This is a genomic window from Devosia geojensis (assembly GCF_000969415.1).
In the GTDB taxonomy this organism is placed as follows: domain Bacteria; phylum Pseudomonadota; class Alphaproteobacteria; order Rhizobiales; family Devosiaceae; genus Devosia; species Devosia geojensis.
On the sequence record NZ_JZEX01000124.1, the window covers coordinates 1 to 110,956 of the forward strand.

Below are 110,956 nucleotides of genomic sequence, written 5' to 3' on the forward strand. Positions count from 1 at the left end.
CCTCCCAACCTCCCCCGCAAGGGGGGAGGGAGAGATCGAGGGTGGGGGGTTCGTGGATCACCAGTGCTTCCCCGCCGCCCGACTGTCACCCCGGCGAAAGCCGGGACCCAGTAAACGGCGCAGATGCGGTTCTCGCCGTGAAGCTCAAACAGAGATCCCGCTTACGAAGGAAAGGACCCAGTGAGGGGGACGGGAGTGGCGCGCCAGCCGGTCGGCCAGCGTGTACTGGGTCCCGGCTTTCGCCGGGATGACAGTCGGTGGAGGGGCACAATGGTGCACAGCACCAGGCCTGTGCCCCTACCCCTTCCGCGTCCCCGTATTGTCCCCCGGCACCCACAGCACGTCCGCCTCGCCGTTGGAATTGGCGAGCCGCGCCAGCACGAAGAGGAGGTCGGACAGCCGGTTGAGGTAGACGATCGCCTGGCTGTTGACGTCCGGCTCGACGCTCTTCAGCTCGACACAGATGCGCTCGGCGCGGCGCACCACCGTGCGCGCGACATGGCAGGCGACGGAAAGCTCGCTGCCGCCGGGCAGCACGAAGCTCTTCAACGGCGTCAGCTTTTCGTTGGCGCCGTCGATCTGCTCTTCCAGCCACTCGGTTTGACGAGGCGTGACGCGCAGCGACCTGGGTCCGTCCGCCGGATCCTCGCCCGGCGTCGCGAGATCCGAGCCGACGTCGAAGAGATCGTTCTGCACACGGGCGAGAATCGTATCGATGCGCGGCATGCCCCCGGTCGAGAGCCGCGCCTTGCCGATGAAGGCATTGGCCTCGTCGACCGTGCCGTAGGCCTCGACCCTGAGGTCGAATTTTTCCCGGCGCGGCCCGCGCACGAGCCCGGTGGTGCCGTCGTCGCCGGTTTTCGTGTAGATCTTGTTGAGCTTGACCATCGGTTAGCCGGGGGGTCGTCCGAAGAGGAAAAGCGCGCCGAGCAGCAGGACGATGGCGACGGCCTGGCCGATGACGCGCAGCCGCATCAGCTTCTGGCTGGTGTTGCCGGGCCCACCCTTGACCATGTTCCAGAGCCCCATGATCAGCACGCCGACGACGAAGAGAAGGGCGATGGCGATGGCGAAGTTGATGGCGTATTCCATGGAATAACCTGCCTCCCTGAGCCTTGGTCCCGACGATATGACGGAGACCAAGCCGCTCGTTCCCGGCCGTTCCGGCACCCAGGGCAATTCTCTTGGGTCACAAAGCGTTGGACCGGTGCCGCGCTTGCCTAACGCTACCCCCGCGCGCGCCTGCGCCGCAAGAGGGTGGTGCGCCGGGTTGGGCACGATGGTGCGTCATCCAACGATGTCATCCCGGCGCAGGCCGGGACCCATCCTGAGATGTTTCACCCGCCGCAAGGTGTATGAGCCCGGCAATCCGCAGCCAAGACAAACTACCTGGCGGCTGTGGAGAAATCTCGGGATGGGCCCCGGCCTCCGCCGGGGTGACATCGGAGCGAGGGAAGATCAAGTGCCTAACCCGATATATCCCGCCAGCGCCTCCCCCAGCGCATCGTAGATGGCGCGGATGCGGTGGCTGGTCATCAGTTCGCGGTGGCTCGTCAGCCAAACCTCGAGCGGCGGTATGCGCAGCTGCGGCAGGAGCGTGCGCAGGCCCGGCGTCCTGCCGACCAGCGGCATCTGGCCGAAGCCGATGCCGAGGCCGGCGCGGATCAGTTCCCAGAGCTGCGTCTGGCTGTCCGAGCGCAGGCGGAAATGGTCGCGCTTGAGGTCCCAGCCCATCTCGTGCGCGGCGCGGATGATGAGGTCGGAACGGTCGAGGCCGATGAGGTCGTGGGTGGTGAGCTCGTCGACCGTCTGCGGCGTGCCGCGCCGATCGAGATAGCTCTCGTGGGCGCAGCAAACGATGGGGATCTCGCCGAGCTTTCTCGTCACCAGCTCGAGCTGTGTCGGCCGGAACATGCGGATGGCGATATCGGCTTCGCGCAGCAAGAGGTTCTCGGCCGAATCGGTCGGCACGATCTCCAGGGCGATTGCCGGGTAGCGATCGCGGATCGGCCGCAGCAATCCGGGCAGCACATAGTTCGCAACCATGGTCGAGGCGGTGATGCGCACCGTGCCGCCGGGATCGGGCTGCGCTCCCTCGGCGCGGATGGCGGCTTCCGCGAGCGCCCGGCGCGCCGACGCCACCGGCTCGAAGAGCCTCAGCGCCGTCTCGTTGGGCTTGAGGCCGGAGAGCGTGCGCTCGAAGAGCAATACGCCAAGGCTTGCCTCCAGCGCCTCGATGTGCCGGCCGGCGGTCGGTTGCGAGAGGCCGAGCTTGCGCGCGGCGGCAGAAAGCGAGCCCTCCTCGACCACGCCGGCAAAGGTGCGCCAGAGCCACCAATCGGGTTCGCTATTCATTATTGTATCTCAGATGTGCAGAGATGACCAATGTCAAAACAATCATGAATGCTGCATCTCTTATGTGTCAACCGCAGGGAAACATGAAAATGGCAAAGGGCAAGATCGTCATCCTCGGCATCAACGGCCATGTCGGCCACGCGGCGGCCGAGGCGTTCGCAGCGGCCGGCTGGCAGGTCACGGGCTTCGGCCGCAGCAACCGGCAGCCGGTCGCGGGCGTCGAGTTCGTTGCGGGCGATGCCGACGACGTCGCCGCGCTGAAAGCCGCGATCGCCGACGCCGACGTGGTGTTCAACGGGCTGAACCTGCCCTACGACAAATGGTTCGACGGCCGCGCCGAAGCCCAGCTCGCCCGTGTCATCGAGGCGATGGGCGCCTCGGGCAAGACCATGCTCTTTCCGGGCAACGTCTACAATTACGCCGCGAGCGAGACGCTGCTGACGCCCGACACGCCCGAACGCCCCGAGCGGCCGCGCGGCGAGATCCGCTTGCGCATGGAGGCGATGCTCAAGGCCGCCGCCGCGCGTGGGGCTTTCCAGACCATCGTGGTGCGGGCCGGCGATTTCTTCGGGCCGGGTTCGCACAACGATTACCTCGACCTGCTGATCCTGCGCGAAGCCGCCAAGGGCCGCGTGGCGCTTGCCGCCCACGAGGTCCCACACAGTTGGGCTTACCTGCCCGATCTCGGCCGTGCGTTTGTCGCGGTCGCCGAACGGCGCGAGGAGCTTGCCGGCTACGAGGCGTTCCACTTCGCGGGCCATTTCGTCACCTCCGGCGAGGTGTTCGAGGCCATCCAGGCGGTCTCGCCGAAAATGCTGACGCGGGTGCCGACGCCCTGGACGATGCTGTCGCTCCTCGGGCTCGCCATGCCGCTGATGCGGGAAATCGTGAAGATGCGCTACCTCTGGGACAATCCCATGCGCCTGGCCGATCCGCGGCTCGAAGCCATCCTCGGCCCCGATTTCGGCACGCCGTTCGATGAGGCGATGGGGCGCACCGTCGCGCGGTTCTTCACCGAAAGCCGGCAGGCGGCCTGAACTACCCTAGGCGTCGTCCCCGCCGCCGTGCTCGCGCACGAACGTTGCGACCTCCGGCACCGGCGGCGCCTCGTGCGGACGGCCGAAGTCGGGGGCCGCGGTTTCCTGGCCGGCATCGATGATCGAGCGGCGCACGGCCCGGGTGCGGGTGAAGAGCTCTTCGAGCGCCGGCCCGTCGCCGACCCGCACCGCCCGCTGCAGCACGGACAGGTCCTCGAGGAAGCGCCCCAGCATCTCCAGCACCGCGTCGCGGTTGGTCAGGAACACGTCGCGCCACATCACCGGATCTGACGCGGCGATACGGGTGAAATCGCGAAAGCCCGAGGCCGAGAACTTGATGACTTCCGATTGCGTCGCCTGCTCGAGGTCGGCGACGGTGCCCACGATGTTGTAGGCGACGAGATGCGGCACATGGCTGGTGATGGCGAGCACCATGTCGTGATGATCGGCATCCATCGTCTCGACGTTCGAGCCCATCGCCCGCCAGAAGGCGGCAAGCTTTTCGACCGCGGCCTTGTCGACCTGTGGACCGGGGGTGAGGACGCACCAGCGGTTGGCGAAGAGCTCGGCAAAGCCCGCCGATGGCCCCGAATGCTCGGTGCCCGCCAGCGGATGGCCGGGAATGAAGTGGACGCCCTCGGGCACCAATGGCTCGACCACCTTGACCACATGCCGTTTGACCGACCCGACGTCGGAGAGGATCGCGCCCGGCTCCAGCGCCGGGGCGATCGCCTTCATCACCGCCTCGTAGGCGCCAACGGGCGTTGCGAGGATGACGAGGTCCGCACCCCGCACCGCCTCGGCCGGATCGAGCGTATAGGCATCGCCGAGATTGAGTTCGCGCGCTTCCTCGAGCGTGTCGCTGCGCCGCGTCGAGATGGCGATGACGTCGGCGAGGCCCTGCCGGCGCGCCGCGAGCGCGATGGACGAGCCGATGAGGCCGATGCCGACAAGGGCGAGCTTCCTGAATTTGACCGTCATTGGAAGTCCTTCAACACCTCGGCGACGGCGCGCATGGCGCTTTCCGTACCGATGGAAATGCGCAATCCCTGCGGGATGCCGTAGACGCCGATCTGCCGCACGATGAGGCCCTTGGCCATCAGCGCCTCGAACGCCGCATCGGCTTCAGTTTCGCTCGGAAACAGCACCAGCACGAAATTGGCCTGGCTCGGCACGACGCGCAGCCGGTTGCCCGAGAGCCTGCCCGTCAGCCACTCCCGCCACTGCGCATTGTGGGCCTTGAGCCGCGCCGTGAATTCCGTGTCCCGCGCCGCCGCGGCCCCCGCCATCTGCGCCGGCAGGTTGACGTTGAACGGGCCGCGGATGCGGTTGACCGCATCGACCACGTGCTCGGGCGCGTACATCCAGCCGATCCGCGCCGCCGCCAGCCCCATCTTGGAGAAGGTCCTGACCATCACAACATTCTCGGCCGCATCGACAAGGTCCTGCCCCACCGAATAGTCGGCCGCCGTCACGTATTCGGCGTAGGCGCTGTCGATGACGAGGAGGATATCGGGTCGCAGTCCGGCATGGAGCCGGCGCACTTCCGCGTCGCTGAGATAGGTGCCGGTCGGGTTGTTGGGATTGGCAAGCCAGACGATCCGCGTCCGCTCGCTCACCGCCGCCAGCAGCGCATCGACATCGGCGGTGAAATCCGTCTCGTCCACCAGCACGATGCGCGCGCCTGCCGCCGTGGTGACGATCGGATAGAGCGAGAACCCGTAGCGGTTCATCACCGCCTCGTCGCCCTGTCCCAGATAGCACTGTGCGATGAGGTGCAGCAGGTCGCCCGACCCGTTGCTCGCGACGATCAGGTCCGGGTCGATGCCATGGACCTCGCCGAGCGCGGTTCGCAGCACCCGCGACGAGCCTTCCGGATAGATCTCGAGATGCTCGGCGGCCTGGCGGAACGCCTCGATGGCCTTGGGACTCGCGCCCAGCGGGCTTTCGTTTGCCGAAAGCTTGATCGCCTTGCTGCCCGACGCGCCGGACTTGCCGGGCACATAGGCGGCGATGTCGAGGATGCCGGGTTGGGGCGTGGGACGGTTTGGCATGGAAGGTTGGAACTCGGGCGAAAAAACCGCGCGGACCATAGTGCGGTTGGAGGCGAAGGGGAAGCGGCTTCGCACCGAGCCTAGAGCTCCGTCATCTGCCGCGCCGCCTGCGCCGAGAGCCCAGGCACGCGTACATAGCGCTCGGCGCGCTTGCGGCGCGGCACGGCGGGAAAATTCTCCTTGCGCGCCCGTACGCAGATGACCCCGGACATCGCCGGCCCGAAGAGCCGCCCCGCCCGCTCGAAAAAGCGCGTCCATTTCAACACGATCCCCGTCTCGAACGGCGGCAGGAACAGGGCATCCCGCCACACCTCCGGCACGAACGAGTGGTCGCGCAGGAGCTTCTCGAGCTGCCCGGCCGAATACGGGTGCCCCTGCCCGAAGGGCGTGTTGTCGCGCTGCGCCCAGATGCCCCGCCGCCGCGGCACGACGAGGACGAGGTGCCCGCCCGGCGCCACCACCCGCCAGAGCTCGCGCATCAGCTCCTCGGCATCCGAGATGTGCTCGAACGCATGCACGGCAAGGACGAGATCGACCGCCGCGTCCGTCAGCGGCATTTCGAGCGGATCGCAGAGCACCGTGTGCGATGGCCCCTCGCGCGGCCAGGCGGAAGCACCCTGCCGCGCCGGCATGAAGGCGAGGACCCGCTCGGCTTCGGCCAGCGTGAAGCGCAGATAGGGCGTCGCGAACCCCAGCCCCAGCACCCGCCGCCCCCTGACAGGTCCGGAGAGCGCCGTCACCTGCTCGCGCACCAGCGCGCGCGAAATCCGCCCCAAGGGGGATTTGTAGTAGGCGATTAAGCGGGCAACGTCGATGGCCATGCCGCGAGTCTGCCGCATGGGTCGGCGCTTGTCACCATGCCGGGCGTACCGCTAGCCTTGAACCCCAAGCGAACGGAGCGCCCCATGACCCTCGTCGTCGACGTTTTTCCCGCCCGGCAGGACAATTTCGGCTATCTCGCCCACGACACGGCGACCGGCCGAACCGCGGCCATCGACGCGCCGGAAGCGGCGCCCATCCGGCAGGCCCTCGCCCATCGCGGCTGGAAACTGACCGATATTTTCATCACGCACCACCACGCCGACCACACCGAGGCGATTCCCGAGCTCAAATCCGCCTTTTCCGCGATCGTCACCGGCCCGCGCGCCGAAGCCGGCAAGATCGCGGGGCTCGATACCCTCATCGATCCCGGCGACGTGGTTGAGCTGGGCGAAAGCCGCTTCGAGGTGATCGCAACGCCCGGCCATACGCTCGGACACGTCACCTACCACGAGCGCGCCGGCGGGCACCTGTTCACCGGCGATGCGCTCTTTTCGCTCGGGTGCGGGCGCATGTTCGAGGGCGAGCCGGGCCCGATGTGGGAGGGCCTCAAGCGCCTGCGCGCGCTGCCCGACGCCACCCTCGTCTATTGCGGGCACGAATATACCGCCGCCAACGCCCGCTTCGCCCTTTCGGTCGACCCGCAGAACGATGCGTTGCTCACCCGCGCCGCCGAGGTGACGGCCCTGCGCGAGGCCGGCAAGCCCACCATTCCGGCAACGCTCGGCATCGAAAAGGCCGCCAACCCGTTCTTGCGCGCCGACGCCCCCCTTTTCGCCCGCCTCTATGGGCTCGAAGGCGCCGACCCCGCCGAGGTCTTCGCGGCCCTGCGCAAGGCCAAGGACGGTTTCTGATCTCGAGGCTGGTTCATCCGGCCTTGCGAAAAAGAAAAGCAATTTCACGCCGTTAACCACGCCGAGAGGTTCCGGGGCACTTCCGCCCGATTCCCGTTGCAGCCGAGACGCCGATCACGACGTTATGGTCGCGAGGCCCCGCCCCTCCCCCAACGGGCGGACGTGGCCCGCGATGCTGAGGTGGCGCGGCGATGTCGCACGAAGAATCCGAAGAGCGTATCGAGCCGGAATTCCGGCTGCCCGTGCCGGTCGAACCGCGCCAGCCTCGCCCGTCCCTCGCCCGCTCCTCGCCGGCCGCCGCGTTCCTCAGCCAGCTCATCGCCGCCCGCTCCCGCCTCGAGCCGCAGAAGGAAATGCGCCGCGCGCCGGTGGACATCGCGCTCGACGCCTATTCGACCGGCGCCAAGATCACCGTGCGCCGCATGCCCAAGGGCTACCGCAAGACGCTGGTGATCTGAGGCGGCCTGCCGCGCTGGCAACGCACCCGGGGAGCAGTCGTGTGCTTCCGCTCCGTTTCACACACCTTGCGGCTGGCGCTGCATCTCAAGATGAGTCCCGACTTTCGCCGGGATGGCAGCCGGTGGGTCCGTAAGATGGTGCCCAGTCCCTCCGGACAGTCCTGCCTCAAGGGAGAGGCCAGGAGCTCTACCGCCTTACGTCTTGCCCGCCGTCGGCCCGACCATGTTCTCGGGCCTCACTTCCGCATCGAACTCCTCGCCCGCCAGGAGGCCGAGCTCGATCGCCGATTCCTTCAAGGTCAGGCCCTTCTTGTGGGCGTTCTTGGCAATCTTTGCCGCGTTGTCGTAGCCGATCTTGCGGTTGAGGGCGGTGACCAGCATCAGCGAGTTGTTGAGGTGCTCGGCGATGCGTTTACGGTCCGGCTCGATGCCGATGGCGCAGTGGTCGTTGAAGCTCTTGGCCGCATCGGCGAGGAGCCGCACCGACTGCAGGAAATTGTAGGCGATGACCGGCTTGAAGACGTTGAGCTCGAAATTGCCCTGGCTGGCGGCAAAGCCGATGGCCGCGTCATTGCCCATCACCTGCACGGCCACCATCGTCATGGCTTCCGACTGGGTGGGGTTGACCTTGCCCGGCATGATCGAGGAGCCCGGCTCGTTCTCGGGAATGGTGATTTCCCCCAGCCCAGAGCGTGGCCCGGAAGCGAGCCAGCGCACGTCGTTGGCGACCTTCATCAGGGCGGCGGCAAGCTGCTTCAAGGCGCCCGAGGTGCCGACGAACGCATCGTGCCCGGCCATCACGGCGAACTTGTTGGGGGCGGTGACGAAATCATGGCCGGTCAATTTGGCGATCTCGCCGGCAACGGTTACGCCATAGTCGGGATGGGCGTTGAGCCCCGTGCCGACGGCGGTGCCGCCGAGCGCCAGTTCCTTCAGCTGCGGGAGCGTCGCCTTGATCGCCTTGACGGCGAGGTCGATCTGCGCAACCCACCCGCTCATCTCCTGGCCGAGCGTCAGCGGGGTCGCATCCTGCAGGTGCGTGCGGCCGATCTTGACGACGTCGGCGAACTCGCGGGCCTTGGCCTCGAGGGTCGCGCGCAGCACCTCGACGCGCGGGAAAAGGTAGCCCTCGAGCGCCTCGACGGCGGCGATGTGCATGGCCGTCGGATAGGTGTCGTTGGACGACTGGCTCATGTTGACGTGGTCATTGGGATGGATGGGCTTCTTGCTTCCCATCTGGCCGCCGGCCATCTCGATGGCGCGGTTGGAGATGACCTCGTTGACGTTCATGTTGGACTGGGTGCCCGAGCCCGTCTGCCAGACGACGAGCGGGAAGTGGTCGGCGAGCTTGCCGGCGATCACCTCGTCGGCGGCCGCGATAATCAGGTCGCGCGTCTTCTCGTCCATGAGGCCGAGCTTGTGGTTGGCGAGCGCGGCAGCTTTCTTGAGGATACCGAAGGCGGTGATGATCTCGGTGGGCATGCGCTCACCGCCGATGTCGAAATTGGCGAGGCTGCGGGCCGTCTGGGCGCCGTAATATTTGTCGGCCGGCACGTTAATGGTGCCCATGGAATCCGATTCAACCCGCATGCTCATCGGCTCTGTTGTCTCCGCTGGTTTGTGCGCTTGGCCCTAGCGCCGCGCGAGCGCAAATACAAGGCCAATCGGGAAAGGAAAAGGGCCGGTTTCCTTGAGGAAACCGGCCCTTTCAAGACTGGACGAGCCCAAGCGGGAGAGCCTTAGCTCTTGCGCGGCTCGAGAACCTGCCGGCCGCGATACATGCCGGTCTTGAGGTCGATGTGGTGCGGACGGCGCAGCTCGCCCGAATCCTTGTCCTCGACATAGGCCGGCGCGGCAATCGCATCGGCCGAACGGCGGAAGCCACGCTTCATCGGCGAGGTCTTGCGTTTTGGCACTGCCATGGTCGTTACTCCGAATTCAATAAGGTTTCGCGCCGCATGGCGGCCAACAGACGCCTGTCTGTCATGGAATTGGCGGCCTCTATACAGAAGGACGAGCCGCTTGGCTAGGGGGTAATGGTTGCTTGCTCCTCTCTGCAAGGCCCCACTTGCACGTGCCAAATTCTGTCAGTACATAAATTATGGTCTGTGGGGGCGGGCTGAATGTACGAGTGGGACGAGGACAAGGAAGCACGCAACAGGGCCAAGCATCGTATCGGTTTCTCGTCCGTCTGGCAGTTCGAATGGGATACTGCCGTCTACGAGAGGGACGACCGGTACGACTACGGCGAGGAGCGTTTCCGGGCGTTCGGCTATATCGGGGAGCGTCCGTTCTGCCTGGTCTACACCCCTCGCGGTGAGAACCTGCGCATCATCAGCCTGCGTCCAATGCACGAGAAGGAGGCCAGACGCTATGGCATCTCGAAACGCTAAACCCAAACCGCCGCCGAACTACGATCCGGCCGCGCCCCTGACCGATGAAGAGATTACTCGGCTGCGCCCAGCGCGGGAGTTCTTCGCCGAGCGTGGGATCCCCATGCCCCGACCCGTCGGCCGTCCGCGCCAGAACAAGACCAAAGTGCGCGTCACCATGCGCCTCGATCCCGATGTCCTCGATTATTTCAGGAGCCAGGGACCGGGCTGGCAAACCCGTATGGGCAAGATATTGGCCGAGGCGGCGGGCAAGAAGGACTAGGGTGTGTTGAGATTCAGGTGATGCCGGGCTGCAAATGCCCGTCTTCTGCGCTTCCGGTGCTCACGTACCCGAACGTACGCTGCGCGCCGGTTCTCGAAGCCGGCCATTTTCGCCTCGGCCTGACCTGAATCTTAACACTCCCTAAAGCGCCAGCGTGCCGCTGGGCGACACGCACGCCGCCCGCTGCCCGTATTCGCGTGCCCGTTCCTCGACGATGCCGGCGATGCGCCGCTGGTTGGGCCCCGGATTGCCCGGCAGCCGTACGTGCGGGTTGGGCAGCGCCGTGACAAGTAATGCCGCACGGTCCCAGGGCAGGTTCTGCGGCGCAATGCCGAACGCCGCCTGCGCTCCCGCGGCGGCGCCGAATTCGCCGTCCGGTCCCCACTCGGCGATGTTCAAATAGATCTCCATGATCCGTTCCTTGGAGAGGATGAGGTCGATATAGACCGCGAGCGGGATCTCCAGCCCCTTGCGGATGAAGGAGCGGTCGTTCCAAAGGAAGAGGTTGCGCGCCACCTGCATGGTGATGGTCGAGGCGCCGCGCGTTGGGCGGCCGGCGAAAAGGTCCTCGACCTCCGTGCGCAGCGCTCCGAGGTCGATGCCCCAGTGGCGGCAGAACTGTCCGTCCTCGCTCATCACCACGGAAGCCTTGAGACGGTCCGAGATATCGGCGATGTCGCGCCACTCGCGCTCGACCCGCTGGCCGGTGAGATAGCGCACGAGCATCGGCACCGAGACCGGATCGACGAGGATGTAGACGGGCGTCAGGATCAGCGGGATGGCCACCAGCACGGCGAGCGCCCCCGCGATCCATCGCAGGAGGCGGCGCAGGGGACGGTTGTGCGTGCGCTTTGGCATGGGCGGGCTTTGATGCCATAAGCTCAATGCCTTGTCTTGCCCCAATCGCGCCGATTGGTTAGCTCTCAACACACGATGCTGAAGCCCTATGACTTTGCCAACGAGGTTGCCGACTGCGCCCGCTCCGTCGAGGCGGCGCTCGACCGCTATCTCGACCGCGCGCGCCTCTCGGGTCCTGGCCCGGCGGCCGAGCGGGTGGTCGCGGCCATGCGCCACGGCAGCCTCAACGGCGGCAAGCGCCTGCGCCCCCTGCTGGTGCGCCAGGCCGCGCAGGTCTTCGGCGTTTCGCCCGAGGCTTCGCTGCAGGCCGGCCTCGCCGTCGAGGCAGTGCACTGCTATTCGCTGATCCATGACGACCTGCCCGCCATGGACGACGACGACCTGCGCCGCGGCCAGCCGACCGTGCATGTCGCCTTCGACGAGGCGACCGCCATCCTTGCCGGCGACGCGCTCCTCACCCACGCCTTCGCCATCCTCGCCGAGGAGAGCTGCCACCCGGACCCGGCCGTGCGCATCGCGCTCGTTGCCGAGCTGGCCGCCGGCAGCGGCGCGGGCGGGATGGTCGGCGGGCAGATGCGCGACATCGAGGGGGAAAAGGGCGGCTTTTCCAACGGCGACATCGAGACGATGCAGGCCATGAAAACCGGCGCCCTCATCCGCGCGAGCGTGCGGATGGGCGCGATCCTCGGACAGGCCGACCCGCGCGCCCTCTCCGCCATGACCGCTTATGCCGAGGCGGCCGGCCGCGCCTTCCAGCTCGCCGACGACATCCTCGACGTCACCGCCACCTCCGAGGCGATGGGCAAGGCGACCGGCAAGGACGAGGGGCGCGGCAAGCAGACCCTCGTCGGCCAGTTGGGTCTCGAGGAGGCGCGCCGCACCCTCGAGGCGATGGTCGCCGACGCGGTCATGGCGCTGCGCACGTTCGGGCCCCGCGCCGACGGCCTGCGTTCGACGGCGCGCTATTTTGCAACGAGGAAGAACTAGCCGTGCCCATGACCTCCTGCCGACCCGGCGATTTGATTGAAATGTTATCGTACTCCTGGCCCAGGGTTTAATGATGAGTCTTGCCTCCGTCCGCGCCGATCTCGCCCAACGCGCCCCCGACCTTTCCGTCATCGAGACGCAAGCTTCGACCGCCACGGTCCAACTTGCCGCCGAGGTGCATGGGTGCGAGCCCGGCCAGATCGCCAAGACCCTCTGCATCCGCGTCAACGGCGACGTGCTGCTCCTCGTCACCCGCGGCGACGCCCGCCTCGACAACCAGAAAGCCAAATCCGCCTTCGGCGGACGCCCGCGCATGCTCGGGGCCGAGGAGGTCGAGGTCCTCACCAGCCACAAGGTCGGCGGCGTCTGCCCCTTCGGCCTGCCCCAACCCCTGCCGACCTATTGCGACGTTTCGCTGAAGGTCTACGACGAGGTGATCCCGGCGGCCGGTTCGACGCATTCATCCGTGCGCCTAACGGTTGAACGGCTGGTTGAATTGTGCGGGGGCAGGTGGGCGGACGCCTGCCTGGTGCCGGTGGAGGTGGCTTGAGGGCCCCCTCACCCGCCCCTTGCTGCGCAAGGGTCGACCTCTCCCCCAAAGGGAGAGGTGTGGCACGGTGCCCTTCTTCACCTCTCCCTTTGGGGGAGAGGTCGGCGCGAAGCGCCGGGTGAGGGGGCCTTCCTCTATTTCAACCGCTTCCTCATGAACCAGCGCCGGTGCGCCGGCACCACATCGCCCTCGCGATTCTCCAGCCTCCCGAACGCCTCGTAGCCCATCCGCTCGTAGAACCCGGCGGCGTCCGGCATCGAGGTATCGAGCCAGGCTCCATGGCAACCGCGGCGAAGACCTTCGGCTTCCCCCTCGGCCATCAGCGCGCGGCCCAGCCCCCTGCCCCGCTGGCTGTCCGCGACCCAGAGGAGCTTCACCAGCAGCCAACCATAAGCCGTCGAGGCGGCGAGCCCCGCGATCAGCACGCCGCTTTCGTCGCGGATGGAGAGGGTGAAACTAGAATTGAGCGCCTGCGGCTGACTCGAGCGGATCGCGGCCAGGAGCTCACGCTCGAGCTCGTCGACGAGCGCAGGCTCGGCCTCGGCGAGGACGATCCGCGGCGCGCTCACTCGGCCGCCTGCGCGAGTGTCAAACGTGCGATCTCGACGCCCAGAGCGCGACGAAGCTCGCCATGGATGTCCTCGGAAAACAGTTCGGCGGTCGACCAATCGTAGAGCCAGATCGGCATGACGCGGCGCTCCTCGGTCTCGCTGACATAGCGCGGCACGATATGGGCGTGGAGCGCCGGGTCGGTATTGCCGAGAATGTCGTAATTGACCCGGAGGCAGCCGGTCACAGCCAGCAATGCATCGCCGATCAGCACCATATCCGTAAGGAAACTAATCCGCTCGCGCGGCCCGAGATCGTTTAGCGTCGTCACAACCGGATCGGCGAGCAGGATGAGCTGTCCGGGAACGACCTGCTTGTCGCTCATCACTACCCAACCACTACTGACGCGGGCGACCAGCCAGGGATTGCGGCCCTCGCGGGCCAAGGCAACCCGCTGGCCGACGACGGTGTCAGCCGGCGCGCTCACTCGGCCGCCTGCTGGCCGGCGCCGAACTTCTTTTCGATATAGTCGGCGACCATCGCCTTGAACTGGTCGGCGACGTCCGCACCGCGCAGCGTTGCGACCTTTTCGCCATCGATGAAGACGGGGGCGGCCGGGGTCTCGCCGGTGCCGGGCAGCGAAATGCCGATATTGGCGTGCTTCGACTCACCCGGGCCGTTGACGATGCAGCCCATGACGGCGACTGAGAGCGTCTCGACGCCGGGATAGCGCTCGCGCCACTCGGGCATCGAAGTGTTGAGGTGGTCCTGGATATCCTTGGCGAGCGTCTGGAACGTCGTCGAGGTGGTGCGCCCGCAGCCCGGGCACGCGGCAACGACCGGCAGGAACTGGCGAAAGCCCATGGTCTGCAGCAGTTCCTGCGCGACCTTGACCTCGGTGGTGCGATCGCCGCCCGGCTCCGGGGTCAGCGAGATGCGGATGGTGTCGCCGATGCCCTGCTGCAAGAGGATGCCCATGGCGGCCGAGGAGGCGACGATGCCCTTGCTCCCCATGCCGGCTTCTGTGAGGCCGAGATGGAGCGCGTAGTCGCAACGCGCCGCGAGGTCCTGATAGACGGCGATGAGGTGCTGGACGTCGGACACCTTGGTGGAAAGGATGATGCGGTCGCGTCCGAGCCCGATCTCCTCGGCGCGTTGGGCCGAGAGCAGCGCCGACTGGATGATGGCCTCGCGCTGGACAGCGGCGGCCGACATCGGGTTCGGCGAAACGGCGTTCTCGTCCATCAGGCGCGTCAGGAGCTCCTCGTCGAGCGAGCCCCAGTTGACGCCGATGCGCACGGGCTTGTCGTAGCGGATGGCGAGCTCGATGAGGGTGGCGAACTGCAGGTCGCGCTTGGCCTTGAAGCCGACATTGCCAGGATTGATCCGATACTTGGCCAGCGCCTCGGCACAGGCCGGATGGTCGGTGAGGAGCTTGTGGCCGATGTAGTGGAAATCACCGACCAGCGGCACATCATAGCCCATGGAGGCAAGGCGATCGCGGATATGCGGCACGGCGGCGGCGGATTCGTCGCGGTCGACGGTGATCCGCACGATCTCTGAGCCGGCGCGGGCAAGCTGCATGACCTGGCGTACGGTCGCATCGATGTCGGCGGTATCGGTATTGGTCATCGACTGCACGACGACGGACGCGCCGCCGCCGACGAGGACGCCGCCCACATTGACACCCACCGATTTGCGCCGCGCAGCCGGACCTGCCATCTTGCTTCACCTCGTGACCCGGCAGAAATAGTAGGAAGCGCCTAATCCTGCAATGTTGCGGATCGATGACGGGGAGGAAACGCCATGCAGCATATAGTCGCCGCACTCGCCCTGCTGCTCATGGGGCTCGCTCCCGTATCGGCGCAACCGCTGACCGGGAACGTCGCCATCCACGACCCGACCATTGCGGTGCTCGAGGATGGCTTTGCCTCCTTCGCCACCGGCGTCGAGGGCGCCGGGGATGGCGGCCAGATCCGCACCAAGTCGTCGCCGGACGGTATCGACTGGCAGGAGACCGGCGCCCTGCCCGGCGGCATGCCGCAGTGGGTGATCGAGGAAATGGGCTTCACGCCCAAGAACATCTGGGCGCCTTCGGTTTCCGAGCACGCCGGCAGGCACTATCTCTACTATTCTGCATCGACCTTCGGGCGCAACGACAGCGTCATCGGGCTGATGACCAATGACGATCTCCAGGCCGCCGACCCCACCGCCGGATGGCAGGACCAGGGACTCGTCGTCCGCTCGCGGCCCGGCGGCGACTTCAACGCCATCGACCCGTTCCGCATCGACAGCGGCGGCAGGGCGTGGCTCGCCTACGGCTCCTATTGGCAGGGCATAAGGCTGGTCGAGATCGATCCGAAAGGCGGCAAGCCGCTCGAAGGCGCGCAAGCCACCTTCATCGCCTCGCGCGACGGCGGCGCCATCGAAGCGCCGGCCATCCTCGAACACGAGGACAGGTTCTACCTCTTCGTCTCGTTCGATGCCTGCTGCCGCGGCGTCGGCTCCACCTATCGCATCATGGTCGGGCGGGCGGGCGGCATCCAAGGGCCTTACCTCGACCGCGAGGGCAAACCCATGCTCGAAGGCGGCGGCACCGAGATCGTGGCAACGACGGGCAACCACATCGGGCCGGGCGGGCAGGAAGTGTTCATGCGCGACGGCGAGCCGTGGCTTGCCTTCCACTTCTACAACCGCGCCCTGGGTGGGACGCCCAACCTCTACCTGGCGCCGATCGAATGGGAGGACGGCTGGCCGGTGATTGGGCCGCTGGAGTAAAAGGGAACTACTGAACATGCAACGTGCACTGAGCCTCACCTCGCCGCTTCGGGGAGAGGTCGGCGCTCAGCGCCGGGTGAGGGGGCGCGATCCCAGTGCTCGAGCCGAGAGCCTGTATCGCTCACCCTCGGATGAACGCGGAAATCCTCTTCCTCCCCCAATGGGCGAGGGAAGACGAAGCATTGTGATTGCCCCGATCTTGAACCACGCCGGACCGGGGCCATTTATGGGTCATGATCAAGATGCTCATTCCCCGCCTCGTCCTCTTCCGCAAGGAAGTCGTCCAGCTCTGGAAGGCCCTCTTTGCGCCGGAGACACCGCTTCACCTCAAGGTCGCGACGCTGTTCGTCGCCTTCTACCTGGTGAACCCGTTCGACATCCTGCCGGACTTCGTGCCCCTCTTCGGTTGGGTGGACGACCTGATCCTGGTGCCGCTGATGGTGAGCTGGATCGTCTCGCGCCTGCCGGTTCCGGCAAAGGCACGGGCGCGATCCGGCCGAGGCGCGACCATCGACGGCAACGCGCGGCGTATCTAAACAAGAAGCCCGGCAATGCCGGGCTTCTTGTTTAGCGCAGCCTATGCCGCGTCGAGATCGTAGGGCCGGACAAGCAGCTCGGCCGGAATGCCCCATTCGCTGTGCAGCTTGTGGATCATCTCGAGAGTCAACGCGCGCTTGCGGTTGAGGACCTCGGACGCACGCGAGCGCGAGCCGAGAAGCCTGGCGAGATCGGCCTGCGTATAGTCGTTCCATTCCATATGGGCCCGAATGGTCTCAACGGGATCGAGCTGGGGCGTGGGATGGTGCTTTTTCTCATACGCTTCGACCAGCGAAACCCAGGCATCGAGCTGAGCCTCTTCCGGCGTCCCAGGCTCAGCTCCCCAGAGGCGATCGATCTCCCGAAGGGCCCCGCGATAGTCTTCCTCGGTAACGATAGGGCGCAGTTCCATTCCAGCACCTAGAACATCGAAACGGTTTTGGCGTCGATTGCGTCGTACTCGGCATGGGTGCCGATGAACTTCAAAAACACCCTCTGCTTCTTGAAGTCGAAAGCGGCTATGAGCCTGAAGTTGCCGCCAGAGACCTCAAAGCGGGCACGTTCGCTGTTGAGCACCTTCGCCTTTGAAAAGCTCTTGTCACGTCCTGCATCGAATACCATTGCGCGCCGCTGACCGTGCCATACCAGTGAACCAGCGCAGGCTGAGCCCTGGGGCGCCGCCGCCAGTAATCTCGAAGATTGCCGTAGGCGATCGCCCGCATTTCGGCACCCTACCATGTTCCCAGAACGGGAACAAGCCTACTCGAATCTGACGAGCAGGTCCTTGGCGTCGATCTGGTCGCCGGGCTTGACCAGCACTTCGGCAACCGTGCCGTCGACCTCGGCGTGGATGGCGGTTTCCATCTTCATGGCTTCGATGGAAAGCAGCACGTCGCCGGCAACGACCGCCTGGCCGGGCTTGACCGCAAGGGTCGAGATGACGCCGGGCATCGGCGCCCCCACCTGCTTGACGTCGCCTGGCGCCGCCTTGGCGCGCGCGACGACCTCGCCGGCTTTCAGGCGATCCGGCACGGTGATGGTGCGTGGCTGGCCGTTGAGGTCGAAGAAGACGCGCACCTCGCCCTTCTCGTTGGTCTCGGCGCGCCCGAGATATTGCAGGACCAGCGTCTTGCCCTTCTCAATATCCACCAGCAGCTCTTCGCCTTCGTGAAGGCCGTAGAAATAGACCGGCGTCGGCAGGACCTCGGTCGGTCCGTAGTGGTCCTGGGTTTTGGCGAAATCGGTGAAGACCTTGGGATACATGAGGTAGGAGGCGAGGCGGAAGTCGTCGATCTCGAGCCCCGTCTCGTCGGCGACCTTCTTGCGCTCGGCTTCGAGGTCGACGTCCTTGAGGTAAGAGCCGGGACGCTGCGTCATCGGCTCGCGGCCCTTGAGGACCTTCTTCTGCAGCGCCGGGGGGAAGCCGCCCGGCGGCTGGCCGAGGTCGCCGGCAAAGAACCCGACGACCGAATCCGGGAAGGCGATGTCGCGGTTGGGGTCCTCGACTTCGGCGCGGGTCAGGCCTGCCGAAACCATGGCCAGCGCCATGTCGCCGACGACCTTGGACGAGGGCGTGACCTTGACAATGTCGCCGAACATCCGGTTGACGTCGGCATAGGTCTGCGCCACCTCGTGCCAGCGGCTTTCAAGGCCCAATGAGCGCGCCTGCTCCTTGAGGTTGGTGAACTGGCCGCCCGGCATCTCGTGGAGGTAGACCTCCGAGGCGCCGCCCTTGAGGTCGCTCTCGAAGGCGCGATACTGGGTGCGCACGGCCTCCCAGTAGAACGAGATCTCGCGGATCGCCTTGGCGTCGAGCCCGGGATCGCGGTCGGTGTCGGCGAGCGCGGCGACGATCGAGCCCAGCGTCGGCTGGCTGGTGGTGCCCGAGAGCGCGTCCATGGCCGCGTCGACCGCGTCCACCCCGGCGGCGACCGCCGCCATCACCGTCGCCGAAGCGGCGCCGGACGTGTCGTGGGTGTGGAGGTGGATCGGCAGGCCGATTTCCTGCTTCAGGGTCTCGATGAGCTTTTTGGCGGCAGCAGGCTTCAAGAGCCCCGCCATGTCCTTGATGCCGAGGACATGCGCACCGGCAGCCTCAAGTTCCCTGGCAAGCCCGACATAGTATTTGAGATCGTACTTGGCCCGGTCGGGGTCGAGCATGTCGCCGGTGTAGCAGAGGACGCCCTCGCAGACCTTCTCGGCCTCGATCACCGCGTCCATCGAGACGCGCATGTTCTCGACCCAGTTGAGGCAGTCGAAGATGCGGAAGATGTCGACGCCGCCGGCGGCCGCTTGGCGGACGAAGAACCTGACGACGTTGTCGGGATAGTTGGTGTAGCCCACCCCGTTCGAGCCGCGCAGCAGCATTTGCGTGAGGATATTGGGCGCGCCCTCGCGCACCCGCGCCAGCCGTTCCCACGGATCCTCGTTGAGGAAGCGCATGGAAACGTCGAACGTCGCCCCGCCCCAGCATTCGAGCGAGAAGAGGTTGGGCAGGCCCCGGCTGTAGGCGCGCGCGATGCGGGTGATGTCGAAGGAGCGCATGCGGGTGGCGAGCAGCGACTGGTGCGCGTCGCGCATCGTCGTGTCGGTGATGAGCACCCGGTCCTGCGCCTTCATCCAGCGCGCGAGCCCTTGCGGCCCCTCGCGCTCCAGTACCTGCCGGCTGCCTTCTGTTACGGCGAGCGGGGGATATTCGGGCACCACCGGCTCGACGGCGTCAGCCGGCGGGCGGGGCCGGTCGCGCACTTCCGGATGCCCGTTGACGGTGACGTCGGCGACATAGGTCAGGAGCTTCGTCGCCCGGTCCTTGCGCCGCTTGATGTCGAAGAGCTCGGGGGTCGTGTCGATGAAGCGCGTCGTATAGCGGTTCGAGACGAAATCGGGATGGGTGATGACGTTCTCGAGGAAAGCCAGGTTCGTCGACACCCCCCGGATGCGGAACTCGCGGAGCGCCCGGTGCATGCGCGCGATGGCTTCCTCGGGGGTCGGGGCCCAGCAGGTGACTTTTTCGAGCAGAGGATCGTAGTAGCGGGTGATGACCGCGCCGGCATAGGCCGTGCCGCCGTCGAGGCGCACGCCAAAGCCGGTGGCGCCGCGATAGGCGGTGATGCGGCCATAGTCGGGAATGAAGTTCTCTTCCGGATCCTCGGTCGTCACCCGGCATTGGATGGCATGGCCGTGGAGCTTGATGTCTTCCTGCTTCGGCACGCCCGATTCCGGGGTGCCGATGACGGCGCCGTCGAGCGCATGGATCTGCGCCTTGACGATGTCGATGCCGGTGACCTCTTCGGTCACCGTATGCTCGACCTGGATGCGCGGATTGACCTCGATGAAGTAGAAATCGTCGCTGTCGGCATCCATCAGGAATTCGACGGTGCCGGCGCCGCGGTAGTTGGCGGCCTTGCCCAGCCGCACGGCCGCCTCGGTGAGCTTGCCGCGTACCTCTTCCGACATATAGGGCGCCGGCGCGCGCTCGACGACCTTCTGGTTGCGCCGCTGCACCGAGCAGTCGCGCTCGAAGAGATGGACGAGGTTGCCGTGATCGTCGCCGATCAATTGCACCTCAACGTGGCGGGCGCGCTCGACCAGTTTTTCGAGATACATCTCGTCCTTGCCGAACGCGGCCTTGGCCTCGCGCTTGCCTTCCGAGACTTCGGAGCGCAGGTCCTTCTCGTTCATGATGCGGCGCATGCCGCGTCCGCCCCCGCCCCAGGAGGCCTTGAGCATCAAAGGGTAACCGATTTCGGCGGCCATCTTCGCCACTTCATCGAGGTCGTCGGGCAGGGCATCGGTCGCGGGCACCACCGGCACGCCGGCCTTGATCGCCATGTTGCGGGCGGCGACCTTGTTGCCGAGGTCGCGCATGGTCTGCGCGCGCGGCCCGATGAAGATGATGCCGGCATCCTCGCAGGCATCGGCGAACTCGGGGCTTTCCGACAGGAGCCCATAGCCCGGATGGATGGCGTCCGCCCCCGAGATGCGCGCGATGCGGATATATTCGTCGATCTGCAGATAGGCTTCGACCGGCCCCTTGCCCTTGCCGATGAGATAAGCCTCGTCCGCCTTGAAGCGGTGGAGCGCCAGCTTGTCCTCCTCGGCGAAGACCGCGACGGTCTTGAGGCCGAGCTCGTTGGCGGCACGAAACACCCGGATGGCGATTTCGCTGCGGTTGGCGACGAGAATCTTCTTGATCGGCATGAATCTGTCCCGAGCAATGAGGCAGGAAGGGCGACCGCGCCCGGCTCGTTTATCCGGCCCGGCGTCGCCGCTCGGGCGAAAGCTTATTTCTGGCTGAGGTGCCCGGCCAGATGGCTCATGTCATAGCCCGCATGCGCGGCCTGGCCGATGATCTCGCTGGCTTCCATCTCGCCTGCCTGCGACAGGGCCCAGAGCGTGGTCGAGCGCGTGCCCGAGCGGCAGAAGGCGAAGACCGGGCCCTCGCTGGCATCGAGCGCCGCCTTGGTCTTCTCGACCATCTCGGCGGTGACGCCATCGCGCCCGAGCGGAATGTGATGGTAGGCAAGGCCCGCGGCCCTGGCTGCCGCCTCGACCTCGGCAGCCGCCGGCTGGTCGGGCGCCTCACCGTCCGGCCGGTTGTTGATGATGGTGGTGAAGCCCTCAGCCTTCAGCGTTGCGATGTCCTCGGGCGAAATCTGGCCCGACACGCTAATATGATCGTTGATCCGCTTCACGTCCAAGGCGCCTACTCCCGTTCAACCGGCCCGTATTGTGCGCGCCTTTATATCCACCGGGGCGATTGCGACGCAACTGCGACGTTGGGCGAAGGCTCACGCCGCGGCGGCAGCCACCGCCGAGGCGAGACGCGCCAGGGGTTGCGGGCGGCCGAGATGGTAACCCTGGAAGCCCGTGCAGCCGGCAGCCTTGAGCAGCGTCAGCTGCGTCTCGGTCTCGACGCCTTCGGCCACCACCTCGACCGGCAGCGAGCGGGCAATCTCGCAGATAGCCGAGACGATCATGGCGTCGACCCGGTTCTCGCCGATATTGGCGACATAGGTGCGGTCGATCTTGATGACGTCGAAGGCGAAGCGTCTGAGATAGTAGAGGCTGGCGTGGCCCGCCCCGAAATCGTCGATGGCGACGCGGACGCCGAGCGCGCGCAGCCGGGCGAGGTTGGCGAGCTCCACGTCGCCGGCGAGCAGCGGCACGCTCTCGGTGATCTCGACCGTGACCTTCTTCGGGTCGGCGGCGCGTTCGGCAAGGATGGCAGCGAACCGCTCGACGAAATCGGTGCGGCGCAACTGCACCGGCGAGACGTTGACACCGACGGCGCCGAGCTGCGGCAGGTCGCCCAGCGCCCGGCGCAGCACCCACTCGCCCAGCTTGTCGATGAGGTCGCTCTGCTCGGCGATGCCGATGAAATCGGCCGGCGAGATCATGCCGCGCACCTTGTGCTGCCAGCGCACCAGGGCTTCGTAGGAGGTGACGGTCGTTCCGTCGGCGGCGAGGATCGGCTGGTAGTGGAGCGCGAGCTCGTTGAGGAGGATCGCGGCGCGCAGTTCGCGCTCGACGAACCGCCGGTGCCGCTCGTCGCCGAGCATGTCGGGCTCGAAGGCGACGATCGAGCGCCGCCCGGCGCGCTTGCCGGCATAGAGGGCGAGGTCGGCCTTGGAGATGAGATCGCTGACATCGCTGGCGTCCTGCGGCATGACCGCAAGGCCGATGGTGGCCGAGAGCCGCACCGGCCGGCCCGCGATATGGATCGGCTGGTCGAGCCGGTCGAGAAGCTCGGTGCCGATGCGCTTCAAGGCCGCCTTGTTGTCGTGGCCGAGGATGGCGACGCCGAACTCGTCGCCACCGAGCCGGCCGATAATGGCGTCGGGCATCAGCGACTTGAGGGTGCGCACCAGATGCACCAGCGCGATGTCCCCGGCTCCGTGGCCATGGGTATCGTTGAGCACCTTGAGGTTGTCCATGTCGACCTGCAGGTAGCTGACGGCCTGGCGGGCGCGGAAGTGCACGTGCTGGCCGAGCTGGTCGATGAAATAGGAGCGGTTTAGGGCGCCGGTCAGCGCGTCGCTGTTGGCCGCCTCCAGCACCGCGTTCTTGGCCGCATCGACGAGCGCGACCCGGCGGCGGAGCGCGCCGTAGCCGGCGCGGATGGTGATGAGCAGGCCCGCCACGAGCAGGGCCATGATGGCATGGAGGACATCGATCGAGCGGTCGCGCCCGAAGCCGATGACGAGCGCGGCAAGGCAGAAGACCAAGAGCGCTCCGATCAGCACCGCCGCATTGATCGCGACCCCGCGATAGACATCGAGGACGCTGGAAAGACTTCTGTCGCCACGCATTCCATTCCGCCGGTTCTGGGCACCGAAGAGGCAAGACGGTTCTCCGCCCGCCGCCACTCTATGCCGCAAAGTATGAAGGCGATCTGAATCGCGTTCAGAAAAACTTTACATTACAAATGGTTAGGATAAAAACGGCGAAGGATAGCCATCCTCGATGACAGTTTGCTGACACGCGCAAAGGCGCGTCCGGAGCTGGTTAACACGCGGTTGCCGTGACCTAGCCGAGGAGCTGCAGGGCAAGGCCGGCGGCCCCGGTCAGGGCGAGCACCGGCACGATGCCGAACTTGAAGCCGACGAGCAGGACGCCGGCCGCAAGGCTGAGGGCGAGGGCTGCCGGATCGAGGCTCGCCCAGTCGGGCCATGTGAGCCGCATGGGCCCGACCGAGCGTTCGCCGATGGACCGGAAAACCACGTGCAGGCCGAACCAGATGGCGAGGTTGAGGATGACGCCGACAACGGCCGCGGTGATGGCCGACAGCGCGCCCGAGAGCGGCCGGTTGTCCCGCAGCCGCTCCATGAACGGTGCGCCGAGGAAGATCCAGAGGAAGCTCGGAACGAACGTGACCCAGGCCGCCAGGAACCCGCCGAGAAGCCCGCCGGCGACGGGGTCGAGCCCCATGGGCGCGCGGAAACCGGCGAGGAACCCGACGAAGGTCAGGACCAGCACCAGCGGTCCCGGCGTCGTCTCGGCAAGCGCCAGCCCGTCGAGCATCTCGCCGGGCGCAAGCCAGCCATGGGCCTCCACCGCCTGCTGGGCGACATAGGCGAGAACCGCATAGGCGCCCCCGAAGGTGACGACCGCCATCTGCGAGAAGAACCCCATGATCGCCGCAAAGCTCGACTGCCAGCCGAAGAGCGGCACGACGAGAACGAGCGGCGCCGCCCACACTGCCGCCCAGACGAGTCCCGTGCGCAGCACCGCCAGCGGCGTTTCGGTCGGCGCGCGCCAGTCCTCGCCGATGAGCGAGGGCGCATCGGGCGCGGCTGCCGCATGCGCCCGGCTCGGCGCGAGAAGGTCGGGGCGCAGGCGCGTGCCGAAATAGCCGAAGATACCGGCCGAGAGGACGACGACCGGGAACGGCACGGAAAAGACGAAAAGGGCAAGGAACGCGAAAGCGGCGATGGCGACCATCAGCCCGTTCTTCAAGGCGCGCCGTCCGACGCGGATGACCGCGTCGACGACGATGGCGAGGACCGCCGCCTTCAATCCGAAGAACACCGCCTCGAGCCAGCCGGTCTGGTGGAAGAGTGAATAGGCAAGACTCAGGGCCAGCATGACGACGAGCCCCGGCAGCACGAACAGCGCGCCCGCCGCGACGCCCCCGCGCCAGCCATGCAGCAGCCAGCCGATATAGGTCGCAAGCTGCTGCGCCTCGGGCCCCGGCAGCAGCATGCAGTAGTTGAGCGCGTGCAGGAACCGGCTTTCCGAGATCCAGCGCTTCTCCTCGACGAGCATGCGGTGCATCAGGGCGATCTGCCCGGCCGGGCCGCCAAAGCTCAGCACGCCGATGGCGAGCCAGACACGCAACGCCTCGCCGAAGCCGGGGTGGGGCGGCGCGCCCGTTTCACTGTTCTTCATCCCCATACCGCCGAACCGTTTTGCCGGAGCGGCAGGAGATGGATTCACCTCGTCATAGTCAACCACCCGCCCGGCAGACGGACGGACCGCTCGCAATACCAGGAGGTTTTCCACAAGGAGCCGGCGCGTATAATCCCAGCAATTCCGGGCGATTCGACAGTATCATGCCATATTTCGATCGCGCGGATGACAACTGCCGAAATCACATTTTGGCAATTTTGCGGTTGAAACAGGCCGCATCGGCACCTATTGTCCCGGTCGACACTCATATGATTGCAGATGAACGGGGCCGAGATCGACACCGATTTCGGCGTTGTTCTTTTCTGTGCTCGATATCGAACAATGATATTGGCATTCGCCAGAACTTTATTGGCGGAGCGCCTCCCAAAAAGAGGACAAATGGCAGCCAAGTTAACAGTCGAGAACGTCTACAAGATCTTCGGGAACGATCCCGCCGGGGCGTTGGAGCGCCTCGCGAACGGCCAGAGCAAGGAAGAGATTTTTCATGAGACCGGCCAGACGGTCGGCGTGCAGGACGCCAGTTTTACCGTCGAGGAAGGCCAGATCTTCGTCGTCATGGGACTCTCGGGCTCCGGCAAATCGACGCTGGTGCGCATGCTCAACGGCCTCATCAAGCCGAGCTCGGGGCGCATTCTCATCGACGCCGATGACGTCGCGAGCGCCGCACCCGATGCGCTGCGCCGTATCCGGCGCGAGAAGATCGCCATGGTCTTCCAGCACTTCGCGCTCTTTCCCCACAGGACCATCGCCGAGAACGCCGCCTATGGCCTCAAGGTCAAGGGCGTGCCCGCCGCCGAGCGGCGCCGGCGAGCGCTCGCCGCACTCGAGCAGGTCGGGCTCACCGCCTGGGCCGACAGCTATCCCTCCGACCTCTCGGGCGGCATGCAGCAGCGCGTCGGCCTCGCCCGGGGCCTGGCGACCGATCCGCAGATCCTGCTGATGGACGAACCCTTCGGGGCTCTCGACCCGCTGATCCGGCGCGAGATGCAGGACGAGCTGGTCGTCCTCCAGAAGACGCTGAAGAAGACCATCGTCTTCATCACCCACGATCTCAACGAGGCCCTGCTGCTCGGCGACAGGATCGCCATCATGAAGGACGGGCGCTTCGTGCAGGTCGGCACCGCCCAGGAGATCGTCTCCGAACCGGCCGACGACTACGTCGCCGCGTTCGTCGCCGATATCGACAGGGGACGCGTGTTCACCGCCGAGGACGTCTGCAACGATCCGGCGCCGGTCAAGCTCGGCGAGAGCACCGCAGAGGACGCCATGCGCGCCATGGAAGATCTCAACCGCAACGCGCTCCACGTGGTGGACGAGAAGGACAAGCTCGTCGGCGTCGTGACCTATCAGGACCTAGCCGCAGCGACCCTCGACAACGGCGCGCCCGATCCAGTGCTCGAAGAGGTGATGATCACCGATTACCCGACGGCGGACGCCGGCCAGCAGCTCAACGAGCTTTATGGTCCCGCGAGCGCCGGGCTGCCGATCGCCGTCACCGACGGGAAGGACCGCCTGGTGGGCGTGGTCGAGCCCGAAGCCGTGTTCGCCCAGCTTTCGGGCGAAGAGAACGGCGCCACGCCGGATGCACCGGCGGCTCCCCAAACACCCCAACCCGCAAAGCAGGACAAGCAAGAGGAGCGCGCGCATGTTTAGCCCCGGCGACCTCCTGGTCATCCCCTTCGACGACTGGATCAACGATTTCGTACGCGGCTGGCTGGTGCCCAATTTCCGCCCCGCGTTCCGTGCGGCGCAGGTGCCCATCACGTTCGTGCTCGGCTGGCTCGACGATTTCTTCAACATGCTCCCGATGCTGCTCACCACCGGTGTCTTCGCGCTCGCCGCGTGGAAATGGGCGGGCCGGGGCATGGCGATCTTCACCCTCGTCGGCTTTGCCTTCATCGACATGATCGGGCTGTGGCCGCAGACCATGACGACGCTCGCCATGATCATCACCTCGGTGCTGTTCTGCGCGGTGATCGGCATACCCGTGGGGATCCTCGCCGCCCGCAGCGACACGACCTGGAAGGTCGTGCGCCCGATCCTCGACATCATGCAGACCATACCCTCCTTCGTTTACCTGGTGCCGATCGTCATGCTGTTCGGTGTCGGCATGGCGCCGGGGATCATCGCGACCATCATCTTCGCCCTGCCCCCGATCGTACGGCTGACCAACCTCGGCATCCGCAACGTGCGCTCCGATCTCGTCGAGGCGGCGCAGGCCTTCGGCTCGACCGGCTGGCAGATGCTCGTCGACCTGCAGATTCCGCTCGCCATGCGCACCATCATGGCCGGCCTCAACCAGACGCTGATGCTGGCCCTCTCGATGGTGGTCATCGCCGCCTTGATCGGTGCGGGCGGGCTCGGTCTCGTCGTCAACACCGGCCTCGGGCGTCTCGACGTCGGCGGCGCGACGGCCGGGGGCGTCGGCATCGTCATCCTCGCCATCGTCCTCGACCGCATCACCCAGGGTCTCGGCGAGCAGAACCAGACGAGGACCGTTTCCCTGCGCGAGGTCCTTGGCAATCTCATCCGCTTCAGGGGCACCCGCCCCGTCGGCGACACCGAAAAGGCAGCCTGACGCTGCCCGGTCATGAAGCGGCGACCGCGCCGCTTCTATGTTCCGCGCCTTCTTGCGCGGCTCTTCGCATGGCGGATTTTCCGTCCATTCACGAACCAAGAAGAAAAAGGAGACAAAAACATCATGTTCCGTCTCAAGAATACCCTTGCGGCGCTTTCCGCTGCGGCTCTGCTCGGAACCGCACCGGTGGCGGCGCTCGCTCAGGACAATCCGGGCGAGGGCGTATCCGTCGTCATGGCCCAGCCCACCTGGGATACCGGCTGGTTCCATACCGAGATCTACCGCCAGCTTCTCCAGGAGCTCGGCTACGAGGTGGCGCCCGCCATCACGCTCGACAACCCGCCCTTCTACCAGTCCGTGGCGCAGGGCGACGTGACCCTCTGGGTCGACGGATGGTTCCCCCTCCACAACACCTATGAGCCGATCTTTTCCGAGGGCGCCGAGGTCGTCGGCGCGGTCGCCGAGGGCGGCGCGCTCGAGGGTTATCTGATCAACGCCTCGGCCGCCGAGGAATTCGGCATCACCTCGCTCGAGGACTTCAAGCGCGACGAGGTCAAGGCCGCGTTCGACCGCGATGGCGATGGTCGCGCCGACATGGTCGCCTGTCCGCCGGGCTGGGGCTGCGAGATCAACATCGAGCACCACCTCGACGCCTATGAGCTGCGCGAACACATCAACCCCATCAAGGCCGGCTACGCCGCCTCGATGGCCGATGCGGTCGCCGCCTATGAGAACGGCGAGAACATCCTCTTCTACACCTGGACCCCGAACTGGACGGTCAACGAGCTGGTTCCGGGCGAGGATGTCGTGTGGATCGAGGTGCCCGAAGTCGACTTGCCCGACATGGAGCTCGCCGACGCGGCCGTGCGCGAAGGCGTTGCCGGCTGCGTCAACGATCCCTGCATGCTGGGCTTTCCGGCCAACGACATCGTTCCGGTAGTCAACTCGGCGTTCCTCGCCGACAACCCTGCCGTCGGCGCGCTGCTCGAAGCCGTCGAGATCCCGCTCGATGACATCTTCGAACAGAACGCGGCGATGAACGCCGGCGACGACGACATCGAGGCCCAGGCCGCCCAGTGGATCGAAGACCACCGCGAAGCCGTCGACGGCTGGCTCGAGACCGCACGCGCGGCCTCCTAGAGCGCTTCAGGAAAAGTGGACACCACTTTTCCGGTTCGAAAACGCGACAAAACCAAACTTGGAGCAGAACGGATGCGCTGACACCCATTGCATAAAAGTTCTGCCAACCGGGCCCATGGGCCCGGTTTTTATTGCTGGACCGGGTTTCCGACCCAGCCCGACCAGATGTCCTCATGCTCGGCCACGAACCGGTCTGCGATTGCCGCAGGCGTCGCGCCCGGCGTGTTGAGCTCGGCGAGCAGCGCATTCATCTGCGCGAGCGGAATGCTGGCGCGCTGGAAATAACCGGCGACCTCTGGCGCCTGCGTGAACACCCATTCGGCGAGCGCCACGACCACCGTCTCGGCCGGAAAGGACGAGACGGCCGGGCTCGCGCACGCAACCTGCGCCAGGCACCGCATCGCCTCGGCGTCATAGGCGCCCATGTCGAGCGCGCGCATGTCGAACTGGGCGATCACCGCGTTGGGCGCCCAGTAGTAGGCGACGAACGGCTCGCGCCGGCTGACGGCCTCGGCGATGATCCGGTCCATCTCGAAGCGGTTGGCCGGCTCGACGACCTCGAACCGCTCGCCAAGGTCGAGCGCTCGCATGAGGTTGCGGTTGACGACCGCGCACCCCCAGTCCGGCGGACAGGAGACGAAGCGCGGCGTGCTCTCCCCACCCGAAAAGGCGGTGGACGCGGCAAGCGCCGCGGCGCCCGTCAGGTCCGGGTGCTCGGCAACGAGATATCCGGGCACGTACCAGCCCTCGAAAACCTGCGTGTCGTAGGTATTGGCGGCCGCGCGCACGGTCTGCGTCTTGATCGACTGGTTCCACACCTCGGCGATCCGCCCGATCCACATCTCCGGCGCCACGGCCGGCTGGCCGGTGCTGGCCATGGACGAGCCGCTGCCGGCCATGTCGCCGGGCACGACCTCGGCCCGGCAGCCGAAGTGTTCGGAAACCAGGCGCGCGTGGATCTCGGCCAGCACCGCCGACGACGGCCACTGCATGGCCGCGATGGTCAGGGACCGTCCGCCGCACGGGGCCTGCTGCGCCGCGCCCGATGCCGCATCCTGCGCCTGGTCGAGCACGATCACCCCTTCCTGCGCGGCCACGCTCCAACCCAGCGTCGAAAGACCCAGGGCAAGCACCGCCGCGCCCGTTAAGCACCGCAGGAGCTTGCGCGCGCATGACGCATAAGTCCCGTGACTCTCAAATGAAAAGTGTGCCAAAGTCCCCCTCCAGCGGGGCACGGGGGCGTGCCTCCGATCATTGTTCGCGCCCAGCAATGCGGCAAGGAAAGCCGTCGGGCGCGGGCATGCAAATAGAGGGACATCTATGCAAAAGTTCAAGACAAGCCTTTCGTTCGCCGTGGCAGCCGCCGTGTTCGCCGCTGCAGCGCCGGCGCTGGCCGCGGACGTCAAGCTCGGCTTCATCGGCGGCTTCACCGGTCCGATCGAAAGCCTGACCCCGCCGATCTTCGCGGGCGCCGAACTGGTCGTCGAGCAGGTCAACGCGCAGGGCGGCATCCTCGACGGGACGCTCTCCATCGTTTCGGCTGACGGCGCGTGCGACGCGACCGCCGCGGCGGCCGCTGCCGACCGCGTGATCAACACCGAGAACGTCACCGCCGTCGTCGGCGCGCTCTGCACCGGTGAAACCATCGGCGCGTTCAACGGTTCGGGTCTGGGGGCCGGCGTCGTCTTCGTCTCCCCGGCCTCCTCGGCTCCGGCGCTGACGACTCTCGAGGACAACGACCTCGTCTTCCGCACCACGCCGTCCGATGCGCTGCAGGGCGTCAAGATGGCCGACCTGCTGCTCGCCAGGGGCGTCAACGACATCGCCATCACCTACGTCAACAACGACTATGGCAAGGGCTTCGCCGACGCGCTGTCGGCCGCCTTCACCGAAGGCGGCGGGACGGTGGCCGCCAACGTCGCCCATGAGGAAGGCAAGGCCGACTACCGCGCCGAGCTCGGCAACCTCGTTGCCTCGCAGAACCTCGTGATCCTCGCCTATGCCAATGCCTCGGGCCAGACGATCCTGCGCCAGGCGGTCGAGAGCGGCAACTTCACCACCTTCGTGGGTGGCGACGGCATGGTCGGTGACGATCTCCTGACCGGCATCGATGCCGCTTCTGTCGAGGGCCTGATCGCGACCCGCGCCGGCGCGCCGACGGGCGAATCGGTCGACCTTTACCAGCAGCTCGCCAACGAAGCCGGTATCGAAGCCAACGCGACCTATGCGCCGCAAGCCTATGACGCCGCATTCCTCCTGGCGCTCGCCATCGAGAAGAACGGCTCGGGCAGCCGCGAGGGCCTCTCGCAGGCGCTGCGCGATGTCGCGTCCGCTCCCGGCGAGATCATCCGCCCGGGCGAATGGCAGAAGGCCAAGGAGCTCATCGCGGCCGGCACCGACATCAACTATGAGGGCGCTGGCGGCGCGCTCGACTTCGACGAGGCCGGCGATGTCGAAGGCATCATCGTCGAGCTCGCAGTCGAAGGCGGCGCCTTCGTCGAGAAGGGCGCGATCGAGTAATCGATCGTCCGCCCCATCTCATGCCGAGGCCCGGGAGCGATCCCGGGCCTTTTCGTCGAAAGGGATCACCAATGCCGGACAAGCGGACGTTGCGCTTCTATGCCGAGAATGCCGCGACCTACGCCAGCCGCTCGCGCGGACTGCCCGGCGAGCGGTTGGCGGATTTTCTGGCGAGCCTCCCGCCCGGCGCCTCCATTCTCGAACTCGGCACCGGCGGCGGCCAGGATGCGGCCGCTATGCTGGCGCAGGGCTTCGACGTCACCCCGACCGACGCTTCGCCAGAACTCGCCGTCGAAGCCGAAAAGCTCCTTGGCCGACCGGTGAAGGTCATGCGTTTCGACGAACTCGACGCCGACGCCTCCTATGACGGGGTCTGGGCCAGCGCCTGCCTTCTCCATGCCCCGGTCGAGGAACTGACCGATGACCTTCGCCGTATCCATCGCGCCCTGAGACCGGGCGGGCGGTTCTTCGCGAGCTTCAAGGCGGGCGACGGTCCCGGCTATGACGGCCTCGGGCGCTATTACAACTATCCGAGCCGCGAGACCCTGCTCGCCCATTATCGCGACGCCGCCGGCTGGTCGATCCTCGATATCGAGGAGCACGACGGCGGCGGCTATGACGGCCAGCCGACCCGCTGGCTGGGGGTCATGGCTCGGAAGTAAGGCGCTTCACCACGATCTGCCGCTCGTCGCGGCGCACGGTGACCTCCAGATGCTCGGCCTGCACGACGTCGAGCACCTTGCTCGGCCGGTAGGCGACGACGTTGACGCCGCCGGCATGACGCAGGCTGTCGTAGACGATGCCGTCGGCACCGGCCTTGCGCAGGCCCTCCCCGAACGCCTGGGAAGCGGCATAGTCGTCGCAGGCGTAGACCTGCGGCATGTCCGTCACCCTGGCGCGGATGTCGCGGTAGCGCCCGTCGAGCCGGGCGCTGTAGGCGCGATAGCGGCGGGTGAGCTCGGGCTTCCGGCGCGCGAAGGCCTCGCGCCTGAGGTGGTGGCCGACCTCGGCGACGGCAGTCTCGATGCGGGCCGCCGCATACCAGGCGCCCAGGTCCGGTCCGGCAAAGCGGGTCCCGCCCGGCGGGGCGTGCAGGAACGCGGCCATGACGATCGAGGAATTGGGCCGGCCGAACACCCATTCGCGGCGCGGCAGGCGTGCGACGCGCTCGGCGACCAGCCGGTCGTTGGTCCAGCCGGCAAGCTCCATCACCGCCTCGAGGTCGGCGGCGCGTGTGACGGTGTCGAAAAGCCCGACGGGCGGAAAGCGCGACGGGATCAGCCGGTGACTAGGCTGCGGCGCGGCGGTCTCGGGCACTCTCACCGCCAGACGATCTCCGCATCGGCGAGCGGCGCGAAGTCCGTGTCGATCGCATTGGGCGGCATGTAGAGCCCGCCGCGCGCCGCATCGAGGAAGCGCCGCACGGTCAGCAGCCCGTCGAGCGTGCCGCCGGTGACGAGGGCCATGGGCGGCTGGCCGCCGAAGATCGGGGCGTCATGCGGATCGGTGAGCCACTCGACGCCCTCCGCCTCACTCTCAAAGAGGACGCCGAGCGCTTGATGGATACCCAGGATCGCCGAAAGGCGCGTCAGCGCATCGACGTCGAGAGTTATGGAACCATGCTCGCGCGCTTGTCTGGCCCAGTTGTGGTAGGTCGAGCGCGAAGGATAGCCGAGCACCAGCCGCCGCTGCTCCTCGTTGAGGCCCCAGAGATCGGCGATGGCAAGGAACGTGCGCAGCGCCGGAGCGGAGAGCCGCTTGCGGTTGGCGGGGGCGAAACGAGTGACATCGAGCATCGCGGCCCCTCCCGAAACGAAGCCGGCCTGCGGTGCCTCCGAAAACCCGAGTTGCTTGACATTCGACCGGGGCATGACGGCCTCCTTGCATTATCCGAATTGGGATATAGTCCAATTTTGGACAAAATGCAAGAAGGCCGGGTTCGGTTGCCTGTCAAGCCTCCCGCCTGATCGTCTCCGGCAACAGGCCCTTGGGCGCGAAGCGCAGGGAAATGCTGATGACGAGGCCGAGGACGAATACGCGCATCTGCGCCGAGCGCGATTCGATCTCCGGGATCGGCCCCCAGCCGACGTTGGTCGACCAGGCGCTGACGACATCGAAGATCGAGCGGGCGAGCGGCTCCGAGATCATCCAGATGAAATAGATGAGCACGGCGCCGAGCAGCGCGCCCCAGTTGTTGCCCGCTCCCCCGACGATGACCATCACCCAGATGAGGAAGGTATGGTTGATCGGCTGGTAGCTCGATGGGTCCTGGATCTGCACGAACGAGACGAGGATCGCCCCGCCGATGCCCATCAGCACCGAGCCGAAGACGAAGATCTCGAGCTGGCGGGCGGTGACGTTCTTGCCCATGGAAGCGGCCGAGACGTGATTGTCGCGGATGGCGCGCATCATGCGTCCCCATGGCCCTCCATAGGCGCGCTGGATGAGGAAGAACGCGATGGCGAGGACGAGGAGCACCAGCACCAGGAACCCGCCCCGCGCCAGGATCAAGGAGGTGGCGAGATCGTTGCCGGCCGCCTGGTAGGCCTGCGGCTGCGGTACGGGCCAGGGAATGGGCGAAACGGTGAGCGTGCCGCGCGTCAGCCAGTCCATGTTCTTGATCAGCGCGCGGATGATCTCGGAAATGCCGATGGTGGCGATGGCAAGATAGTCGGTGCGCAAACCGAGGCAGATCTTGCCGACGATGAAGGCGACGCCCGCCGCCAGCACGCCGCCGAAGAGCCAGCCGAGCACCGGATGCGCCCCGAGGCCCCCGACCCAGCCGCCGCCGGCCGCGGATTCGATATAGGCCGCCGCCGGATCGAGCTGGCTGCGATAGAGGCAATAGGCGATGAACCAGGCAAGGACCGTGACGGCGACATGCCAGCCGCCGGAGATGCCGAGCTTTTTCGATTGCCGCGCCGTGATGACGAGCAGCGCGCCGGCGCCGAACGCGATCAACGCCCGGCCCAGCATCCATGGCCCGTCGCCCGCCCAGAACTGGGCGTTGACCGGGTACGAGATGAAGGTGACGGCAAAGCCGCCGAGCATCATGAAGCCCATGATGCCGAAGTTGAAGAGCCCGCCATAGCCCCACTGGATGTTGAGGCCCATCGCGATCAGCGCATAGGCGGCCGCTTCCACGAGGCGCGAGGAGGTGAACGGGGCGCCCAGCGCCCAGCCGACGGCGAGGATGAGGACGAAAAGCCCGAAGAAGAGGGTCAGTGAACGACGGATCATGTCGAGGCGCCCTTGAAGATGCCGGTCGGCCGCACGAGGAGCGTGACGACGAGGATGACGAAGGCGACGGTCAGTTTGTATTCGGTCGGCACCAGCGCCAGTGTCGACGGCAACTGCAACCATTCCGGGAGGACCGCATTGAGAGGCCGCAGCACCATCGTCCAGTTGAATACGGCGAGCGTCTCGGCAAAACCGATGAGGAATCCGCCGGCGATGGCGCCATAGGCCTGTCCCAGCCCGCCGACGATGGCGGCCGCGAAGATCGGCAGCACGATGTTGAAGGCAAGGTCGGGCTTCAGCGTCACGTCGAGGGCGAGCATGGTGCCGGCCGCGCACGCGAGCGCCCCGGCGATGATCCAGGTGACCCTGACGACAAGCGCGGTGTTGATGCCCGAGACCTGCGCCAGATCGGCGTTGTCGGCCATGGCGCGCATGGCCTTGCCGAGTCGCGACCGCGTGAGGAAGAGATGGAGCGCGACGACGGCGGCGATGGTGACGATGACCATCAGGAGCTGCGGCTCGGTAAAGACCAGCGGACGGGTCGAACCGATGGCGGAGGTATCGATGCGGATGATTTCCTTCGGCTCGTTCTCGAAGAACGAGTAGGTGCCGGCCCCGAAGAAGAGGCGGATCAGGCCCTGGATCATCAGCGTCACGCCGATCGAGGCGATGAGGAGCGTCACGGGCTTGGCGCCGCGCGCCCGCAGCGGCGCGTAGAAGCCCTTGTCGATGCCAAGCGCGAGCACGGCAGCGATGACCATGGCGATCGGCAGCACAAGAAAGCCCGTCGGCACCGGCGTCACGATGCCGAGCGCAGCCGCCGCGAGCGCCAGGAGGAACGCGATGAACGCGCCCATGGTCATCATGTCGCCATGGGCGAAATGGGCAAAGCGCAGGATGCCGAAGATCAGCGTGATGCCGATGGCGCCGAGCGCATAGATGGAGCCGAGCACGACGCCCGAGATCACCACCTGGTTGATGAAGAAGATGAGTTCGGTCATGTCGGTCCCTAGCCCCCGAGGAACGATCTGGCGACTTCGGGATCGGCGATGAGCTCGGGGCCCGTGCCGGTGAAGCGGTTCTGCCCGTTGGCGAGGACGAACCCGCGCGACGCGAAGGCGAGCGCCTGCCTCGCGTTCTGCTCGACCATCAGGATGCCGACGCCTTCCGTGTTGACGCGCACGATCGTCTCGAAGATCTCGATGACGTAGCGCGGCGAGAGGCCCGCCGAGGGTTCGTCGAGCATGAGGAGCTTGGGCTTGCTCATCAGCGCGCGGCCCATGGCCACCATCTGCCGCTGCCCGCCGGAAAGCTCGCCGGCCGGCTGACGGCGCTTTTCCTTCAACACCGGGAACATCTGATAGACCCAGGCCATAGTGTCGGAAAAGTCGTCGCGCCTGGTGAAGGCGCCCATCTCGAGGTTCTCCTCGACGCTCATCGAAGTGAAGACGTTCTTTTCCTGCGGAACGAAGGAGAGGCCCCTGGGCACCAGCCGGTCGGGCAGCGAGTTGGTGATCTCTTCGCCCGCGAACGTGATGGTGCCGCCGGTGACCTTGAGGAGCCCGAAGATGGCCTTGAGCGTCGTCGACTTGCCCGCCCCGTTGGGGCCGACGATGACGCCGATGTCGGATTGCTCGATGGCGATGTCGACGCCGTTGAGGATCGGCGCGCCGCCATAGCCGCCGACGACGTGCTTCAGTTCGATGAGGCTCATTATCGGGTCTCCCCGAGAAGTGAGCACCGGTTTTCGGAGAGGAAGACCCGCATGGACCTTACGCCGCCTCCACCGGAGTGCCGAAATAGGCCTCGACGATCTCGGGATTGGCACGGATCTCAGCCATCGGACCCTCGGCGATCTTCTCGCCCTGCGCCATGACGATGACCGGATCGCAGAGCCGCGCGATGAGGTCCATGTCGTGCTCGATGACGAAGAAGGTGTAGCCGAGCTCGCGGTTCATCCGCTCGATATTGGCGGCAAGGTCATTGAGCAGCGTCTTGTTGACGCCCGCCGCCACCTCGTCGAGCAGCACCACCTTGGCGTCGACCATCATGGTGCGGCCGAGCTCCAGGAGCTTCTTCTGCCCGCCGGAAAGGTTGCCGGCCAGCTCGTTGCGCACGTGGCCGAGCTTTAAAAAGTCTATGACGTCGAGCGCCTTCTTCCTGACCTCGGTCTCGCGCGAGCGGGCAAGGAACGGGCGGAACCAGACATTGGAGAGATGCTCGCCCGGCTGGTCGCCCGGCACCATCATCAGGTTCTCGAGCGCGCTCATGTTGGAGAACTCGTGCGCGATCTGGAAGGTGCGCAGCATGCCGAGGCGGAAGAGCCGGTGCGGCGGCAGGCCCGTGACGTCCTGCCCGTCGAAGATGACCTGACCCTCGTCCGGCACGATATTGCCGGCGACCATGTTGAAGAGCGTCGACTTGCCGGCGCCGTTGGGGCCGATGAGCCCGGTCACCGACCCGCGCCCGACCGAGAGCGAGCAATTGTTGACGGCGGTCAGCCCGCCGAAATGTTTAGAGACGTTCCTGACGTCTATGACTGCGTCTTGCGACACTAAGGTCCCGTCCTGGTGTTTCCTGATGCCAATTCGCCCGGCCTTTTCCTGGCCGGGCGCTTTTTTCGGCATCTGCACACAAGTGCCCGGTGCGGTCAACCTTTGACCGGACGGACAAAACCTGCGCAACGCCCGCGGACGGGGGTTCTCAACCGGTTTTGAAGGGCCGCGGCGACCTCAAAGGGCCTTCAGCACCGCATCGGCCGTCGAACGGTTGCAGGCAAAGAGGGTATCGTAGAGAGTCGCAAGGCGCGTCAGCGCCTTGACGTCGACGTCGTGCGGCAGGGCGGTCAGCGGATCTATGAAGAAGACGAGGGCGTCGAGCTTGCCCTCGGCGATCATGGCGCCGAGCTGCTGATCCCCGCCCAGCGGGCCGCTCTTCAAAAGCGCGACCTCCAGCCCCGTCTCCTCCCGCACCCGTCCGCCGGTCGTGCCGGTGGCATAGAGCGTATGCCGGGAAAGGACCGCAGCGTTGGCCGCGGCCCATTCGGCCATATCCGCCTTCTTGTCGTCGTGGGCGACGAGACCGATCCGTGCCATTGCGAGCCCCTTGCGAGTGAATGCCTCGAGCCGTTCAACCACGGACGCCCGCGCCGGGCAAGCCGGCGACTGAGTTTGCGCGAAAGCCGCTAGAACTCCGCCCACTCGGCCGCCAGCGCCGCATTGCCGCGCGTGGCAAGGCGCGGGCGGGATGACGTGGGAACAGGCTGCCGCACGTCGGCATCGAGACGAAAGACATCGACCACCCGATCGAGCTCGCTCGCCTGGCCTTCCGTCTGTTCGATGGCCGCATTCGTCTCTTCGACCAGGGCTGCGTTGTGCTGCGTCATCTCGTCGAGCTGGCGCACCGCAGCGTTGATCTCCTCGATGGCCGAGGATTGCTCGCGGCTCGCCCGCGCGATGCGCTCGATGAGCACTGAGCTTTCGCGCGCCTCCGCGAGCATCTCGGCCAGCTTCCCCGCGGCCTCGCCGACGAGTTTCGAACCACCGGCAACTTCTCCGGCGCTGGTCTCGATCAGCCCCTTGATCTCGGCGGAGGCCTCGGCGGCCGACTGGGCGAGGCGACGCACCTCGACGGCGACGACGGCAAAACCCTTGCCGGCCTCGCCCGCGCGCGCCGCCTCGACCGAGGCGTTGAGGGCCAGAAGATTGGTCTGGAAGGCGATGTCGTCGATCATGCCGATGATCGAGGATATCCTGGCCGAGGAGGCCGAGATGCGCTCCATCGCCTCGTTGGCCTTGCCCATCACCATTCCGCCTTCGCCGGCGCTCGCCGAAACCGTCCCCGCCTTGACGCTGGCGCTCTCGGCGTTGCGGGCCGTCTCGACGACGGCGGCGGCAAGCTGCTCCATTGCCGCCGAGGTCTCCTCGATGGTCGCCGCCTGTCGCGTGGTGCGCTGCGAAAGATCGTTGGCGCCGGCAAGAAGCTCCCCGGTCGCGGTCTTGACCGCGCGCGAGGTGCCGCGCAGGCCCGAGACGATCTCGACCAGACGCTCCAACGAACGGTTGTAGGCGACGCGCAGCGCCTCGTACTGGCCAGTGAACTGCGTATCGATATGACCGGTGAGGTCGCCATCGGCCATCTTCTCGAGGCTTTGCGTGAGGAGCGCGATGATGCCCTCGGCGCGCTTTCGCTCAGTGATGTCGGTGGCGAACTTGACGACCTTGACCGGCCGGCCCTGCGGGTCGAGGATCGGGTTGTAGCTCGCCTGGATCCAGACCTCCCGGCCGCCCTTGCCCAGCCGCTTGAACTCGCCGGCGACGAACTCGCCTGCCCGCAGCCGCGCCCAGAACTCAGCGTAAGCCTCGCTGCGCGTGAGCTCCGGCTCGCAGAACATGCGGTGATGCCTGCCCTCGATCTCTTCGAGCCGGTAGCCGAGCGTGGCAAGGAAATTATCGTTGGCGGTGAGCACGTTGCCGTCGAGATCGAACTCGATGACCGCCTGTACCCGCGAGATCGCCGCGATCTTGGCGGCGTGGTCGGCCGCCAACGTTTTCTGCGCGGTGATGTCGGTTGCGAACTTGATGACCTTGACCGGCCTGCCGGCCCGGTCGAGGACCGGATTGTAGCTCGCCTGGATCCAGACCTCCCGCCCGCCCTTGGCGATGCGCCGGTACTCGGCCGCCTGGAAGCGGCCCTCGGCAAGCTCCTTCCAGAAGCGGTGGTAGTCCTCGCTCGCCGCGTATTCGGCATCGACGAACATGCGGTGGTGCTTGCCGACGATCTCTTCCAGTGCGTAGTCCATAGCGGCAAGGAAATTGTCGTTGGCCGTCAGGATCGTCCCGTCGAGCGCGAACTCGATCACCGCCTGCGAACGCAGGATCGCCGCGATCTTGGAGCGTTCCTCGGCCCTTGCGCCCGAGGTCAACCCGCCAAACAAACTGCCCATTTCTGAAATCCGTCTCCCCAAAAAGACGTGCCGCGAGCGTTTCCGGAAAAGCGACCATCGCTCGTCCGGCTCAACAAACGCTGCGTGAAGGATGGATCGGCCCGAACGACCCCTGAGGGGGCGGCGGGCCGACCGGTGCGGCGCGCCATGCGATGATGGCGCGAAGTGGTTAACGAGATGAGAGGAAAGACCTACGCGCGGGAGCGTATCCGTCCCGCACGCGGTATCTCTAGGACTCGGACCAGGCCGGATCGACGGAGAGGGCGGCATTACCCACCGTGGCATAGGCCCGGCCGGCGGGAGCACGACGGCGCGGCGCATCCGACGCCGGCGCAGTTGCCTCGACCTTGAACACCTCAACGATGCCGTCGAGCTCGCGTGCCTGCGTCTCGGTCTGCTCGATGGCCGCGTTCGTTTCCTCGACGAGGGCGGCGTTGTGCTGGGTCATCTCGTCCATCTGCCGCACGGCGAGATTGACCTCTTCTATGGCGGTCGCCTGCTCGCGGCTCTGCTGGGCGATATCGTCGATGAGCGCGTTGTTGGAGCGCGCCGCTGCGAGCATGGCGCTGAGCTTGGCGGCCGCCTCCGCCACCAGCCGCGAGCCGGCGCCGACTTCCTCGGACGACTGCTCAATGAGCGCCTTGACGTCGCCCGATGCGGAGGCCGCCGACTGTGCCAGGCGCCGCACCTCGACGGCGACGACCGCGAAGCCCTTGCCGGCATCTCCCGCCCGCGCCGCTTCGACCGAAGCGTTGAGGGCCAAAAGGTTGGTCTGGAAGGCGATGTCGTCGATCATGCCGATGATATTGGAGATCTTGGCCGAGGACGCCGAGATGCGCTCCATGGCGGCGTTCGCCTTGCCCATCACCTGCCCGCCGTCCTCGGCGGTGCGGGTGACCTCGCCGGCATTGCGGCTGGCCTGCCCCGCCCGCTCGGCATTGCCGAGGACGGTGGCGGCGAGCTGTTCCATGGCCGCCGAGGTCTCCTCGATGGTCGCCGCCTGGCGGGTCGTGCGCTCGGAAAGATCGTTGGCGCCGGCAAGGATTTCGACGGTCGCGGACTTGACCGCCCGCGAGGTCGCGCGGAGCTTGCCGGCGACGTCGGTCAGCGTCTCGGCGACGCGGTTCATATCGTCCTTCAAGCGCGCGAACGCGCCCCGGTGGTCGCCGTTCATGCGGTGCGTGAGGTCCGTGCGCGCCAGGGCCGAGAGCACGGCGCCGGCTTCCGAGAGGCCCCGGTCGACACCCTCGAGCAACGTATTGAAGTTTGCCGAGATGCGGGCGATGTCGGCATCGTCGAACCGCGTCTCGATACGGCGGGAGAAATCGCCCTCGACGGAAGCGGCGACGACCTCGTCGAACTCCTGCTGGAAGGCCTCCATCATCTGCGCGCGCGCCGCGGTCAGGCGGGCCCGCGCCTGCTCCTCGCCAGTCAGCTCGCGCATGCGCACGCCGTTCTGCTTGAAGACCTCGAGCGCGCGCGCCATGGCGCCGATCTCGTCCTTGCGCTGGGCAAACGGCACGTCGGTCGCAAGGTCGCCCTCGGCCAGCGCCTGCATGCTGCCCGTCAGCTTGACGATGGGGCGGCTGAGCGTTGCGCCCGCGATATAGGCGGCAACGGCGATGCCGATTCCAAGCCCGACCACCACGGTCACGCCGATGAGAAGCATCATCTGCATCTGGAACGCGCCGAGCTCGCCCTCGAGGGAAGCCAGGATTGCCGCGTCCTGCGCCACGACCGCGTCGATCTCGGCCTGATAGGCGCGCCGGTTGGCCCGGTTCTCCTCGTTGTTGCCCTGCGCGTTCGCCGCCACCGGGCTCTCCTCGCGCCCGAGCCGCGCGGTCTCGCTGCGGAAGGCTCGGAACTCGGCAGTCCGGCTGACGACCGCATCGAATTCGTTCTGCTGGTCGGCGTCGACGAGCGGCGCCCATTCGGCGAGCAGCCCGTCGATATCATCGAGGAAGCCCATGAGACCCTCGGCGAACTGCGCGGCCTTCTCGGTATCGGGCGAGGCGTAGATACCCCGCGATTCCATGACGACGGCGGTGACGTAGCGGTTGAGCCGCTCGCCCAGATGCACCCGTTCGGCCACCTGCTCGAGCCGCACCAGCTTGCTCTGGTATTCGGCCGCCACATAGGCCGCCATGCCCCCGATGACCACCGCCACCAGGCCCATCAGCCAAACGATGGCATAGATTCTCGTCCTGATATTCACGTCTACCCCCGTTGGCGCCACCGCTTGCGAGCGCGTGCAGGGACCGCCGGCGCGGGACAAGCCCGGCCGTCATCGGCGACACCGCAAGCGTCGGAAGGAGCGACGCGGAATGACCCTGCCATGCGCCGCCGTCGTCGGCGGCGCGAAGGCGTTTATGTTCTGCGTCCGAAGTTAGAATTACGGGGTTTTGCTTAAGGCTTCATGAACCGCGCGGCAGCCGGCCAGGCTTCGACAGTACCTTCTGGAAGCATTTCGATTGGGTATCCGTATAACCCAGCTTCTCATAGAAACCCTCTGCCTCCCGATTGCCGGATCGAACCAGGAGCTGGACCTTCCAGACGCCCTGCTCGGCAAGCCAGCGCTCGGCGGCCTCCATGACGCGGCGACCGACGCCATGGCGGCGCATGTCGGGGTCGGAGGCGACGTAGTAGACCCAACCCCGATGGCCATCCTGTCCGACCATTGCGGTGCCGACGATCGCCTCGTCATGCGTGGCGACGAGGACGATGGAGTGGTTGTTGCTGCGCGCGAACGCGATATCGTGGCGCGGATCGTTCCAGGGCCTCAACAGCCCCGCCGCGCCCCAGAGGGCGACGATCTCCTCGACATCTGCGTCCTCGGCGGACCTGACGCGAATGCCGTCGCTCACGGACGTGCCCCTTCCATGTCCGGCACGCTCAGGCTCCGACGACGCGCAGCGCCGGCGCCGCGGCGCCGGGATCGAGCTCGAACTGGTCGATGATCATGTCGAGCTCGGCCGCCTGCCCCTCGGTCTGCTCGATGGCCGCGTTGGTTTCTTCGACGAGAGCGGCATTGTGCTGGGTCATCTCGTCCATCTGCCGCACCGCGGCGGCCACCTCGCCGATGGCGGACGCCTGCGCGCGACTGGCCTCGGCCATGGACCTGAGGAGCCCGGTATTCTCTTCGGCCGCCGCGACGACGCCGGCGAGCCCGCCCGCTGCCTCGGCGACGAGCCCGGCGCCGCCCCTCACCTCGGCGGCCGATGCTTCGATCAAGCCCTTGACCTCGGACGACGCCTCGGCGGCCGACTGCGCGAGACGCCTGACCTCTATGGCGACGACCGCGAAACCCTTGCCGGCCTCGCCGGCGCGGGCGGCTTCCACCGACGCGTTGAGGGCGAGAAGATTGGTCTGGAAGGCGATGTCGTCGATCATGCCGATGATCGATGATATCCTGGAGGACGCGGTTGTGATCCGGTCCATGGCGCGGCTCGCTTCATCCATCGCCGAGCCGCTCCTGCGGGCGCTGGCGGCGACGGCCTCGGCCTTGCCGCTCGCGTCCTCGGCCATCCGCGCGTTGCGCACCACGGTTCCCGCCAGTTCCTCCATGACCGCCGAGGTTTCCTCGATGGTCGCCGCCTGCCGTGTGGTCCGTTCCGAGAGGTCGTTGGTGCCGGTGAGGATTTCTCCGGTGGCCGTACGCAACGACCGCGAAGCCTGCCGGAGCCGGCCGACGAGTGCCGCGAGGGTATCGGCCACGGCGTTGGTGTCCGCCTTCAGCCGCCCGAAGGCGCCGGCATAGTCGCCTTCGACCCGCCGCGTCAGGTCCGCCTCGGCAAGCGCTGCAAGCACTTCGCCGGTTTCGGCAAGACCGGCCTCGACGGTATCGAGCAGGTCATTGAGCGCTCCCGCCAGGGCGTTGAGGTCGCTTTCGGCGAAACCCGCCGGCACGCGCCGGCTGAAGTCGCCCCTGCTTGCGGCGACCACGGCCTCGCCGACGCCCCTCTGCAACGCTTCGACCTCGTGGGCATGCGCCTCGATGGCGGCAAGATTCTCCTCGGCGCTCCGGGCATACTGGTGCGCGGCCGCCGCCTGTGCCTCCGCCTCCGCCGACTTGCCGGAAACGAGCGCGACAAGACTTTGCGTATTGCGCGTCATCCACACGAGAGCGGCCGCTTCCGCAACGAGGATGACCGCATGCAGCGCAATGCGCGCGAGCCCGCCCTCGCCATAGAAGACGAGATCGCTCCACGTCATGCCGAGGACGAGGTGATGGACGGCAACGAGCCCGGCTCCGAGCAAGATCGCCCTGATGTCGTAGAGGAGCGCGCACATGGCGAGCGCGGCAAAGAACGCCATGTGGACGTCGACCTGCATCGGATGGCCGCGCATGGCGACGAGCCCCGCCATCACCTGCGCCATCAGCACCGAGACGGCGAGATAGCGGAAGGACGCCCGCCGGCGCAGGAACACGAATCCGGCCACGAGCGCGGCGAGGGTAAGGGCGGCGATGAGCGTGCCGGCGCCGGGCGCCGCAAACCGCGCCCATTCGGTCAACGCCACGGCCAGGGCCGAGACGATGCCCATGGCCGCCAGCGCCACGGCCGCCTGCATGCGAAAATGATCCAGACTCATTGCCTTCGCCCCCTTGCCCTTCCCGTCGACTTCCCCGACGGGATCGCGTTCCGTCCCATCCAGGTCGCCTTAGGCGGCGGGCGCGCAAAGCCCGCTGGCCGCGGTGATGAACCAGGCGCCCATCTGGCGCACCCGGTCATCGAACCCGGCATCCGCCGCATAGGCGATCACGACATTGGGCAGCCGCCCCGTGTCGACCACCCGGCCACCCGCCGCGGCGATTGTCGCGATCGCCTCGCCCTGCCCGGTCCACGGCGCAAAGACGACCCCCATCTCGCCGGTTTCGGGCGGCGCGTGCAGGGCCGCGGCGCCGAGAATGGCGCTCAGAACGGCCACGCCGAGCGCCGGCGCCAGGTCATGAAGGACGTTTTCGCGACGTCCGGTGGTGCCGCTATCCATAGCCGCCCGACCTCGACGGATGCGCCGGTTAAACCCAGCCGCACCAGTTATTTGTGAAGGTAGAGCTTGCGCCCGCAGTCGTTAATTTTGGCTTGCCTGTCCGGTTTGGGTCGCTCCGGGCATCACGAAAAAGGGGAGGGACGTCGTCCCTCCCCGCATGCCGATACCGCTGGTCGCGGCGCCTAGAATTCCGACCATTCCTTGTCGATGGCGGCATTCCCGTTGCTGAGGTAGGCGCTGGCGGCTCCGCGCAGCTTCTGCTGCAGGCCCCGCGCCCCTTCGGCAGCTCTCGCGCCGACGCCGCGAACGGCGCTCCTTGCCGGCGCCTCTGCCTCCTCGGCGACGGCGAAGATGTCGACGATCTTGTCGAGCTCGCTCGCCTGTGCCTCGGTCTGCTCGATGGCCGCGTTGGTTTCCTCGACGAGGGCGGCGTTGTGCTGGGTCATCTCGTCCATCTGGCGGACGGCCGTGTTGACCTCCTCGATCGAGGACGCCTGCTCCCGGCTCTCGACGGCGATCTCGGAGAGGAGCGCGCTGTTGGCGCGCGCGGCATCGAGCATGGCCTCGAGCTTGGCCGCCGCTTCCGCCACCAGCTTGCTGCCGCCCTTGACCTCACCGGCCGACTGCTCGATCAGCGCCTTGACGTCCGACGAGGCGGAAGCGGCCGACTGCGCCAGGCGCCGCACTTCGACGGCGACGACCGCGAAGCCCTTGCCGGCATCGCCGGCCCGCGCCGCCTCGACCGAGGCGTTGAGGGCCAAAAGGTTGGTCTGGAAGGCGATGTCGTCGATCATGCCGATGATGTTGGAGATCTTGGCCGAAGAGGCCGTGATCCGCTCCATGGCCTGCGTCGCTTCGTGCATCACCTGTCCGCCTTCCTCGGCTGTGCGGGTGACGTCCGTGGCGTTGGTGCTGGCATGGTTGGCGCGCTCGGCGTTCTGCATCACCGTCGAGGCGAGCTGCTCCATGGCCGCCGAGGTTTCCTCGATGGTCGCGGCCTGCTTGGTGGTGCGCTCGGAAAGATCGTTGGCGCCCGAGAGGATCTCGCCCGTCGCGGTCTTCAGCGCCCGCGAGGTCGTGCGCAGCTGCCCGACGATCTCGCTGAGCTTGTCGGCGACCGCATTGGTATCGGCCTTGAGCCGCGCGAAAGCGCCCTGGTAGTCGCCCTGCATGCGCTTGGTCAGGTCCGTATCGGCGAGCGCCGAAAGCACGGAGCCGGTCTCGGCGATGCCGCGGTCGACCGTCTCGACGAGGTTGTTGACCGAACGGGCGAGCCCGTTGAGCTCGGGATCGGGGAACTCGACCGTCACGCGCTGCGAGAAATCGCCGGCAACCGCCGCGTCGACCACCTGGCCGAAGGCGTTCTGCAGCTCGCTCATCATGCGCTGGCGGTTTTCCTGGTCCCTGACGATCCGGGCGGCCTCGGCCTGCGTCATCTCGGCGACCTTCTGCCCGTTCTCGCGGAACACCTCGACGGCCCGCGCCATGGCGCCGACCTCGTTGCCCTGTCGGATGTAGGGCACCTGCGTGTCGTAATTGCCCTCGGCGATCTCCGCCATCGAGGCGGCGAGGCGCGGAATGGGCCGGGTGATGAGGCGCGAGGCGAAGAAGCCGATGGTGCCGAGCACGCCCGTGGCGATGAGCCCGGCAACGAGGATCAGGCCCAGGGTCTGGGTGGCGCCGGCCTCGGCGACCGCCTTGGGCTGGCCGACGAAGATCGCGCCCATGATCTCGCCCGACATTTTGACGATGGGCTGGAAGGCGGCGAAATAGGTGGTGCCGCCGATGTCGGCTTCTCCGAGATAACGCTGGCCGGCCATGAGGGTGTCGTGGACGGGGCCGGGCCCAAGGATCGTCTCGACCGCCCGCGAGCCGTCCGGCGCCGCGATGGTGGTCGTCTTGGCGACGAGCTCGCCGGTTTCCCCGTTGAGCACGTAGATCGAGGCGGTCTGCTTGGTGACGCGCCCGACAGAATCGATGGTCTCGCTATCGTAGAAGGGCGGGATGGCCCAGCTCTGGAAGGCCGCGATATCGCCCTCCTCCGTCCAGTTGAGCACCGACCCCGATATGCGCCGCTCGAGGATCGTGGCGGCCACCTGCACGTTGATCGCCTGCTGGTTGCGGCTCGCCTCCACCGAATTGGCGTAGAGGTTGACGTAGACCGCGGTCGAGACCGCGGCGATCGATCCGATGATCGACAGGATCACCAGGGCGGCGATCGCCGTGGTCATCCGGATATTTCCGAAGAAATGCGAGAGCTTAGCCAGCATCGAATGTCCCCCAGGGCTTCTTTCAGGCCGATTTTCAAGGGGCTCCTGCCCCGGCTTCGGCGGTGAACCTAGCAAGTTGAGTTTAAGCGAATGTTAGTGGCGCGCCCCTCACGACCGCGCCCAGTGGCGGGCGAGCGCCAGATTGCCGTCGATGCCGTAAGCCGGCGCCGTTTCGGCGGCGGCCAAATCGTCAGTCGCCTCGAGGGTGAAGATGTCGACGATGCGGTCGAGCTCGGATGCCTGCGCTTCGGTCTGCTCGATGGCAGCGTTGGTTTCCTCGACGAGGGCGGCGTTGTGCTGGGTCATCTCGTCCATCTGCCGCACGGCGGCGTTGACCTCCTCGATGGCCGAGGCCTGCTCGCGGCTGGCCCTGGCGATGCCGGCCATCAGTCCGTGCGCGGCACGCGCCGCCATGAGCATCGCCTCCAGCCGGCTCGCCGCGTCGGAAACGAGCCGCGAGCCGCCCCTCACCTCTTCGGCGGACTGCTCGATCAGCGCCTTGACCTCGGCGGAAGCCTCCGCCGCCGATTGGGCGAGGCGGCGCACCTCGACGGCGACGACCGCGAAGCCCTTGCCGGCCTCGCCGGCGCGCGCCGCCTCGACAGAGGCATTGAGCGCCAGGAGGTTCGTCTGGAAGGCGATGTCGTCGATCATGCCGATGATCGAGGAGATGCGGGCCGAGGACCCGCTGATCCGTTCCATGGCGAGCGTCGCCTTCTGCATCACCTCGCCGCCTTCCTCGGCCGTGTGGGTCGCGCCCTCGGCCGCGTCGCTCGCCTCGCGCGCCTTGCCGGCATTCTCGAGGACGGTGGCGGCGAGCTGCTCCATGGCCGCCGATGTCTCCTCGATGGTGGCGGCCTGGCGTGTGGTGCGCTCGGAGAGGTCATTGGCGCCCGAGAGGATTTCCCCGGTCGCCTGCTTCAGCGCGCCGGAGGTGTCCTTCAACTGGCCGACGACGTCGGCAAGCTTGTCGGCGAGCGCATTGGTATCGGCCTTCAGCCGCGCGAACGCGCCCCGGTGGTCACCCCGCATGCGTGCCGTAAGATCCGTATCGGCGAGCGCTGCAAGCACGTCGCCCGTCTCGTCGATGCCCCGCTCGACGGTCTCGACCAGCGCGTTGACCGAGGCGGCGAGCGCGTTGAGCTCGGCATCTGGGAACTCGGCCGCGACCCGGCGGGTGAAATCGCCGGCGACCGCCGCGTCGACCACCTCGCCGAAGGCGCGCTGCAGCGCCTGCATCATCTCGCCCCGCTCTTCCTGGGCCTTGAGAACGCGCACCGCCTCGGCCTCGCTCATCTGCGCGATCCGCTGCCCGTTTTCACGGAAGACTTCGACCGTGCGGGCCATGGCTCCGACCTCGTCGCGCCGGCGGGTGCCCGGAACCTCGACGTCGAGCCTGCCATCGGCCAGCTCCTCCATGACCCCGGTGAGGCGGGCGATCGGCCGGCTGATCGAGCGGGCAAAGAAGAGCCCGGCAAGGGCGGCGGCCGCGAGCAGCGCGCCGCCGACGATCAGCATCATGTCGCGCATGCGCGTGACCGGCGCATAGGCTTCGTCCGCGCCGATGGCGGTGACCACCGCCCAGTTGACGCCCTCGAACGAGACCGGCTCGGCGGTGACGATCATCTCGATGCCGCGATAGTCGGAGGTAGTGCCGAAACCCTCGGCGCCTGCGAGCGCCGCCTCGACCATCGGATTGCGATACGGCGTCGCCAGTTCGTCCGGCTGCTCGGAAAAGGCGGAATCCGAGCGCATGCGGAAATCGGCGCCGACGACGAAGGATTCACCCGTCTCGCCGAGCTCGTCCCCACCGGCGAGAAGCCGGTTGAGCGCCTGGCTCGAGACGGACGCGGCAAGGACGGCCACGGGCCGCCCGCGGTTGTTGAAGATCGGGGTTGCAAGAAAACTCGCCGGCGCATTGGCCCAGGGCGCATAGGCGGAGAAATCGGCAAAGGCGATCCGCCCGCCCTCGGTCATCGCGGCGGCGGCCTGGAAGACGGCGCCGAAGGCCGTCCCCGCTCCATCGCCACCGGCCGCGAGGTTCGTGGCGAGATCGTCTTGCTTGCCGACCGAATAGACGAGGTTGCCGTTGAGGTCGACGATGTAGAGATCGGCAAAGCCAGCCGTGTGCAGTTGCTGGCGCAGTTGCGGATGGACGCGCGTATGGGTGAAATCATAGTAGGAGCGCTTGGCTCCGGCCGGCTCGTTGAGGTCCATGCGCGCGAACCCTTCATGGGGGTTGCCGTCGACATAGGCGGCCCGCAATTCGGCCCGAGGGTCGCCCTCGAACTGCTCCCAGGCGAGCGCCATGTCGCGCGCCGCCGTTTGCGTCGCTTCCGCCCCAGCCAGATCGAGAAGCCTTTGCTTGAGGTCGGCGAAATACTCCTCGAGGGTTGCCGCGCGGTGCTGGGCGACCGTCTCGATCTGCCGGCGCGAGAGATCGACCACGATGGACGAGCCGATGAAATAGCTCGAAACGCCGACGCCCGCGCTCACCAGCAGCGCCGAGCCGATCAGCGCCAGCGGCAGCTTCTGGGCTATCCTCAATGCAGGCAGAAATTTCATTCGAGCGCTCCAGCTTCTGCTGAAGAGCCGCGCGCCTCGCCGGTGCCGGATGATTCCTCGAAGGGGGCCGCTCCTGCCGCCCCGCGCGTCGACCCTTCCCCCTCAGAAAGTCGATTCGATAGTCCGGGCACTCTAGGGGTCGGGCTATTAATTTCTTCTTACGCAGAAATCCGTGCCCCGTTCTCCGGAACGTCTACGAAAGCGCGCCGATCACCGCCTCGATGCGCTTCTTCATGGTCGAAGCGTCGAACGGCTTGATGATGTAGTTGTTGACCCCGTGCGAGATGGCTTCCTTGACCTGCTCCTTGTCGGAGCGGCCGGTGGCCATGATGAACGGCATCGCCTGGGTGCGCGGGTGCTTGCGGATGACCTTGAGGAGCGTCAGCCCGTCGATGTCTTCCATGTTCCAGTCGGATATGATGAGGTCGACATTGCCCTTTTCGAGCTTGCCGAGCGCGTCGCGCCCGCTCTTGGCCTCGATGATGTCCTTGAAGCCGAGCTGGGTCAGGATGTACTTGCAGATCCCCCGCATCGACTGCTGATCGTCAACGATCAGAACGCTGACTGCGCTAGCTTTCGGCATTCTTGCTCACCTTTAACGCACCCGGACATCCGGTCCGGTATTGGCGGCCAACTTAAGACCAAATCCATTACTGTTTTCTCAATCGCACTGGCCGCATTGCGCTGGTGCGATTAGGGTTTTCAGGCCGCGCTTTTGAGGCGCGAGAGCGCGTTGGCGAGCCGCGCTGCGATCGCCTCGACCGGGGCCTGCTCGACGACTGCGCCTTCCTCGAAGGCGACGCGCGGCATGCCATAGACCAGCGCCGAGGCCTGGCTCTGCCCGACCGTATAGGCGCCCGCATCGCGCATGAGCTTTAACCCCCGCGCCCCGTCCCGCCCCATGCCGGTCAGGATCGCGCCGACCGCGAGCGGTCCGACGGTCCTGGCGACGGATTCAAACAGCACGTCGACGCTCGGCCGGTGGCCGGAGGCCAGATCGTCATGCGAGAGCCGGCATTTCAATTGCCCCGAGGAACGCTCGACACGCAGGTGATAGTCGCCGCGCGCCACATAGGCGTGCCCGGCCTTCAGCGCCAGCCTGTCCTCGGCCTCGAGGACGGTGATGGTGGAAAGCTCGTCGAGCCGCGCGGCAAAGCGCGCGGTAAAACCCGCCGGCATGTGCTGGGCGATGAGGATTGGCGGACAGTCGGCCGGCATGCCCGAGAGCACGGTGCGGATGGCTTCGACTCCCCCGGTCGAGGCGCCGATGGCAATGACTGCCCCTTCGGGCGCGGCGGCGGTGCGCACGGCAACCTTGGGCACTTCGACCCGCTCGGCGCGCCCGCGCACGTCCGAGCGCGCCGCCGCGCGCACCTTGTCGCGCAGAGCCGCCGCGAACGCTTCTATGCCGCCCGAAAGGTCGGCGCCGGGCTTGGCGACGAAGTCGACCGCCCCGAGCTCGAGGGCGAGCAGCGTCTCGCTGGCGCCCTTGCGCGTCAGCGTCGAGACCATGACCACCGGCGTCGGGCGCAGGCGCATCAGCTTGTCGAGGAAGGCGAGCCCGTTCATGTTGGGCATCTCGATGTCGAGGGTGACGACATCGGGATCGAGCGTCCTGATCTTCTCGCGCGCCTCGATCGGGTCGGCGGCAGTGCCGACCACGCTGATGTCGCCCTCGCGCACCAGCGTGCGCGACAGCACCTCGCGGATCAGCGCCGAATCGTCGACGACCAGGACCCTGATGCTCATGCTGCCACCCGCTTGGTCTGAGCCGCCTTGAACTGGTAGATGGTCTTGCCGACGAGCCGGAAGCCGTCGGCGCCCGACCCCAGGTTTTCCGAGTGCCCGATGTAGAGGAAGGCATCGTCGGCGAGCATGCCGGCGAGCCGGCGGAAGAGCTCGCCCTGCGTCGGCTTATCGAAATAGATGGCGACGTTCCGGCAGAAGACCGCATCGAACGGTCCCTTCATCGGCCACGTGCCTGCAATGAGGTTGAGCGGCTTGAACGCGACGAGCTCGCGCGCGGCCGCCGGAATCCGGATGTTGCCGTCGCCCGGCCGCTCGAAGAGGGCCGTCCGCTCGGCGGACAATCCCGAAAGCTCTGATTCCGGATAGACGCCGCGCGCGGCCTTCCCGATCACCGCCGTGTCGATGTCGGTGGCCAGAACCTTGAAGTCCCAGCGCTTCAGTTCGGGATAGGCGGCCAGGAGATCGACCGCGATCGTATAGGGCTCCTGGCCCGTCGAGCAGCCGGCCGACCAGATGCGTAGCCGCTGCCCGCGCGGCCGCTCGGCGATCAGCCGTCCGACATAGCCGCGCAAGTGCTCGAAGTGGTGGTCCTCGCGATAGAAGCGCGTGAGGTTGGTGGTCAGGGCGTTGACGAAGTTCTGTGCGTCCTCGGGCATGGCGGCGCTCTCGAGATAGTCGAGATAGTCCGAGAAGCTCTTGAGCCCCAGCGCCCGGATGACCTTGGAGAGGCGCGAGACGACGAGCGTACGCTTGGCATCGCTCAGCGATATGCCGGCCACCGCGTAGACCCTGGCCTTCACCCGCGCGAAATCGCGCTCGCTGAGGGAGAATTCCCCTTGATCCATCTGCCGCCCCCGGTTGCCGGCGGGCCTTCTGCCCGCCCGTTCCGCCGATGCGGCGGATTGGTCCGATACTGGCGGTTTCTTCGCTTATTTTGCGTAAACGAGCCGCGCCCGGCAGCGAGCGTTTTCAGGAAAGTGGACACCGCTTTTCCGGTTCGAAAGCGCGACAAAGCAAGCTTGGGGCATCCGCTCTGAGCCCATCAGAACGGAAATGCTCAGAAAAGCTCGATATCGTCAGCCGCAGGCTTCGGAGCGGGACCGCGGCGCGCCACCACCAGCTCGCGCCGGGCGATGCTGGCGTTCTCGGAGGATTCGAGCCGCTTGACGAAGGCGCGCCCCGAATGCGGCTTGAACAGCACCCGGCGCGCGAACGTGCCGCCCAGGTCTTCGCTGGCAAGCGCATAGCCTTCAGCCGTCAGGAACTCGCGCACGAACTCGATGTTCTTGGCTCCGACATCGTCGAGCGACGCGTTGATCTTGCCGCCGCCGAACACCTTGATCTCGAGGTTGGCCTTCTTGCCCGTTCCGCCCGTCAGCACCTTGTTGATGAGCTGCTCCATGGCGAAGGCCCCGTACCGCGCCGACGCGCCGTAGCGATCCCGCGCCGAGCCGGACTGTTCGGCGAGAAGGAAGTGATTCATCCCCCCGACATTGGCCACCCGGTCGCGCACGCACGCCGAGATGCAGGACCCGAGGACGGTGGAATAGGTGAGATCCCTGTCGTCCGATACGTAGCAGTCGCCTTGATGCACGGTGGTGACGACGCCGCGATCGAATTCGGGCGGCAGAGACTTCGCGGAAACCATGGGGGAATTCGTAACCTCACCGAACTTATGAGCACTCTAGGGGTAACGGGTTAGTGAATTGCTAACCAAGCTCGCGCCGGTCGCGGCAACGGCGCCCGACGGCAAGAAGTGCTTTAGAAAGTGGAGCCATAAGGTGGAGGTCTATATGGGGCTCGGGAACGGATATGTCGCTACAAAAGCTTGCACGTGAACTTGACGAGACGGCGCGCCAGACCGCCGTGATGCTCGAGGGCATCGCCGATGCGCTTGCGGTGCTCGCCGACGAGGACGTCAACGCCGGTGCGGCGCGCAAGCAGGCCATCGAGATGATCGTCGTCGCCCTTCAAGGCCAGGATCGCATCGAGCAGCGCTGCCAGAACCTGGCGCTGGCGGTGCGCCAGTTCGCCCTGCTGCCGCCGACCGCACCGGACGCCGTTTATGACGAGATCTGGTCGAGCCTCACCCTCGACGAACTGCGCGTGCCCGCCCTCTCGGGCATCGCTGCCCACTCCCGCCACGGGGAAGCCGAGCTCTTCTGAGCCGGCTTCAGGACCGATTGAAAAAAGGGCGCCGCTGGGCGCCCTTTCGTTTTCCGCTGAGTGAATTTCTAGCCGTCGAGCTTGCTGCCCGCGACAATCGAATGCAGGTCGATGAGCCCGACCATGCGCCCCTCATGGGTGACGATGCCGTTGAGGAGCTCGGTGTCGATCGAGTTGCCCTCGGGCACCGCATGGATGTCGTCGCGCGACACGGTGAGGATGTCGCTGACCGCATCGACGAGGATGCCGACCCACTTGTCGCCGACGCTCATGACCACGACGACGTGGTTCTTGGTCGGCGAGGTCTGTCCGTCGCCGAACCGTGCACGAAGATCAAAAATCGGCACGATTGTGCCGCGAAGATTGATCACTCCGCGTACATATTCACGCGTGTTGGGCAGAGGCGTTGCACCGTTCCAGGCGCGGATCTCGCGCACCGTGGTGATTTCGACTCCATAAGTCTGCTCGCCGATCGAGAACGCGATGAGCTGGAGGGAGTTGTGAGCGGCGACGGCCGCCTTGTCGATGACATCGTCACGGATGCCGAGGACTTCCATTTTCTGGCCTTTCTCCGCCCTTCTGGACGGCACTGCTGACATCGCGGCCGCTAGGCCGCATTCTTGTGATGGATGGTGGACTTGAGACCCTGCACGTCGACGATGAGCGCAACGTTGCCGTCGCCGAGGATCGTGCCGCCGGCGATACCTTCCACCTGCTCGAAGTTCTCCTCGAGCGATTTGATAACCACCTGCTGCTGGCCGATGATGTCGTCGACGATGAGCGCGACCTTGGAGCCGCCCTCGGCCTCGCAGAGCACCACCATGCGGCTCTCCGGGTCCGCTTGCGTCGGCATGCCGAAGCGCTGGGCGAGGTCGATGACGGGCACGTATTCGCCCCGCACCTGCAGCACCTTGCCGCCCGAGGGCACGCGCTCGAATGGCGCGCGCGAGCACTGGATGGTTTCGACGATCGAGGAGAGCGGCACCACATAGGGGCTCTCCGAAACCCGGACCAGCATCACGTCGAGAACGGCGAGGGTCAGCGGCAGGCGCAGCGTCATGCGCGTGCCCCGGCCCGGCCACGAGCGCACATGCACCGAGCCGCCGATCTTCTTGATGTTGGAGAGGACGACGTCCATGCCGACGCCACGCCCGGAAATGTCGCTGACGGCCTCCGCCGTCGAGAAGCCCGGCGCGAAGATCAGCTGGTCGATCTGCTCATCGGTCGGCTGCACGTCGGCGGCCACCAGCGCCTTGTTGCGCGCCAGCTGCAGCACCTTCTCGCGGTTGATCCCGGCCCCGTCGTCCTCGATGACGATGAGGATGTTGCCGCCCGCCTGCTCGGCCGAGAGGCGGATGGTGCCCGTCTCGGACTTGCCGGCGGCCAGGCGCCTCTCCGGCGTCTCGATGCCATGGTCGGCCGAGTTGCGGATCATGTGCGTCAGGGGGTCGGAAAGCTGCTCGATGACCGTCTTGTCGATCTCGGTATTCTCGCCGATCGTCTCGAGCCGGATCTTCTTGCCGGTCTTGACCGCGAGCTCGCGCACCAGGCGCGGCATGCGCGAGAAGACCGATTTGACCGGCTGAGCGCGGATGGCCATGACCGAATCCTGCAGGCCCCGCGTCGTCTGGGCGAGCACCTCGAGGCCACGCACCAGCTCGGTGTAGCGGGCGCGCAAAGTCTCGTCCATCTGCTGGGTCAACATGGATTGCGTGATGACGAGTTCGCCCACCATGTTGACCACGCGGTCGACCTTGTCGAGGTCGACGCGGATCGACTGCACGCCGCCACCACGCCGCTCGCCGTCATCGGGCGGAGCGCTCGCGGGCGCAGCGGCAGGCGCCATGGGCTGCGGAGCGGGCGCCGCTTCCGCAGCCACCGCCGGCTTGATCGCCTCGGCAAGCTCGGCAAAGCTCGGCACGGGAGAATCGGCAAAGGCATCGCCCTCCGGCCCGGCCTCTCCGGCGCTGCCCGCCAGCGCGCTGACGCCGATCGCGCCGATCTCGTCTTCGGCTAGGCTGAGGAAGTCGGGTTCGGCCGGGAGCGGTTCCGGCAGAGCCTCTGCAGCCGGCGCCGGCTGCGCGGCGGATGCATCCGCCCCGAGCTCGACGATGGAAATGTCGCAGTCGCCTTCGACGAACTCGAACACCTCGCGGATCTGCCCCTGCGTAATGCCGGGCGCTACGAGGCTGATCTCCCAGGTGCAGTAGACGCCGAACGGTTCGAAATCGGCGAGCACCGGGATATCGCGCACAACCGCGCGCACGCTCACCTCGCCGAGCGCGGCAAGCTCGCGCAGCAGCAGCAGCGGATCGTTGGCTCGCGCATAGAGCGCCTGGTGTGGCGCGAAGCGGATCTCCCAATGCCCGGCGGGCGCCGAAAAGGGCGGCGCCTCGAAGGCGTCGTCGGCCGGGACAGCCCCGATGTCGACGCGCACGGGCGTGAATTCGATGTCGAACTCCTCGACCGGCTCGCCGTCTGCATCGGCATCCACCGCCTCGCCCCGGCAAAGGGCATCGAACCGGCTTTTCTCGTGGGCGCCGTAGTCGGCCGGCAACGCCTCCCCGGACCGCGCCGCGTTGACGTGGTCGGCCACGATGTCGTTGGCGCGGATCGACAGCGCCACCACGTCGTCGCTCATCTCCACGCGCCCGTCGCGCACATGGTCGAGCAGCGTCTCGTAGGCATGGGCGAACCCGACAAGGCCGGTAAATCCGAAGGCGCCGGCCCCGCCCTTGATCGAATGGATGGCGCGGAACACGGCATTCAGCCGATCGGCGTCGCGCTCGCCCGCCTCGATGGCGGCGAACTGCTCCTCGAGCTCGGTCAGGAGCTCGGTGCATTCGTCGAAATAGGTGGCCTTGAAGTCGTCGAGTTCGCTCATTCTTCTCGTCTACCCAAACCTTCTGGTTTGTGGATCGCGGCTGGGAGCCGCGCTCAGTGCACCACGCGGTGTATGACGCTGATGAGCTTTTCCGGATCGAACGGCTTGACGATCCAGCCGGTGCCGCCCGCGGCCTTGCCCTGGTCGCGCTTGTCCTGGCTGGTCTCGGTGGTGAGGATCAGGATCGGCAGGCTCTGGTGCTGGCCGGAGGCCCGCACGTTCCTGATGAATTCGATTCCGTCCATCACCGGCATGTTGATGTCGGTGATGACGACGTCGACGTCCTGGCTCTCGAGGACCTCGAGGCCCTGCTTGCCGTCCTCGGCCTGCAGCACCTCGAACCCGGCGTTCGAGAGCGTATGGTGGAGCATGGCCAGGATCGTGCGGGAATCGTCGACAGTGAGAACACGCAAGCCGGTCATCGTCTGATCATTCCTTGAAAGTGTCCGTCGAGGCCCAGCCGGTCAACGGCCGCGAGCATGGCAGCGCTCGGGGTCTCGATGGAAAACGCGAAACTGTGCTGCCTTGCGGTCTCAGCCGCGCTCATCAGCATGAAGAGCGCATTGGTCGCCACGCGTTCGACCGCGCCCGCCTCCACACTGACGGCGCCCACCTCGAGCGCGTCGATGAGACTGTCGCGGATGCCGTCGAGTGAATCGAGATCGACCACTGCGGGCAGCACGATGCGTTTGCTGGCTGTTCTGGCCATGACGAAGGGAGCCCCCGGGAGATTTTCCCCGTCGGCAGTTTCCACGCCAACTCTTTAAGAAGTGCTAAGCAGAACCGCTGAGGCGCGGCGATGCGGGGGTTTGCGCGTTAAAGCGCTTAGCGGTGGTTTCCTTGCGGCCCGCCCGGTGGTAGTGAGCCGCGATCCTCAAAAGAGACATTCCATGCCTTCCAATGTCACCCTTACCGGACTTGCCCGCGATCTGGCCGCTCGGGCCGATAGCGGCAGGACGATCAGGGTCGGCGTCATCGGCTCGGGCGAAATGGGCACCGACCTCGTGACACAAGGGTCTCTGATGAAGGGCATCGAGGTCGCCGCCATCGCCACCCGCCGCCCGCATACGGCGCTCGACGCCATCCGCATCGCCTATGGCGACGACAGCCGCGGCAGGGAAGCCGAGACGCCGGCCAAGGCCAGCGCCGCCATCGGCGACGGCAGGATCGCCATCACCAGCGCCGAAACGCTCGTCACCATCCCCGAGCTCGACATCGTCATCGACGCGACCGGCAAGCCCGGGGTCGCGGCCGACTACGACCTCCTCGCCATGGAGCACGGCAAGCACGTGGTGATGATGAACGTCGAGGCGGACGTGACCATCGGCCCATACTTGAAGAAGGAGGCTGATCGCCTCGGCGTCGTCTACACCGTTGGAGCCGGTGACGAGCCGTCCTCGTGCATGGAATTGATCGAGTTCGTCTCGGCCCTAGGTCTGCCGATCGTCGCCGCCGGCAAAGGCAAGAACAATCCCCTGCGCCACGACGCCGTGCCGGACGAATACCGGGAGGAGGCCGAGCGGCGCAATATGAACCCGCGCATGCTCGTCGAGTTCGTCGACGGCTCCAAGACCATGGTCGAGATGGCCGCCATCGCCAACGCCACCGGCCTCGTGCCCGACGTGCCCGGCATGCACGGCCCCAGGACCGACCGCGACGACATGGCCAAGGTCCTGATCCCGAAGGCGGACGGCGGCATCCTCGATCGCATGGGCGTCGTCGACTACACCATCGGCAAGGGCGTGGCGCCGGGCGTCTTCGTCATTGCCAAGGCCGAGCATCCGCGCATCATCGAGCGCATGGACGATCTGCATATCGGCCACGGGCCCTACTATGCGTTCTTCCGCCCCTACCACCTGACGAGCCTCGAGGTGCCGCTGACCTGCGCGCGCATCATGCTCTACGGCAAGCCGGACATGGTGCCGCTGCCCACGCCCGTCGCCGAGGTCTGCGCCGTCGCCAAGCGCGACCTTGCAGCCGGTGAACCGCTCGATGCGATCGGGGAGACCTGCTACCGCTCGTGGACGATGACCATCGGCGAGGCGCGTGCCGCCAACGCCATTCCCGTGGGCCTCCTCGAAGGTGGGCGGGTTAAGGCGCCAGTCCGCAAGGGCGAGCTGCTGACCCGCGCCAACGCCGAACCGGACACTTCCACCCGCCTCCATGCCCTGCGCCAGCGCCAGGACCAGATGTTCGGCCTTCCGGCAGCCTGACGGCGGTTTCGACAAACGCTATGGCGTCTCCGGCTCGGCGGGAGACCAGCGCGGATATCCCACCCTCGGGGGAATACGGTGCCAGGCGAGAGCGAGGCCCGTCAGCACCACGCAGGCCGTGAGCATGACCAGGAACAGCACCTGCGGCGCAATGGGGCTGGAATAGACGACGAGCGGCACGGCAGCCGCCGGGGGGTGCGTCACCCGCAGCATCAGCATGGTGAGCATGACGAGCCCGACCGCCAGGACCGCCGCCCACCAGGACCCCGGAAAGGCGACTTCCATGATGCTGGCAAACGTCGCGCCGAGGAAATAACCAGCAAAGATCGCCACCGGCTGCGACGGGGCGATCTCGGGTTGAGCGAACATCAGCAGCGCCGTCGGCCCGAGCGGGGCAATGAGCAGCGGCAACCCGGACCAGGCGGAAAGCCCGCCGACGACCAACACGCCGAGGAACGCGCCTGCGCTCGATTTGATATGCAACCGCCAGTCGGTGCGCGGTTCGTGACGGGCGAGGTAGCGGGTGGCTCTGGACAGCATGATGTGGGCGGGCGACTCGGATCTGCGGGGAGCCCATAGCAAGTCGCGACCCTTCTGAACACTGCCGACAAGGACAAACTTTAGCCCGGCCGGCTCCTTGATCGCATCCCACCCATCCGCTAAATCCTGAATTCAGAATTCAGGATTTAAATCATGACCGTTATTGCCGACCGCGCCATTGTGCGCCAGCGCCACGAGATCCGCGTGCGGGTGCTCGACGTCGTTTCCGTCACCGACATCACGCCGCTGATGCGGCGGGTGACTCTTGCCGGACCGGCGCTGGAGGGCTTTGTCAGTCCCGGCTACGATGATCACGTCAAGGTCTTCTTCTCGCCGGATCCGGACGCGCCGGTCATCCCCGAAACCGGACCTGACGGCGTACGCTTTCCGGACGGCGAGCGGCCGCAGATGCGCGACTACACACCCCGCAATTTCGATCCCGAGCGCTTGACGCTCGATCTCGACTTCGTGCTGCACGGCGATGGCCCTGCCTCGAGCTGGGCGGCACAGGCGCGGCTCGGCCAGAAGCTCGTCGTCGCCGGCCCGCGCGGCTCAGCCATCGTACCGCTGACCTTCGACTGGTACCTTCTGGCCGGCGACGAGACGGCGCTTCCCGCCATCGCCCGGCGCCTCGCCGAGCTGCCGGCGGGTGCCAGGGCTATCGTCGTCATCGAGGTTGCCGATGCGGCAGAGGAGCAGGATCTGGCGAGCCCCGCCGATCTCACCCTCACCTGGGTGCACCGCAACGGCGCCGAGGCTGGCACTACCCGGCTCATCGAAGCGGCGGTCGGTCGCATGGACCTGCCGCACGGCGACGCCTACGCCTTCATCGCTGGCGAAGCCGACATGTCGCGCGCGTTGAAGAAACATCTCGTCGAGACACGCGGCTTCAATCCGGAATGGGTGAAAGCGGCGGGCTATTGGCGCCTCGGCGTCGCCGACGCGCGCGAACCCCACTAGAGCAGTTTCGGGAAAAGTGGACACCACTTTTCCGGTCCGAAAACGCGACAAAGATAAACCTTATCGCTCCCGTTCTGATTCAATCATAACGGGGCATGCTCTAGCGATTTCGGTTGAGCGCAGGTCCGATAACCCGCTCGGCAAGCAGGCGGATGTCGGCATCGCGCGTTTCCCGTCCGATGGTCTTGCTGGCGAGCCCGTAGCTTGCGTCGAGCAGCAGGCGCGCCAGGTGCCGTGCATCGGCAATACCGGCCGCCTCAAGTTCCGCCGCCAACCGCGCCGCGATCCGCGCGTCGGCCTGCGCGAAAAGTCCGGCTGCCTGCTTGTGCGCCTGAAAGAGCTCGTCGGCATGCACCGACCCGTCGAGCACGCCGCCAAGCACCCTGTACATATCGGCGATCGCCCTGCCGACCCGCTCGGCCACCGGCTCCTCGCCCGCGATGCCCGCCTCGAAGGCTGCGATCTTGGCCACGACAAGCCGCTCGAGAATGGCGCCGAACACGGCGTGCTTGTCGGAGAACTGGGCATAGAGCGTCGGTTTGGCGATACCCGCGGCGCGTGCGATCGCTTCCATGGTCGTGCCGCGCAGACCCTGCCGCAGGAAGAGTTCGCGGGCAGCTTCGACGATCCGCTCGCGCTTTTCTCCCGTCCGATCCAGGTTCGCCATGCCGTCTCCCGCTACATTGAACTAACTGAACGATTATCGTATATATCGTTCAACTGCAAGGAACCATTCCCATGCCCGATCGCGTCCTCCTCACCGGCATCTCAGGCTTTCTCGCCGGCCATCTTGCTCTCAAGCTCCTCGAGGTCGGCTATGTCGTACGCGGCAGTGTGCGCAAGCTCGACCGGGCGGGCAAGGTGCGCGACACGCTGGCCCGTCAGGGCGCCGATGTCGGCCGGCTGGAATTCGTCGAGCTGGACCTGACCCGCGACGAGGGCTGGCGCGAGGCGGCCGAGGGTTGCCGATACCTCCAGCACACTGCCTCGCCCTTTGTCATCCAGATGCCCAGGGACCGCATGGAGCTCGTCGGCCCCGCCATCGCCGGCACCGAGCGGGCGATCAATGCTGCCCTCGCCGCGAATGTCGAACGCGTCGTCCTCACCTCGTCCATGGCCGCCATTGCCTATGGCCACGACAAGGACCGCACAGCACCCTTCACCTCAAGCGACTGGACAAACCTCGAGAGCCGGACCGTCAACGCCTATATCGAATCCAAAACCCGCGCCGAGCGTCGCGCCTGGGAGCTGATGCGTGCCGCCGGCCGCGAGAAGGACCTCGCCGCCGTCAATCCCAGCGCTATCCTGGGCCCCCTGCTCGACGAGGATCCCGGCACCTCCGCCGCCCTGCTCGTGCGCCTCTATGACGGCTCGACCCCGGCGGCCCCGCGCATCCCGCTGACCATCGTCGACGTGCGCGACGTCGCCGAGCTCCACGTCAGAGCCATGGAGGCGCCCGAAGCCGGCGGCCGGCGCTTCCCGATAGGCGACCGCACCATGTTCCTCGGTGAGATCGCCGACGCCGCCCGCGCCGCCTCCGACCCGGAGCGAGCAAAAAAGATAACCCGCTGGACCATGCCCGACTGGCTGGTGCGCATCTATGGCCTCTTCGATGCCGACGTGAGCGGGAACCTGGGTGAACTCGGCATCCTCAAGCGCCTCGATTCGCGCGAAGCCGTCGCCCTTCTCGGCCACCCGCTCATTCCGGCGCGCGAGGCCATCGGCGCGAGCGTCAGGAGCCTCGTGGCCCACAAGCTCATCTGAGCGAAAAAAGGGGCTGTTCTCGCCGCAAAGTTTTCGCTATTACCCGCTGCATCGGAGCGGGGCTGTAGCTCAGTTGGGAGAGCGCATCGTTCGCAATGATGAGGTCAGGGGTTCGATTCCCCTCAGCTCCACCATTCCGACCCTTCCACGAACTTCCGCATAAGGTCGCCTCTTGCCGCCGTGTGAGCGCGCGTATGCACGCTGCGCCTCTACACCGCAGGTGCGGGAAGCGCCAGGCCGGCGCCTCCCCTGCTTTCCGGTCAGAATTGCCGGCCGAGAAGGTGATCGACGCTCTGCCGGTTGGCGCCGCGCACAATGAAGAAGAAAGTGATCGCGGCCCAGAGGATCGATTTCTCGGCCCCCGCATAGCCCTGCTCCATCGTGATCCAATGGAACCAGACCGTGACGAGAAGGACGATCGTGGTTGCGAATGCGGCCGGTCGGGTCAAAAGGCCGATCGCGAGCAGGATGCCTCCGAAGAATTCGGTGGCGGCAAGGAGCGGGGACCAGAAGACGCCCGGATAGAAGCCCAGCCCCTCGACCATGCCGATCGCGCCGAACGGATCGAGGATCTTCGGGAAGCCGTGGGTGACAAGGGCGATGCCGCAGACGATGCGGAGAATGGTCTCCGCCGGCACGTCGAGCGCCGAATAGATGCGCCCGATAGCGGGGATGCGTTCGGGAACGCGGGTATCGGTGATATCTGACATGTCTTGAGTTCCTGTGTGCCGCAAACGGCGCCGCAGACGCGTCCGCGCTTCGCAGCGATGCGGCAAAATTCTGAGGATGTTCGGGGGAAGTTTGCCCTGATTATGGGCGACTATGACGCCAGGGCCCTCGGAGGCCGCTCGATGCCGCCGCCGGCAAGTCCCTCGAGACGATCGCTCGCAACGGGGTGCGGGTGGATCGCGGCGGCGGTCCTGTTCGGAATCATCCCGCAGCTCACGATGACCGCCTGTCCCGAGCAGGAGGTTTCAGCCGAAAAGAGAATGCCGGCATACCCGCCGCCGACATCGGGGCAGGCTTTCACCGGCTGCTGGGAGGGACAGGTGACGTCGACTGGCGCCAGGGCATGCGACGGCACGGCGAAGCTCGCCGTCATCAGAATCAGGAGAACGATACGCACCAATCTCGTCACGCGGGCGAAACTAGTGCGGGCCGGACGGGCGCACAAGCGCCCGGCGAACACGACTGTGTCAGGTCGGTCAGTACGTCGCGCGTCCCCCCGAAAGGTCGAAGACCGAGGCGGTGGTGAAGCTGTTCTCTTTCGAGACCAGCCAGGCGACCATGTTGGCCGCCTCCTCGACCTCGAGGAACCGCCCGCGCGGGATGCGCGAGAGCATGTAGTCGATGAACTCCGGCTTCAGTTCCTCGAGGATGCGGGTCTTGGCGGTCGCGGGGGTGATGGCGTTGATGGCGATGTCGTATTTGGCGCATTCCTTGCCGACGGCCTTGGTCATGCCGATGACGCCGGCCTTGGCCGCCGCATAGGCCGAGGCGTTGGGATTGCCTTCCTTGCCCGCGATCGAGGCGATGTTGACGATCCGCCCGTAATTGCGCGCCTTCATCCCCGGCAGCACCGCCCGGTTGACGTGGAAGGCGCCGTTGAGGTCGATGTCGATGACCCGGCGCCACTCGTCGAGCTCGTATTCGTCGAGCGGCGCGTTCTTGCCGGCGATGCCGGCCGAGTGGACGAGGATGTCGATGCGCCCCAGCCGCCGCTCCGTCTCGGCAACGGCCGCTTCCACCGCCGCATAGTCGGTGATGTCGACGGTGACCGCCGAGGCGGCCTCGCCCAGTTCACGCGCGGCACTTGCGAGAAGTTCGGCGTTCATGTCCCAGAGGGTGACCCGCGCGCCCGAGGCGATGAGCCGGCGGGCGATGGCGAAGCCAATGCCCTGCGCGCCGCCGGTGATGACGGTCGCCTGGCCGTTGAGGTCGATCTGGTTCATGGGGTGCTGTCCGAAAGATGCTGTAAATGAACGACTCGAAGGTGGCCAGAATGTCCGGCATGCGCGGCGCGGTCTAGCTGAAAGGCTTGAGCAGTGCCCTGTCGGCGATCTCCATGCCGAAGCCGGGTGCCGGACTAAGCTTGAGCCTGCCCTCCCGCGGCAGGTCCTCGCCGGAAAAGAGAGCGCCGAAGATCGGCCGGATCGAACGCCCGTCGGGACTCGCCGCCACGTATTCGCAGAGCGCCGGGCCTGGCTGGCTCATGATGAAATGGTAGGAATAGGGTCCCGACCCGTGCGGGATGACCGGAATATCGTAGGCCGCCGCCTGCGCCGCGATCTGCAGGAGCGCAGTCAGGCCCCCAACCCACATCACGTCCGGCTGCAGGATGTCGACGGTGCGCTCCTCGATGAGGCGGCGGAAGCCGTAGCGGGTGTATTCGTGCTCGCCGGTCGTCCATTTGAGCGTCGGATGCGCCTGCTTCAAAAGCCGGTAGCCCTCGACGTCGTCCGGGTGGAGCACCTCCTCCCACCAGTAGATGTCGAGGTCGCGCGCCGCCTCGGCGAGGCGGATGGCGTAGGGCACGGTGAGCGACATGTAGCAGTCGACCATCAGCGGATAGCCGGGCCCGAGCGCCGCGCGGTGACCGGCGAGGAAGTCGACGTTCTGCCGCAGCCCCGCCTCCCCGTCGCCCGGCCCGTGCGGCAGCGGCACCTTGGCGCCCCAGAAGCCCAGCGCCTTGACCGCATCGGGCGCCGGCCCGGTGCAGTAGAAGGCGATCTCTTCATGGCAGCGTCCGCCGATGAGGTTGTAGACCGGCTCCTCGCGCATCTTGCCGAGGAGGTCCCAGAGCGCCAGGTCGACGACCGAGATGGTGGCGATGGGCAGCCCTTTGCGCCCGTAGGGCATCGAGGCGCGGAAGAGCTGGTCCCAGATTTTAGCCACGTTGCGCGCATCCTCGCCGAGGAGGAAGCGGGTAAAGTGGTGGACGACGAGCCAGGCCGCCGGCGGCCCGCCAAAGCCCGTCGCCACCCCCGTGACGCCCGATGCGGTCTCGATCTCGACGACGATCGAGCCGAGCACCCCGATGCCCCAGGACTGGCGCGATGCCTTCCAGCGGGGGTACCCCGACATCGGGTTGGCGATGAGCGTATCGATCAGCCAGTGCCCGCGGCCCTGCTGGAAATAGTCGCCGCCGTTCCCCTCGCTCTCGACGAGATGGACGCGCACGCCCGTGATGATGAAATCCTTGGGCATCAGCGCTCGTTACGGCAGGTGGAAGACTTGCTTGAGGTCGACGACGGTGGGCGTGCCGTCGTCGTTGTAGTCCATGATGTCGGCCATGAACGCCCACCAGCGCCTGTTGGCGTCGGTCCTGGGCAGGCTCGCCATGGTGTGATCGTCGGCGCGCACCAGTGTGGCGAAGAGGTAGTCCGTTTCCGGATCGTGCCAGATGGAATAGTCGGAGACGCCCGCGTCGCGCAGCGCTTGGGCAAGGTCTGGCCAGATCTCGTCGTGGCGCTTCTTGTACTCGGCGATCCTGCCGGGGTGGACCTTCATGCGGAAGGCGATGCGTTCGGGCATGGCGCCCTCCTATTGCAGGTTGACGAAAAGGCCGCCGTCGACGAGGAGCGCGGCGCCCGTGACATAGGCGGCCATGTCGGACGCAAGGAACGCCACGACCCTGGCAACGTCCTCGGGCTCGCCGAACCGGCCGAGCGGGATGCGCTTGTCGAGATAGTCGCGCTTTTTGGGGTCCGACCAGTCGTCCTTGTTGATGTCGGTGGCGATGGCCCCCGGCATCACCGAATTGCAGCGAATGCCGTAGGGCCCGAGCGCGATGGCCGCCGACTGCATCAGCGAATGGACGCCGGCCTTCGTGGGCGTGTAGTGCGTCTGCAGCGCCCCGCCGACCAGCGCCGAGATCGAGGAGGTGGCAACGATCGCTCCGCCCGTTCCCTGCGCGTTCATCCGGTTGGCCGCCGCCTGCACGGCAAAGAAGGCGCCGCCGAGATTGACGTCGACGACCTGCTTGAAGAGCTCCGCGGGCATGTCGAGGAACGCGTGGAACGGGCAGATGCCGGCGTTGGAGGCGAGCACGTCGACGCCGCCGAATGCGTCGATCGCAGCCTCGACGAGGGCCGTGCTGACCTGCGGATCGGCGATATCGCCCTCGACGGCTATGGCCCGGCGCCCCAGCGCCTCGATCTCGGCCACCACCTCGTCGGCCGCGGTATCGCGGGCAAAGCCCTTGTCGGCCCCGGCATAGTAGTTGACGACCACGTCCGCCCCCTGCCGGGCGAATTCGAGGCAGATGCCCCGCCCGATACCGCGCGAGCCTCCGGTGACGATTGCGCGCTTGCCCTCGAGCAGCATGGCGTTCCCCCTTTCAGGCCTGCGAGCGCACGCGCAGCTGGTCGAGACCGACCGCCAGCAGCAGCACCGCGCCCTTGGTCACGTCCTGCCAGAAGCTCGAGACGTTCATCAGCGTCAGCCCGTTGTTGAGGGTGCCGAGGATGAGGACGGCAAGCAGCGTGCCCCATACCGACCCGCGCCCGCCAAAGAGCGAGGTGCCGCCGAGGATGATGGCGGCGATGACCGTCAGGAGGTGCTTGCCGACTGAGTCCGGCGCCGCCGCCCCCAGCATCGCCGCAACGATGATGCCGGCGATGGCCCCGGAAATGCCCGAGAGGATGTAGAGCGTGACCTGCGTGCGGTCGACCGGGATGCCGAGCATGCGCGAGGCTTCCGGATTGCCGCCTGAGGCGTAGATGTAGCGGCCGAAGGGGGTAAAAGCCATCATCCACCAGATGAGGACGAAGGCGACAAGCATGATGATCAGCGGTACCGGCACGCCGCCCGAGCCGCCGATGCGGCCGGAGCCGATCCAGTTGAAGCCCTCGATCATCAGCGGCTGCGTCAGCCCGCCGGTGAGGACCAGCGAGGCGCCGGTGATGATCGACATGGTGCCGAGCGTCACGATGAACGGATTGAGCTTCAAGCCGTTGGTCAGCGCCCCGTTGCCCGCGCCGATCAGCCCGCCCGCCGCGACGGCGATGAGGCAGGCCGCCCAGATGTCGATGCCCGCCGCATAGCAGAGCGCGACGACCACCCCGGATATGCCCGCCACCGCCGCAACCGAGAGATCGAGCCCGCCGGCGACGATCAGCGGCGTGCCCGCCGCCGCCATCAGGCCGATGAAGGCCATGTTGGAGCCGATGGAAAGCAGGTTCTTGACCGTGAGGAAGAACGGCGAAAGCGCCGAGAACGCCGCGATCAGCAGGAGGTAGAAGACCAGCAGCATAGCCACCCCCGCAAACGGGTGGCCCAGAAGCGCCCGTATCGGCCGTTTAGCGGCAGGGGTGCCGGCGGGAAGGGTGGAGGTCTGGCTCATCTTCACAAAATCCCTGTCAGGCAGCGGCGGATTTGCTCGCCGCGCTCATCAGTGCCGAGGCGCTGGTCGGCTGCTCGAAAGTCTGCGTCACGACGCCGGAGGCGAGCGCGACGGAGCGGTCGGCGAGCCCCGCCACTTCCTCGGCGTCCGAGGAGATGAGGAGGATCGCCAGGCCCTCGTCGGCCAACTGGCGGATCTGCCGGTAGATCTCCTGGCGTGCACCGACGTCGACGCCGCGCGTCGGCTCCTCGAGAATCAGCGCCTTGAGGTCGCCCAGGAGCCAGCGGGCAAGGCACACCTTCTGCTGGTTGCCGCCCGAAAGCGTGCCGATCGGCTGTTCGGCGTCGCGCGCGCGGATGGAGAGCCGCTTGATCCACTCGCCGACGGTGCGCGCCTCCTTCGTCCTGTCGACGTGGAGCCCGTGGGTAAAGAGCGGCATGTTGGCGACTGACATGTTCTCGCGCAGGCTGAGCATCGCGACGATTCCCTCGCGCTTGCGCTCGGCGGCCACCAGCCCCAGCCCCGCCGCCACGGCCCTGCCCGGCGTCGATATGCGGTAGGGCTCTCCGCCGATGGCAACGCTGCGCGCCTCTGCCCGCGGGGCCGCGCCGAAGAGCGCCCGCCCGATCATCTCGACGCCCGAACCGACGAGCCCGTGGACGCCGGTGATGGTGCCGCGCTTGACGGAAAAATCGACGTCGCGCAGCCAGCCGGGAACCGTGAGGCCGGTGACGGCAACGACGTCCTGCGCCCCCTCGACGCCCTGCGCGAAAGGCGGATAGAGGTCGCCGACCCGGTTGCCGACGATGGCGTGCAGCACCTCGTCGACATTGGTATTGCCCGTGACGAAATCGCCGGCATTGCGCCCGTCGCGCAGCACGACGATCCGCCCGGAGATGGCGAACACTTCCTTCAGGTAGTGCGAGATGTAGATGACCGAGATGCCCTCGGCCTGCAGCCGCCGGATGATGGAAAAGAGCATGTCCACCTCGTCGGCGGCGAGCGATGCGGTGGGCTCGTCCATGATGAGGACGCGCGCGTCCCCGTTGAGCGCCCGGGCGATCTCGACGAGCCGCTGCACGTGGTGCGAGAGGCTGCCCATGCGAGTGCCGGGCGAGAGCCAATCGAGCCCCATACGCTTGAGCAGCGCCTGCGCCCGCTCCGTCATCGCGCGCCGGTCGACATGCGCGCCTTTGACCGGCAGGCCGCCGATCATGATGTTTTCGGCAACCATCAGGTCCGCAAAGACCGAGAGCTCCTGCGGCAGCATGCGGATGCCGAGCGCCAGCGCGTCGGCGGGCGTGCGCAGCGCATGGGTGCGTCCGTTGACGACGACGGTGCCGGCATCGCGCGTATAATTGCCCGAAAGGATCTTCATCAACGTCGACTTGCCCGCGCCGTTGGCGCCGAGCAGCGCCACCACCTCGCCGGCATCGAGGTGGAACGCGACGTCGGCGAGCACCGGCACGCCGCCGAAGGCCTTGCCGATGCCGCTCATGTCGAGGATACGCGTTCCGGGCATGCTCTTGCGTCCAATCAGAAATCGGGGGCCGCGCGGCGCTCGGGACGTCGCCGCGCGGCCTGTGGTGCCCGGCTATTCGGCCGGCACCAGATCCTCGAAGCCCTCGAGGAAGTCCTCCTGGCGCAGCTCCGTCAGGTACGCCGAGAATTCTTCCTGCGGGAACTGGTATTCGAACCCGGGGTCCTCACCGCATTCGAAATCCGGATAGTACTCGCATACATTGGCCTTGGTGATCATCACGTGGTTGACGAGCACGGCCGGGGGCAACTCCTGACCGGCGAGGGTCGCAAGCGCGATGGGCAGCAGGTAGTTGCCGTAGGTCTCCGGGAAATAGCCGGTCGCGGCCACGAGGTCCGCCTCGTCGACCAGCGCCTGCGTCTCGTCTGCGCCGTTGCCGACGACCACCACGTCCGCCTCGCGCCCGGCCTGCTGCACGGCGCGCAGCATCCCGATCGCCGATTGGTCGTTGATGGCGGTGATCATGATCGGCACCCCCTCGGGGATGCGCCCCAGCAGGTTCGACATCTGCGTGAACGATTCCTGCTGGGTGTTCTTGGTGTCGATGCGCAGCATCTTTTCCGGATCGAACTCCGGCAGCACCGACAGGAACCCGTTAACCTGGCCTTCGGTGCGCATCTGCGGGATGGCGCCCGACTGCGGCAGCTCGCCGACGACGAAATAGCCCTCCATCACCCGCTCCTCGCCAAACTTGGCGATGGCCGCCTGCGCCAGGTACGAGCCGCCCATGAAGCCGGACTTGGGGTTGTTGGCCCCGAAGAACGTGGCTCCGGGCATGGGGATGTCGATGGCGACGACCTTGACCCCGTCCTCGTTGAAGACGTTCATCACCGTCGGGCCGAAATTGCTGTCGGTCTGGAATTCGATGACGTAGTCGACGTTGCGCTGCACGAAGCTCTGGGCATTGGCGAGCGCCGTCGGCCCGTCGAGGCGGTTGTCGGCGATGACGAGGTCGACGCCGGCGAGATCCGCGTTCTCCTGGATGGAGCGCTCGACCGCCACCCCGAAGGCGATGTCGCGCTGCAGGTTGGCGAACCCGATGACGTATTTCTCGCCATTGCGCGGCGGCGTGGCAGCGGTCGCATCGGCGACCATGGCCGCGTATTGCTCGGCCGAGAGCCGCTTGCCGTCATAACTGGCGGGATCGAACCCGTGGAAATCCTGCGCGAGCGCGGCGGCGCCGAAAAGGGCGCCGGCGGCCACACCGAGCGCGAGCGCCCTGGCGAATGTCTTCATTTCGCTTCTCCTCCTTGGCGGGTTTTCCGCCTTTGGTCCGCGCCGGCCCTCCTCGGCCGCACACCGGAACTTTCCAAAACCATCTCACTTCGCAACTTGTCAGTCAAGTTGCGCATTTGAGCTCATGTGATCTCCAGCCGCTCGACCACCGCCTCGTTGACGCGGATGCCGAGCCCCGGACCGGCGGGCGCGCGCACCACGCCGTTCTCCTGGCCGATGGGCGCCTCGACGAGGTCGCCCTGCACCGGCACGGGAAAGGGCTTGAGCTCGATGAGCCGGGCATTGGGTGAGGCAAGCGAAAGCTGCAGGCTCGCCGCCGTCAGGATCGCCGTGCTCCATGCATGGGCGTTGATGGCGATGCCGGCCGCGCCGCAGAGCGCGTCGATCTTGCGGAAGCCCGTGATCCCCTCGGCCCGCGCCGGATCGACGCCGACGACGTCGACCGTGCCGGTCTCGATGAGGCGCTTGTATTGGGTGACGGTGAACTCGCGCTCGCCGGTGCCGATCGGCACGTTGGGCAGCGCGTCCTTCAGCGCCCGGTAATCCTCGATGCGGGTCGGATAGAACGGCTCCTCGATCCAGCCGATGCCGTACTCGGCCATGCGCCGGACGGTGTCGATGCCGGTCTGCCGGTCCCAGACGACGCCGTTGCCGGCGTCGACGACGATATCGAAATCCGGTCCCACCGCCGCGCGCAGCTCGGCGACGAACGCGACGTCATTGTCCGGATCCCGCCCGATGTCGGAAAGGCCGCGCTTGCCGAAGCCGAGCTTGCAGCCGGCGTAACCCTGCTGCTTGAAGCCGACAACCTCGGCGATGTTCTCTTCCCGCGTCGCCTTGTTGACGTGATTGGCGACGTAGGCCGGCAGGCTCTCGTGCACCTTGCCGCCGAGAAGATCGCAGATCGGCCTGCCTTCGATCTTGCCCTCGATATCCCAGAGCGCCATGTCGAGCGCCGAATAGGCGAAACACGCGATGCCGCCTTCTCCGTACCACCAGGCATGGGTGCGCATCCGGCGCCAGGCCTCGTCGATAGTGATATCTCCCGCTTCGATCAGCAGCGGCCCGAAGCCTTCGTCGATCAGGAGCCTGGTCGCCTTGCACGCTTCCGGCCACATGGCGATGCCCTCGCCCCAGCCGACGACGCCATCCGCCGTCTCGACCCGCACCAGCACCGTATGGCGCCAGTTGCCGTGGTCGTTGGTGTCCTCGTAGCGGATCACATAGCTGCGGATGCGGCCGATGCGCATGGGGCTGAAATCCTCCGGAGCGGCCCGTTGACCGGGCTCGGTCTCTGCCGGGGGATCAACTCCCGGCGGACGTTGACTAGCACCCGATCCCCTGTTACGTCAAGAAGTGGTCAGACCATTTGTCCAATTCATGCCGAAGCAGCGGAACGAACCGCAGGGCGCAAGGGAGCGAGGAACGCGTGCCGGTCAGTGATTTCAGCGGGGAAGCGCCTCTGAAGCGGGCGGGGCTCACCGAGCTCCTCGTCGCGCGCATCCTCGGGCTCGTCACCACCGGCAGCCTCAAGCCCGGCGACCAGTTGCCGCCGGAGCGCAAGCTCGCCGAGACCTTCCACGTCTCCCGCCCGACGCTGCGCGAGGCGCTGCGCGCCCTTGCCGTCCTCGGCGTCGTCGAGGTGCGCCACGGCGGCGGCGTCTTCGTCTCGCGGCTGGAGGCGAGCGACCTGCTCGGCCCCCTCACCTTCTTCCTGACGCTGCGCTCGACCGAAGTCGACAAACTCTACGAGGCGCGCCGGCTGATCGAGGGCGAGATCGCCGCGCTCGCCGCAGAACGGGGCGATGCGGCTGCCCATGACGAGCTCGAAGCGCTGATCGACCGGCAGGAGGAGGCCAAGGCCGACCCCGCCCGCTACCGCGACGTCGACACAGCCTTCCACAAGCGCCTCGGGGACCTCGCCGGCAACGAATTCCTCGCCCGCGCCGCCCAGAGCCTCAACATCCTCGGCCAGGAGTTCCGCAAGATCGCCTCCGAGACGCCCAACGTCATCGCCACCTCCATCGCCGACCACCGCGCCGTGCTCGCCGCCATCCGTGCCGGCAATCCCGCGGAAGCGCGCGAAGCGATGGCGACCCACATGGACCACGTGCTGCAATCGACCAAAGCCTCGATGGGGAGCAAGCCATGACCGAACGCCGCTGGGGCATCGATAAGGTGACGCAGGATGACATCCGCAAGGGCGGGTTCTCGACCCCCTGGGACGCGCCGTTCGTACCGCCCTTCCCCTTCACCTTCCGCAATGCGCAGATCCTGACGGTCTTCTGGCGCACGGACCCCGCCGCCCTCGCCTTCCTCGCTCCGCCGCCGGTCGTGCCCGTCGGCGACCTCGTCTGCATCCACATCTACAAGATGAACGACACCAGCTGGATCGGCCCCTACCACGAGGCCAACGTCATGTTCGGCGCGCGCCTGCCCTCTGGCGGGAGCGGCGCCTATTCGCCCTACCTCTTCCTCTCCTCGGACGGCGGCGTCGCCCATGGCCGCGAGGTGCACGGGCAGCCCAAGAAGCTCGCCGATCCGTTCCTCGACTTCCGTGGCGACCTGATCGTTGCCGGCGTCGAGCGCAACGGCATCGACGTGGTGACCGTCACCACGCCATATAAACAGCGCTTGGCGGACCCGGCTGAGATGCGCGCCCATTTCGATTTTTCGACCAACCTCAACCTCAAGGCCATCGACCACATCGATGGTCGCCCGGCTATCCGCCAGATCACCTCGCGCAAGCTGACCGATGTCGTCGTCCACGAATGCTGGCGGGGGCCGGCGACGGTGGAGCTGCGGCCCAACGCGCAGGCGCCGGTCTTCCGCCTGCCCGTCCTGGAGCCGCTCGAAGCCTTCTATTGGCGCGCCGACTTCACCCTGGTGCCGGGCGAGATCCTCCACGACTATCTCGAGGGCCAATGATGCGCGTCGTCGTCACCGACTATACCTTTCCCGCGCTCTCTGCCGAGGAGGCCGCCGCGCGCGCCGCCGGCGCCGAGTTCGCCGCCTTCCAATGCCGCACGGGCGAGGAGGTCGCCGAGGCGGTGAAGGGCGCCGATGTCGCGGTCGTGCAGTTCGCCCCGATGACGCGCGCGGCGATTGCCGGACTTGCCCCAAACGCCGCCGTCATCCGCTACGGCATCGGCTACGACAATATCGACCTCGCCGCCGCCAACGCGCATGGCGTGCCCGCCGGATACGTGCCCGACTACTGCCTCGACGAGGTCGCCGACCACACCACGGCGCTGATCCTCTCGTTGCTGCGGAAAATCCCGCCGCTCGACGCGAGCGTGCGGCGCGGCGAATGGGCGGCGGTCAAGATCGCCTCGCCCCTGCCCGCCTATGGCGAAACGACCATCGGCCTCCTCGGCCTCGGCCAGATCGGCCGCGCGGTGGTCAAGCGCCTTGCCCCTTCGGGCTTCCGCTTCATCGTCGCCGATCCGGCGCTCGACGAAGCGACCGCCGCCGGCCTCGGCGTCGAGCGGGTGACGGCCGACGCGCTCGTCGCGCGCGCCGACGTGCTGAGCCTCCATGTTCCGGCGACGCCCGAGACCACCGGCTTCGTCAATGCCGAGCGCCTTTCGCGCATGAAACGCACGGCCGTCCTCGTCAACACGGCCCGCGGCGCCCTCGTCGACGAGGCGGCGCTTGCCGCCGCGCTCGCGAGCGGCACCATCGCCGGCGCCGCCCTCGACGTCTTCACGACCGAGCCGCTGCCCGCCGATTCGCCGCTGCGCGATGCGCCGAACCTGATCCTCACGCCGCACGCCGCCTGGTATTCGGACGCGGCGATCACGCGCCTGCAGCAGCTCGTCGCCGACGATATCGCGGCCCATCTTGCCGGCCGGCCGCTGCGCCGGCCCGTGCCCGAATCGATCGCCGCCAGGGGAGGAGTGCGATGAACGACAAGGTCAATATCGGCGTCATCGGCGCCGGCTGGTGGGCGACGCTCAGCCACATCCCGGCGCTGCGCGACAATCCCCATGTCGGCACCATCGCCGTCAACCGCCCGGACGCGGAGGGGCTCGACAAGGTCGCCGCCATCTTCCCGGGCGCAAAACCCTATCTCGACGCCGAAGAGATGCTGGCGAGCGAAGCCCTCCACGGCATCGTCGTCGCCTCGCCGCACACCTTGCACGCCCAGCACGCGCGCCTCGCCATCGACAAGGGCCTCCACGTCCTCATCGAAAGGCCGATGGCGACGACCGCCGCCGACGCCCGCGCCCTGGTCGCGGCGGCCAAAGACAAGGGCGTCGAGATCGTGCTGCCCTATGGATGGAATTACCGGCCCGTCGTCGAGACGGCGCACCGGCTCGTCGCGGAAGGTTGGGTCGGCGAAGTGCGGCATGTGGTGGCGCAGATGGCCTCGGCATTGGCCGACCTCTTCGGCGGCGAGCCGATGGCCGAGACGCAGGACCATCTCTTCCGCCCACCCGTCTCGACCTGGGCGGACCCGGCAAAATCGGGCGGCTATGGCTGGGGGCAATTAACCCACGGCCTCGGCGCGCTTTTCCGCATGGTCGACATCGATCCCGTGCGCGTCTTCGCCCGCACGGGGTTGTCTCCCGCCGGCGTCGATTTCTACGATGCTGCCGTCGTTGAGTTCGCCAACGGCGCGACGATGGTGCTCTCGGGTTCGGCGACCGTGCCCAAGTCGCGCAGCTACCAGATCGATATTCGCATTTTCGGAACCGAGGGTATGCTGCTCTTCGACATCGAGCGTGCCCGGGTCGAGGCGATCCGTCACGACGGCAGGACGCATGTCGAAGAGCTGGGGCCGGGAGCGGGGGACTACGAGTCGGTCGCGCCGATCACCCTGCTCGTCGACCTCTGCCGGGGCAAGGCCGCGGTGAACCCCGCCGACGGCACGGTGGGGATGCGCGCCACCCTCGTGCTCGATGCGATGTACCGCTCGGCAAAAAGCGGGCGGATGGAGGAGGTTTGATGATTAGACTTTGCGTCACCAGCTGGTCGTTCCCCCAGCTCACCCTCGACGAGGTCGGAGGCCTTGCCAAGGTGCTCGGCATCGAGGCCATAGACATCGGCTATTTCTACCGCTCGGCCCTCGACAAGGCGCGGCTCCTGGCCGAGCCGGAGCGCTACGGCGAGGAGGTGCGCAAGCGCCTGCCCGTCGCCGTTTCCAACCTCTACCACCTCTTCGGGCGCGACACGCTGGAGCGCAACCTCGCCAACCCGGCCCATCGCGCCGAGAACCTCGCCGACTTCCGCCAGGCCTTAAAGTTCTGCAAGGCGGTCGGCTCACCCACGGTCTTCATCCTGCCCGGCATGATCAACGGCGCCCAGAGCCGCAGCCAGGCGCTCGACGAGACCGTCGAATCCCTAAAGCCCCTCATTGAAGCCGGCAGCGAGGCGGGCGTCGCCGTCTGCGTCGAGCCGCATGTCCACTCCTATCTCGAAAGCCCGGAGATCACGGCGCAGATGTGCGAGCGTGCGCCGGGCGTGAAGCTCGCCATCGACTATGCGCACTTCGCCGTTTCCGGCTACCGGCAGGAGGAGATCGACGCGCTGGCGCAATGGTTCGGCCACGCGCACCTGCGCCAGGCCCGCCCCGGCGCCCTGCAGGCCAAGCTGGAGGAAGGCACCCTCAACTTCCCGGCGATGTTTGCAACCTTCCGCGACGCCGGCTATGACGGGTGGTTCGCCAGCGAATACGTCCACCAGGGCTATTTCGACACGCTTCACGACGACGTGCTGACCGAGACCGTCAAGATGCGCGACCTCTTCCGCGCCTGGAGCGCGCCATGACGGGCGCCGTCCTCGTCACCGGCGGGGCCGGCGGCATCGGGCGGGCCATTGCCCGCCGGCTCGTTACCGACGGCTATGCCGTCGTCCTCGCCGACCGCGACCGCGCTGCCGGCGAAGCCGCCGCGCGCGAGATCGGCTGCGAGTTCGAGGAGATCGACATCGCCTCGGAAACCTCGGTGATGGCCGGCGTCGCGGCGATCGCGCGCCGCCACGAGCGCCTCCACGGCGCGGTCAACTGCGCCGGCATCCACATGCAGGCCCTCGTCGTCGAAACGAGCCTTGCCGACTGGGACCGCATCCAGGCGGTCAACAGCCGCGGCACCTTCCTCGTCTGTCGCGAGGCGGCCCGGCTGATGGCGCGGCAGGGCGAGGGCCGCATTGTCAACGTCGTCACCAAGCTGGGCTTCGGCAATCCGTTCTCGGCGGCCTATATCGCTTCCAAGAACGCGGTCTGGGGCCTGACGCAATGCCTTGCCATCGAGATGGCCTCGAGCGGCGTGCTGGTCAACGCCATCGCCCCCGGCCATGTCGGACCCGGCACCGGCATGGAGGCAGCGTTCCGCGCCAAGGCGGAAAAGCTCGGCAAGAGCTGGGAAGACTTCGAGGCCGACGTCGTCAGGACCATCCCGCTCGGCCGCTGGTGCCGGCCCGAGGATGTCGCCAGCGGCGTCTCGTGGCTGATGGGCCCGGAAACGGGCTTCGTCACCGGCGAATTGATCAACATCACCGGCGGCTTCCAGGCCTACGCGGCCGCACCCGATGCCGATGCGGTGCGCGAGGCGGCGGCGCGGGGCCCCGGCGCATGAGGCCGCTCTCCGGCAAGGTCGCCCTCGTCACCGGTGCGCGCCGGGGGCTCGGTGCCGCGACCGCCATCGCCCTTGCCGATCTCGGCGCAACCGTCATTGCCTGCGGGCGCCGGCCGGGCGATTGCGCCGATGTCGTCGCGGCGATCAAAGCCGAGGGCGGCAAGGCCGACGATCTCGCCCTCGATGTCGCCGACATTGCCGCCATTCCCGCTCGCGTCGCGGCGGCGATCCTGCGCCATGGCGGCATCGACATCCTCGTCAACAACGCCGCGACCATCGAGCCGATGGCGCCGCTCGCCCGGCTCGATCCGGCCGGTTTCGATCTTGCCATGCGCGTCAACGTTTCCGGCCCCGCCGCGCTCGTCGCGGCGCTCTGGCCGGCGATGGCCGCACGCGGCGGCGGGCGCATCGTCAATGTGGTGAGTGGCGCGGCAAGGGAAGCGCTGCCCGGCTGGGCCGCCTACTGCACGAGCAAGGCCGCGCTCCTGATGCTCACCCGCTCCATCGCCCTCGAAGGCGCCGATGCGAAAATCCTCGGCTTCGCCTTCGCGCCCGGCCTCGTCGACACCGACATGCAGGCCGCCATCCGCGAGAGCCGCATCAACCGCGTGGCGGACATCCCCCGCGAGAACCTGCTGCCGCCCGAGATCCCCGCCCGCGCGATCGCCCGCCTCGCGGCCGGCGCGCACGACGATCTTTCCGGCAGCTATATCGACATTCGCGACGAAAATCTCGGCCTCGCCTGAAGCTGCTGTCTAACCTGCCGGAACCGGCGCGCGGCTGCGCCGTTGCAGGCAGGCCATGGAAAAATCGCTTGCTCCCCCGCCTGGTGATGCCACCGACTACGCCTTCGGTCCCGTCTTCGGGAACGGCGGCGTCACCTTCCGCCTCTGGGCCCCGTTCTGCCGCCGCATCGATCTCTGCCTCGCGCATGTCGAACTGCCCATGCAGGCGCGCGCCGGCGGCTGGTTCGATCTCTTCGTCGCCGGCGCCGCGTCGGGGATACGCTACGCTTTCCGCCTCGACGGCGGGCAGGTGGTGGCCGATCCGGCCTCGCGCTGGCAGCCCGAGGGCGTCCATGGACCGAGCGTCGCCTACGCCTCCGGTCATCGTTGGACCGACGCGGAATGGACCGGCATCGACTGGCACGAGGTCGTCTACTACGAGGCGCATATCGGCACCCTCACGCCTGAGGGCACCTACCGCGCCGCCATCGGCAGGCTCGACGCCATTGCCGGCCTCGGCGTCAACGCGCTCGAGATCATGCCGCTGCATGATTTCTCCGGCCGCTTCGGCTGGGGCTATGACGGCGTGCTGCTCTATGCGCCGGCCAATTGCTACGGCAGCCCCGATGACCTGCGCGCCCTCGTCGACGCCGCCCATGCGCGCGGCATGATGGTCTCCCTCGACGTCGTCTACAACCACCTCGGGCTCGACGGGAACGACCTGCCAACCTACGCGCCCTACATCTCCGAGGAGCACGACGGCGAGTTCGGCGATCCGCCCAATCTCGACGGGCCGAGCAGCGGGCCGGTGCGCCGTTTTATCCTCGAGAACGTGCTCTACTGGCTCGAAGAGTTCCATTTCGACGGGCTGCGGTTCGACGCCGTGCAGGCGCTCAAGGACGACAGCGACAGGCATCTCGTCGTCGAGATCGCCGAAGCGGTGAAGGCCCGCCTGCCGGATCGGCGCATCCACCTGCTCGTCGAGAACGCCAACAACGACGTGACCCTCCTGCGCCGCGACGAAGGCGGAAAACCGCACCTCTACACCGCCCAGTGGGACGACGACATCCATCACCCCATGCACGTCGCCGCGACCGGCGAGACCTGGGGCTATTACGTCGACTATGCCGATGCGCTGCCCAAGCTCGCCCGCGCGCTGACGGAAGGCTTCGGCTACCAGGGCGAGCCGACCCCGCGCTCGAACGAGTCCAAGGGCGCCCCCAGCGCCTTCCTGCCGCCCACCGCCTTCGTCTCCTATGTGCAGAACCACGACCAGGTGGGCAACCGCCCGCTCGGCGAGCGCCTGCACGAGACGGTGCCCCTCGAGCGCGTATTGGCGCTCGCCACGATCTGCCTCTTGAGCCCCACCATCCCCATGATCTTCATGGGCGAGGAGTGGGCCGCCTCCACGCCCTTTCCCTATTTCGCCGACATGCCGCCTGAACTGCGCGAAACCGTTCGCGCCTCGCGGCGCCGGCAGATGGCGGATTTTCCCGACCCGACCATATGGTCCCGCATGCCCGATCCCTGCGAGCAGCTGACCTGGCGTTCTGCGGTGCTCGACTGGACCGAAAGGCGCCAGGACGGACATGCGCAGGCCCTCGCCGTCTACAAGCGCCTCATCGAGGTGCGCCGCCGCGAGCTCGTGCCGCGCCTTGCCGGCATAGGCGGCCACGCGGGAAAAATCCTGCGGGCCGATGGCGGCATCCTCGATGTCTGCTGGCGGCTCGCCGACGCCAGCCGCTGGCGCATCACCGCCAATCTCGGGTCGCAGCCTGCGGCCGGTGTTCCGACCGAGGCCGGCGAGCATATCTGGACGACCGGGAAGGTCTGCGAGGACATGTCGATGCCGTGGAGCGTCGTCGTCTCGCGCGGATCCGTCGCGAGGCTGGATTAACCTGTGGCAACGAACGCGCGCGAGACGAGTTTGTCCGGAAGGACCGATCCCAAAAAGGAGCAAGATCAAATGGCCCACCATGACGCCCGAGACATCTTCGTCACCGGCCTCAAGAACGCGCATGCCATGGAAAACCAGGCCCTTGCGATCATGAAACCCCAGGCCGACCGCATTCAGAACTACCCGCAGGTCGAGGCGCGGCTGCGCGACCATATCCTGGAGACCGAAGGCCAGATTGAACGGCTCGACCGCATCCTCGACGACATGGGCGAGGACCGCTCCGCCCTCAAGGACACGGCCCTTTCCATGGGCGGCACCATGGCGGCCATGGGCCACACCCTCGCGCCCGACGAGATCGTCAAGAACTCGTTTGCCGACTTCGCGTTCGAGAACTACGAGATCGCCGCCTATAAATCGCTCCTCTGCCTCGCCGAGGAGGCGGGCATGCGCAGCGCCATCGGTCCCCTGCGGCAGAACCTCGAGGAAGAGCAGGCAATGGCCGAGTGGCTCGACAGCAACATCGAGGCCGTGACCCTGCAATATGCGGGCCTACGCACCGCCGGCGAGGAGGCCAAAAGGTAAAACCCACCCCGCGCCCTTGCGCCCTTTCGTCCGCCGCCTTTTGTCTGTAGGCAATTGGCGGCGGCCTGCCGAAGGCGGCAGGCGGGAACAAAGGGGGCGCATGTGAAAGTGTTCATCACCGGCACCGCCGGCTTCATAGGCTTTCATCTCGCCAGGCGCCTGCTCGCCGATGGTCATCAGGTCGTCGGCTTCGACGGGATGACCCCCTACTACGACGTGTCGCTGAAAGAGAGGCGCCACGCGCTTCTCAGGCGCTCCAACGCCTTTTCCGCCGTCGAGGCGATGCTCGAGGACAGGGATGCCCTGGAAGCGGCCGTCGCCGGCTTTGCCCCCGAAGTGATCGTCCATCTCGCCGCCCAGGCGGGCGTGCGTTACAGCATCGAGCACCCCGAGAGCTACATCGGCGCCAATCTTATCGGCACCTTCAACCTGCTCGAGACCGCGCGGGCGCATCCGCCCGGACACCTCCTTATCGCCTCGACCTCCTCGGTCTATGGCGGCAACGAGAAGATGCCGTTCGTCGAGGCCGACCGCACCGATTTCCCCGCCTCCCTCTATGCCGCGACCAAGAAGGCGGGAGAGGCTATGAGCCACTCCTATGCCCACCTCTTCCACCTGCCGGTCACCTGCTTCCGCTTCTTCACCGTCTACGGGCCCTGGGGCCGGCCCGACATGGCGCTCTTCAAGTTCGTCTCGGCCATCGAGAACGACGAGCCCATCGAGGTCTATGGCGAGGGCCGGATGCAGCGCGACTTCACCTATGTCGACGACCTTGTCGAAGGCGTCGTCCGGTTGATGGCCGCCATACCCGAGACCGGCCACCCCGTCATGGCCGAAGGCGTCACCGATTCCCTCTCGCCCATCGCCCCCTGGCGCTGCGTCAATGTCGGGGGCGGCCAACCGGCGGGCCTCATGGACTTCATCGCCACCATCGAAACGTGCCTCGGCCGCGTCGCGAAGAAGACCATGCTCTCCATGCAGCCCGGCGACGTCACCGAGACCTTCGCCGATCCGGCCCTGCTCGAGGCATTGACCGGCTACCGCCCGCAGACCGGCATCGAGGAAGGTGTCCGCGCCTTCGTCGACTGGTATCGCGCCGACTACATGGCCGCGAGCTGATATCGGTGCGTCTGGGACGCGGCGCATGGCTGCCATGCCGGGGCCGCCCGCGCAAATCGTGCGGCCTTCACCTTTACCTTGCGTTGCTCCTCATGCGAGCATCCGCATCGGTCCGGTAAGCGACGGGAGGGGCGCGCCCCATGCGCATTGCGATGATCGGCTCCGGCTATGTGGGGCTCGTCAGCGGCGCCTGCTTTGCCGATTTCGGCCATGAGGTCGTGTGCGTCGATCTCGACGCCGGCAAGATCGCCGCCCTCGAACGTGGCGAGATCCCGATCTTCGAGCCCGGCCTCGACCGGCTGGTGGCCGACAACGCCTCCGCCGGCCGGCTGCGCTTCACCACCGACCTCGCCCCCGCCGTGGCGCAGGCGGACGTCGTCTTCATCGCCGTAGGCACGCCCTCGCGCCGCGGCGACGGTCATGCCGACCTCTCCTACGTCCACGCCGCCGCCGCCGCCATCGCCGGGGCCGTCGAGGGCTTCACCGTCGTCGTCACCAAGTCGACGGTTCCCGTCGGCACCGGCGACGACGTCGAGCGCATCATCGCCGAGACGAACCCGCGAGCCGACGTCGCCGTCGTTTCCAATCCCGAGTTCCTGCGCGAAGGCGCGGCGATCGAAGACTTCAAGCGCCCCGACCGCATCGTCGTCGGGCTCGAGGACGAACGGGCCCGCGATGTGATGACCGAGGTCTATCGCCCGCTCTACCTCAACCAGGCGCCGCTCCTCTTCACCGGCCGGCGCACCGCCGAGCTCATCAAATACGCCGGCAACGCGTTCCTCGCCATGAAGATCACCTTCATCAACGAGATCGCCGATCTCTGCGAGAAGACCGGCGCCAACGTCCAGGACGTCGCGCGCGGCATCGGCCTCGACAAGCGCATCGGCCCCAAGTTCCTCAATGCTGGTCCGGGCTATGGCGGCTCGTGCTTTCCCAAGGACACCCTCGCTCTCGTCAAGACCGGGCAGGACTATGACAGCCCCCTGCGGCTCGTCGAAACGACTGTGGCCGTCAACGACCAGCGCAAGCGCGCCATGGGACGGCGGGTGGTCGCCGCGCTCGGCGGTTCGGTCCGCGGCAGGACCGTCGCCATCCTCGGCCTCACCTTCAAGCCCAATACCGACGACATGCGCGAAGCCCCCTCCATTGCCATCATCCAGGCGTTGCGGGACGCCGGCGCCAGGGTGCGGGCCTACGACCCGGAAGGGATGTCCGCCGCCCGCGCGCTGATGGAGGGCGTCGACTATGCCGACAATGCCTACGCGGCCGCAGAAGGCGCCGATTGCCTGGTGCTGGTGACCGAATGGAACCAGTTCCGCTCCCTCGACCTCAAGCGGCTCCGCGCGGCAATGGCGACGCCGCTCTTCATCGACCTGAGGAACGTCTACCGGCGCCGCGAAGTCGAGGCGGCCGGCTTCACCTACCACAGCATCGGCCGGCCGGGAGATGGGGAAGCCCATATCCCCGAGAGTGCGGCGGCAGAATAGCAGGAAAGAACGTCACGCTGTTGGGGGGCACGACGAAACGCGGGCAAGTTGCGGAATACGCAAACGATGGAGCCATGACGTGAAGCTCCTCGTCCTCGGCCTCAACTATGCCCCCGAGAAGGTCGGCACCGGCGTCTATACGGCCGGCATGGCGGAGGCGATCGCGCGTGTCGGCCATGAGGTGCGGGTCATCGCCGGCAAGCCCTACTATCCGGCCTGGCGGCTCGTCGAAGGCCACCGGGCCTTCACCTTCGACGGCGACCGCGAAGCGGGCGTCGAGATCACGCGCGTGCCCCACTACATCCCGGCCTCACCCACGGGTCCCAGGCGCCTGGCCCATCACGCGAGCTTTGCCGTCTTCAGCGCCTTTCCCCTCATCTGGCAGGCGCTGACCTGGCGTCCGGACGTCGTCATGGCGATCGCCCCGTCGCTCGCCGCCGCGCCTGCCGCGCGCATCGCCGCAGGCCTCTGTGGCGCGCGGTCCTGGCTGCATGTCCAGGACTTCGAGGTCGAGACCGCCTTTGCCACCGGCCTCATCAAGGCGGACGGATATCTGGGCGTTTTCGCGCGCGCCTTCGAAAAGCGGGTGCTGACGGGGTTCGGCACGCTCAGCACCATCTCCCCGCAGATGTGCGCCAAGCTCGCCGAAAAGGGCGTACCGTCCGATCGGATCGTCGAGCTGCGGAACTGGGCCGATACCGAGGGCATTCGTCCGCTCGCCACCCCGTCGCGCTATCGGCAGGAATGGGGAATCGCGACGCCCCATGTCGCGCTCTACTCCGGCAACATCGCCAACAAGCAGGGCATCGACATCGTCGTCGAGGCTGCCCGGCGCCTTGCGCACCGCACCGACCTCACCTTCGTCGTCTGCGGCGAGGGGTCCAATCGCGCCGACCTCACGGCCCGGGTGCGCGGCCTTGCCAATTTCCGCGTCCATGACCTGCAGCCGAGGGAACGCCTAAATGACCTCCTCGGTCTCGCCACCATCCACCTGCTGCCCCAACTGGCCGGCGCCGCCGACCTCGTGCTGCCGAGCAAGCTCGCCAACATGCTCGCATCGGGCCGCCCGGTGGTCGCGACCGCTGCACCCGGCACCGGCCTTGCCGCCGAGGTCGAGGGCTGCGGCCTCGTCACGCCACCTGCCGACGCCGGCGCCTTCGCCGACGCCATCGTTCGCCTGATGGACGATGCCGGGCTGCATGCGCACGCATCGGCAGCGGCGCGGGAGCGGGCCGTCGAGCGCTGGAGCGGCGAGGCGATCCTGGCGCGCCTCGTGCCGAAACTGATCGATCCCACGCCAGCAGGATATGCTCCCGCGGACGAACGCGCCGGCTCCTGATCGGGTCATCACGCCAATCGGGATCGCGTGGTGCGCCACCCGCAGACCGCCACCAGCGGCGCGAGCACCGTGATGAGGCTCGTATCCCCGTTGAAGGGCCCCGAATTGTGCACGAGCACATGCACGATGAAGGAGAAGAGCGCATAGAGCGCCACCCGGCCCGTCGCCGCCACCGTGGCGCTGTCGCTCACGCGGGCCCTTTGCGCCGCCCGCAGCATCAGCCAGTAGAAGACGCCGATGAGAACGACGCCCTGCACGCCGTAGTAGATCGCGAAATTGATGAAATAGTTGTGCGGCTCGAAGGTGCCGATCGCAAAGCGGGCGACCACGGCATGCTCGTTCCAATAGATATCGAGGCCGAGCGCGGCTTCGGCGAAGCTGGCAAAGCCGATGCCGAACGGCATGGCGGCGATCTGGTGGAGGGCCGCCTCGAGCAGCACGCCGCGTGACGCGGAGCTGAAATCGTCGGTCGACAGGAACCGTCCTTCGCCGAACTCGGCAACCACCAGGACCGCGCTATAGGCGATCAGGAGCCCGATGCCGATGAGCGCCAGCGCGGCCGGCCTGTCGGCCTTGCGGACCCGCAGGAACGCGGCAAGGGCGAGCAGGACGACGAGCGCAACGACAGCGGAGCGCGTGCCGCTGAGGATCGTCGCTGCACCGTTGACGAGGAACAAGAGGAGCAACAGCCGCCGCGCCCCTCCGGCCAACAACCCGAGAGAAATGGCCGCTCCAAGCAGGCTGATATAGGAGAGCCGGACGGGGTCGGCCGTCAGCCCCGCGACCCGCCCGTCGAGGCGGTAGCCGGTCGGGATGGCTTCGGCAAAGAACCCCTGCACCTGCCAGGCGACCGCGAGATCAAGCGCCTGCAGCACCGCTAACACGCTGCTCATGCTGGCGGCGGCCAATACAACAGCGATCAATCGCAGCGGCCGGTTGCCGCAAAGAGCGATGAGCGCGACGAGGAGCACCGTCGGCTGGACGAAGAGGATGACCGCGGTCCTCGTCGAGAAGTTGCCGGCAAGTACCGCCACCGCCAGCGCATTGAAGACGATGAGCCCGACGAGAGCGAGAAGCTGGAGATGAAACCGGTTGACGGTCAGGCTTCCCCGCCGCAGCGCGGCATGGACGATCCCCGCCAGCGCAAGCGCGAGCAACGCCGCGGTCAGCAGGTATCGCACCTGCACCCCCGCCACGGAAACCCTCGGCGAATAGAAGAACAAGAGCTCGATGCTGAGGACCGCGAACAGGCAAGCAAAGACGGCAACGTCCCTGAGGCCCGTTCGCCGCGGCGAGACATCGGTGCGACGCTCCGCCGTCGCGATTGCGACGGTCATACCCGCTCCCCGATCATGGCGCCGCTCTGCATCACGCTTTCGACGACGGCAAGATAGCGGTCGATCCAGCGCTCATACCCGTGCTCGCCGCCGATGAACGCCATCCGCTCGGCCCGGTCGCCCGGTGCTGCCAGAAGCCCGAGCATCGCCTTGGCCATGGCCGGCGCATTCCCGACCGGCACCAGCCGCCCGCAGGCAGGATCGGTCATGATCTCGCGCGCGCCGCTGCGGCAGTCGGTGGCAACGCAGGGCGTCCCGGTCGCCAGCGCCTCGATGAGCGCATTGGGACTTCCCTCCCAGCGCGACGGCAACACGAAGAGATCGGCGCGTGCCATGTAGGCATAGGGGTTCTCGACGAAACCGGGCATCTTCACCGTCCCCGCCAGCCCGAGCCTGGCCACGAGCCTCGTCAGCGTCTCGCGCAGTTCGCCTTCGCCGAGGATGATGAGCCGGGTGGGCCGCACCGCGTTGACCTCGGCCATCGCCGCCAGCAGGGTCTCGAACCCCTTCTGCGCCGTCAGCCGGCCAGCGGTCACCACCACCGGCGCCGGCCGGTCCGGGCCCAGCCACGGCTCCTCGACGGGCTCGCGGCTGCGCCTCAAAACCTCCGCCTGGTCGACGCCGTTGCCGATGAGGGCAATATCGTGCGGCGCCCGGCCGATCATCGCGGCCAGATCCTCGCGCGCTGCCTGCGAAAGCGCGATGAATCCCCCCGCTCTCCTGTAGAGGAAGGGGACGAAGGGAGCCCACAGCCGGGACTGGCCTTTGAGGGGCACGGATCTGATGATGTTGGGCTCGCGGACGATGAGCGGATTGCGCAGCCATCCGGCGGCCACGCACAGCCCCGCCACGCGGCTGAGATTGGCCTGGCACGAAAGCAGCACCGCCCCCGGGCTCCGCCGCGACCAGGCGCTGAGGCCCCGCGCCATCGACCAGGGACTCCTGCCGACCACATGAACCTCGACAGAAGCCGGCAGCAGGGCGCCATAGCTGCCGGCCCCGCTGGCGACGATCATGTCGACCTTCCACCCGCGCGCGATGAACCCGCGCGCCAGGTTGACCGCCACCCGCTCGGCGCCGCCGCCGCCCAGCGACATCGCCGCCAACCCGATGTGTCCGCGTCTCGCGGCGCTTGCCTCGCTGCGCCTGGCATCGGCGGCCAGCACCGCGTCCGCTTCGCTCATGCCGTCCTCGCCCCCACGCGTCCTGCCCCACAAAGGTCTACAGTTCGCAGCCTCAGGCGTAAACGATATTTGCGCAGATCAGTCTTATGGCGAGCGTTGAGTTAAACCGCTTGCTTTCTTCGGGTTTGCCCGCAGAGTTGGACCCTGGTGATACAGTCGTTCATGCGGGGGCTCATGAAGATAGTCCACTATGCCACCTCCCTTTCCCGGTCGGCCGGCGGCCTTTACTACTCGGTCTCGGGTCTCGCTCAGGGATTGGCGGACCTTGGCGCCGATATCACCGTCATCGGCGGCGCCGATCGGCATTTCGCGGAGGACCGCGCGGTCTGGGGCGACGTGCCGGTGCGTCCTTTCCCCTTCCGTTTCGGCCGTTACGGTCTCGATCCCGGCATCCTGCGCGAGCTTGCCCGGTTGAAACCGGACATCCTCCACATCCACGGCATCTGGTCGGCCGCCTCCGCCTATGGCCGGCTGGCGGTCGCCCGCGGCATCGATGTAATCGTGTCTTCGCATGGCATGCTCGATCCGTGGATCCTGGCCCGGCGCCCGCGCCTCAAGGCGCTTCATGCCTGGCTCTTCGAGCGCCCGATGCTGACAAAAGCGCACCTCCATGCGCTGAACCAGGCGGAGCGCGAGGCGGCTCTCGCCTATATGCCCGATCTTGCCCGCCGCACCTTCGTGGTGCCCAACGGCATATCGGCAGCGGATGACGCGGATACCGCCGGCGTCCGTTCCGGCATGCTCTATCTCGGGCGCCTGCATGAAAAGAAACAGGTGCTCGAGCTGATCCGCGCCTGGGCCGCCGTGCCCGGCCTCCGAAAGGAACGGCTGACAATCGCCGGTTGGGGGGAGAAAGCCTACGAGACGGAAGTCGCGGTTCTTGCCGCGTCGACGCCAGGCGTATTCTTCGTCGGTGCGCTCTATGGAGAGGCCAAGGCCGCGGCGCTGCGTTCGGCCGCGTTCCTCGTGTTGCCATCGCTGAGCGAAGGCTTGCCGATGGCAGTGCTCGAGGCCCTCCAGTTCGGAGCCATCCCCCTGATCACCGCCCAGTGCAACCTGCCCGAGCTCTTCGCCCACGATATCGCCCTGCCGATTTCCTCCGATTTCCGCGATTTTCCGGACATCGCGACGGCCGCTTTCGCCATGTCTCCGACCGAAAAGGCCGAACGCGCGACGAGCGCCCGCGCCTATGCAAAGCGGTATCTCTGGACGGACGTCGCCCGCCAGATGCTGGATCACTACCGCCGCATCCGCGAGGCTCGGCCATGACATCGACCGACCGTCCTTCAGTTATCCTCGATGCGGGCCGGCATGATACGCTTGCCGGGGCCCCGTCCTTCACTCTTTCCAACCGCCTCTTTCGCTTAGCCTGGGTCCTGGCCTGGCTTGTGCTGGCGCGTTGGACACCGCCGCCCTTCCATCGCTGGCGCGTGCTGCTGCTCAACCTCTTCGGCGCCAAGGTTGCGGGAAATGCGCGCGTCTATGCCAGCGCCAGCATCTGGTACCCGCCCAATCTCGTGATGGGTTCGCAGGCGACCCTCGGACCCGGCGTCATCTGCTATGCCATGGATCGCATCATCATCGGCGAGCGCGCCGTCATTTCCCAACGCGCGCATCTATGCACCGGCACGCATCTCCTCGACGACCCAAATTTTCAGCTCGTCGCCCGCCCCATCGAGATCGGCGCGCAAGCCTGGGTGGCCGCCGAGGCCTTCGTCGGCCCCGGCGTCACAATCGGGCAAGGTGCGGTGCTCGGAGCCCGGGGCGTCACTGTCAAGGACCTCGAGCCGTGGACCATCTATGCCGGTAATCCGGCAAGACCCATCGGGCGGCGCACGCCGTTCGTCAGTCGCCTCACCTGAGCACTACCAGCCTATGGCCTCGTGCGCCTGCACGAAGGCCGACGCGACGAGGGCATAGCCGGCGTCATTGAGATGAACGTCGTCGGAACGCAACGAGCGGGGAGTAAGGCCCGCCGCGATATCCGCCGCATCGCCGGACGAGCCATCGCCCGCCGCCTGCAGAACCGCCAGCAAATCGACGAAGCGCCGGCCATGGGCGGAAGCAAGATGGGCATTGCGCGCCGCGATGGCCGCGATCGCGGCGGCACTATCGCCTGCGGACGGCAGGATCGCCCCGACGAGGAAGCGGCCATGTCGCAGATGCGTCGCTATTGCGGCAATGTCCTCTTCGACCGAAAATCCGGACTGCGCGCCGTTCCGCCCGAGCCAGAGCCAGTGCGTGCGGGGGTGCAGGCTCTCCCCGAGCCTGGTGATGAACCGGGAGCCGGGCGGACAGGCGACGGGCGGTCCGTCGCTCATGCGCGTGAACGTCCAGTTGCCCGCCGCATCCGTCGTCATCATGCCCGCGACACCCGCCAACGAGCCTGCCTGACTGCCGACGAAGGCGCCCGAACCGATGAGGATGTTGACCGATTTGTCGGTGACGGCAACCGGGCCCGAGGCGGGGATGGTGTCGCTGGCAACGCTCACCGATATTGGCCTTGCATTCATGCGCGCGGCGATCTGCGTCGAGCTCTGCCCGCCTATGCCCATATTGGCCACCGCGCGTGGCGGCGTGAGAAGGGCCGCTGCCGCAGAAGGATAGCCGCCTGCACCCGTCGAGCCGGCGCCCGCGGTCAGGCTGTCGCCCCAGGCGGCGACGAGCCACGCCGGCGCGCAGGCGAGGTTCTCGACCTCGAAGGCGCTGCAGGGGCCGGCGTGAACAGTGGTCCGAAGGACTTCCCCCGTCCAGGCATAGCCGGTCGCACCGTGGCCGATGCGCATGGCAGCCAGGCCCGGCATCTGTCCCGACATGTCGGCAACCGCCTGCCGGCCGTCGAGACTGGCGACGAAGGCGTTGGCGCTTGCCGAAAAAGCGACGGTGAACGCCGTATCGGCCGGCACGGTGCCGAGATCGAGATTGGCCTGCTCGACGGCAGTCCCGGTCGCCCCGCTCGAGACGATAAGGCGCAGACGCTGCGTGCCGTCGCGCACGAGCCGCACGAAGTTGCGCTCGAGGGGATTGCCGAGGTTGCTGGCCGCATCATCTGCCTGCCAGAGGATCTGCATGCCCGCAGCGCTTGCGGGCGTACGCGCCGCCACCACCACTCTGATGCCGCCGGCAACAAATCCGGGAAATGGCACCGCCTCCTTCATCGACATGGCCTCGAACAGCGCCGTGCCGGTCATCGGGTTGCCGTAGGACTTGCCACCGAAAAGACCTCCCAGGGGAATACCGCCACAATGGATGATCCCTTCGACCATGGTCTGGCCGGGCGCGGCGGTGGACTGACTGAACGCATCAGGGGCTCCACCGCTGGAATTGAAGACACCGATGGTGACGCTGTTGTTCTGTGTCCCGCGCGCATAGCGCCCCTTGAAGCGGTAAGCCTTTCCTGATCCGGAATGACTTCCGATCAGTTGGGCGACGACGGGCGAATTCGCCCCGCCGCCCGAGAGCAGGCCGACCCCACCCATCACCGCGAGCGAGGCGGCGCCCGATGTCTGCCAGCCGGTCGTGCCGGCGCTGAAATCGCCGTTCGTCAGCAGTTCCGGCGCGTCATCCGCCACATGAGGACCGAACCGGTGGCCGCCCGCAACCACCGAGCCGCCGAGCGCGGCAAGGAACGCAGCTTCCGTCGCGGCCGGCGCGCCGCCTATCAAGAAACGTCCGCGGGCGAAATCCGCATCGAACAGCGCCGGCGGCGTATTGCCTGCGCGCCGGCGCGAGACGCATACGCTGCCCTGCCCGCCGGACAGCGCTACCGCACCCGCCCCCAGCATCAGACGAGCCCGACGATCGAGGCTGCGGTCGTTGCGGCGAGCACCTTGTCGACCCGCACCGGCAACAGGGCCCCGTCCGGCACGTTAGCGAAGCTGACCACCGCGCCCCACTGCATCTCGACGACGAGATCGCCGCCGATGCCGACGTAGAGCGCCCGCGTGGTCAGGGGGAGGGCATTGGCGTCATGCGGCTCGATGGCGAACGCCCCCGACGCCGGCGAGGTGAGGCTTGCCGATTGATCGGCATAGGGATCGGTCATGACCTGTCTCCGTTCTTCAAACTGCGGACAAGTCTAGGCCGCTCCCCGCATGCGGGGATAACATCGCGATTACCCAATTTTATCAGTCATTTGATCCGGCATGCCCTCGCGTCCCGGAGAAGGTGGACCGCGTGGCATGGACATCGCCCCCGCCCTCGCGCCATTGTGCGCACACCGTTGATCCCGAGGATTGTCCCCATGACCACGCCCGCAGCCCCGCAACTCGACGCCGTTCTCGCCGAGATCGACCGGGGCCTCGAAGCCAGCCTCGAACGCCTGAAGGCGCTATTGCGCATCAAATCGATCTCAACTGATCCGGCGTATGCAGAAGAATGCCGGCGGGCGGCCGAGTGGCTGGCGCAGGATCTGGCCGCCGAAGGATTCCAAGCCTCCGTGCGCCCGACTCCCGGCCATCCGGTCGTCGTCGCCCACGATACGGGCGCGCCAGGTGCGCACGTCCTCTTCTACGGTCACTACGACGTGCAGCCCGTCGATCCGATCGATCTGTGGAACACCGATCCCTTCGAGCCGCAGCTGGTGACGCTTTCCGATGGAAGCAGGCAGCTCGTCTGCCGTGGCGCTTCCGACGACAAGGGGCAGCTGATGACCTTCATCGAGGCCTGCCGCGCCTGGCGGGCGGTGACGGGCAGGTTGCCGGTCGGGGTCTCGATCCTGCTTGAAGGCGAGGAGGAGAGCGGCGGCAAGAACCTGCCCCCCTTCATCGCCGCCAATGCTGAGGAACTGAAGGCCGATATCGCCCTCGTCTGCGACACCGACATGTGGGACCGCCAGACCCCCTCGATCACCACGATGCTGCGCGGGCTGGTGGGCGAGGAAGTCACCATCACCTGCGCCGACAAGGACCTGCACTCGGGCATGTTCGGCAACGCCGCGCGCAATCCCAACCAGGTGCTGGCCGACATCGTCGCGTCCCTGCGCGATGCCGACGGGCGCGTGACCATCGACGGCTTCTACGACGACGTCGCCGAGCTCCCCGATACGGTCAAGGCGCAATGGAAGGGCCTCGGCTTCGACGAGAAGGCGTTCCTCGCTGGCGCGGGCCTTTCCATTCCCGCCGGTGAAAAGGACCGCTCGGTGCTCGAGCAGCTCTGGAGCCGGCCGACCTGCGAGATCAATGGCATGTGGGGCGGCTACACCGGCGAAGGCTTCAAGACCGTCATTCCCGCCAAAGCCAGCGCCAAGATCTCCTTCCGCCTCGTCTCCGGCATGCAGCCGGACAGGATCCGCAAAGCCTTCCGCGACCATGTGCGGGCCCGCCTGCCCGCCGACTGCTCGGTCGAGTTCAAGGAGCATGGAGGCAGCCCGGCGCTCACCGTCCCGGCCGACGGCCCGCTCCTCAACAAGGCCCTGGCGGCGCTGTCGGGGGAATGGCCCAAGCCCGCCGTCATCACCGGCTCGGGCGGCTCGATCCCCGTCGGCGGCGACTTCAAGCGGCTTCTCGGTCTCGACACGCTCTTCATCGGCTTCGCCCACAACGACGACCGTATCCACTCGCCCAACGAGAAATACGACCTGACAAGCTTCCACAAGGGCATCAGGAGCTGGGCGCGGGTGCTGGCGGCGTTCGCCGGCTAAGAATCCCGCCCCTCGAGCTCCTTGATGAGCATCAGCGCCGCGCTCTTGGCGAGCGCAAGATCGCGCGGATCGGCAAGGTCAGCCTCGAACCGGCGGCAGAGATCGCGATAGGCGGCAAAGTGCGCCGAACCGACCCACTTTGCTTCCATCCGCAGAACGGTCGCCTCGATCTCTTCGAGCGTCGGAACCGTCGGCATCGCTCAGCCCCCGGCCTTGTACTTGTCGATGGTGCCGCCGCGCGCCACCATCTCCTCGATCAGCGGCGCGACCAGCGGCCCTTGCGTTTCGCAGAACTGCGGATCGTCGTCGAGTGCATCGAATGCGGGACCGTAATAGCGCTCGTCATAGCCGGCGCTGTCGAGGCCGAGCTGGTTGGCGACCTGGTCGGCGGTATCGACGACGAACTTCCACTGCGCGTTGCTGACCTCGTATCCGGCGCAGTTGGACGAGGCGACATTGGCCGTCACCAACCGGCGGAGCAGCCCCGACGCGGCCTTGTCGCCGAGGTCATCGGTCGGCGGCGGACCGGCGAGGGTTGGCGCGTTCGCAACCATCATCATCAGTATTGCTGCACAGATCCGCACACGCACCTCCGTTTGCCGTCGCCGACGATGCCACGGGCATGGATGCCGGTCGAGCCGTCCTGGGTCAACTGGGTCAAAGCGGCTGTCCGCCGATCGTGGCGACGGCCCGCGCCCCGGCGGCTATCCCGGCTTCGAGGCACGCCGCCTCGTCCGTGCCCTCGCACCACGCCTTGAGGAACCCGGCGGCGAAGGCGTCGCCCGCTCCCGTGCTGTCGACCGTCTCGACCTTGGGCGCCAACCGCTCGAGGCGGATGCCGCCCGCGTCCCCCAGCACCGCGCCGGTCGCACCGCATTTGACCACCACCGTGGCGAAGTGAGCTGCGAGCGCACGCACCTGCGCCTGCCTGTCGGCAGGCCCCGTCAGCGCCTGCGCCTCGTCCGCATTGGCAAGGATGAGCGTCGCTCCCGCCGTCCAGCCGAGGAACGCGTCCGCACCGACCTCCTCGATGAACCCGGCCGACGCCGGATCGATGGCGATGGCAATGTCACGCGCCCTCGCCCGCGCCATCAGGTCCGTCACAGCGGCGCGCGGCCCCGGTTCGAAGAGGCTGTAGCCCGAGACGGCCAGCACCGCGACGCCGTCAAGAAGCGCATCCGGCAAGTCGGACGGAGACAGGTTGAGGTTGGCGCCACGATCGGTGAGGAAGCTGCGCTCGCCGGCGGCGTCGAGGATCGTCACCAGCACGCCCGATGGTTGCTCTGCGTCGGCCGCCAGCAACGGCCTGACGCCGCGGGCGGTGAAATAGGCGTCCCACCGCTCGCGGTCCGCGATGCCGACACGGCCCGCGAACGTCACCTGCGCCCCGAGCGCTCCGAGCCAGACCGCCTGGTTGGCGCCCGACCCGCCTGGCCGCTGCCGGATGCGCGCCCGCCGGTCGGACCCCAGGACCATCGGTCCGTCCGGCAGGACGATGACATCGGTCATCACGTCCCCGACGACGAGGATGCGCCGGCTCATGCGCGCCGGATCGCCGGCTGGCCCGCATGCATGGCCGAGAGCGCCACGGCGATCTTGGCGGCAAGGCGCGCATTGTTCTCGACGAGCGCGATATTGGCCGCAAGCGACTTGCCTTGCGTCAACTCGAAGATGCGCTTCAAGAGGAACGGCGTCAGGTCCTTGCGCGACACGCCTGCAGCCTCGGCGTCGGCGATCGCTTCGGCGATGCGCGCCTCGATCGCCTGCGCCTCGAGGGCATCCGCTTCCGGGATCGGGTTGGCGACCAGCACCCCGCCGAGCCCGAGCTCGCCCTGCAGCGCCACGACCCTGGCGATCTCCTCTGCCGTATCGAACCGGTGGTCGACCTTGTGCCCGCTCTCGCGCGCCCAGAAGGCGGGGAATTCGTCGGTGCCGTAGCCGATGACGGGGACACCGTTGGTTTCCAGCACCTCGAGCGTCTTGGCGATGTCGAGAATGGATTTGGCGCCCGCGCAGACGACCGCGACGGGCGAGCGCGCCAGTTCCTCCAGGTCGGCCGAAATGTCGAACGTCTCCTCGGCCCCGCGATGCACGCCCCCGATGCCGCCAGTGGCAAAAACCTTGATGCCGGCGAGCGCGGCGATCTGCATGGTGGTGGCGACGGTCGTGCCGGCGAGTCCGCCCTTGACGAGAAGGCTCGCGACGTCCCTGCGCGACGCCTTGGCGGCCGTGCCGCCCTCCTGGGCCAGCCGCTCGAGATCCTCGCCCGAAACCCCGACCGCGAACCGCCCGTCCATGATGGCGATGGTCGCCGGGATCGCCCCATTGTCGCGGATCACGGCCTCGACCGCATTGGCCATCTCGAGGTTCTGCGGATAGGGCATGCCGTGGGTGATGATGGTCGATTCCAGCGCCACCACCGGCCTGCCTTCGGCCAGGGCCTTCTTGATGTCGGCGGTGATCGAAAGATAGGCCTTCGCGCTCATGTCGGGCATCTCGCTGAACGTATGGGACTAGGGCCGCGCCGGCGCCGCTCGAGCGGGTTTTGCGCTCGGATGTGGCATAAGGTCAATACCCGCAAAAACTTACGGCCGAGCCGCTTGTCGCACCTTTCGTTTCGCTCTAGTTTGCGCAGCGAAACCTCAAGCGTTTCCAGGCGAAGGACGACTGCACTGAACACGAGCATTGTTGGCCGCGGCATGCCCGCCCATCGATACGCGCCCGGCTCCGGGCTCATTGCCGGTCCTTCCTCCAAGGCGTGCGCCGACGCCTTCGTCGCCACATATCCGCGCCTTCACAAATCCGTTTCACACCTGCCGCACTCTCGCCCTGGCGCCGACCGCGCCGGCGGGCCGAACGGCATGTGAGCCAGACTGCGCCGCACAGTCTTGCGGCTGAGACCGATCAGGCAGGACCGAACCCCTGCAAAATTCGAGACAGGAGCCCGAAAAACAATGAGAACACCGCTCGCCATCGCCCTCGCCAGCCTGTTGGCCGCGACGCCCGCCCTCGCGCAGGATCAGGTCGTCAACGTCTACAACTGGTCCGACTACATCGCCGAGGACACCATCGCCAAGTTCACCGCCGAAACCGGCATCGCCGTGAACTACGACGTGTTCGACAGCAACGAGATCGTCGAGGCCAAGCTGCTTGCCGGCAATTCCGGCTATGACGTCGTGGTGCCCTCGGGCTTCTTCCTCGAGCGCCAGATCGCGGCCGGCCTCTTCCAGCCGCTCGACAAGGGCAAGCTCCCCAACCTCTCCAACATGGATCCCCAGATCATGGAGGAGACCGCCGCCCACGATCCGGGCAACGAGCATGCGGTCGACTACATGTGGGGCACCACCGGCCTCGGCTACAACGTCGCGGCCGTGACCGAACGGCTCGGCGCCGATGCGGACCTTGCCACCTGGGATCTGCTCTTCGATCCGGAAACCGTTTCCAAGCTCGCCGATTGCGGCGTCGCCGTGCTCGATGCGCCGGCCGAGGTCTATGCGGCCGCCCTCAACTATCTCGGTCTCGACCCGAACTCGGAGAGCGAGGAAGACCTTGCCGCGGCCGAGGAGCTGCTGCTCTCGGTGCGCCCGCACATCCGTTACTTCCACTCCTCGCAGTACATCGACGATCTCGGCAACGGCGAGATCTGCCTGGCCATGGGCTATTCGGGCGACGTCTTCATCGCCCAGGCTGCAGCCGCCGAGGCCGGCCAGGGCGTCGAGATCGCCTATACGATCCCGGCCGAAGGCGCCCTCAAGTGGTTCGACATGTTCGCCATTCCGGCCGACGCGCCCAACGTCGACAACGCCCACGCCTTCATCAACTTCATGCTGCGCCCGGACATCGCGGCAGCCAACACCAACTACGTCTACTACGCGTCCGGCAACGGCGCCGCCCTCGAGCTGATCGACGACGAGGTCAAGAACGACCCGGCGATCTACCCGCCCGCCGAAGTCGCCGCCAATCTCTATCCGCTCAACGCCCACACGCCCGAGTACGATGAGCTCTTGACGCGCAGCTGGACCCGGGTAAAGACCGGCCAGTAAGAACCATTGTGGATGGCGGGGTCCCACCCCGCCATCCCTTTTGCTTTTCGGGACCGCTTCCAATGGCCAAGAAGCCCCAGATCGCCGCCGAAACCCGCCCCTGGCGCGATCCCGCCGCCAAGCCGTTCGTGCGCATCACCAACGTCACCAAGAAGTTCGGTGACATTTTCGCCGTCTCGGATGTGTCGCTCGACATCTACAAGGGCGAGCTTTTCTGCCTGCTCGGCGGTTCAGGCTCGGGCAAGTCGACGCTTCTGCGCATGCTCGCCGGCTTCGAGGAGCCGACGGCCGGGCGCATCGAGATCGACGGGCAGGACATGACCGGCGTGCCGCCCTACAACCGGCCGGTCAACATGATGTTCCAGTCCTACGCGCTCTTCCCGCACATGAGCGTCGAGCAGAACATCGCCTATGGCCTCAAGCGCGACCACATGGGCAAGGGCGAGATCGCCGACCGGGTCGCCGAGTTGCTGAAGCTCGTCAAGCTCGACGACTACGGCCGCAGGAAGCCCCATCAGCTCTCCGGAGGCCAGCGCCAGCGCGTGGCCCTTGCCCGCTCGCTCGCCAAGCGCCCCAAGCTCCTGCTGCTCGACGAGCCGCTGGGCGCCCTCGACAAGAAGCTGCGCGAGGAGACCCAGTTCGAGCTCGTCAAGATCCAGGAAACCCTCGGCGTCACCTTCATCGTCGTCACCCACGACCAGGAAGAGGCGATGAGCCTTGCCACGCGCATCGGGGTCATGAACTTCGGCGAGATCGCCATGATCGGCGAGCCGACCGACATCTACGAATTCCCCAATTCCAAGTTCGTCGCCGGCTTCATCGGCTCGGTCAACATGGTCGAGGGCGTCGTCGTCGAGGACGAGCCGGACCACGTGCGCATCCGCTCGGGCGAACTCGGTTGCGACATCTATGTCGACCACGGCGTCGACTGCGCGCCCGACCAGATCCTCTGGTGGGCCATTCGCCCGGAAAAGATCACCCTCTCGCGCGACAAGCCCGAGGCCTACAACGGCGCCAATGTCACCAAGGGCATCGTCGAGGACATCGGGTATCTGGGCGACATGAGCGTCTACCAGGTGGTCCTCGACAGCGGCAAGCGCCTGCGCGTCACGCAGACCAACACCGTGCGCGGCAATCCCGACGCCATCACCTGGGACGAACCGGTCTACGCCACCTGGGCGGGCTCGGCCGGCTCGGTGCTGACGGTATGAGCACGCTCGACGCCGATCTGCCGCCGCCGCGCCAGCGTCCCTGGTCGCTGATCGAGCGCAGCCTCGCCGGCATCGGCCTGTCGGGCCGCGCGCTCGTCATCTTCGCGCCGGCCCTGTGGCTCATCGTCTTCTTCCTCGTGCCGCTGGCCGTCGTCTTCGGCATCTCGCTCGCCGTCAAGCAGTTCGGCCGCCCGCCCTATACGGACCTGCTGACGGCCGAGGACGGCACCGTGCAGCTGACGCTGCATCTGTCCAACTACATCCGCCTCTTCACCGACGCGCTCTACGTCAACGCCTACCTCAACTCGATCAAGATCGCCGCCATCGCGACCGCCATCGCGCTCCTCATCGGCTATCCGATGGCCTATTTCATCGCCCGCACGCAGGACCCCTGGCGCAACATCCTCCTGATGCTGGTGATCCTGCCGTTCTGGACCTCGTTCCTCCTGCGCGTCTACGCGCTCGCCGGCTTCATGCGCGGCAATGGCGTCATCAACAATTTCCTCGGGCTCTTCGGTATCCCGCCGCTGGTGATGATGCAGACCGATTTCGCCGTCTATGTCGGCATCGTCTACACCTACCTGCCGTTCATGATCCTGCCGCTCTATACGACGCTGGTGAAGCTCGATCCGGCGCTGCTCGAAGCCTCGGCAGACCTCGGCGCCAAACCCTGGCGCACGTTCCTGTCGGTAACGCTCCCGCTTTCCATGCCCGGCATCATCGCCGGCTCCATGCTGGTCTTCATCCCGGCGATCGGCGAGTTCGTCATCCCCTCGCTCCTCGGCGGCCCCGGCACGCTGATGATCGGGCGCGTCCTCTGGGACGAGTTCTTCGCCAACACCAACTGGCCGCGCTCGGCGGCGGTCGCCATCGCCATGCTGGTGGTGGTGGTCGTGCCGATCATGCTGATGCAGCGCGCCCAGGATGCGGTCGTCGAGAGGAGGAAGTGATGCGGCGCGGCTGGTTCCTTCCTCTCGCGGCGGCACTGGGGTTCGTCTTCCTCTACGCCCCTATCGTCTCGCTCGTCGTCTTCTCGTTCAACGAGAACCGGCTGGTGACCGTCTGGTCCGGCTTCTCGCTGCGCTGGTATGGCGAGCTCTTCCGCGATCCCCAGATCCTCGGCGCGGCGTGGCTGAGCCTGCAGATCGCCGCCATCAGCGCCACCATCGCGCTGGTGCTGGGCACGCTCTGCGCCGTGGCGCTCGTGCGCTTCAAGCGCTTCCGCGGGCGCACGGCGCTTGCCGGGATGGTCTCGGCCCCGCTCGTCATGCCCGACGTCATCACCGGCCTCTCGCTGCTGCTGCTGTTCGTGGCCATGGAAGGCCTCTTCGGCTGGCCCTCCGGGCGCGGCATGCTGACCGTCACCATCGCCCACTCGACCTTCTGCATGGCCTATGTCTGCGTCGTGGTGCAGTCGCGCCTCTCCGACCTCGACCTCAGCCTCGAGGAAGCGGCCATGGACCTCGGCGCCACGCCGGCGCGCGTCTTCTTCGACATCACCCTGCCCATCATCGCGCCGGCGCTGGTCTCGGGCTGGCTCCTGGCGTTCACCCTCTCGCTCGACGACCTCGTCATTGCCTCGTTCGTTTCGGGTCCCGGCTCCTCGACCCTGCCCATGGTCATCTTCTCCAAGGTCCGCCTCGGCGTCTCACCCGACGTCAACGCGCTTGCCACCATCATCATCGGCATCGTCGCCCTCGGCGTCGTCGCCGCCACCATCTTCCAGCTCCGCGCCCGCCCGAAACGGGCGCGGGCCTGATCGACAGGAAAGGCGCGTCCTTCCGCCCAAATGCATGTCACAAACGGCGTGCCCGTCTCGTCTTGTCCTTGCCACCTGCCACGTAAGGACATCACCATGACGAGACCGAACCCTTTCATCGCCCACACCGCCCTCATCCAGCCGCTGGTCGACCTCGGCGCGAGCGTGCATTCCAGCCTCGATGCGGGCCTGTCGTTCCTCGTGCGCATCCGCGCCTCGCAGATCAACGGATGCACCGCGAGCCTCTTCAACAATCTCCGGCTGGCCCGTGAGAACGGCGAGAGCGAAGAGCGCCTCGGCGTGCTCGCCGCCTGGCGCCGCTCGCCGCTGTTTTCCAGCCGCGAGCGGGCAGCGCTTGCCTGGGCGGAAGCCCTCACCCTCGTCAGCGCCGCCGGCGTGCCCGACGATGTCTACAAGGCCTTCGCAGCCGAGTTCAGCGAGGAGGAACAGGTGAGGCTGACCCTCATGATCGCCCTGGTCAACGGCTTCAATCGCTTGGGAGTAGGCTTTGCCGTCGGCCACCCCCCGGTCGCGGCGGCCAAGGCCGCGTGAGGCCGCGATGCCGTCCACCGACGAGGCAGGCGCGGTCTTCGCCCCGCTGCGGCCGCGGCTCCTACGCGTCGCCTACCGCATGCTCGGGTCCCTGGCCGATGCCGAGGACGTGGTGCAGGACGCGTTCATCCGCTGGCACACCGCCGACCGCGCGGCGGTGCGTCAGCCGGAAGGCTTTCTGACGCGCATCGTCACCCGGCTTTGTCTCGACCAGTTGAAGTCGGCGCGCCGGCGGCGCGTGACCTATGTCGGTCCATGGCTGCCGGAGCCGTTCATCGATGCGCCTGCCGAGGACGAGCTGCTCGACGACATCACCCTGCCCCTGATGCTCGCGCTCGAGCGGCTCTCGCCGCTCGAGCGCGCCGCGTTCCTCCTCCATGACGTCTTCGGCGCCGACTTTGCCGAAATCGCCGAAACCATCGGCCGCACGCCGACGGCTTGCCGCCAGCTTGCCAGCCGCGCCCGCCTCGCGGTACGCGAGGCCAAACCGCGCTATCCGGTGCCACGCAAGGAAGCGATGGAGATCGCCGCCGCCTTCTTTGACGCCTCGCGCGGCGGCGACATGCAGCGCCTGCGCGCCCTGCTCTCGGCCGATGTCGTCGCCCATTCCGACGGCGGCGGCCGCAAGCCGGCGACGCCGGAGCCCGTCATCGGCATCGAAGCAGTCATGGCCGTGCACGAGCGGCTGGCCCTGTCCTTCGCCCGCGGCACATCGCAACTCGTGCGCTACGGCGTTATCGACGGCCTGCCGGGCTTCGTGACCATCGAGGAAGACGAGACGCTCCAGACCACCGCCCTGGCCCTCGATGCCGGACGGATCACCGCCATCTATATCGTGCGCAACCCAGACAAGCTGCGCCACATCGGGGCGTCGCGCCACTAAGGCCGTTCACGAAAATTGTGACTGGACAGGTCCGCCAAACCCACGCATGCTCACGACATGTTCAATCAGCGAAAGGAGGTGATCCAATGTCTCATGAGGTTACGGCTCGTAACGAAGGGCTTGGATTCAAGGTGGTCGTGTCGGAGGTAGCCCTCCGCTAGAAGCACCTGCTTCCTTTCGGCCGGCTTGCCGGCCGGGCCCTTGAAAGGCCGTGAAACTCAGGAAGGGCCGTCCTTTGCAGGACGGCCCTTTTTAATTTGCCGCGGGGACCATGGTCCGCCAGCGGTTATGGATACCGGAAATTAGAAGAGGGTCGCCAACAAGTTGCCGTCGGCGGGGGCGGAGATCAGCGCCGGCGAGGGTTCCGCGTGGGCTGTGATCACCAGGAATCCGAAGGCCACGGAGGCGGCGAGCGCCGCGTAGGCCAGAGCGGTTGCCAAGACTTTCATTCCGTCTCCCGACAGATGTTGTGAGTAAACTCTATCGGAACAGTCGGGAATTGGCAAGGTCACCATTTCGCCACAAACCGGCGGCGGAGGAATTTCATTCCTCTCTTGAAGCGCAAGGCCACAGGATTCAAACAGCCCCGCACATATCGATAAAATTTAATAACCGATTGCCCGCCAAATGCTAACAGTTGGTGAACGCAGCATCGGGGTGGGGCGCTAGATCGGCATGTCCTCGAGCTTGAGGGCGTCGGCCAACGTGGTGCTGTCGAGCACCCCGCGCGTCGCCAGCGCCACCCGCTCGAAAACGTGCCGCACCTCGCAGCTCGTCTCGTCCTGGCAATCCTCGCAGCGCCGGTAGGCGATCTTCGAGAGGCACGGCAGCGGCGCGACCGGCCCGTCGATGAGGCGCAACACCTCGCCGAACGTCACCTCCTCCGGCGCCTTGAGGAGCGCATAGCCGCCCGAGCGGCCTCTGAGGCTCATGACGATCCCGGCCCGCTTCAATTCGAGCAGGATCTGCTCGAGGAACTTCTTGGGGATCGCCTGCTCGCGCGAGATCTCCCCGATCATCATCGTCGCGCCCGTGCGCGTGCGCGACAGGGCGACCAGCGCGCGCAGGGCATATTTGGCCTTTTGCGAGATCATTGCGTACCTTCCTTACGCGGAATGCCCGGCCGCCGCGTCATTTGCGCGGCTCGGGCTCGACCGCCGGAACCTGGCGCTTTTCGGCTTGCGTCCCGTCAGCGTCTTCGCCGGTCTCCTCGGCAACCGGTTCGGTCTCCTCGTCGGCGGCAGGCGCGTCCTCCTCGCTTAAAGGCGGCAGGGGAACGGGCTCGTCGGGCAGCGGCTGGATGGATTGTTCTGCGGTTGGGGCCTGAGCCGCGCTCCGCTTCCTTGCCCTCGTCCTCTGCCGTGCTCCGCTCTTTTTACCCTCGACCGGCGGCTCATCCACAACCGCTTCGGGGACGTCGGGGGGAGGAGATTCGACCGGCGGCTCGGCTTCACCTTCCGGCTCGGCGTCGGCAGCGGGCGCGACGTCCACCGCGGCCTCGCCAGGAGGTACGTCGTCCGCGCCGGGCCTTGCGTCCTCCTCGTCCGCCGCCGGGCGGATGGCTGCGTCGATGACGTTCTCGGTCGGGGCGAGCCGGATCGCTTCGGCCACCGCCGCCGCCATCGCCTCGCGTTCGCCCTTGACCCAGGCGAGCATGCCGAGCCCGATCTCGCGCTCGCCCATGATGACGGTATCGGCCCCGAGATTGGCGAGATAGCTCTCCTCCTCCTCAGAATGGGCGCGCGCGATGATGCGGATGGCCGGGTTGAGCTTGCGGCCCTGCTCGACCACCTGCCCCGCTTCGAACGAATTGGGAATGGCGATGAGGAGGGTGCGCGCGCCCGCGATGTTGGCGAGCTTCAAGACGTCGACCGCCGCGGCGTTGCCCACCACCACCTCGATGCCCATGTCGCGCGCCGCCTTGATCGAGGTGTCGGAGTCCTCGATGACGACGAGCGGCGCGCCGGCGGCATGAAGGCCTTCCCCGACGACGCTGCCCACCCGCCCGAAACCGACAAGGATGGTGTGCTCGCTCTGGCTGGTGGGGCCGGCGGCCTCCTCCTCGTCCGCTTCCGCGTCGGCCTCTGCGGCCTCGCCGGAAGCAACCTGCGGCTCGGGCGCGACGCTCGACATGGCGTCGTTGGCCGTGACGGTCTCCGACGGCATCAGCGGGCCGTCGAACGGCTCCTCGGGCACCTGCCGGGCGGCCCTGCGCATGGCGATCCTGCTCTCGAGCCTTGGCCGCACGAAGTCGATCACCGCGAACACCAGCGGGTTGAGGATGATGGATATGAGCGCGCCCGCCAGAATGAGATCCTGCCCCTCGGGCGGCATCAGGGCGAGGGACACGCCGAGCGAAGCGAGGATGAATGAGAACTCGCCGATCTGCGCCAGGCTCGCCGAGATGGTCAGCGCCGTCGACACCGGCCGGCGGAACAGCACGACGATGGCGAAGGCCGCCAGCGACTTGCCGATGACGATGATGAAGACCGTGGCGATGAGCGGCAGCGGATTGGTGAGGATGATCGAGGGGTCGAACAGCATGCCGACCGATACGAAGAAGAGCACTGCGAACGCATCGCGCAGCGGCAGCGTCTCCTGGGCGGCGCGATGGCTGAGCTCGCTCTCCGACAGGATCATGCCGGCAAAGAACGCGCCCAGCGCCAGCGAGACGCCGAAGAGCATCGAAGAACCGAGCGCCACGCCGAGCGCAATGGCGAGGACCGCGAGGCGGAAGAGCTCGCGCGAGCCGGTATGGGCGGTGGCGTGCAGTGCCCAGGGGATGACCCGGCGCCCGACGATCAGCATGAAGCCGACGAAGGCGGCGACCTTGACGATGGTGAGCGCCAGAATGCCCCAGATGCCGACATCTATGCCGAGGATCCGCTCGACGAACGAGACGAACGGGTCGTGGACCGCGCTTTCCCCATTGCCGGCGAGCCCGGCGAGCGCCGCCATCAGCACCAGCGCCAGCACCATGGCGATATCCTCGACGATGAGCCAGCCGACGGCGATGCGCCCGCGCTCGGTCTCGATGAGGCGCCTGTCCTGCAGGGCCTTGAGGAGCACGACGGTCGAGGCGACGGAAAGGGCGAGGCCGAAGACCAGGCCGGCCGGAATGCTCCAGCCCATGAGCACGGCAAGCCCGAGGCCGAGGAGCGTCGCCACCGCCATCTGCGCGACGGCGCCGGGGATGGCGAGCGCGCGCACGCTCATCAGGTCGCGCAGCGAAAAATGCAGGCCGACGCCGAACATCAGGAGGATGACGCCGAGCTCGGCGAGCTCCAGGCCCAGCTCCTGATCGGCGACGAAACCGGGCGTGTTGGGACCGACGAGAATGCCGGCGAAGAGATAGCCGACGAGCGGCGGCAGGCGCAGGCGATTGGCGATCGCGCCGAAGATGAATGCCAATACGAGACCCGCGACGATCGTCGTGATCAGAGGGGTCTCGTGGTGCATTAAGGCCTCCGGGCAAACTCAGCGATGATGTAAATGTCTAGTGGCAAAATGGGGTATGAACACGTTTCGCGCAAGCATCTCGCCTGCCGAAAATTCACGCATCCGCCACAGGTTGGGCTGGCGTTTTCATGCGGGGCGATTCCGTCGCGGATGTGGCGGACGGGTTAAATCGACGTGATGCGGGGAATGACGACCGAGGGGGCATCAAAACATCCATACCCACCGGCCGTCATCCCAGCGAAAAGCCGGACCCAGTACACTCTGACCCGACGATTCTCGTGCGCTAACAACTTTGCCACCGGGTCATTCCCGCGAAAGCGGGAACCTCTGTTTTCCTATTGCGGTGCAGCAAACGGAGGTCCCCGCTTTCGCGGGGATGACCCTGGGGGGCGGGATTGCTGCGGTGAGAAAACCGGTTGAGCGGCTGGGCCCGGCTTACGCCGGGGTGACATCGGGGGTGGGAAGCATTGGGGGCGCCCCTGCCTCAACTCACGATGGTGATCTGCTCGGCCGCTCTTGTGATGCCGGTATAGAGCCAGCGGGCGCGCTCCTCGCGGAAGACGAAGCTTTCGTCGAACAGGAAGACCTTGTCCCACTGGCTGCCCTGCGCCTTGTGGACGGTGAGGCAGTAGCCGAAGGTGAACTCGTCGTATTGGCGGCGCTCAGGCCAGGCCATCTGGTCCTCCTCGCCGGAAAAGAACGCCTTGTGGGTGAGGACCTTGGCCTCCCCGCGACCTTCGTCGGCCCCGAGCAGCAGCTGGTAGCGGCCGTTGGCCTTGCGGCTCACTTCGGTGATGATCCAGATCTGCCCGTTGAGCAGGCGCTTCCTTGGATTGTTCCGCAGGCACACCAGCCGGTCGCCGATGACCGGTTCGTGGAACGGCAGGCCTTTCAATTCGCGCAGGCGGTCGTTGTACATGAGGCGCGTTTTGTTGCGCCCGACCAGCACCTGATCGGCATCGAGCACATCGCCGGTATCGATCGCGTCCCGGCCGATGACCCGGCTCTCGCCATATTGGCCGCGTTCGATCCGCCCGCCCTCGCGCACCTGCATGGAAAGGTGGATGATGGGGTTGTCGGCCGCCTGCCGGTGGATTTCGGTGAGCATGATATCGGGCTCGTCGGCAGTGAAGAACCCGGCCCCCTGCACCGGCGGCAGCTGGAAGGGGTCGCCGAGCACCAGCACCTTGACCCCGAAGGACAGAAGATCCTGCCCCAGTTGCTCGTCGACCATCGACACCTCGTCGATGACGATGAGGTCGGCGTCGGCCGCCGGGCTTTCCGGATCGAGCACGAACCGCGGTTCGCCCTCCTTTTCGCTGACCAGCGAATAGATGAGGGAATGGATGGTCTGCGCGCCCTTGCAGCCGCGCTTCCTCATGACGAGGGCGGCCTTGCCGGTGAAGGCGGCGTATTTGACGCTGTTGACCCCTTCGGCCAGGTGCCTTGCCAGCGTCGACTTGCCGGTGCCGGCCCAGCCGAAGAGGCGGAAGACCTGCGGCCCGTCCGTGTCCTTGAGCCAGGCCGAGACGGCCTTCAGGGCAGCGTCCTGCTGGGCCGACCAGGCAACCATCAGACGATCTGCGTCCTGACGGTGCCGATCCCTTCGATATCCCCCTCGATCACGTCGCCGGCAACGACCGCTCCAACGCCGGCAGGCGTGCCGGTGAAGACGAGGTCTCCGGCCTTCAGCGCCACGAACTGCGAGAGATAGGCGATCGTCTCGGCGACGGTCCAGATCTGGTCGGCAAGGTCGCCGCGCTGCCGCTCGGCGCCGTTGACGGCAAGCGTGATCGCACCCTTGTCCGGATGGCCGATCTTTTCGGCCGGCACGATTTCGCCGATCGGCGCGGAATGATCAAAGGCCTTGGCCATCTCCCATGGGCGGCCGGCTTTCTTGGCGGCGGCCTGCAGATCGCGGCGGGTGAGGTCGATGCCGGCGGCATAGCCATAGACATGGGCGAGCGCGTCTTCAACCTCGATGCCGAACCCGTCGCGCCCGATGGCGACGACGAGCTCGACCTCGTGGTGGAGGTCCTGCGTCTGCGGCGGGTAGGGCACGCTCCCTCCGCCGATCACCAGCGCATCGGCGGGCTTGGCGAAGAAGAATGGCGGATCCTTGGGATCATTGCCCATCTCGCGCGCGTGCTCGGCATAGTTGCGCCCGACGCAATAGACGCGCCGCACCGGAAAGAGCCCGCCGCCGGCAACGGGCACGGATACCTGCGCAGGGCGCGGAACGACGAACTCAGCCACGCTTGTACTCCTCGAGATAAGGGGCGAGCAGCACGAGATCGGCTTCGCTCAAGCGGTCCTGGGCGGTGAAGGACTGGTGCCAATAGGGATAGGGAAGCGGACGCTGGCTGACGGCGTCGAGCCGGGCGACCTCGTCGTCGCTGAGCTTTAGATCGGCGGCCTTGAGGTTATCGGCGAACTGCGCGTCGGTGCGCGCGCCCACGATCACCGACGAGACGCCCTTGCGCTGCAAAGCCCAAGCCAGCGAAACGACCGCGCCCGAAACGCCCCGCTCGGCGGCAACCGCATTGATGACATCGACGATGTCGTAGAGCCGCTCGGGATCGGGCACCGGCGGCTCGCGGAAACCGCGCACGTGTCGGCCGTCCTCGGGCTGGCTGGCGCGCGTGTACTTGCCCGAGAGCCACCCGCCGGCGAGCGGGCTCCAGACGAGTATGCCGAGCCCCTGGTCGACGGTGATCGGCTGCAGCTCGTATTCGGCCTCGCGCGAATAGAGGGTGTAGTGGATCTGCTGGGCGACGAACCGCTGGTAGCCGCGGCTGTCGGCGACGGCGAGCGCCTTCATCAGGTGCCAGCCCGAATAGTTCGAGCAGCCGATGTAGCGGACCTTCCCCTGCCGCACCAGGGTATCGAGGGCTTCCATCGTCTCCTCGAGGGGCGTCTGCCCGTCCCACTGATGGACCTGGTAGAGATCGATGACGTCGGTCTGGAGGCGTTTGAGGCTGCCCTCGCACTGGGCGATGATGTGGTGGCGCGACAGCCCGCGGTCATTGGGACCGTCGCCGAACGGAAAGCGCACCTTGGTGGCGATCAGCGCGCGCTGCCGCCGACCGCCGTCGCGCAGCACCTCGCCGGTGATCTCTTCCGAAACGCCCTTGTTGTAGACATTGGCGGTATCGATGAGGTTGATGCCTGCATCGAGGCACATGTCGATCTGCCGGGCGGCGCCGGTGACGTCCGTATCGCCCCACAGCCCGTCGCCGCCGAACGTCACCGTCCCGACGCTCAGCACCGAAACCTTGAGGCCCGACCGGCCGAGATAGCGGTAGTCCATTGCACCGACTCCTTCACGTCATGGGAGCGTTAAGGGCTACTGCGGCAGGGGACTCGGGTCAACGGCGGTGAAGCTGGCATGGATCAAGCCATGCAACCCCGACATGGCGTGCGCGGTTCGCCTAGCACCGACCTGGCACGAGCGAGGAGACCCGAGAATGGCCGCAACCGACATCATGCAAACCTGGCCCGAGGAATCGCGCGAAGCCGCCAAGCTGGTGCTCGACGCCTATGGCGAACCCGACGAGACGAGTCAAAGCCAGCTCATCTGGCACAAGGCCGGCCCCTGGAAGCGGATCGTCGCGAGCAAGGCGTTCTTCAACCACAACTTTCCCGCGCCCCACATCGACTCGGTCGAATCCTTCATCGACTATCACGTGCCGCCCGAGAAATTCTCCGACCTTGCCGCCTTCGACGGCAGCGTCATCGTCGAGCGCACCGCCGGCGAGGTTTCGGCGCGCTGCCACGACGAGCAGGCCAACTTCCTGGCGCTCAACCTGATGCACGATATCGTCACCGGCGCGAAGTCGGTCGAGGAGGCGCGCGCGTACTACGCCAAGGAATTCGCCGACTACCGGCGCAAGAAACCGACGCCCTACATGGAAAAGCTCCGCTTCACCCCCGATGGCCGCGACACCGCCGATCCCGACGAGCGCATGCTCTTCGACGAGGACCTGAAGAAAGCCCAGCAAGAGGGCAGGAAAGCGCACTAGGCGCGCCGATGGACTGGGGGCTACCGGCGTCTTCGGCCGGCGAAAGCGCAGGATGGCGGAGAGGGAGGGATTCGAACCCCCGATAGAGTTGCCCCTATGCCGCATTTCGAGTGCGGTGCATTCAACCGCTCTGCCACCTCTCCGCGAGGTCGTCATCGCCGGATGGGAATCCGCGCGACCGGTCGACAAGGCAGGGCTTATGGCATAGCAATCTGCCTGCCGCAACACCCCATTTGCGCATTCGCGGCAACGTTCGCAACCCTCGCTGAGCCCCATGCAGATGAGCCCGCTCTTCGTCTATGGAACGCTGCGTGATCCCGACATCCGCGCCGCGGTGCTCGGGCGCGATGTCGAGGCGGAGCCGGCGACCCTCCCCGGCTATCGCACGGTATTCTATCCCGGGCGGTCCTATCCGGCGCTGGCCCCGGCGCAAGGGCAGAGAGCGCATGGCCTGCTGCTGACGGGGCTGACTGGCGCGGATCTGGCCATGCTCGACGCCTTCGAGGCGCACGAGTACCGGCGGGACGCCGTTCGCGTCGCAACCGGGCGGGGGGCCGTTGTTGCGGAAACCTACATGCCCGTCGTCGAAATCGGCGCCGGAGCGCGCGAATGGACGCTCGAGGACTGGACGGTGCGTCACAAGACGGCGATGCTCGCCGGCGAGTTCGGCCACCGTCCGCAGCCGCGCTAGCGTACGATCACAAAACCGTTGGCGACGCCAACTTGCCGCAATAAATCCGCAAGGCTTGCGTAATCCGGGCGCACCAAGGGCAGTGCCATCCGGGACTTTTTCATTCAAGGGAGAATAAGATGGTCAAACGTCGTGACGTCGTCCTCGGCCTTTCCGCGCTGCCGGTGGCGCAGCTCGCAGGTGGAGCGCTCGGCCCTGTCCTGGCGCAGGAAGGGACCGAAGAGGAACCGGAAGAGGCCCCGCCCGAGGAGCAGGTGATGGAAGGCGACACGGTCGAGACCACCCAGGGCAATCTCGTCATCCGCCCCGTCGAGCATGCGAGCCTCCTGCTCGCCTGGGGCGGGCACGTGCTCTATGTCGATCCGGTCGGCGGGGCCGAGCTCTATGACGACCTGCCGGCCCCGACCGGCATCCTCATCACCCATGAGCACGGCGACCATTTCGACCTGCCGACTCTCGAGGCCGTCGCCGGGGAAGCGCCGCTGATCGTCAACGAGGCCGTCTACAACATGCTGCCCGAGGCGCTCCAGGCGCGCGCGACCGCCCTCGCCAATGGCGAGAGCGGCAGCGTCAGCGGCATCCAGGTGCGCGCCATCCCCGCCTACAACACCACGCCCGAGCGCCAGCAGTACCATCCGGAAGGGCGCGACAACGGCTATATCCTCACCTTCGCCGACAAGCTGGTCTATGTCGCCGGCGACACCGAGGACACCGAGGAGATGCGCGCGCTCTCCGGCATCGAGGTGGCGTTCATCCCCATGAACCTACCCTATACGATGGACGTCGAGCAGGCCGCCGACGCGGTCAACGCCTTCCAGCCGGCGATCGTCTATCCCTACCACTACCGCGGCAGCGACCTCGACGCCTTCGAGGAGCTGGTCCAGCCGCTGACCGAGGTGCGGCGCGGCGCCTGGTATCGCGAGGGCGAGGGCTGAAGGTTAAGCCCAAAAGGCTTGACTCACGGGGCGTTTCCATCGATAAGCCCCAACCGGAAGCGTGCCGGCCCTGGCTGGCGCGCGTTCGTTTTATGAAATCCGCTGCTCGAGGCCGCCTGCCGGACATCCGGCACTCTCGATGAAGCCCGCAGGACAAGGCAAATGCCTGCGGCGCCACAGGGCGCGACAGAACAAGGATCGGAACGGGAAAGTTCCGGTGCGTGGGAATATGACTTTTGCTGTGATCAAGACCGGCGGCAAACAATACAAGGTCGCCGCCAACGACGTCCTCAAGGTCGAAAAGATCGATGCCGAGCCCGGCTCGATCGTGACCTTCGAAGAGGTGCTGATGGTGGGCGACACCGTCGGCGCTCCGCTGGTGGATGGCGCGCTCGTCGCTGCCGAGCTGGTGGAAACCAAAAAGCAGAAGACGGTCATCATCTTCAAGAAGAACCGTCGCCACAATTATCGCCGCCGCAACGGCCACCGGCAGTTGCTGTCGACCGTGCGGATCACCGAGATCCTGACCGGCGGCAAGAAGCCGACGATCAAGGCCGCGGCCAAGGCCGAGAAGACCGAAACCGTTGCCGAGGCCAAGCCCGCCAAGGCTCCGGCCAAGAAGGCGGAGGCCAAGCCGGCCGAAGCCGCCGCGCCCGCGGCCGAGTTCAAGGACGACGTCAAGCTCATCGGCGGCGTCGGTCCGGCCCTGGAAAAGAAGCTCGCCGCCGCCGGCGTCACGAGCCTCACCCAGATCGCCGCCTGGACCGACGAGGACGTTGCCAAGTTCGACGCGGAGCTCAACTTCAAGGGTCGCATCGAACGCGAGGACTGGATCGGCCAGGCCAAGGATCTCATCGCCGGCAAGCCCCCGCGCGCCAAGGCGGACAAGGAATAAGGAGCTAGAAGATGGCACACAAGAAAGCTGGCGGTTCTTCCCGCAACGGTCGCGATACGGCCGGCCGCCGTCTCGGCATCAAGAAGTTCGGTGGCGAAACCGTCGTTGCCGGCAACATCATCGTGCGTCAGCGCGGCACCAAGTGGCATCCCGGCACGGGCGTGGGCCTGGGCAAGGACCACACGATCTATGCCCTCGTCGACGGCAACGTGACGTTCCGCACCCGCGCCAACTCGAAAGTCTTCGTGTCCGTGACCCCGGCAGAGGCCGCCGAATAACCCGGCACGGACCTCAACCCCTGCCGGAGACCTTCTCCCCGGCAGGCGCTAGAGCCAAAAGCATCGAAGGGGAGCCGGTCGCCGGTTCCCCTTTCTCGTTGGAGAAGCCAGATGCGGCTCTATCTCTCGTCCTACCGGCTCGGCGACACGCCCGGCGACCTCGTGACCCTGATGCGTGGCGGCACCCGCGCCCTGATCGTCGCCAACGCCCTCGACGCCATTCCGGCGGAGCGGCGCGAAGCCTACCGGGCAAACGTCTACGACCCGGTGGCCGAGTTCGCCCGTCTCGGCATCGCGGCCGAGCTCATTGACCTGAGGCTGGCCGGCACCCCTGCGCAACTGCGGGCAAGGCTCGAAACCTCCGACCTCGTCTGGGTGATGGGCGGCAACAGTTTCGTCCTGCGCCGGGCGATGCGCATGAGCGGGTTCGAGAAGGTGATCGTCGAGCTTCTTGCCGCCGACGCCCTCGTTTACGGCGGCTTCAGCGCCGGAGCGGTGGTGGCAACGCCCACCTTGCGCGGCATAGAGCTGATGGACGATCCTTACGGGATTCCGCGCGGCTATGATCCCGAAATCGTCTGGGACGGCCTCAACCTCGTCGATTTCTCCATCGTGCCGCATTTCGAATCCGATCATCCTGAATCGGCGCTGGCCAAGGCGACCGCCCTGCGGCTCGAACGCCTGGGGCTCGCTCACCGGACGCTGCGCGACGGACAAGCAATCGTGGTCGACGGGCAGGATGTGCGATTTCTGGGAGGAAGCAATGACGAAGCTGCGTGAGGCCCTGCCCGAAACCCTGCGCACGGCGCGGCTGACGCTCGCCCCGCCGCGGCTCACGGACCTGCCCGAGCTGGTGCCGCTCGCCGACAACGAGAACGTCACCCGCTGGACCACGCGCATGCCCTACCCCTACGCGCATGCCGACGGCGTCGATTTCGTCGAGAACATCGCGACGGGCGCGGACCAGAAGCCCTATGCGCTGCGCAACGAGGACGGCGCATTCATCGGCGTCGCCAGCCTCATGTTCCACGCGCAGCTTCCCGAAGTCGGCTATTGGCTGGGCGAGCCCTTCTGGGGCCGCGGCTATGCCAGCGAAGCGCTCGGCGCGCTCGTTGCCGCGGCGCGGGCAACAGGCCTTGCCCCGATGCTCGCGGCCAAGGCGCTCGCCGACAACAAGGCTTCCCTGCGGGTGCTGGAAAAGCAGGGCTTCCAGCGCGTGCGCGAAGTGCCGGACGACTCGGACCGCCACAAGGGCAAGCCGACCGTCCATCTCGAGCTGGAGTTCGAGCGATGA

At 66.8% G+C, this 110,956-nt stretch carries 113 protein-coding genes, 2 tRNA genes and 1 pseudogene (1 of these 116 cut by a window edge); 48 read left to right on the forward strand and 68 right to left on the reverse strand.

Translation table 11 applies throughout. The features are described from left to right. Window positions 1-297: 297 nt before the first annotated feature. The 3 genes from VE25_RS14445 to VE25_RS14455 form a co-directional block, all read right to left on the reverse strand. Window positions 298-888 carry a cob(I)yrinic acid a,c-diamide adenosyltransferase gene (locus tag VE25_RS14445; protein WP_046109350.1) on the reverse strand — a complete coding sequence of 197 codons (591 nt, stop codon included), beginning with the start codon at window positions 886-888 and terminating at the stop codon, window positions 298-300. A 3-nt stretch (window positions 889-891) separates the two neighbouring features. Beyond that, window positions 892-1,092: a twin transmembrane helix small protein gene (locus VE25_RS14450; RefSeq protein ID WP_046109351.1), complete on the reverse strand. Its 201-nt coding sequence runs from the start codon at window positions 1,090-1,092 to the stop codon at window positions 892-894. Window positions 1,093-1,458: 366 nt separating this feature from the next. Beyond that, on the reverse strand, window positions 1,459-2,355 hold the full coding sequence (locus VE25_RS14455) for a LysR family transcriptional regulator (protein WP_046109352.1): 897 nt from the start codon (window positions 2,353-2,355) through the stop codon (window positions 1,459-1,461). An 89-nt stretch (window positions 2,356-2,444) separates the two neighbouring features. On the opposite strand from VE25_RS14455, the gene VE25_RS14460 reads away from it, so the two are divergent. Beyond that, window positions 2,445-3,392: an NAD-dependent epimerase/dehydratase family protein gene (locus VE25_RS14460; protein ID WP_052731986.1), complete on the forward strand. Its 948-nt coding sequence runs from the start codon at window positions 2,445-2,447 to the stop codon at window positions 3,390-3,392. 6 nt (window positions 3,393-3,398) lie between these two features. On the opposite strand, the gene VE25_RS14465 is transcribed toward VE25_RS14460, so the two are convergent. From VE25_RS14465 to VE25_RS14475, 3 genes are all read right to left on the reverse strand, one after another. Beyond that, the gene (locus VE25_RS14465; protein WP_046109353.1) at window positions 3,399-4,373 is read right to left on the reverse strand and encodes a prephenate/arogenate dehydrogenase family protein; all 975 of its coding nucleotides are present in this window, start codon (window positions 4,371-4,373) and stop codon (window positions 3,399-3,401) included. After that, window positions 4,370-5,446 carry a histidinol-phosphate transaminase gene (hisC, locus tag VE25_RS14470; protein ID WP_046109462.1) on the reverse strand — a complete coding sequence of 359 codons (1,077 nt, stop codon included), beginning with the start codon at window positions 5,444-5,446 and terminating at the stop codon, window positions 4,370-4,372. The genes VE25_RS14465 and hisC overlap by 4 nt, the downstream gene beginning before the upstream one ends. Before the next feature lie 80 nt (window positions 5,447-5,526). Next, window positions 5,527-6,285, reverse strand: coding sequence for a class I SAM-dependent methyltransferase (locus VE25_RS14475; protein ID WP_083988964.1), 759 nt, complete (start codon window positions 6,283-6,285; stop codon window positions 5,527-5,529). Between the two features lie 66 nt (window positions 6,286-6,351). On the opposite strand from VE25_RS14475, the gene gloB reads away from it, so the two are divergent. Continuing rightward, entirely contained in the window at window positions 6,352-7,119 is a 768-nt protein-coding gene (gene gloB / locus VE25_RS14480; protein WP_046109355.1) for a hydroxyacylglutathione hydrolase, read from the forward strand. Window positions 7,120-7,310: 191 nt separating this feature from the next. Further along, on the forward strand, window positions 7,311-7,577 hold the full coding sequence (locus VE25_RS14485) for a hypothetical protein (protein WP_046109356.1): 267 nt from the start codon (window positions 7,311-7,313) through the stop codon (window positions 7,575-7,577). Window positions 7,578-7,772: 195 nt separating this feature from the next. Here the strand turns inward: VE25_RS14485 and fumC are convergent, their stop codons facing one another. Continuing rightward, a complete protein-coding gene (gene fumC, locus VE25_RS14490) occupies window positions 7,773-9,173 on the reverse strand; it encodes a class II fumarate hydratase (protein WP_046109357.1) in 1,401 nt (466 codons plus the stop codon). A 143-nt stretch (window positions 9,174-9,316) separates the two neighbouring features. Continuing rightward, window positions 9,317-9,499 carry a 50S ribosomal protein L32 gene (rpmF, locus tag VE25_RS14495; RefSeq protein WP_046109358.1) on the reverse strand — a complete coding sequence of 61 codons (183 nt, stop codon included), beginning with the start codon at window positions 9,497-9,499 and terminating at the stop codon, window positions 9,317-9,319. 201 nt (window positions 9,500-9,700) lie between these two features. Between rpmF and VE25_RS14500 the strand changes: the two genes are divergently transcribed. Both VE25_RS14500 and VE25_RS22405 read left to right on the forward strand, forming a co-directional pair. Beyond that, the gene (locus VE25_RS14500) at window positions 9,701-9,970 is read left to right on the forward strand and encodes a BrnT family toxin (protein WP_046109359.1); all 270 of its coding nucleotides are present in this window, start codon (window positions 9,701-9,703) and stop codon (window positions 9,968-9,970) included. Then, window positions 9,951-10,232 carry a BrnA antitoxin family protein gene (locus VE25_RS22405; protein WP_046109360.1) on the forward strand — a complete coding sequence of 94 codons (282 nt, stop codon included), beginning with the start codon at window positions 9,951-9,953 and terminating at the stop codon, window positions 10,230-10,232. The genes VE25_RS14500 and VE25_RS22405 overlap by 20 nt, the downstream gene beginning before the upstream one ends. Before the next feature lie 141 nt (window positions 10,233-10,373). Here the strand turns inward: VE25_RS22405 and VE25_RS14510 are convergent, their stop codons facing one another. Further along, window positions 10,374-11,090 (reverse strand): transglycosylase domain-containing protein, encoded by a 717-nt coding sequence (locus VE25_RS14510; protein WP_201776096.1) that lies wholly within the window; start codon window positions 11,088-11,090, stop codon window positions 10,374-10,376. A gap of 75 nt (window positions 11,091-11,165) precedes the next feature. On the opposite strand from VE25_RS14510, the gene VE25_RS14515 reads away from it, so the two are divergent. Together VE25_RS14515 and VE25_RS14520 are read left to right on the forward strand one after the other, a co-directional pair. Beyond that, window positions 11,166-12,077 carry a polyprenyl synthetase family protein gene (locus VE25_RS14515; protein WP_046109361.1) on the forward strand — a complete coding sequence of 304 codons (912 nt, stop codon included), beginning with the start codon at window positions 11,166-11,168 and terminating at the stop codon, window positions 12,075-12,077. A 73-nt stretch (window positions 12,078-12,150) separates the two neighbouring features. Further along, on the forward strand, window positions 12,151-12,627 hold the full coding sequence (locus VE25_RS14520; RefSeq protein WP_046109464.1) for a YbaK/EbsC family protein: 477 nt from the start codon (window positions 12,151-12,153) through the stop codon (window positions 12,625-12,627). A gap of 134 nt (window positions 12,628-12,761) precedes the next feature. On the opposite strand, the gene VE25_RS14525 is transcribed toward VE25_RS14520, so the two are convergent. Genes VE25_RS14525 through ispG form a run of 3 tightly spaced genes read right to left on the reverse strand, consistent with a single transcriptional unit; the run spans window position 12,762 to window position 14,898 of the window. After that, window positions 12,762-13,196 carry a GNAT family N-acetyltransferase gene (locus VE25_RS14525; RefSeq protein ID WP_046109362.1) on the reverse strand — a complete coding sequence of 145 codons (435 nt, stop codon included), beginning with the start codon at window positions 13,194-13,196 and terminating at the stop codon, window positions 12,762-12,764. After that, window positions 13,193-13,663, reverse strand: a complete 471-nt coding sequence (locus tag VE25_RS14530; protein WP_046109363.1) for an HIT family protein — start codon at window positions 13,661-13,663, stop codon at window positions 13,193-13,195. Before VE25_RS14530 ends, VE25_RS14525 begins: the two co-directional genes overlap by 4 nt. Further along, the gene (gene ispG, locus VE25_RS14535; protein WP_046109364.1) at window positions 13,660-14,898 is read right to left on the reverse strand and encodes a flavodoxin-dependent (E)-4-hydroxy-3-methylbut-2-enyl-diphosphate synthase; all 1,239 of its coding nucleotides are present in this window, start codon (window positions 14,896-14,898) and stop codon (window positions 13,660-13,662) included. Before ispG ends, VE25_RS14530 begins: the two co-directional genes overlap by 4 nt. Before the next feature lie 84 nt (window positions 14,899-14,982). On the opposite strand from ispG, the gene VE25_RS14540 reads away from it, so the two are divergent. Next, window positions 14,983-15,954, forward strand: a complete 972-nt coding sequence (locus VE25_RS14540; RefSeq protein WP_046109365.1) for an arabinan endo-1,5-alpha-L-arabinosidase — start codon at window positions 14,983-14,985, stop codon at window positions 15,952-15,954. Between the two features lie 233 nt (window positions 15,955-16,187). After that, on the forward strand, window positions 16,188-16,490 hold the full coding sequence (locus VE25_RS14545; RefSeq protein WP_046109366.1) for a YkvA family protein: 303 nt from the start codon (window positions 16,188-16,190) through the stop codon (window positions 16,488-16,490). A gap of 41 nt (window positions 16,491-16,531) precedes the next feature. On the opposite strand, the gene VE25_RS14550 is transcribed toward VE25_RS14545, so the two are convergent. The 6 genes from VE25_RS14550 to chrA all read right to left on the reverse strand — a co-directional run bounded on the left by VE25_RS14550 (window position 16,532) and on the right by chrA (window position 24,387). Further along, entirely contained in the window at window positions 16,532-16,903 is a 372-nt protein-coding gene (locus VE25_RS14550) for a helix-turn-helix domain-containing protein (protein WP_046109367.1), read from the reverse strand. Between the two features lie 8 nt (window positions 16,904-16,911). Next, entirely contained in the window at window positions 16,912-17,112 is a 201-nt protein-coding gene (locus VE25_RS14555; RefSeq protein ID WP_244466938.1) for a type II toxin-antitoxin system HigB family toxin, read from the reverse strand. A gap of 138 nt (window positions 17,113-17,250) precedes the next feature. Then, a complete protein-coding gene (pyc, locus tag VE25_RS14560; RefSeq protein WP_046109368.1) occupies window positions 17,251-20,691 on the reverse strand; it encodes a pyruvate carboxylase in 3,441 nt (1,146 codons plus the stop codon). 83 nt (window positions 20,692-20,774) lie between these two features. Next, window positions 20,775-21,185 carry a protein tyrosine phosphatase family protein gene (locus VE25_RS14565; RefSeq protein WP_244466942.1) on the reverse strand — a complete coding sequence of 137 codons (411 nt, stop codon included), beginning with the start codon at window positions 21,183-21,185 and terminating at the stop codon, window positions 20,775-20,777. Window positions 21,186-21,281: 96 nt separating this feature from the next. Continuing rightward, window positions 21,282-22,802, reverse strand: a complete 1,521-nt coding sequence (locus tag VE25_RS14570) for a putative bifunctional diguanylate cyclase/phosphodiesterase (RefSeq protein ID WP_052731987.1) — start codon at window positions 22,800-22,802, stop codon at window positions 21,282-21,284. Window positions 22,803-23,019: 217 nt separating this feature from the next. Next, the gene (chrA, locus tag VE25_RS14575) at window positions 23,020-24,387 is read right to left on the reverse strand and encodes a chromate efflux transporter (RefSeq protein ID WP_046109370.1); all 1,368 of its coding nucleotides are present in this window, start codon (window positions 24,385-24,387) and stop codon (window positions 23,020-23,022) included. A gap of 393 nt (window positions 24,388-24,780) precedes the next feature. Here chrA and VE25_RS14580 point away from each other — a divergent pair, with 393 nt between their 5' ends. From VE25_RS14580 to proX, 3 genes are all read left to right on the forward strand, one after another. Further along, a complete protein-coding gene (locus VE25_RS14580; protein WP_046109371.1) occupies window positions 24,781-26,055 on the forward strand; it encodes a quaternary amine ABC transporter ATP-binding protein in 1,275 nt (424 codons plus the stop codon). Continuing rightward, the gene (locus VE25_RS14585; protein ID WP_046109372.1) at window positions 26,048-26,980 is read left to right on the forward strand and encodes an ABC transporter permease; all 933 of its coding nucleotides are present in this window, start codon (window positions 26,048-26,050) and stop codon (window positions 26,978-26,980) included. The genes VE25_RS14580 and VE25_RS14585 overlap by 8 nt, the downstream gene beginning before the upstream one ends. Window positions 26,981-27,103: 123 nt before the next feature. Next, window positions 27,104-28,120, forward strand: coding sequence for a glycine betaine/L-proline ABC transporter substrate-binding protein ProX (proX, locus tag VE25_RS14590; RefSeq protein WP_046109466.1), 1,017 nt, complete (start codon window positions 27,104-27,106; stop codon window positions 28,118-28,120). Between the two features lie 128 nt (window positions 28,121-28,248). Here the strand turns inward: proX and VE25_RS14595 are convergent, their stop codons facing one another. Next, the gene (locus VE25_RS14595; protein ID WP_160299991.1) at window positions 28,249-29,253 is read right to left on the reverse strand and encodes a glycine betaine ABC transporter substrate-binding protein; all 1,005 of its coding nucleotides are present in this window, start codon (window positions 29,251-29,253) and stop codon (window positions 28,249-28,251) included. A 187-nt stretch (window positions 29,254-29,440) separates the two neighbouring features. Here VE25_RS14595 and VE25_RS14600 point away from each other — a divergent pair, with 187 nt between their 5' ends. Further along, window positions 29,441-30,640, forward strand: a complete 1,200-nt coding sequence (locus tag VE25_RS14600) for an ABC transporter substrate-binding protein (RefSeq protein ID WP_046109374.1) — start codon at window positions 29,441-29,443, stop codon at window positions 30,638-30,640. A 71-nt stretch (window positions 30,641-30,711) separates the two neighbouring features. Then, window positions 30,712-31,302 carry a class I SAM-dependent methyltransferase gene (locus tag VE25_RS14605; RefSeq protein WP_046109375.1) on the forward strand — a complete coding sequence of 197 codons (591 nt, stop codon included), beginning with the start codon at window positions 30,712-30,714 and terminating at the stop codon, window positions 31,300-31,302. Here VE25_RS14605 and VE25_RS14610 read toward each other — a convergent pair. From VE25_RS14610 to VE25_RS14695, 18 genes are all read right to left on the reverse strand, one after another. Continuing rightward, window positions 31,286-31,957: an RES family NAD+ phosphorylase gene (locus tag VE25_RS14610; protein ID WP_046109376.1), complete on the reverse strand. Its 672-nt coding sequence runs from the start codon at window positions 31,955-31,957 to the stop codon at window positions 31,286-31,288. The genes VE25_RS14605 and VE25_RS14610 overlap by 17 nt on opposite strands. Before the next feature lie 2 nt (window positions 31,958-31,959). Next, entirely contained in the window at window positions 31,960-32,436 is a 477-nt protein-coding gene (locus VE25_RS14615; protein ID WP_046109467.1) for an MbcA/ParS/Xre antitoxin family protein, read from the reverse strand. Window positions 32,437-32,590: 154 nt separating this feature from the next. Continuing rightward, a complete protein-coding gene (locus tag VE25_RS14620; RefSeq protein WP_046109377.1) occupies window positions 32,591-33,880 on the reverse strand; it encodes a branched-chain amino acid ABC transporter permease in 1,290 nt (429 codons plus the stop codon). After that, window positions 33,877-34,881 (reverse strand): branched-chain amino acid ABC transporter permease, encoded by a 1,005-nt coding sequence (locus tag VE25_RS14625; protein WP_046109378.1) that lies wholly within the window; start codon window positions 34,879-34,881, stop codon window positions 33,877-33,879. The genes VE25_RS14620 and VE25_RS14625 overlap by 4 nt, the downstream gene beginning before the upstream one ends. A gap of 8 nt (window positions 34,882-34,889) precedes the next feature. Next, window positions 34,890-35,594 (reverse strand): ABC transporter ATP-binding protein, encoded by a 705-nt coding sequence (locus VE25_RS14630; RefSeq protein ID WP_046109379.1) that lies wholly within the window; start codon window positions 35,592-35,594, stop codon window positions 34,890-34,892. A 58-nt stretch (window positions 35,595-35,652) separates the two neighbouring features. Continuing rightward, entirely contained in the window at window positions 35,653-36,435 is a 783-nt protein-coding gene (locus VE25_RS14635) for an ABC transporter ATP-binding protein (protein ID WP_046109380.1), read from the reverse strand. Between the two features lie 177 nt (window positions 36,436-36,612). Beyond that, entirely contained in the window at window positions 36,613-36,975 is a 363-nt protein-coding gene (locus VE25_RS14640; RefSeq protein ID WP_046109381.1) for a methylglyoxal synthase, read from the reverse strand. Window positions 36,976-37,064: 89 nt separating this feature from the next. After that, window positions 37,065-38,825, reverse strand: a complete 1,761-nt coding sequence (locus VE25_RS14645; protein ID WP_046109382.1) for a methyl-accepting chemotaxis protein — start codon at window positions 38,823-38,825, stop codon at window positions 37,065-37,067. Window positions 38,826-39,054: 229 nt separating this feature from the next. Beyond that, window positions 39,055-41,040: a methyl-accepting chemotaxis protein gene (locus VE25_RS14650; RefSeq protein ID WP_046109383.1), complete on the reverse strand. Its 1,986-nt coding sequence runs from the start codon at window positions 41,038-41,040 to the stop codon at window positions 39,055-39,057. 199 nt (window positions 41,041-41,239) lie between these two features. Continuing rightward, window positions 41,240-41,689, reverse strand: coding sequence for a GNAT family acetyltransferase (locus VE25_RS14655; protein WP_046109384.1), 450 nt, complete (start codon window positions 41,687-41,689; stop codon window positions 41,240-41,242). A 28-nt stretch (window positions 41,690-41,717) separates the two neighbouring features. Next, window positions 41,718-43,415, reverse strand: coding sequence for a methyl-accepting chemotaxis protein (locus VE25_RS21925; protein WP_083988968.1), 1,698 nt, complete (start codon window positions 43,413-43,415; stop codon window positions 41,718-41,720). A 69-nt stretch (window positions 43,416-43,484) separates the two neighbouring features. Beyond that, window positions 43,485-43,814, reverse strand: coding sequence for a hypothetical protein (locus VE25_RS14665; RefSeq protein ID WP_046109385.1), 330 nt, complete (start codon window positions 43,812-43,814; stop codon window positions 43,485-43,487). 182 nt (window positions 43,815-43,996) lie between these two features. After that, window positions 43,997-46,045 carry a methyl-accepting chemotaxis protein gene (locus tag VE25_RS14670; protein WP_083988976.1) on the reverse strand — a complete coding sequence of 683 codons (2,049 nt, stop codon included), beginning with the start codon at window positions 46,043-46,045 and terminating at the stop codon, window positions 43,997-43,999. Between the two features lie 147 nt (window positions 46,046-46,192). After that, complete coding sequence (locus VE25_RS23400; protein WP_052731991.1) at window positions 46,193-48,649, reverse strand: methyl-accepting chemotaxis protein; 2,457 nt, start codon at window positions 48,647-48,649, stop codon at window positions 46,193-46,195. Window positions 48,650-48,842: 193 nt separating this feature from the next. After that, entirely contained in the window at window positions 48,843-49,232 is a 390-nt protein-coding gene (locus VE25_RS14680) for a response regulator (RefSeq protein WP_046109386.1), read from the reverse strand. Between the two features lie 119 nt (window positions 49,233-49,351). Next, window positions 49,352-50,398 carry a protein-glutamate methylesterase/protein-glutamine glutaminase gene (locus VE25_RS14685; RefSeq protein ID WP_046109387.1) on the reverse strand — a complete coding sequence of 349 codons (1,047 nt, stop codon included), beginning with the start codon at window positions 50,396-50,398 and terminating at the stop codon, window positions 49,352-49,354. Further along, window positions 50,395-51,243, reverse strand: a complete 849-nt coding sequence (locus tag VE25_RS14690) for a CheR family methyltransferase (RefSeq protein ID WP_046109388.1) — start codon at window positions 51,241-51,243, stop codon at window positions 50,395-50,397. The genes VE25_RS14685 and VE25_RS14690 overlap by 4 nt, the downstream gene beginning before the upstream one ends. 212 nt (window positions 51,244-51,455) lie before the next feature. Beyond that, on the reverse strand, window positions 51,456-52,046 hold the full coding sequence (locus VE25_RS14695) for a hypothetical protein (RefSeq protein ID WP_046109389.1): 591 nt from the start codon (window positions 52,044-52,046) through the stop codon (window positions 51,456-51,458). Between the two features lie 164 nt (window positions 52,047-52,210). Between VE25_RS14695 and VE25_RS14700 the strand changes: the two genes are divergently transcribed. Continuing rightward, on the forward strand, window positions 52,211-52,564 hold the full coding sequence (locus VE25_RS14700) for a hypothetical protein (RefSeq protein ID WP_046109390.1): 354 nt from the start codon (window positions 52,211-52,213) through the stop codon (window positions 52,562-52,564). A gap of 68 nt (window positions 52,565-52,632) precedes the next feature. Here the strand turns inward: VE25_RS14700 and VE25_RS14705 are convergent, their stop codons facing one another. From VE25_RS14705 to VE25_RS14720, 4 genes are read right to left on the reverse strand one after another with little or no spacing between them, the layout of a single operon-like run. Then, complete coding sequence (locus VE25_RS14705; RefSeq protein ID WP_046109391.1) at window positions 52,633-53,121, reverse strand: chemotaxis protein CheW; 489 nt, start codon at window positions 53,119-53,121, stop codon at window positions 52,633-52,635. Between the two features lie 50 nt (window positions 53,122-53,171). After that, a complete protein-coding gene (locus VE25_RS14710; RefSeq protein WP_046109392.1) occupies window positions 53,172-55,448 on the reverse strand; it encodes a chemotaxis protein CheA in 2,277 nt (758 codons plus the stop codon). 53 nt (window positions 55,449-55,501) lie between these two features. After that, the gene (locus VE25_RS14715) at window positions 55,502-55,870 is read right to left on the reverse strand and encodes a response regulator (RefSeq protein ID WP_046109393.1); all 369 of its coding nucleotides are present in this window, start codon (window positions 55,868-55,870) and stop codon (window positions 55,502-55,504) included. Continuing rightward, window positions 55,867-56,202, reverse strand: a complete 336-nt coding sequence (locus tag VE25_RS14720) for an STAS domain-containing protein (protein ID WP_046109394.1) — start codon at window positions 56,200-56,202, stop codon at window positions 55,867-55,869. Before VE25_RS14720 ends, VE25_RS14715 begins: the two co-directional genes overlap by 4 nt. Before the next feature lie 136 nt (window positions 56,203-56,338). On the opposite strand from VE25_RS14720, the gene VE25_RS14725 reads away from it, so the two are divergent. Continuing rightward, the gene (locus VE25_RS14725; RefSeq protein ID WP_046109395.1) at window positions 56,339-57,661 is read left to right on the forward strand and encodes an NAD(P)H-dependent oxidoreductase; all 1,323 of its coding nucleotides are present in this window, start codon (window positions 56,339-56,341) and stop codon (window positions 57,659-57,661) included. 18 nt (window positions 57,662-57,679) lie between these two features. On the opposite strand, the gene VE25_RS14730 is transcribed toward VE25_RS14725, so the two are convergent. Further along, window positions 57,680-58,201, reverse strand: coding sequence for an HPP family protein (locus VE25_RS14730; RefSeq protein WP_046109396.1), 522 nt, complete (start codon window positions 58,199-58,201; stop codon window positions 57,680-57,682). A gap of 153 nt (window positions 58,202-58,354) precedes the next feature. On the opposite strand from VE25_RS14730, the gene VE25_RS14735 reads away from it, so the two are divergent. Further along, window positions 58,355-59,161 (forward strand): siderophore-interacting protein, encoded by an 807-nt coding sequence (locus tag VE25_RS14735; protein WP_046109397.1) that lies wholly within the window; start codon window positions 58,355-58,357, stop codon window positions 59,159-59,161. Between the two features lie 100 nt (window positions 59,162-59,261). Here the strand turns inward: VE25_RS14735 and VE25_RS21935 are convergent, their stop codons facing one another. Beyond that, window positions 59,262-59,828 carry a TetR/AcrR family transcriptional regulator gene (locus VE25_RS21935; RefSeq protein ID WP_052731992.1) on the reverse strand — a complete coding sequence of 189 codons (567 nt, stop codon included), beginning with the start codon at window positions 59,826-59,828 and terminating at the stop codon, window positions 59,262-59,264. Between the two features lie 71 nt (window positions 59,829-59,899). Between VE25_RS21935 and VE25_RS14745 the strand changes: the two genes are divergently transcribed. Together VE25_RS14745 and VE25_RS14750 are read left to right on the forward strand one after the other, a co-directional pair. Further along, window positions 59,900-60,925, forward strand: a complete 1,026-nt coding sequence (locus tag VE25_RS14745; RefSeq protein ID WP_046109398.1) for an NAD-dependent epimerase/dehydratase family protein — start codon at window positions 59,900-59,902, stop codon at window positions 60,923-60,925. A gap of 58 nt (window positions 60,926-60,983) precedes the next feature. After that, window positions 60,984-61,059, forward strand: a tRNA-Ala gene (locus tag VE25_RS14750). Window positions 61,060-61,185: 126 nt separating this feature from the next. Here the strand turns inward: VE25_RS14750 and VE25_RS14755 are convergent. The 10 genes from VE25_RS14755 to VE25_RS14800 form a co-directional block, all read right to left on the reverse strand. Beyond that, a complete protein-coding gene (locus VE25_RS14755) occupies window positions 61,186-61,635 on the reverse strand; it encodes a DoxX family protein (RefSeq protein WP_046109399.1) in 450 nt (149 codons plus the stop codon). Between the two features lie 110 nt (window positions 61,636-61,745). Further along, window positions 61,746-62,051: a hypothetical protein gene (locus tag VE25_RS14760; RefSeq protein WP_152664634.1), complete on the reverse strand. Its 306-nt coding sequence runs from the start codon at window positions 62,049-62,051 to the stop codon at window positions 61,746-61,748. A gap of 79 nt (window positions 62,052-62,130) precedes the next feature. Then, entirely contained in the window at window positions 62,131-62,877 is a 747-nt protein-coding gene (locus tag VE25_RS14765) for an SDR family NAD(P)-dependent oxidoreductase (protein ID WP_046109401.1), read from the reverse strand. Between the two features lie 73 nt (window positions 62,878-62,950). Next, window positions 62,951-64,132: an L-rhamnonate dehydratase gene (gene rhmD / locus VE25_RS14770; RefSeq protein WP_046109402.1), complete on the reverse strand. Its 1,182-nt coding sequence runs from the start codon at window positions 64,130-64,132 to the stop codon at window positions 62,951-62,953. A gap of 9 nt (window positions 64,133-64,141) precedes the next feature. After that, window positions 64,142-64,459, reverse strand: coding sequence for an L-rhamnose mutarotase (gene rhaM / locus VE25_RS14775; RefSeq protein ID WP_046109403.1), 318 nt, complete (start codon window positions 64,457-64,459; stop codon window positions 64,142-64,144). A gap of 9 nt (window positions 64,460-64,468) precedes the next feature. After that, on the reverse strand, window positions 64,469-65,251 hold the full coding sequence (gene lra1, locus VE25_RS14780) for an L-rhamnose 1-dehydrogenase Lra1 (RefSeq protein ID WP_046109404.1): 783 nt from the start codon (window positions 65,249-65,251) through the stop codon (window positions 64,469-64,471). 13 nt (window positions 65,252-65,264) lie between these two features. Further along, window positions 65,265-66,269, reverse strand: coding sequence for an ABC transporter permease (locus VE25_RS14785; protein ID WP_046109405.1), 1,005 nt, complete (start codon window positions 66,267-66,269; stop codon window positions 65,265-65,267). Between the two features lie 16 nt (window positions 66,270-66,285). Then, window positions 66,286-67,791 (reverse strand): sugar ABC transporter ATP-binding protein, encoded by a 1,506-nt coding sequence (locus VE25_RS14790; protein WP_046109406.1) that lies wholly within the window; start codon window positions 67,789-67,791, stop codon window positions 66,286-66,288. 72 nt (window positions 67,792-67,863) lie between these two features. Beyond that, entirely contained in the window at window positions 67,864-69,045 is a 1,182-nt protein-coding gene (locus VE25_RS14795) for a sugar ABC transporter substrate-binding protein (protein ID WP_046109407.1), read from the reverse strand. A 122-nt stretch (window positions 69,046-69,167) separates the two neighbouring features. Then, complete coding sequence (locus VE25_RS14800) at window positions 69,168-70,295, reverse strand: mandelate racemase/muconate lactonizing enzyme family protein (RefSeq protein WP_046109408.1); 1,128 nt, start codon at window positions 70,293-70,295, stop codon at window positions 69,168-69,170. Window positions 70,296-70,474: 179 nt separating this feature from the next. Here VE25_RS14800 and VE25_RS14805 point away from each other — a divergent pair, with 179 nt between their 5' ends. From VE25_RS14805 to VE25_RS14860, 12 genes are all read left to right on the forward strand, one after another. Continuing rightward, entirely contained in the window at window positions 70,475-71,197 is a 723-nt protein-coding gene (locus VE25_RS14805; RefSeq protein ID WP_046109409.1) for a FadR/GntR family transcriptional regulator, read from the forward strand. Further along, window positions 71,194-71,973 (forward strand): acetoacetate decarboxylase family protein, encoded by a 780-nt coding sequence (locus VE25_RS14810; RefSeq protein ID WP_046109410.1) that lies wholly within the window; start codon window positions 71,194-71,196, stop codon window positions 71,971-71,973. Before VE25_RS14805 ends, VE25_RS14810 begins: the two co-directional genes overlap by 4 nt. After that, a complete protein-coding gene (locus tag VE25_RS14815; RefSeq protein WP_052731993.1) occupies window positions 71,970-72,953 on the forward strand; it encodes a C-terminal binding protein in 984 nt (327 codons plus the stop codon). The genes VE25_RS14810 and VE25_RS14815 overlap by 4 nt, the downstream gene beginning before the upstream one ends. Beyond that, entirely contained in the window at window positions 72,950-73,996 is a 1,047-nt protein-coding gene (locus VE25_RS14820; protein WP_046109411.1) for a Gfo/Idh/MocA family protein, read from the forward strand. Before VE25_RS14815 ends, VE25_RS14820 begins: the two co-directional genes overlap by 4 nt. After that, window positions 73,996-74,817: a sugar phosphate isomerase/epimerase family protein gene (locus VE25_RS14825; RefSeq protein ID WP_244466939.1), complete on the forward strand. Its 822-nt coding sequence runs from the start codon at window positions 73,996-73,998 to the stop codon at window positions 74,815-74,817. Before VE25_RS14820 ends, VE25_RS14825 begins: the two co-directional genes overlap by 1 nt. After that, entirely contained in the window at window positions 74,814-75,623 is an 810-nt protein-coding gene (locus VE25_RS14830; protein ID WP_046109412.1) for an SDR family NAD(P)-dependent oxidoreductase, read from the forward strand. Before VE25_RS14825 ends, VE25_RS14830 begins: the two co-directional genes overlap by 4 nt. Beyond that, window positions 75,620-76,369: an SDR family NAD(P)-dependent oxidoreductase gene (locus VE25_RS14835; RefSeq protein ID WP_046109413.1), complete on the forward strand. Its 750-nt coding sequence runs from the start codon at window positions 75,620-75,622 to the stop codon at window positions 76,367-76,369. Before VE25_RS14830 ends, VE25_RS14835 begins: the two co-directional genes overlap by 4 nt. Before the next feature lie 55 nt (window positions 76,370-76,424). Beyond that, the gene (treZ, locus tag VE25_RS14840; RefSeq protein WP_046109414.1) at window positions 76,425-78,245 is read left to right on the forward strand and encodes a malto-oligosyltrehalose trehalohydrolase; all 1,821 of its coding nucleotides are present in this window, start codon (window positions 76,425-76,427) and stop codon (window positions 78,243-78,245) included. Window positions 78,246-78,314: 69 nt separating this feature from the next. After that, window positions 78,315-78,827, forward strand: a complete 513-nt coding sequence (locus VE25_RS14845) for a ferritin-like domain-containing protein (protein WP_046109415.1) — start codon at window positions 78,315-78,317, stop codon at window positions 78,825-78,827. Between the two features lie 102 nt (window positions 78,828-78,929). Continuing rightward, complete coding sequence (locus VE25_RS14850; protein WP_046109416.1) at window positions 78,930-79,946, forward strand: NAD-dependent epimerase/dehydratase family protein; 1,017 nt, start codon at window positions 78,930-78,932, stop codon at window positions 79,944-79,946. A gap of 140 nt (window positions 79,947-80,086) precedes the next feature. Then, window positions 80,087-81,433 carry a UDP-glucose dehydrogenase family protein gene (locus VE25_RS14855; protein WP_046109417.1) on the forward strand — a complete coding sequence of 449 codons (1,347 nt, stop codon included), beginning with the start codon at window positions 80,087-80,089 and terminating at the stop codon, window positions 81,431-81,433. Between the two features lie 79 nt (window positions 81,434-81,512). After that, window positions 81,513-82,772 carry a WcaI family glycosyltransferase gene (locus VE25_RS14860; RefSeq protein WP_046109418.1) on the forward strand — a complete coding sequence of 420 codons (1,260 nt, stop codon included), beginning with the start codon at window positions 81,513-81,515 and terminating at the stop codon, window positions 82,770-82,772. 8 nt (window positions 82,773-82,780) lie between these two features. Here the strand turns inward: VE25_RS14860 and VE25_RS14865 are convergent, their stop codons facing one another. Beyond that, complete coding sequence (locus VE25_RS14865; protein WP_046109419.1) at window positions 82,781-84,109, reverse strand: O-antigen ligase family protein; 1,329 nt, start codon at window positions 84,107-84,109, stop codon at window positions 82,781-82,783. After that, the gene (locus tag VE25_RS14870) at window positions 84,106-85,293 is read right to left on the reverse strand and encodes a glycosyltransferase (RefSeq protein ID WP_052731994.1); all 1,188 of its coding nucleotides are present in this window, start codon (window positions 85,291-85,293) and stop codon (window positions 84,106-84,108) included. The genes VE25_RS14865 and VE25_RS14870 overlap by 4 nt, the downstream gene beginning before the upstream one ends. A 174-nt stretch (window positions 85,294-85,467) precedes the next feature. On the opposite strand from VE25_RS14870, the gene VE25_RS21940 reads away from it, so the two are divergent. Next, entirely contained in the window at window positions 85,468-86,562 is a 1,095-nt protein-coding gene (locus tag VE25_RS21940) for a glycosyltransferase (RefSeq protein WP_052731995.1), read from the forward strand. Then, window positions 86,559-87,155 (forward strand): LbetaH domain-containing protein, encoded by a 597-nt coding sequence (locus tag VE25_RS14885; RefSeq protein WP_046109421.1) that lies wholly within the window; start codon window positions 86,559-86,561, stop codon window positions 87,153-87,155. The genes VE25_RS21940 and VE25_RS14885 overlap by 4 nt, the downstream gene beginning before the upstream one ends. A gap of 3 nt (window positions 87,156-87,158) precedes the next feature. Here the strand turns inward: VE25_RS14885 and VE25_RS14890 are convergent, their stop codons facing one another. Continuing rightward, the gene (locus VE25_RS14890) at window positions 87,159-89,078 is read right to left on the reverse strand and encodes an SGNH/GDSL hydrolase family protein (RefSeq protein ID WP_046109422.1); all 1,920 of its coding nucleotides are present in this window, start codon (window positions 89,076-89,078) and stop codon (window positions 87,159-87,161) included. After that, window positions 89,078-89,338 (reverse strand): spike base protein, RCAP_Rcc01079 family, encoded by a 261-nt coding sequence (locus tag VE25_RS14895; protein WP_046109423.1) that lies wholly within the window; start codon window positions 89,336-89,338, stop codon window positions 89,078-89,080. Before VE25_RS14895 ends, VE25_RS14890 begins: the two co-directional genes overlap by 1 nt. A 198-nt stretch (window positions 89,339-89,536) precedes the next feature. Between VE25_RS14895 and VE25_RS14900 the strand changes: the two genes are divergently transcribed. Next, a complete protein-coding gene (locus VE25_RS14900) occupies window positions 89,537-90,934 on the forward strand; it encodes a M20/M25/M40 family metallo-hydrolase (RefSeq protein WP_046109424.1) in 1,398 nt (465 codons plus the stop codon). Here VE25_RS14900 and VE25_RS14905 read toward each other — a convergent pair. From VE25_RS14905 to VE25_RS14920, 4 genes are all read right to left on the reverse strand, one after another. Further along, window positions 90,931-91,131: a hypothetical protein gene (locus tag VE25_RS14905; RefSeq protein ID WP_046109425.1), complete on the reverse strand. Its 201-nt coding sequence runs from the start codon at window positions 91,129-91,131 to the stop codon at window positions 90,931-90,933. The genes VE25_RS14900 and VE25_RS14905 overlap by 4 nt on opposite strands. Window positions 91,132-91,134: 3 nt before the next feature. Continuing rightward, on the reverse strand, window positions 91,135-91,494 hold the full coding sequence (locus tag VE25_RS14910) for a hypothetical protein (RefSeq protein ID WP_046109426.1): 360 nt from the start codon (window positions 91,492-91,494) through the stop codon (window positions 91,135-91,137). 97 nt (window positions 91,495-91,591) lie between these two features. Continuing rightward, window positions 91,592-92,476: a carbohydrate kinase family protein gene (locus VE25_RS14915; protein WP_046109427.1), complete on the reverse strand. Its 885-nt coding sequence runs from the start codon at window positions 92,474-92,476 to the stop codon at window positions 91,592-91,594. Then, entirely contained in the window at window positions 92,473-93,420 is a 948-nt protein-coding gene (locus VE25_RS14920; RefSeq protein WP_083988978.1) for a pseudouridine-5'-phosphate glycosidase, read from the reverse strand. Before VE25_RS14920 ends, VE25_RS14915 begins: the two co-directional genes overlap by 4 nt. A 468-nt stretch (window positions 93,421-93,888) precedes the next feature. On the opposite strand from VE25_RS14920, the gene VE25_RS14925 reads away from it, so the two are divergent. The 6 genes from VE25_RS14925 to VE25_RS14950 all read left to right on the forward strand — a co-directional run bounded on the left by VE25_RS14925 (window position 93,889) and on the right by VE25_RS14950 (window position 99,382). Then, on the forward strand, window positions 93,889-94,977 hold the full coding sequence (locus VE25_RS14925; RefSeq protein WP_046109429.1) for a polyamine ABC transporter substrate-binding protein: 1,089 nt from the start codon (window positions 93,889-93,891) through the stop codon (window positions 94,975-94,977). A gap of 62 nt (window positions 94,978-95,039) precedes the next feature. Continuing rightward, a complete protein-coding gene (locus tag VE25_RS14930) occupies window positions 95,040-96,188 on the forward strand; it encodes an ABC transporter ATP-binding protein (RefSeq protein ID WP_046109430.1) in 1,149 nt (382 codons plus the stop codon). After that, a complete protein-coding gene (locus tag VE25_RS14935; protein WP_046109431.1) occupies window positions 96,185-97,138 on the forward strand; it encodes an ABC transporter permease subunit in 954 nt (317 codons plus the stop codon). The genes VE25_RS14930 and VE25_RS14935 overlap by 4 nt, the downstream gene beginning before the upstream one ends. Then, the gene (locus VE25_RS14940) at window positions 97,138-97,947 is read left to right on the forward strand and encodes an ABC transporter permease subunit (protein ID WP_046109432.1); all 810 of its coding nucleotides are present in this window, start codon (window positions 97,138-97,140) and stop codon (window positions 97,945-97,947) included. The genes VE25_RS14935 and VE25_RS14940 overlap by 1 nt, the downstream gene beginning before the upstream one ends. A 96-nt stretch (window positions 97,948-98,043) precedes the next feature. After that, window positions 98,044-98,499 carry a carboxymuconolactone decarboxylase family protein gene (locus VE25_RS14945; protein WP_046109433.1) on the forward strand — a complete coding sequence of 152 codons (456 nt, stop codon included), beginning with the start codon at window positions 98,044-98,046 and terminating at the stop codon, window positions 98,497-98,499. 7 nt (window positions 98,500-98,506) lie between these two features. Next, entirely contained in the window at window positions 98,507-99,382 is an 876-nt protein-coding gene (locus tag VE25_RS14950; RefSeq protein ID WP_046109434.1) for a sigma-70 family RNA polymerase sigma factor, read from the forward strand. 302 nt (window positions 99,383-99,684) lie between these two features. Here the strand turns inward: VE25_RS14950 and VE25_RS23010 are convergent, their stop codons facing one another. The 6 genes and pseudogenes from VE25_RS23010 to VE25_RS14975 form a co-directional block, all read right to left on the reverse strand. Next, window positions 99,685-99,831 (reverse strand): hypothetical protein, encoded by a 147-nt coding sequence (locus VE25_RS23010; RefSeq protein ID WP_160299992.1) that lies wholly within the window; start codon window positions 99,829-99,831, stop codon window positions 99,685-99,687. A gap of 216 nt (window positions 99,832-100,047) precedes the next feature. After that, window positions 100,048-100,476 carry an RrF2 family transcriptional regulator gene (locus VE25_RS14955; RefSeq protein ID WP_046109435.1) on the reverse strand — a complete coding sequence of 143 codons (429 nt, stop codon included), beginning with the start codon at window positions 100,474-100,476 and terminating at the stop codon, window positions 100,048-100,050. A 556-nt stretch (window positions 100,477-101,032) separates the two neighbouring features. Then, a pseudogene (locus VE25_RS14960) lies at window positions 101,033-102,841 on the reverse strand (cation:proton antiporter domain-containing protein); the annotation flags it as partial. Window positions 102,842-103,325: 484 nt separating this feature from the next. Then, a complete protein-coding gene (locus tag VE25_RS14965) occupies window positions 103,326-104,414 on the reverse strand; it encodes an ATP-dependent DNA helicase (RefSeq protein ID WP_046109436.1) in 1,089 nt (362 codons plus the stop codon). Continuing rightward, entirely contained in the window at window positions 104,414-105,097 is a 684-nt protein-coding gene (locus VE25_RS14970; protein ID WP_046109437.1) for a fumarylacetoacetate hydrolase family protein, read from the reverse strand. The genes VE25_RS14965 and VE25_RS14970 overlap by 1 nt, the downstream gene beginning before the upstream one ends. Then, window positions 105,090-106,151: an aldo/keto reductase gene (locus VE25_RS14975; protein WP_046109438.1), complete on the reverse strand. Its 1,062-nt coding sequence runs from the start codon at window positions 106,149-106,151 to the stop codon at window positions 105,090-105,092. The genes VE25_RS14970 and VE25_RS14975 overlap by 8 nt, the downstream gene beginning before the upstream one ends. A gap of 157 nt (window positions 106,152-106,308) precedes the next feature. Between VE25_RS14975 and VE25_RS14980 the strand changes: the two genes are divergently transcribed. Next, window positions 106,309-106,863 (forward strand): hypothetical protein, encoded by a 555-nt coding sequence (locus VE25_RS14980; protein WP_046109439.1) that lies wholly within the window; start codon window positions 106,309-106,311, stop codon window positions 106,861-106,863. A gap of 53 nt (window positions 106,864-106,916) precedes the next feature. Here VE25_RS14980 and VE25_RS14985 read toward each other — a convergent pair. Beyond that, window positions 106,917-107,006, reverse strand: a tRNA-Ser gene (locus tag VE25_RS14985). Between the two features lie 137 nt (window positions 107,007-107,143). Between VE25_RS14985 and VE25_RS14990 the strand changes: the two genes are divergently transcribed. Then, on the forward strand, window positions 107,144-107,554 hold the full coding sequence (locus VE25_RS14990) for a gamma-glutamylcyclotransferase family protein (protein ID WP_046109477.1): 411 nt from the start codon (window positions 107,144-107,146) through the stop codon (window positions 107,552-107,554). A 119-nt stretch (window positions 107,555-107,673) separates the two neighbouring features. Beyond that, complete coding sequence (locus tag VE25_RS14995) at window positions 107,674-108,489, forward strand: MBL fold metallo-hydrolase (protein WP_244466940.1); 816 nt, start codon at window positions 107,674-107,676, stop codon at window positions 108,487-108,489. Between the two features lie 229 nt (window positions 108,490-108,718). After that, entirely contained in the window at window positions 108,719-109,384 is a 666-nt protein-coding gene (locus tag VE25_RS15000) for a 50S ribosomal protein L21 (protein ID WP_046109440.1), read from the forward strand. Between the two features lie 11 nt (window positions 109,385-109,395). After that, complete coding sequence (gene rpmA / locus VE25_RS15005) at window positions 109,396-109,662, forward strand: 50S ribosomal protein L27 (protein WP_046109441.1); 267 nt, start codon at window positions 109,396-109,398, stop codon at window positions 109,660-109,662. 111 nt (window positions 109,663-109,773) lie between these two features. Further along, complete coding sequence (locus tag VE25_RS15010) at window positions 109,774-110,442, forward strand: Type 1 glutamine amidotransferase-like domain-containing protein (protein ID WP_046109442.1); 669 nt, start codon at window positions 109,774-109,776, stop codon at window positions 110,440-110,442. Continuing rightward, a complete protein-coding gene (locus VE25_RS15015; protein ID WP_052731998.1) occupies window positions 110,426-110,956 on the forward strand; it encodes a GNAT family N-acetyltransferase in 531 nt (176 codons plus the stop codon). The genes VE25_RS15010 and VE25_RS15015 overlap by 17 nt, the downstream gene beginning before the upstream one ends. Continuing rightward, window positions 110,953-110,956 carry the 5' end (the start) of a GNAT family N-acetyltransferase gene (locus VE25_RS15020; protein ID WP_046109443.1) on the forward strand. 533 nt of this gene lie beyond the right edge of the window, so 4 of the gene's 537 nt are visible here — the first part of the coding sequence; the start codon lies at window positions 110,953-110,955; its stop codon lies beyond the right edge, outside the window. The genes VE25_RS15015 and VE25_RS15020 overlap by 4 nt, the downstream gene beginning before the upstream one ends.

Coding starts and splice junctions, on each gene's coding strand:
- VE25_RS14445 (WP_046109350.1), bottom strand. CDS start 888: ATGGTCAAGCTCAACAAGATCTACACGAAAACCGGCGACGACGGCACC.
- VE25_RS14450 (WP_046109351.1), bottom strand. CDS start 1,092: ATGGAATACGCCATCAACTTCGCCATCGCCATCGCCCTTCTCTTCGTC.
- VE25_RS14455 (WP_046109352.1), bottom strand. CDS start 2,355: ATGAATAGCGAACCCGATTGGTGGCTCTGGCGCACCTTTGCCGGCGTG.
- VE25_RS14460 (WP_052731986.1), top strand. CDS start 2,445: ATGGCAAAGGGCAAGATCGTCATCCTCGGCATCAACGGCCATGTCGGC.
- VE25_RS14465 (WP_046109353.1), bottom strand. CDS start 4,373: ATGACGGTCAAATTCAGGAAGCTCGCCCTTGTCGGCATCGGCCTCATC.
- hisC (WP_046109462.1), bottom strand. CDS start 5,446: ATGCCAAACCGTCCCACGCCCCAACCCGGCATCCTCGACATCGCCGCC.
- VE25_RS14475 (WP_083988964.1), bottom strand. CDS start 6,285: ATGCGGCAGACTCGCGGCATGGCCATCGACGTTGCCCGCTTAATCGCC.
- gloB (WP_046109355.1), top strand. CDS start 6,352: ATGACCCTCGTCGTCGACGTTTTTCCCGCCCGGCAGGACAATTTCGGC.
- VE25_RS14485 (WP_046109356.1), top strand. CDS start 7,311: ATGTCGCACGAAGAATCCGAAGAGCGTATCGAGCCGGAATTCCGGCTG.
- fumC (WP_046109357.1), bottom strand. CDS start 9,173: ATGAGCATGCGGGTTGAATCGGATTCCATGGGCACCATTAACGTGCCG.
- rpmF (WP_046109358.1), bottom strand. CDS start 9,499: ATGGCAGTGCCAAAACGCAAGACCTCGCCGATGAAGCGTGGCTTCCGC.
- VE25_RS14500 (WP_046109359.1), top strand. CDS start 9,701: ATGTACGAGTGGGACGAGGACAAGGAAGCACGCAACAGGGCCAAGCAT.
- VE25_RS22405 (WP_046109360.1), top strand. CDS start 9,951: ATGGCATCTCGAAACGCTAAACCCAAACCGCCGCCGAACTACGATCCG.
- VE25_RS14510 (WP_201776096.1), bottom strand. CDS start 11,090: ATGCCAAAGCGCACGCACAACCGTCCCCTGCGCCGCCTCCTGCGATGG.
- VE25_RS14515 (WP_046109361.1), top strand. CDS start 11,166: ATGCTGAAGCCCTATGACTTTGCCAACGAGGTTGCCGACTGCGCCCGC.
- VE25_RS14520 (WP_046109464.1), top strand. CDS start 12,151: ATGAGTCTTGCCTCCGTCCGCGCCGATCTCGCCCAACGCGCCCCCGAC.
- ispG (WP_046109364.1), bottom strand. CDS start 14,898: ATGGCAGGTCCGGCTGCGCGGCGCAAATCGGTGGGTGTCAATGTGGGC.
- VE25_RS14540 (WP_046109365.1), top strand. CDS start 14,983: ATGCAGCATATAGTCGCCGCACTCGCCCTGCTGCTCATGGGGCTCGCT.
- VE25_RS14545 (WP_046109366.1), top strand. CDS start 16,188: ATGATCAAGATGCTCATTCCCCGCCTCGTCCTCTTCCGCAAGGAAGTC.
- VE25_RS14550 (WP_046109367.1), bottom strand. CDS start 16,903: ATGGAACTGCGCCCTATCGTTACCGAGGAAGACTATCGCGGGGCCCTT.
- VE25_RS14555 (WP_244466938.1), bottom strand. CDS start 17,112: ATGGTATTCGATGCAGGACGTGACAAGAGCTTTTCAAAGGCGAAGGTG.
- pyc (WP_046109368.1), bottom strand. CDS start 20,691: ATGCCGATCAAGAAGATTCTCGTCGCCAACCGCAGCGAAATCGCCATC.
- VE25_RS14570 (WP_052731987.1), bottom strand. CDS start 22,802: ATGCGTGGCGACAGAAGTCTTTCCAGCGTCCTCGATGTCTATCGCGGG.
- chrA (WP_046109370.1), bottom strand. CDS start 24,387: ATGGGGATGAAGAACAGTGAAACGGGCGCGCCGCCCCACCCCGGCTTC.
- VE25_RS14580 (WP_046109371.1), top strand. CDS start 24,781: ATGGCAGCCAAGTTAACAGTCGAGAACGTCTACAAGATCTTCGGGAAC.
- VE25_RS14585 (WP_046109372.1), top strand. CDS start 26,048: ATGTTTAGCCCCGGCGACCTCCTGGTCATCCCCTTCGACGACTGGATC.
- proX (WP_046109466.1), top strand. CDS start 27,104: ATGTTCCGTCTCAAGAATACCCTTGCGGCGCTTTCCGCTGCGGCTCTG.
- VE25_RS14600 (WP_046109374.1), top strand. CDS start 29,441: ATGCAAAAGTTCAAGACAAGCCTTTCGTTCGCCGTGGCAGCCGCCGTG.
- VE25_RS14605 (WP_046109375.1), top strand. CDS start 30,712: ATGCCGGACAAGCGGACGTTGCGCTTCTATGCCGAGAATGCCGCGACC.
- VE25_RS14615 (WP_046109467.1), bottom strand. CDS start 32,436: ATGCTCGATGTCACTCGTTTCGCCCCCGCCAACCGCAAGCGGCTCTCC.
- VE25_RS14620 (WP_046109377.1), bottom strand. CDS start 33,880: ATGATCCGTCGTTCACTGACCCTCTTCTTCGGGCTTTTCGTCCTCATC.
- VE25_RS14625 (WP_046109378.1), bottom strand. CDS start 34,881: ATGACCGAACTCATCTTCTTCATCAACCAGGTGGTGATCTCGGGCGTC.
- VE25_RS14630 (WP_046109379.1), bottom strand. CDS start 35,594: ATGAGCCTCATCGAACTGAAGCACGTCGTCGGCGGCTATGGCGGCGCG.
- VE25_RS14640 (WP_046109381.1), bottom strand. CDS start 36,975: ATGGCACGGATCGGTCTCGTCGCCCACGACGACAAGAAGGCGGATATG.
- VE25_RS14645 (WP_046109382.1), bottom strand. CDS start 38,825: ATGGGCAGTTTGTTTGGCGGGTTGACCTCGGGCGCAAGGGCCGAGGAA.
- VE25_RS21925 (WP_083988968.1), bottom strand. CDS start 43,415: ATGAGTCTGGATCATTTTCGCATGCAGGCGGCCGTGGCGCTGGCGGCC.
- VE25_RS14665 (WP_046109385.1), bottom strand. CDS start 43,814: ATGGATAGCGGCACCACCGGACGTCGCGAAAACGTCCTTCATGACCTG.
- VE25_RS14670 (WP_083988976.1), bottom strand. CDS start 46,045: ATGACCACGGCGATCGCCGCCCTGGTGATCCTGTCGATCATCGGATCG.
- VE25_RS23400 (WP_052731991.1), bottom strand. CDS start 48,649: ATGAAATTTCTGCCTGCATTGAGGATAGCCCAGAAGCTGCCGCTGGCG.
- VE25_RS14680 (WP_046109386.1), bottom strand. CDS start 49,232: ATGCCGAAAGCTAGCGCAGTCAGCGTTCTGATCGTTGACGATCAGCAG.
- VE25_RS14685 (WP_046109387.1), bottom strand. CDS start 50,398: ATGAGCATCAGGGTCCTGGTCGTCGACGATTCGGCGCTGATCCGCGAG.
- VE25_RS14690 (WP_046109388.1), bottom strand. CDS start 51,243: ATGGATCAAGGGGAATTCTCCCTCAGCGAGCGCGATTTCGCGCGGGTG.
- VE25_RS14695 (WP_046109389.1), bottom strand. CDS start 52,046: ATGGTTTCCGCGAAGTCTCTGCCGCCCGAATTCGATCGCGGCGTCGTC.
- VE25_RS14700 (WP_046109390.1), top strand. CDS start 52,211: ATGTCGCTACAAAAGCTTGCACGTGAACTTGACGAGACGGCGCGCCAG.
- VE25_RS14705 (WP_046109391.1), bottom strand. CDS start 53,121: ATGGAAGTCCTCGGCATCCGTGACGATGTCATCGACAAGGCGGCCGTC.
- VE25_RS14710 (WP_046109392.1), bottom strand. CDS start 55,448: ATGAGCGAACTCGACGACTTCAAGGCCACCTATTTCGACGAATGCACC.
- VE25_RS14715 (WP_046109393.1), bottom strand. CDS start 55,870: ATGACCGGCTTGCGTGTTCTCACTGTCGACGATTCCCGCACGATCCTG.
- VE25_RS14725 (WP_046109395.1), top strand. CDS start 56,339: ATGCCTTCCAATGTCACCCTTACCGGACTTGCCCGCGATCTGGCCGCT.
- VE25_RS14730 (WP_046109396.1), bottom strand. CDS start 58,201: ATGCTGTCCAGAGCCACCCGCTACCTCGCCCGTCACGAACCGCGCACC.
- VE25_RS14735 (WP_046109397.1), top strand. CDS start 58,355: ATGACCGTTATTGCCGACCGCGCCATTGTGCGCCAGCGCCACGAGATC.
- VE25_RS21935 (WP_052731992.1), bottom strand. CDS start 59,828: ATGGCGAACCTGGATCGGACGGGAGAAAAGCGCGAGCGGATCGTCGAA.
- VE25_RS14745 (WP_046109398.1), top strand. CDS start 59,900: ATGCCCGATCGCGTCCTCCTCACCGGCATCTCAGGCTTTCTCGCCGGC.
- VE25_RS14755 (WP_046109399.1), bottom strand. CDS start 61,635: ATGTCAGATATCACCGATACCCGCGTTCCCGAACGCATCCCCGCTATC.
- VE25_RS14765 (WP_046109401.1), bottom strand. CDS start 62,877: ATGAACCAGATCGACCTCAACGGCCAGGCGACCGTCATCACCGGCGGC.
- rhmD (WP_046109402.1), bottom strand. CDS start 64,132: ATGCCCAAGGATTTCATCATCACGGGCGTGCGCGTCCATCTCGTCGAG.
- rhaM (WP_046109403.1), bottom strand. CDS start 64,459: ATGCCCGAACGCATCGCCTTCCGCATGAAGGTCCACCCCGGCAGGATC.
- lra1 (WP_046109404.1), bottom strand. CDS start 65,251: ATGCTGCTCGAGGGCAAGCGCGCAATCGTCACCGGAGGCTCGCGCGGT.
- VE25_RS14785 (WP_046109405.1), bottom strand. CDS start 66,269: ATGAGCCAGACCTCCACCCTTCCCGCCGGCACCCCTGCCGCTAAACGG.
- VE25_RS14790 (WP_046109406.1), bottom strand. CDS start 67,791: ATGCCCGGAACGCGTATCCTCGACATGAGCGGCATCGGCAAGGCCTTC.
- VE25_RS14795 (WP_046109407.1), bottom strand. CDS start 69,045: ATGAAGACATTCGCCAGGGCGCTCGCGCTCGGTGTGGCCGCCGGCGCC.
- VE25_RS14800 (WP_046109408.1), bottom strand. CDS start 70,295: ATGCGCATCGGCCGCATCCGCAGCTATGTGATCCGCTACGAGGACACC.
- VE25_RS14810 (WP_046109410.1), top strand. CDS start 71,194: ATGACCGAACGCCGCTGGGGCATCGATAAGGTGACGCAGGATGACATC.
- VE25_RS14815 (WP_052731993.1), top strand. CDS start 71,970: ATGATGCGCGTCGTCGTCACCGACTATACCTTTCCCGCGCTCTCTGCC.
- VE25_RS14820 (WP_046109411.1), top strand. CDS start 72,950: ATGAACGACAAGGTCAATATCGGCGTCATCGGCGCCGGCTGGTGGGCG.
- VE25_RS14825 (WP_244466939.1), top strand. CDS start 73,996: ATGATTAGACTTTGCGTCACCAGCTGGTCGTTCCCCCAGCTCACCCTC.
- VE25_RS14830 (WP_046109412.1), top strand. CDS start 74,814: ATGACGGGCGCCGTCCTCGTCACCGGCGGGGCCGGCGGCATCGGGCGG.
- VE25_RS14835 (WP_046109413.1), top strand. CDS start 75,620: ATGAGGCCGCTCTCCGGCAAGGTCGCCCTCGTCACCGGTGCGCGCCGG.
- treZ (WP_046109414.1), top strand. CDS start 76,425: ATGGAAAAATCGCTTGCTCCCCCGCCTGGTGATGCCACCGACTACGCC.
- VE25_RS14845 (WP_046109415.1), top strand. CDS start 78,315: ATGGCCCACCATGACGCCCGAGACATCTTCGTCACCGGCCTCAAGAAC.
- VE25_RS14855 (WP_046109417.1), top strand. CDS start 80,087: ATGCGCATTGCGATGATCGGCTCCGGCTATGTGGGGCTCGTCAGCGGC.
- VE25_RS14865 (WP_046109419.1), bottom strand. CDS start 84,109: ATGACCGTCGCAATCGCGACGGCGGAGCGTCGCACCGATGTCTCGCCG.
- VE25_RS14870 (WP_052731994.1), bottom strand. CDS start 85,293: ATGAGCGAAGCGGACGCGGTGCTGGCCGCCGATGCCAGGCGCAGCGAG.
- VE25_RS21940 (WP_052731995.1), top strand. CDS start 85,468: ATGAAGATAGTCCACTATGCCACCTCCCTTTCCCGGTCGGCCGGCGGC.
- VE25_RS14885 (WP_046109421.1), top strand. CDS start 86,559: ATGACATCGACCGACCGTCCTTCAGTTATCCTCGATGCGGGCCGGCAT.
- VE25_RS14890 (WP_046109422.1), bottom strand. CDS start 89,078: ATGCTGGGGGCGGGTGCGGTAGCGCTGTCCGGCGGGCAGGGCAGCGTA.
- VE25_RS14895 (WP_046109423.1), bottom strand. CDS start 89,338: ATGACCGATCCCTATGCCGATCAATCGGCAAGCCTCACCTCGCCGGCG.
- VE25_RS14900 (WP_046109424.1), top strand. CDS start 89,537: ATGACCACGCCCGCAGCCCCGCAACTCGACGCCGTTCTCGCCGAGATC.
- VE25_RS14905 (WP_046109425.1), bottom strand. CDS start 91,131: ATGCCGACGGTTCCGACGCTCGAAGAGATCGAGGCGACCGTTCTGCGG.
- VE25_RS14910 (WP_046109426.1), bottom strand. CDS start 91,494: ATGATGATGGTTGCGAACGCGCCAACCCTCGCCGGTCCGCCGCCGACC.
- VE25_RS14915 (WP_046109427.1), bottom strand. CDS start 92,476: ATGAGCCGGCGCATCCTCGTCGTCGGGGACGTGATGACCGATGTCATC.
- VE25_RS14920 (WP_083988978.1), bottom strand. CDS start 93,420: ATGAGCGCGAAGGCCTATCTTTCGATCACCGCCGACATCAAGAAGGCC.
- VE25_RS14925 (WP_046109429.1), top strand. CDS start 93,889: ATGAGAACACCGCTCGCCATCGCCCTCGCCAGCCTGTTGGCCGCGACG.
- VE25_RS14930 (WP_046109430.1), top strand. CDS start 95,040: ATGGCCAAGAAGCCCCAGATCGCCGCCGAAACCCGCCCCTGGCGCGAT.
- VE25_RS14935 (WP_046109431.1), top strand. CDS start 96,185: ATGAGCACGCTCGACGCCGATCTGCCGCCGCCGCGCCAGCGTCCCTGG.
- VE25_RS14940 (WP_046109432.1), top strand. CDS start 97,138: ATGCGGCGCGGCTGGTTCCTTCCTCTCGCGGCGGCACTGGGGTTCGTC.
- VE25_RS14945 (WP_046109433.1), top strand. CDS start 98,044: ATGACGAGACCGAACCCTTTCATCGCCCACACCGCCCTCATCCAGCCG.
- VE25_RS14950 (WP_046109434.1), top strand. CDS start 98,507: ATGCCGTCCACCGACGAGGCAGGCGCGGTCTTCGCCCCGCTGCGGCCG.
- VE25_RS23010 (WP_160299992.1), bottom strand. CDS start 99,831: ATGAAAGTCTTGGCAACCGCTCTGGCCTACGCGGCGCTCGCCGCCTCC.
- VE25_RS14955 (WP_046109435.1), bottom strand. CDS start 100,476: ATGATCTCGCAAAAGGCCAAATATGCCCTGCGCGCGCTGGTCGCCCTG.
- VE25_RS14965 (WP_046109436.1), bottom strand. CDS start 104,414: ATGGTTGCCTGGTCGGCCCAGCAGGACGCTGCCCTGAAGGCCGTCTCG.
- VE25_RS14975 (WP_046109438.1), bottom strand. CDS start 106,151: ATGGACTACCGCTATCTCGGCCGGTCGGGCCTCAAGGTTTCGGTGCTG.
- VE25_RS14980 (WP_046109439.1), top strand. CDS start 106,309: ATGGCCGCAACCGACATCATGCAAACCTGGCCCGAGGAATCGCGCGAA.
- VE25_RS14990 (WP_046109477.1), top strand. CDS start 107,144: ATGAGCCCGCTCTTCGTCTATGGAACGCTGCGTGATCCCGACATCCGC.
- VE25_RS14995 (WP_244466940.1), top strand. CDS start 107,674: ATGGTCAAACGTCGTGACGTCGTCCTCGGCCTTTCCGCGCTGCCGGTG.
- VE25_RS15000 (WP_046109440.1), top strand. CDS start 108,719: ATGACTTTTGCTGTGATCAAGACCGGCGGCAAACAATACAAGGTCGCC.
- rpmA (WP_046109441.1), top strand. CDS start 109,396: ATGGCACACAAGAAAGCTGGCGGTTCTTCCCGCAACGGTCGCGATACG.
- VE25_RS15010 (WP_046109442.1), top strand. CDS start 109,774: ATGCGGCTCTATCTCTCGTCCTACCGGCTCGGCGACACGCCCGGCGAC.
- VE25_RS15015 (WP_052731998.1), top strand. CDS start 110,426: ATGACGAAGCTGCGTGAGGCCCTGCCCGAAACCCTGCGCACGGCGCGG.